We start from the raw sequence: 115,343 nt of genomic DNA, 5'->3' as shown, positions 1-115,343 counted from the left end.
TAAAGGCTAAACTCAATACTTTTAAAATGGCTTATGATGAGTTAGGAACTAAGCAAGCAATTAATGAGGCGATTGAGAAGGCAACTAAGAGCACAGAACAATTTGGACAAGCTCGAGCTGAGTTGAAAACAAGATACTTTGGGGAAGAATCTATTTTTGACAATTATCTAAAAGAACGAAAGAGCACCTTCGCCTTCAGAGATTTTTTCAGCTCTGCTGCAGCTTTAGTATTAGGGTGCTTTGGTTATAAAACAGAGTCACAAAAAAGAGAAGAATACCTCGAGGAGCTGCAAGCAGCATTGCAAGCCTATCAAAAGGCGCCAATTAATGACGTCGAGGAAGTGAATAGCACACATTCGCAATTGCGTGAGAAGATCGACATAGGCCTTAAAAATTTCTCGCCAAGAAGCAAAGAAGGCGAAGATCATGGGAAATCACTAAATGCAAAACTGACTGCATTTAGAACTGATGTTGAGAATGTCCACAGCCAAATCCCGAAAAAACAAGAAGAGCTGGATTATTCTGTGAGCTATGCTTAAAATACGCCAAATATCATTAATAATGAAATGAAGTCAACCTGGAGATTAGCTTAGCTAAACAACTCTCAAGGCTTACCGCAGCTACCCTTAAATTAAAAACCTTTGTCATTCCCGCGAAGGCGGTAATCTATTTCTAGAAATAGCACTGCGCCTCTTTTAAGCATGGATCCCCGCCTTCGCGGGGATGACAACTTTTCGCACATATGGACCTAGCTTAATGGTAGTAAAGTATATGGCACATTCAAGTTACTAGCCTTCCTCCGCCCCTTCATTTCCAGAGTTTTCCTCATCAGCTGGCATTTTTATTGCGCGTGAAGGAACGACTGTAGAAATTGCATGCTTGTAAACCATTTGGGTGATCGAGTTTTTCAGCATGACCACATATTGATCAAAAGAATCCACGATACCGTGTAATTTGATTCCGTTTACCAAAAAGATAGATACAGGCACCTTTTCTTTACGTAATTCATTTAAAAAGGGGTCTTGTAGTAAATGAGTTTTAGACATTGCCCACTCCTTGTTGTTATTGTATTTATTAAAGGCAAAACATGCATCTGATCACTTATTCGACATTTTTTGATAAAACTTTAGATTAATTTCATGACAGTTCGATTTTAATCCGTTACTATAGTTTGCAAATTTAACTCTGAATTCTAGTCAAAAAGGAATTTCGGTTACTTATGCCGGAAGAGAACAAAGGAGATAACATTTATCATTTTTGCTGGAGAAACTCCTTTGTATAATTGTTCATTACACTTTCTCATCTTCATTAAGGAGGATTAAATGGCATTTACTCGTATCGAATTAACTACGCTAAAAAATCCCTACGAGCATCTGAGCGATGGTGACGCATTGGCAAAGAATGCTAAGGAGCTCAACGCATTAAGCGCCAAAGAACAAGTCTCTCTTGCTACCAAGATCATTGCTGCCTGCCCTGACTCAATGTTCAAACAATATGGCCATCATATTAAGTCATTGGGTAATTTGGCTACCAGCGAAGAAACATTTCATTCGGTAATTACGGAAGCCTATCAAGTCAGACAGCGTATTACATCATTGCTTGATCCTCGAAATAAAGAGCCACACGCGTTATTTTCAGGCAAAGAATTTAATCCTGCTCCTTTTCATCGTTTTAGCGCGCTCGCTGAGCAAGTATTGGAAAGTAATGAATCAGCCATTGCCGAACGATTCGCCTTATGTACACCGGAACACGAGCGAAGTCATATCGCTCATAACATAAGTACCGCCTTCCCCAAGCATATTCTTGCAGAAAAAACTCAGATTGCATTCATGCTGCGTCGAAATATTGAACGCTTGTTATTAGGAGATGCTCCAGAGAAATTTTTTACAAGTCGCGATTTCAATAAAGAGACTTGCAAGATGTTCGTTAATCTGTTTCGCACTTTATTGAAAGGTCATGAAGTAAAAATCGGAGAAAAATTAGGTGCTCTTGAATCTCAGACTCAAGCCTCAATCAAACGTAACTTGGAATTGTTACACACTGAAGCATTTGATGAAACCAATCCGTTCAAGCTCATAGCTGATTCCATGAGTGCAAAAGAAAGCATTGAGCAAAAGAAAAATGAATCTCAAGCTACCAATCCCAATAGCTTGTTTAAGAGCTCGTTCAACATGTCGAGCAGAACAATACAAACCAAGGAAGAACTTGAATCAAGTAGTGATGCTGACGAAGAAGAACTCTCTGACTTTAGCGAAGAGGAAGAATATGAAGGCGCACACGATGGTTCACCCACTAACACTTGGTTTTAAATACACCTGCCCTTACAAAGTAAGGGCGCTTTTTTTTGATCCTTAATTTCAAGAGAGGTAAGTTAATGACACAAGAAAAACTGACTGTCGCATTAGTTCAAGAAAAATGGCACGAAAACCCTAAAGAACATCAAGACAAACTGACTTCCGGAATCGATGCTGCAGCACAACAAGGAGCAGCTGTCGTTTGTTTGCAAGAACTCACCCTAAGCCCTTATTTCTGCACGCGTTCAGATGTTGATCCTACTCCTTTTATGGAGGATATTCATACCGGCCCTACCGCCCAATTCGTCAGTAAAATGGCAAAAGCATATAATCTATGCATTACCGCCTCCCTATTTGAAAAAGCAGGTTATAACACTGCGGTGGCCTACAATAATAAGGGAGAGCTTATTGCAATAACTCGAAAGCAACATATCCCCAGTGGGGAAAAATACCATGAAAATTTTTACTTTAAACCAGGGGACTCTAATTACCCAGTTCATCAAATCGCCGGACATCAATGGGGATTACCAACCTGTTATGATCAATGGTTTCCAGAGTTGTCACGAATTTATGGTCTAAAAGGTGCAGAAATTTTGGTATATCCTACCGCAATAGGTGGAGAGCCCACTGCTCCGGAAATAGATACGCAACCCATGTGGCAAAAGGTTATGGTTGCCCAGGGAATTATGAGCAATACTTTTATCATTGCCGCCAATAGAATTGGTTGTGAAGATGGATTAGAATTTTATGGTAGCAGCTTCATTAGCACGCCCATGGGAGAAATTTTGGCGCAAGCATCTCGCGACAAACCGGCCGTTCTCGTTGCAGAATTAGACTTTAGTCAACGTGCATTGTGGGGAAGACTGTTTCCTTTTGCACAACAGCGAGAGCCTTCAACCTACCATGAACTTGTAACCTCACGTTAATCCCTTTGGAATATCGACATTATGAACATCAGTGCACCATCTGAAGAAAATTTATATAACATCAACAACTGGGGTGAGGGATACTTCAGTATTAATGCCGAAGGGAATATTGAAATGAGTAAGGCACCAGGAAAACCTGGTGTCGAGTTGCAGGCTATTGTTAATGCTGCAAGTAGAGCAGGATTGCATTTACCGCTTCTAATTCGCTGCTCTGATATCTTGCATGACCGCGTGCATCGCATTTATGAAGCATTTTCTCAGGCCATAGAAGAGAATGAATATACCGGGCACTACAAACTGGTTTATCCCATTAAAGTAAACCAGGAGCAAAGTGTTGTTCGCGAATTATTGAAGTCACCCAATCACTCTATAGGACTGGAAGCAGGCTCAAAACCCGAACTCATGGCAGTCATTGGCATGCTGGGCAATCAACAAAATAGCACCATAGTATGTAATGGTTATAAGGACAGCTATTATATTCGTACCGCGTTAATCGCCCAACAAATGGGGCATAAGGTCTTTATTGTTATTGAAAAAATTTCCGAGCTGGATATTATTTTAAAAGAATCAGCTCGCTTGAAAGTAAAGCCCTCTCTTGGCGTTCGCATCCGTTTAATTACTAAAAGCGCTGGAAAATGGGAGCATACCGGCGGTGTGAAATCCAAATTTGGCCTTACCGCAAAGCAAGTACTCGAGTTAGTGAATAAACTGAAGGCCCATGACATGCTCGACTGCCTGCAGCTGATGCATTGTCATTTGGGGTCACAAATAGCCAATATTCATGACATTCGTCACTGCATGCAGGAAGTATCGCGTTACTATGTCGAGCTACGCCAACTGAATGCACCAATAGATACGATTGATGTGGGCGGAGGACTCAGCGTGGATTATGAAGGAACCCATTCAAATCAGGGTTGTTCCATGAACTACAGCTTGCGCGAATATGCCACCCATATTCTCCTCGCCATTCAATATTTGTGTCAGGAAGCAAATGTTCCAGAACCCAATATTATTTCAGAATCAGGTAGAGCATTAACCGCCCATCACGCCGTTTTAATTTCTGATATTAGTGACATAGAAATAGTTAGTAAGTCTCCCTCTCTTCCGGAAATTACTAATGAAGATTCGCATGTGATTCGCGATATTTATGACACCTATCATTCAATTACCGCAAGCTCACCCATTGAAATCTATAACTATGCAGAACATTCATTAAATGAGGCCCATTCCTTGTTTAAGCATGGGGTTATTAGCTTACAGGAAAAGGCTAAAGTAGAGGCGTTTTATACCAATATATGCCTGGAACTTAAAACACGGCTCAATTTAGAGAATCCTACAGAAGAAGCGTTATTGGCAAAAATCAATGAAGACATGGCGGTTAAAGTTTTTTGCAATATCTCGTTTTTCCAATCGATTCCGGATGCTTGGGCTATAGGACAAATATTTCCAATTGCTCCTATTTCACAACTTACAGAAACACCCGTCATGCACAGTGTGTTACAAGATTTAACCTGTGATTCGGATGGCACCATCAAAGAATATCTTGGCAGTTCTTGTGTCAACTCAACATTAATGTTGCCTCCCTACGATACTAACAATCCTTACTCTCTCGGCTTTTTTCTGGTTGGTGCATACCAGGAAATATTAGGAAATTTGCATAATTTATTCGGAGATACTAACTCACTGGATGTCAAACTCTTTGATGATGGACAGTTTGAGCTCAATGATTTGGTTTATGGCGATACGGTAACCAATGTTTTGAATCTTGCTCATTTTGATACCAAGAAACTCGTTCAATCTTATGAAAAGCAATTAATTCAAGCCGAACTACCTAAAGAAACAACGCTTTTATATTTAAATGAATTAAGAAGCATTTTTTCTCAATTAACCTATTTAGACGAAAACATTCGGAGAAGATAAGATGACACCAAAACAAAGTGGATTTTTCATGCCCGCTGAGTGGCATCCACATGAACGCTGCTGGATGGCATGGCCTTGTCATGTTGAAACCTGGTCTAAAATAGGTCTGCAAAAGGCACGGGCAGCTTATGCTCGCGTTGCTCAAGCCATCGCTCAGTATGAACCCGTGACTATGATAGTCAATCCAGGTGACGAAGAATCGGCGCAACGCTTATGTGGCGATGGAATTACCTTATTCACCCTTCCCATCAATGACTCATGGACAAGGGATACCGGACCAACCTTTTTGCTAAACCAAAATCATCAATTAGCCGGTGTCGATTGGATTCATAATGCTTGGGGTGGTAACTATCAAGATTGTGCGCTGGATAACCAAATTGCAGCGGCAATCATGGCACGAACCCATGCTTTATCCTTTTCAGCCCCCCTGGTTATGGAGGGCGGTTCATTCCATGTAGATGGCGAAGGAACAGTGTTAACGACTCGTGAATGCCTGCTCAATGAGAATCGCAATCCCCAACTCAGCCAACAAGAGATTGAAAACTACCTGAATGATTTTCTTGGTACTCAAAAAATTATCTGGTTAAACAAAGGATTGTTAGGTGATGAGACCGATGGTCATGTCGATGAAATTGCCTGCTTTATTGCTCCGGGAAAAGTTTTATGCCTTATAACCCAGGACAAAGAAGATCCCAACTACGCTGCGTTACACGAAAATCTGGAAATCCTTAAATCGACAACTGATGCAAAGGGTCGAAAGCTAGAGGTTTATACTGTACAACAACCACCAGCGACTTACCTTGATGGCGAACGATTAACCTTATCCTATATCAATTTTTATTTAGCGAATAAAGGGATTGTCATGCCTGCCTTTGGTTATGAACAACAGGATAAGGCTGCTTACCAGTTATTTACCCAATTATATCCGGGTTATCATATTACCCAAATCGATGCACTGGATGTATTTGCCGGGGGAGGTGGAATTCATTGCATTACCCAGCAGGAACCCAAGACAACACGTGTTCCTCTTTGAGACATTTCTTACGTTTTGTTGCTCTATCCACGCAATGACAACGGCAACCAAAAGACTATACTCTAACTATAAAGGACGACACGGAATTGTCTGACAGGAAGTCAAACTACAGGGACCAGTACATAGGATGTACTCCGCTGCAAGGATGCAGCACACTAACCGTTTAATATATCTTATTTCTCCGTAAGAAAATTTCTCTCTTCAATCCATTACTGATAAGAAGAGAGATTATTTTTATCCAGAACATTACAGCTTACTGATCTTAAGACAGGATCTTCAAACTTGGGTCGCCGTAAACGGTTCACATACCCTAGATCTTCATGGCTTATACTGAGCCATGATTTCCTCTTCCTCTTTTTCGGTAAATTCCTTAGCGAATGTTCCTTTAAAATCACCGAAAACGCCGCTAAAATGCCCTTCAAATTTTCGGGTTTGAAATAAAGTTCCCGCCAGTAAATGACTTTTAGCTACCAGTTCTTGCACGCTTGGTGAGCTATTTTTAGATTCGTTATCATCGCCAGTCTCCTGCTTTCCCTCCAGCTTTTGCTCTTCCAGTTTTTTATTTACTGTAGCAATAATCTCATCCGCTGCAGCATCTAAAATTACATTTTGACCTTCCAACCCATCACGATGTTCATTGGTAACATAAGTATCTGCACCCATAGAACTGCTTGCTGTGTATTTTAGGAAACCAGGACCAACATATTTTCTTTCCTGCTTCAGACAGTCTTTACGAATTCGTCCGCGATGCTCAATATCACGACTGATCCGACGCTCAATAATGTCTAAATAACTGTCGGTTGCAACATTCGCGGTAACAACTGTCACATTAGGTAACCAATATTTTTTATAAAAATACTGCGCAAATATGCCTTCAATAATAATTACCTCGGATGGATGCACCTGTTCTTTGTCTATACGTCGATTCGTTTTAAAATCAAAAACTGGTTTGGTCACTGACGTACCATTATGAAGTAAAGCAATATGTTCGTTTAATAAATCTAAATGAAGCATCTCCGGTGTATCAAAATTTGTATCTCTGCGATATGCTTCAACATTAACTTCTTCAGGACACTCACGATAATAATCATCCATATTAAGTATTTGTGCACTTACTCCATTGATCTTTAACTTGTTCAGTAGATGCAAGGATAATCCTGTCTTCCCGGAGCCAGAAGCTCCTCCAATAATTATAAAAATCATGTGCGCCTCAAAGTATGTAAAATTTGGATTCATAAAGCGTGAGGATTATACATATATGCTTATGATTACTCAAACAAAACAATTATGTATTTTCTTGATTTTTATCTATTTTTTGGATAACAATACGGTTAAACAGGTATTAATTCTTTTATCTATCAGTTCTTGGGTCAAGATTAAAATCAAAGATGATACTATTAATTTTTTTAAATTAGACTGACTCTTAATCAGAAGACAGGATCAAGAGTCAGCATGTGCTTGGCAAATGCGACCTAATCTTTATTTATAATTTACTAAGTCATGAATTAAACTGCCAAGTTCTGGAGTTCCTAATCCCGTTACATAATCATATCCATTATGTGCAGTACAGTAGTAACCACATGTTCCATTAGTTCCAGTGGTAATATCATTAAAATTATAATGGTATTTTCCAGTACTGGGATTTGCAGCCGCATAGATCGCGCTGATGAAATGAGTACCATATACTTTGGAATAGAGTGAATTTGTAATTGCCACGATTCCTGCCCACTGAGGTGCGCCAGCACTTGTACCACCCACTACGGCCCAACCTACACCATCGCTACTTGGAACAGAGTTATAAACTGAAAATCCTGTTTCTGGATCTGCATTATAGGCTACATCTGGAACTCCCCGCTTATTATTTGATTTTGGAATAGGCAATTTTTTTTGATTCTCAGGCCATGGTTCTACACTGCTCACTCCGCCACCACTTCCTGACCATGCCTCTTCTCCTTGATAATTTCCATAGTTATCAATAAGTAGTGTCGTTCCGCCAACCGCCATAACAAAAGGGGATGATGCTGGATAGAGGGTACCCTGACCGCTATCACCTGATGAGGCTACAAAAGTAACCTTTGGATTATTAAAAAGTGCATCATAGGAGGTTTCTTCAGGAAACTCATCACCACCCCAACTCATGGAAACAACGGTAGCTCCATTTTTCACTGCAACTTGCACGGCTTTAAATAAATTATCTATGCTATCATCTGCAGCTTCTACTAAAATTATTTTTGCTGCAGGTGCCACAGCATGTACCCATTCTACATCCAGAGCAATTTCTCCAGCCCATCCAGCATCTGTTTTTGGCTTTTTACCACTTGCATAGATCTTCTTGAAACAGCCATTTGCTGTTGTACACGCAGGTAAACCGAAATGTTTTGAAAACACGCCTAAATCTGCTTCAATTTTTGGATCGTCAAAAGCATCGACTATCGCAATAACTTGTCCTTTTCCTTGTGAGTTCACTGAATTAAATCCATAAGCAACTCGTACCTGACTTGGTGTTAAACCTGTGGGCATAAAATGTGGCGTATTTGGTTTATAATGGATTGGATGATGCGCTATGCCAGGAGCTTTTGGTAATGCATAAGCCTGGGCACTCAATAAGCCGAGGACAACGGGTGTCACAAGTTTAAGCGGGAAACCATTTAGTTTCAATTTCATTGTATCTCCTTATATCGATGTAATTAAATCCTTTATCACCATCATACGTAGCAATGTTAGTACTTTAAGTTAAGAACAACAGAAATAATTGGCTTATTTGCAAAGAGTCCCAGGGTTCTGGCTTGCGCCTTCACCCAGGGCTGCGATGACTAATTTTCCTATTAAGAGTTCACACGAAACCCTTTATACGTCTATGTTTTCAGCTTCTAATGCATTACTTTCGATAAACTCACGTCTAGGCTCAACATTGTCCCCCATTAATGTCGTGAAAATCGCATCTGCAGCAACTGCATCTTCAATGCTGACTTGCAGCATACGACGTACGGCGGGATCCATAGTTGTCTCCCAGAGCTGATCGGGATTCATTTCTCCCAGACCTTTATAGCGCTGAATAGCCTGACCTCTTTTGGCTTCTTCCATAAGCCAGTTTAAGGCTTGTTCAAAATTTTCTACCGTCAACTCCTTCTCGCCTCGTTTAACATAGGCTCCTTCCTCTACTAAACTAGCTAATTTGGAACCTAGATTAACTAATTCTTTATAATCTTTAGAGTAGAAAAACTCGGCATTCATAGGGATGTAATTATCCATTCCATGCTGGGTAACAATGATTCTTGGTATAAATTGGTTTGTATCCGTTAGTGCATGCGTCTCGACCTGGTATTGCTCAGTCTTGCTACCAAGCTGTTGCAAACTTAAATGTAGCTGTTTGCACCAATTTGCTATTTTTTCTTCCTGATTAAAATCTTCAGTGTGCAATATAGGCAAATACGCTACTCGTTTTAGGACATCTGTCGGATATCTTCTTTTATAACGTCTGATAATTTTTTCAGCGCGTCGATATTGTTGCACCAAATCTTCTAATGCCATAGCAGCAATAGGAGGAGCGTCTTTTCCTGGATAGAATGCTGCTCCATCTAAAGCGCTTTGTGTTAAATACTCAAACAATGCTTCATCATCTTTTACATATTGCTCTTGTTTTCCACGCTTAACTTTATAGAGCGGGGGCTGAGCAATGTAGATGTAGCCACGCTCGAGCAATTCAGGGGTCTGTCTATAGAAAAAGGTCAGCAATAAGGTTCTGATGTGTGAGCCGTCGACGTCGGCATCGGTCATAATAATAATACGATGATAACGTACTTTATCGGGATCATATTCATCGGGACCTATACCACAACCCAAGGCGGTGATCAGTGTAGCCACCTCTTGCGATGAAAGCATTTTATCAAAACGTGCTTTTTCGACATTCAATATCTTTCCTTTGAGCGGTAAAATTGCTTGGAATTTTCTATCCCGTCCCTGTTTTGCCGAACCACCTGCAGAGTCCCCCTCTACTAGATATAGTTCTGATAAGGCTGGGTCTTTTTCTTGGCAATCAGCCAGTTTTCCGGGCAATCCAGCGATATCCAATGCGCCTTTACGACGAGTCATTTCGCGAGCGCGTCGCGCTGCTTCTCTTGCTCGTGCAGCATCTATTATTTTGGCAACAATTGCTTTTGCACAGGCTGGATTTTCTAAAAGGAAATCATTGAATTTCTCGGCAACACTCGATTCAACTACTGATTTTACTTCTGAAGATACTAACTTATCCTTTGTTTGAGATGAAAATTTCGGATCGGGTACTTTAACGGAAAGAACTGCTGTTAATCCCTCACGAGCATCATCTCCAGTTGGAGATACTTTGGCTTTTTTAGCATAACCTTCACTTTCAATATAATTATTTAAAGTTCTAGTTAATGCAGCTCTGAATCCAGCCATATGAGTTCCACCGTCACGCTGTGGAATATTGTTTGTAAAACAATAAAGAGTCTCTTGATAAGAATCATTCCACTGCATAGAAAGTTCAACAACAATATTATCTTTTTCAGCACTCATAGAAAACACTGTTGGTATAATGACGGTTTTATTTTTATTAAGATGTTCAACAAACGCCTTTATCCCACCTTCATAATGAAACGTATCTTGTCTTTGACTTCGCTCATCAAACAAATGAATGCACACACCAGAATTTAAATAGGATAATTCTCTGAGTCGTTTTGCTAAAATATCGTAGTGAAATTCAATATTAGAGAATGTTTCAGCACTCGGTTTAAACCAAATTTGAGTTCCAGTCGTTGTTGCATCGCCTGTTTCTGCCATGGGTGCCTCTGGAACACCATTGCGATAATGTTGTTCATGAATTTTACCATGCCGACGCACTGTCAAATGCAATTCTTCTGATAAGGCATTAACTACTGAAACACCTACGCCATGCAATCCACCTGATACTTTGTAGGAGTTATCATCAAACTTACCTCCTGCGTGAAGTACTGTCATGATTACTTCTGCAGCAGAGCGGCCTTCTTCTTTATGAATATCTACTGGGATTCCTCGTCCATCATCTTTAACACTAATTGACTCATCGGAATGAATAGTAACAAAAATCTCTTTGCAGTATCCTGCCAGTGCTTCATCTATAGAGTTATCAACAACTTCAAAAACCATGTGGTGCAGACCTGTACCATCATCCGTATCACCGATATACATCCCGGGTCTTTTTCTTACTGCATCTAAACCCTTTAGGACTTTAATATTATTTGAATCGTAACTGGCATCAACGCTCATTAGGTGGTCCTCTTACCCTATTGGTGGTGTTCTAAATACGATATAATAGCATATTTTACGCTGCGTTTATATGTCATCCAGGAACTTTACATACAATCGATAACGACTATCTTTATAGCCACGAAACATTGAAATAGAGACGCTCCTTTCGATGATTTTCTTCCTTCTCATTTGCATTTACAGGCTGCGATCTGTTTCACGTGAAACATTATTTCTGCTGTAATACGCCTTCATTGATTTGATAAACTAAATGTTCTTGAGTTGAAATTACTGAAATGAGTTCTGAAGGATGAGTTGTAGAAGTTATTACGTATTGACCCGATCGTTTAGCAAGATACTCAACGAGGTTCCTTTGGTGTCGTTCATCGAGCTCAGCAGGTAAATCATCAATTAGATACAAACACTCCTGCGGTAAAAGATTTGCTTGCGCTAATCGCAATGCAATCAAGATAATTTTTTGCTGGCCTCGCGATAAAACTTGTTTCGCTTTATTTTGATTAACTTCAATTAGAATATCAGCTTGATGTGCACCAAATTGCGTATAAGTCTTTTGATTATCCGAAGCAAAATTCTCTGCTAATATTTGCTCCAGTTCTTTACCAGAGCTTTTTTTGTCCCACCCTTTATAATAGCTTATCATACAATCAAGATGACACAATTCCTTTAACACCGTGATAAATGCATGTTCCCATTGCACAAAATAAGCTTCTCGGAGTGCATGAAGTTGATTGGCTAATTCACTTAGCTGTTTATCCCATGGAACAAAATGTGATAAAGGTGCATGTTGTTTCAAAAGCGCGTTACGCTGTTTTAAAACTCTTCTATATTCCTTCCATAGCGGAAGATATTCATGTTTCACGTGAAACAATCCCCAATCCAACAAACTACGACGTACAGAAGGACCAGCGTCAATAATTTGGAAAATATCAGAATAAAAAATCTGACAAGGTAACGCGTAAGCCAATTGGCTCGTTGTAGAACAAAATTGATTATTCAATTTGATTTGAGTTGGTTCAGAATAAGATTTTTGAATACTGATTGTTTCTTGTTGCTGTGCTCGCGCAAATACGGTTAAAGATCGGTGATCATAAGAGATAATTGACGATATTTCACGAGAACGAAATGAATGACCACAGCTTAATAAATAAAGTCCTTCAAGGATAGACGTTTTGCCACTTCCATTTGGCCCGTATATAAAATTAAATCGGGGACTTAAGCCAAGATGTACCGATGAAATATTTCGTAAGTTATGAACTTTTAATTCAGAAAGGATCATATTTTCATAGGCATAATAATATATTGGTAATTATCATCATCTAATGACTCAATTAAAATACTACTATCCGTATTCGATAAAGAAAGACGAATTTGCCCTTCACCAAAATGAGAAAGCACATCGAGTAAATAAGTAGCATTCAACCCAATCTTTAACTCATCACCCTGTGTTTCAGCAATTAATGATTCAACGGCTTCTTCTTGTTCATTATTATTGGCAATTAAAGTGAGCATACCGGGTTGTAAATGAAGCATAACCGCCCTTGACTTTTCGTGAGCCAAAATAACAATACGTGATAATGAGCGCTTAAAAACAGAGCAATCAATAATTATCTGTTTGTCCTGATTTTTAGGAATAGCTTTAGTATAAGGAGGAAATCGCGCTTCGATCAGTTTTGACAAAAACATAAATTGGCGTGTCACTAATTTAAAATGTGATTTGCCAGCAGCCAATAACACCTCTTCATCTTCGATACTGTTAAGAAGACGTAACAATTCCTGAATTCCCTTTTTAGGAATCAAGAGTTTTTTCTCATTGGTATTTGAACATTGATGACGACAAATCGCCATCCTATGTCCATCTGTTGCAACGGCAGAAATGAGATTCGGTTCAAAATCGAGAAATAATCCATTTAGAAAAACACGCACATCTTGTTGTGCCATTGCAAAATGAGTGGACTGCAACAACTTTAATAAAACCAACCGAGGAATAGTTAATTCAACCTCGTTGCATTCATCTTCGCTCAAGGGATAGCCGTCAGCAGGTAAGGTTGTCAATTTGAATGAGCTACGTCCCTGTTTAATAGTTAAAAGAGAATTATCAACAATCACTTTGGGACTGGGTTCGTCATCTAAAGACCGAATAATATCAATAAATTTTTTTGCGGGAACAGTAATACTTCCAGCCTGTTGGCCAGAATCACAGGGTACTTGAGCGGCAATCTCAATTTCCAAATCAGTAGCAGTAATATTCAACGAAGCATCTGATAGTTTAAGATAAAAGTTAGACAAAATAGCTAAAGTTTGCTTTTTATCAACAGCGCCTGCGACTGTAAGTAGTGGAGAAAGTAAATCCTCTTTTTTAATAGCGAATTCAAACAAGATAGAACTCCATATTAACCTAAGAATAACAATAAAAAAATCGCTTCATACCCCCACTTCACTAACCGGAGATAGATAGTCAGCATCATAACATGGGTAAAGCGAAACGGAACCCGGTATTTTCAGCCCCGGATCAATTTCTTAATCCTGAGTTCCTCTACAATTCTCCCAGAAGCACAAAATAGGTCTGTTAAAATCTGTCGATTGAATTAAGAAGACAAAATACGCATTAAGTTTTTATAATCTTCAGCAAAATCGCTGTCATCCTGAACCAATTCCTTAACTTTTCTGCAGGCATGAATGACCGTTGTATGATCACGACCTCCAAAATGATCCCCAATTTCAGGCAAGCTGTGATTGGTTAACTCTTTGCTTAAAGCCATTGCCATTTGTCTAGGTCGGGCAATAGAACGACTGCGGCGCTTTGACAATATATCAGCCACTTTGACCTTATAATACTCAGCCACCGTCTTTTGGATATTTTCAATGGTAACTAATTTATCTTGCAAAGCCAAAAGATCACGCAAAGCTTCGTGAACAAACTCAATGGTAATTGGCTTACCAGTAAAATGGGCGTTGGCAATAACTCGACGCAATGCACCCTCAAGTTCCCTGACATTGGAGCGAATACGTTTTGCAATAAAAAAAGCAACTTCATAAGGCAATTCGATATTCGATTGCTCCGCCTTACTAATTAAAATAGCAACACGTGTTTCAAGCTCGGGAGGTTCTACAGCAACGGTTAATCCCCAACCAAATCGAGATTTCAAACGTTCTTCCATACCTTCAATTTCTTTGGGATAACGATCACTCGTAAGAATGATTTGTTGCTGACCTTCCAATAAAGCATTAAAGGTATGAAAAAACTCCTCTTGCGACCGGTCTTTACCCGCAAAAAACTGGATATCATCGATAAGTAAAGCATTTAGAGAACGATAAAAACGTTTAAATTCATTAATTGAGTTCGTCTGGATGGCCTTTACCATATCCGCAACAAAACGCTCAGAATGTAAATAAAGTATCTTGGCATCAGGATTATTTTTCAATATAGCATTACCAATGGCATGCATCAGATGCGTTTTTCCTAAACCCACACCACCATAAATAAACAGTGGATTATAGGCATCACCAGGTCGTTCAGCCACCTGCATTGAGGCCGCTCGAGCAAGCTGGTTGGAATTACCTTCGACAAAGCTTTCAAAAACAAATTTTTTATTTAAGTGACTGCTTTTATAATCAACAGCTTTCTTAGAAGCGGTCTTGATTGCAACGGAACTGGCCGGAGCAGATGCATTTACTTCGGATGAAAAAGAACTTGCAGAACCAGCAGAGCTCGAATCAGATTCGGTATTAGAAATTTTGCTGCCAATTTCAATGGAAATTGATTTAATCTCGTCACCACAAAACTGTTTAATCAACTCTTCAATTCGTGCAAAAAAATGCTTCTTTACCCAATCAACAACAAATCGATTGGGTGCAAATAAAATGAAACGTTGTTCTTCTGTATGAGCCTGTAAAGGACGCAACCAGGTATTAAATTGTTGAGCAGAATATTCATCTTGCAATAGACCTAAACATTTTTGCCAAACAGATGCTGACACAACATAACTCCTCATTAAAGAAGGGTGGTAAAAAGAATATAAAACTAATTATCCACAGCATTTAAATATGCCACTGAAAGCACCCGGACAGCAAGATAATTAAGCATGAAATTACTACGCATGAAATTGAGAAATAGAATTTCTTCGGTACACTAAGGTGCTGCTGCCAGCAAATTATACTCAGCCTTGGGTATAAAGAAAAGTTATCCACAAAAAAAGTGTGGATATTTTCCGAAGCAAACGATAAAAATATTGCGAACCATTTAACGCATCTATTAAACAGCGCTATGACAAGTAGACGCTTTATCTTGAATTTGAATAACATTTTCATGAGTTCTAGTGAGAAAAGGTAAAAAAGACAATTTGGGCTGCCCTTTGTATAATTGTCGCAAATAAAGATCCATAAAGGGTTGTTGTTCGGGAAGAGCGGCTCCATTTTTTTGCTCGTTTTGGATACCAAGTCTTCTGAAAACATAAAATAATGAAGCATTTAGATTACGCACCATAGTTGCCTTACTCAACTGTTGATGCATACATTTCAATTTTTGATTTAACAGTTTAATATTATAGTCTTCTCCCGCCTTAATAAAAGCTTGGTGAGCAAAAGTAAGCCCACTGCATAAGGCAAATGTTAAAACACCCCAACCCAATAGAGGAAATGCAGCAAAACTTGAAAAAATGCCCATGCCTGTTAACACTCCCGAAAGTCCAGCGCTACATCCTGCTATAGAACCAAAAGTGCCAACAAAAGTGAAAAATGCAGAAATAAACTTCTCAGATAATGGAACAGGTTGCTGAGAAGCTGTGTGGACAATGCGCTTTAATATAATAGTAGTATTGGGGATAGTTTGTTTTGCTTCGAATTCATCTTTAAGAAGCAACAGAATTTGAGATAAAGGTGAATGAACATCCTTGCTCCTTATTTTATCAAGATCTGTATCAAGAATCCGCTTAAAAACATCATTAAAGCATTCGCCATTTTGTTCATAGGAAAAATAACGACGAACACTCTCAATATATTCATTAATGTCGGTCAATAACTTTTGTTGATTTGTTTGTAATTGCTCTTGAATGATTTGCTCATTATCTTGAGTTTGCTTAAGTGAATAATAAAAAATGGTGGTACCAATAGCCAAAAATAAAAAAAGAGAAAAAATACCCAGAGTTAAAGAAAAAAAACCACCGATCGAGCCACCAATGATGGCAAAACCGATACCAAATAATGACCATGCGACTCCAGCACCCGATCCAACACCATTCAAAACAGATTTTAAAAATAACATGTTTCTTCCTAAATAGCTGAAATCATTACAGGAGGTCATTGATTTTCAGTGAGTGTGTAAAAGAAATATTATTAACCAAAAAATCAATAAGTTAACTATTAAAAATGAATTAAACGAAGAACGACTAGAAAATAGTTAAAAGGAATAGAAAAAGATAAAAAATAAATCAGATTGGATCAAGTTAACTATGAATAAATACGATCGAATACCGGGTATAAGGTGATAATAAAGCATTGAATAAATCAAAACATAAAAATACATACAAATAGATCACAGGCTTAAAAAGAGCTTACCAACAAAGTTATTTTTTAGTTAACCTATTGATTTTTAGCAGTTTTAAAAGGTTATCAACAACAGATAAAAACCTAATAACAATAAAAAATTTAAAAAAAATAAAATAATGTAGTTATTAACAAGAAAAAAAATCGAACAAAAATGAGACGATACAAAAAATAATCAATTATCAAAATTGACAGTAGAAAAAAAGTTCTCTATTATTGCCAGCCTCATAATTTTATTAACAGGTTCATCATGAAACGTACCTTTCAACCTAGTAATTTAAAACGTAAACGTGACCACGGTTTCCGTGAGCGTATGGCAACTCGTGCAGGTAGATTAGTAATCAAGCGTCGTCGTGCTAAAGGCCGTAAGCGTTTGACTGCCTAAGTGTTTGCTTTTAAAAAAACACAGCGATTATTAACAAAATATGATTATAATCATGTGTTTGAACAAGCAAAAAAAATAGTAACATCCGAGTTTATCGTTCTCTTTAGAGAAAATAATTTAGGTTATGCTCGACTTGGGCTGGCGTTATCGAAGAAAGTGATAGCAAAAGCTCATGAGCGAAATCGTATTAAACGGCTGTTAAGAGAAAGCTTTCGACAAGAAGAATTACCTGCAGTCGATGTGGTTTTTTTAGCTAGACAAGGCGTAGCAAAACAAACAAATGCAATTATAAATGCTAGAATGAGCAAAACATGGAAAAAATTAATCTCATGTTACGAAAAATAGTTTGTTTCCCTATCAAATTGTATAAATATTTGATTAGCCCCTTGCTGAAGCCAAGTTGCCGATACTACCCAAGTTGTTCACAATATGCTGAAAGCGCTATCCTACAATGCGGCATAACCAAAGGTTTATGGATGGCTTTAAAAAGAGTATTGCGTTGCCACCCTTGGTCACGTGGCGGCTATGATCCTGTACTCCCCAACAACGAGAATCATTGATGGATATACGACGTATTGTTTTATATATGGCGCTTGCGCTAGTTAGTTTATCACTTTGGAATGCCTGGCAAATAGACTATCCTCCTCAGTCTCTACCAACAGAAAATGTGATAAGTCATGAGCAGAATGGACAACCTTTGCTACCGCAAGTAACACCATCCAATACATCCGCATCTACGCCCATCAATCCTGTTGAGGGACAAACTAAAAGCAGTAATGCACCGCTAATACAGGTTAAAACTGATGTTTTGGATGTGGCTATTGATCCGCAACAAGGTGATGTTGTTTCAGGGCAGCTCCTTGATTATCCGCAAAGTGTTGACGAAAAGAATAAACCTTTTCTTCTTTTACAAAATCAGGCGAATGAGCGTTATGTAGCAAACAGTAGCCTTTTTGTTGCTTCAGGACAGAACGTCCAAGCTCTGGATTTAAATTTTACGACACCACAACAGCATTACGAAATGGCGCCTGACCAGCAGCAATTAACCGTAACGCTTAGTGGAACAAATAGCGAAGGACTTGATGTAAAAAAAGAGTTTATTTTTACTAAAGGCAGCTATCTTATTGATGTAAATTATAAAATTGTTAACAAAGGCAGCAATGAATGGACTGGATATTTGAATACCCAGTTGTTACGCAGCTCTCCCAAGGAAGATAAGTCAAGTGTATTTCATGTTGGCTCATATACCGGTGCTTCTTATTCAGAACCAGGAAAACACCGCTATCAAAAAGTAAGCTTTAGCGACATGAATAAAACAAATCTTGATGTGGATAGTAAAGGTGGCTGGATTGCTATGCAGCAACATTATTTTTTAAGCGCCTGGGTTCCCGAAGCTAATGCGAACAACAAGTTTTATACACGCGCTGTGAATAATGATTACACTATTGGTGCGGTGAGCAAGCCAATTACCTTGAAACCCGAAGAGCAAACCACTGTTGGCTCCAGATTGTATATAGGCCCAGAAATTACGAGTGTGTTAAAAGAGATTGCTCCATCACTGGATCTCACCGTTGATTACGGGATGTTATGGTTTTTATCGTCGCTATTATTCTCGCTGATGAAAACAATTTATAATTTCATTGGTAACTGGGGTTGGTCTATCGTTTTAGTGACTGTATTGATTAAATTGGCATTTTATCGTTTATCTGCTGCCAGCTATAAATCAATGGCAGGTATGCGTAAATTACAACCTAAATTACAAGCGTTACGTGAACGTTATGGCGATGATAAAGCTAAAATCAGTCAAGCGACCATGGAACTGTACAAGCAGGAAAAGGTAAATCCACTAGGTGGTTGTTTGCCTATATTAATCCAAATTCCAGTATTTATTGCCCTGTATTGGGTCCTATTGGAAAGTGTTGAGCTAAGACAAGCTCCATTTATCTTGTGGATTAAAGATTTGGCCTCACCTGATCCTTATCACGTATTGCCAATAATCATGGGGGCTACCATGCTGATTCAACAAAAATTGAATCCGGCACCACCAGATCCAATGCAAGCAAAAGTGATGATGTTTTTACCCGTGTTATTTACCGCATTATTTTGGAATTTTCCAGCTGGTTTGGTACTGTATTGGATTGTGAATAATGCCTTGTCCATATTGCAGCAATGGTACATTACACGTAAATATTCCGATGAAAAAACAGCAAAAAAACTTGTTTCAGCTAAATAAATGTCTACAGAAACTATAGTAGCTATAGCTACCCCACCTGGCAGAGGTGGGGTAGGAATAATCCGATTATCCGGTCCAAAAGCATACGCTATTGCCTTTACTATGAATGGCAACAAGTCACTACCACCACGCATGGCTACTTTTTGCTCCTTTTATTCATTTTCCAATAATAAGCACGCACAACAACTTGATTCTCTAATTGATCAAGGGATAATGATTTATTTTAAAGCGCCTCACTCGTTTACTGGGGAAGATGTTGTTGAGATTCAAGCGCACGGCTCCCCTGTTGTGCTTGATATGCTGACTAAAGCATGTATTCATTTAGGGGCTCGCTTGGCACGGCCAGGGGAGTTTTCCGAGCGTGCCTTTTTAAATGATAAAATTGATTTAACTCAAGCGGAAGCAATTGCTGATTTAATTCAAGCCAGTTCGCAAACAGCAGCACGAATGGCATTAAAGTCATTACAGGGAGAATTCTCAAATAAAATCAATAAACTCAATGAAAAGATTATTTACTTGCGTTTATATGTTGAGGCCGCAATAGATTTTCCAGAAGAAGAAATTGATTTTCTTAATGACGGTAAAGTCGCGTATTTGGTGCATGATATTTTAACTGAATTGGATGATATCCGCGCCCAGGCTAATCAAGGAGTTATTTTACGTGAGGGATTGTCTGTAGTGATTGCCGGAAGACCTAATGCAGGCAAATCAACCTTGATTAATTGTTTGGCGGGACGCGATGTGGCTATAGTTACCGAGATTGCTGGCACTACTCGTGATATTATGCGTGAACATATTTTATTGGATGACATTCCCCTCCACATCATTGATACCGCCGGTCTACGTGAGTCTGATGATATTGTCGAAAAAGAAGGAATTAAAAGAGCATGGCAAGAATTAAAAAAAGCAGATTGTGTTTTGCTTGTTGTTGATGTGAATGATCTGGAACACCATGATCATTTGACTCAACAAATCAAGGCAGCCTTGCCAGAGGAAGTTCCGATTATTACTGTCTTTAATAAAATTGACACCTTAGGTCACAGTGCCCAAATAAGCAATCAAGATATCTATCTTTCTGCAAAATCAGGTGAGGGAATTGATGGCTTAAAGCAAGTAATAAAACACGTTGTAGGCTATCAACCGAATGAAGGGCATTTTCTTGCCAGAAGACGGCATTTGCAGGCATTAGATGAAGCAAAAAATTTAATTACTACAGGCCAGCAACAATTGGCAGAGCATCGCGCTGGAGAGTTATTGGCAGAAGACTTGCGTCTGGCGCATCAAAGTTTATGCGAAATAACAGGAGAGTTCAGTTCTGATGACTTATTAGGACGTATCTTTTCCAGTTTTTGTATTGGTAAATAAGTTGATTAATATGCTGTTGCACTTTCTAGAACTCAAACCTCATTATTCTTAATTTTTTAACTTTTCTTTATTATTCAAAAGAGTACTTTACAGCTCTAAATACTTTCTTTACTGTTTTGAAACATTGTGTCAAAAAAACATACAGAAGTATCTTGTCAAAACCATTATCAAATGATAACGTAGCAAACTTACTGTCTAATTTTTGTGAGGTTTTTTATGGCTCATTCAAAACATAATGCGGATCTTAGTAACGATAAGAACTCGTTTTTTATGCAACTTAATCAGAATGAGCTTCGGACTTTAGGGGATATTAAACGTCGTGCTGATAACATCGGCTATCCTTTTATTTTAGAAAATCAAAAAGCGCTTGAAGCTGAATTCACCCAAATGTTTGCAGTGCTGCAAAAGCGAAAAAATGAAGATGATAAAGCTTTTTGGATGTACTGTTACTATTGCGCTACCCTGTTAGAAACCTTCCATAAAGCATATTCTCAGTACAGTAAAGAAGAGGATTATAAAAAAATAAAGCAACAAATTAAGAACCGATTATTAAATAAACAGCAAGAGGATGCTAAAGCAGAGGAAGAGTTTATCGAATCACTGAAAAACAGTTTTATTAACAGTTTTCGTAATTTGATGAATGCACCATTACATCTATCCCAGATTCGTGATTATGTGGCTTATGCCAACTTATGTCGTGTATATTGGGTATTTTGCCGTTTAACTCTAGTATCGGGTTTTGCTTTTGCAAAAGACACGCATCTTATTGATCATCTGGATTCGATTTTAGGTACGCACACCGATGTCGATCAAATAATTGATTTTCTTAATGCACCCAATGGAGTGCTTAAATATTTTAGTGTGGGTTTATTTTTAATGCGTTTTGCAATTGATGCGGGCTACTTGATTGAACATACTTGTTTTCCCACCGCTGAGGAAGAAAAGAATGGAACTACGGCCTATGATCGATTTAAATTTGAACTTTATAAACGTCACTGTAATTTTGCCAATGACCTAGTGTGGGCTACAATAAATTTCCTAACCAATTTTAATCATATTACCCATATACCCGATCCAACAGCGGGGGTAATAACCTTCGTCTTTTTGGGTTTTGACGTGTGTATGACACTGTATAAATGTCATCTGGCCAAGCAGGAATATCTAGCTAAAAAGGCGCAATATGAGCAAGAAATGGAAGATTACCTAAATCATCCAGAAAAATTTCCTGGTATGACTGATAAGCAAAGAATTGCTCATGCAGCAATGCTCCAAAAACAACTTAAAGAGTTAGAAATTAACTGGCGCACAAAAGAAAGTACTTTTTATTTTGTTGCAGCCGCAGCTGCCTTGCTGATGATGGGATTCGGTGCTTCATTATTATTTACGGGCCCAGGAATAGCTGTTGCATGTTTCTTTGTTTGTACTGTTGCGGTAGCGATGTATCTTTCTTCTGATGCGTATTCGAAATACCAAGAGAAAAGCATTCGCTTAGAGGAAGCTACTGAAAAAGAATATGCTGCAGCACTCGTAGAATACGAAGCGGCACGTAATGATTTTATCTTCACGTTAATAAAAAATACGGTAATGCCTACACTTTTAATTGCTGCCTATGCAACATGTTGGCCTGCAGCAATCGCATTAACTGTATTGTATGTGGGGTATGAAATTTACCATGCCTATGATCAGCATAACAGTAAAAAAGAGGCCGCACAGTTGGCTTTGGAAGGACCTAATAAAGAAGATAAAGAAGATAAAGACGATAGCCTGCTTCTAGATGAAGGTAGGATGAACGATTTAGACGAAACTTCGTGCTTTAGCTGTTAATCGGTCTAAAAAGAAAATAATCATGTAGCGTGGGTTCCGCTGCATGTATAGACCGGAGAGTTAGGTAACCGGTACTCTTTTTGCCGTCATCTCGGGTACAACGAGGGATGACGGCACTTTGTTTCTGAACCAGCTTACATTGATTTATTTTTTATTGCTAAGGCTTTTTCGTACAATTCATTTTTACTCCCATTGCTCAATTTGCAAGCAATTGCTACTGCCTGCTTGAGTGGAAGCTCATCCAATAATACGTTAAGAAGTTTTTCATAGGTTTCTGGTTCATTAGAAACGGGTCGTGGAGGGATTAACAGTACAAACTCGCCTTTTATATGCCCCGGATCGGCCAAAAGCCAATTTTTGACTTCAAGTACAGTGCCAGTAATAAAGCGCTCAAAAGTTTTGGTTAATTCCTTGGCCAAGACAATATCACACGTTTGTCCATAGAGTTCACTAATGTCATCAAGACATTCCAGAATACGATGTGTTGATTCATAAAAAATCAAAGTATGTGGTTCTGTACGCAAGGAATCGAGTTTAATTTTTCTCGCATGCTGTTTTGCTGGGAGGAATCCTAAAAATAAAAAGGAGTCGCAAGGAATTCCTGCAGCACAAAGAGCGGTAATTAACGCGCAAGCACCAGGAACAGGAATAACCGGAATTTGATTTTGACGGGCCAATTTTACTAATAAAAAGCCAGGATCGCTAATTAATGGAGTACCGGCATCACTGATTAAGGCTATGGATTTTCCTGCTAACAGCTGTTCAATAAAATGTTTGCTTTTATCATTTTCATTATGCGCGTGGAGGGATTCAAGATTATTTTTTATTCCTAAAGAGCTCAGTAACTGTACCGAATGACGTGTATCTTCAGCTAAAATGGAATCAACAGACTTGAGCACCTCTAATGCTCTAAACGTAATGTCCTCACGGTTTCCTATTGGAGTTGCAACAATATAAAGCGTTCCTATTCCTGTTGCTAGTGAGTTTGTCATAGTTTATCCTCTTGCGTTATTGCTTATTCAATTCTTGAAAAACATGTTAATAAAAATACGCGTATTTTTTTTACTGACATCTACTTTTTTTCTTTGCCAGTGTACTACCGCCGTGAATCCTCCGGAAATGACAGCACCAGTGCCGGCACCTAAGATAGAGAAGAAAAAAATAGCGAGTCCTTATTCCAAGCCTACTGCAAATTACCTTATGCAGGCTAAAAACCAACAAGGCATTGAAAAGCAACACTCGTTACTCTTGGCCGCAGGACGTTTGATTTCAGATGGCCAATGGCGACAAGGCACTGCTATTTTAGCACAGACTTCTGACTTGACACCGATACTTAAGGATGAAAAAAATCTTTTGCTAGCCCAAATTGATCTCATCCGTGACCGTCCCAGTATGGCGCGGAACAAATTGACCAGTATAAGGGACAGTGACGCATTTTCTGCATACCAAAAGATCCAGTTTCATGAACTTTTGGCACAAGCCTATCGCGGCGAAGGAAAGCCATTGGAATCGATTAATGAGCGAATAAAACTTGAGACTTTGCTAGCCGATGAAGGGAGTCAAGACAATAATCGTCGCGCCCTGTGGTTAACTCTAACGCGGATGTCGCAAACAGAATTAAATTCATTGACTGCTAAAACATCAAGCCAATCTGATTTACAAGGTTGGATTCAGCTTGCATTGATTTCTCGCACGTATCGCGATAATCCTAAATCCTTGCTCGCTGCTTTAAATCAGTGGCAATCTCAGTACAGTAACCACCCAGCAGGTCATATTTTGCCTAATCCACTGGAGTCGATTGCCAATAAAATCCGTGCTCAACCGAAACAAGTCGCTCTTTTGCTTCCTGTAAGTGGCGCTTTGCAAGGACCTGGATCCGCTATACGTGATGGATTTATGGCGGCTTATAACAAAAACAGTGAACAATCAATGCAGGTGAAAACCTATGATACCAATAAAGGCGATGTTGCTTCTTTGTATCAAAAAGCAATTGATGATGGTGCTGATTATATTGTAGGACCTTTAACCAAATCACAAGTAGCTACAGTTGCAGCCTTACCACATCCTGTCCCCACTCTGCTATTAAATGACGCTGATAACAAAATTCAGGAAAATTCCTTTCTATTTGGGCTTTCTCCCGTTAATGAAGCAACCCAGGTAGCAATCAGAGCAAAAAATAAGGGATATAGTCGATCATTAATTATTGCACCTGGAAATGATTGGGGAAAAGAGATAACCAAGGCGTTTACGCAACAATGGCAAAAAGATGGTGGACGAGTTGTTGATACTTTTTTATATAGCTCTAATGATGATTTGAATAAAAAAATGAAGGATTTTCTGCAAATCAGCAACAGCCAGCAACGCGAAAAAAAATTAAGGCAGTTATTAGGGCAAAAAATTCAGCCAGTTATTAGTCGCAGACAAGATTTTGATATGATATTTTTGTTGGCCTATCCGTCAAAGGCCCGGCAAATTATGCCGTTACTAAATTATTATTATGCAGGAGACGTCCCCGTATATGCCACAGCCAGTGTCTATGGAGGAAGTGCTAACCCACTGAAAGATAAAGATCTTGATGGCGTTATATTCTGTGATATCCCTTGGGTTTTCTCGCATCAGGCAGGAACACGCAATTGGCCTGAACAATTTAACAGTTACAACCGATTGTATGCTTTAGGAATAGACAGTTATACTTTGGCCACACAATTGAATCAATTGATGCTATTTCCTGCGGATAAATCGCATAATGGAGATGGTATTTTATACCTTGAGCCATCTCAACACGTTGCACGTGTTTTAGAGTGGGGGCAGTTCAAACAAGGCCTTGTGCATTCCCTAGGTGAGACAGTTTAATTGATGACTTATGAGAAAGGCCGTATTGCTGAACAAAAAGCTTTAACCTATTTAAAAAAACAAGGTCTTGAGTTCATTACGCAAAATTATAATTGCCGCTTGGGTGAAATTGATTTAATTATGCGTGACAAGGAACAGTTGGTTTTTATAGAAGTACGTTCTCGGGTTTCTACCCAGTTTGGTGGTGGTATCGCAAGTATTACTTATACAAAGAAACAAAAAATACTCAAAGCAGCGACATATTATCTGCTGGAACATCAACAGTATGACCAATTAGCTCTTCGTTTTGATGTGGTAAGTATTGATGGAACATCAGCATCCATTAACTGGATAAAAGATGCATTTGGAGCGGATTATTAATTAAATGTAGCCTGGGTAGCGAAGTGGAGCCCGGGAATTTTATGAACAATAACCGGGGTTCCGCTTCGAATCACCCAGGCTACAAAGAAAGTAAAAGATAGAGGTTTTATATGATGGGACAAATGGAAGAACGAGTAAGGCATCTGTTTGGGGTGAATATAGAAACCAAAATAGCACTTGCTGATTCTTTATCTGATTCAATCGCCAAAGCGGGGCAACGTTTAGTGAATTGTTTGCTTGCCGATGGAAAAATATTATTGTGTGGTAATGGGGGGTCAAGTGCGAATTGTATGCATTTTGCCAGCGCCATGTTGAATCAATTTGAAGTTGAACGACCCGCCCTTCCGGTAATTAATTTAAGTACCGATGCGAGCAGTTTAAGTTATTCCGCAAATGATAATCATTATAATCAGGTTTTTGCACGACAAATTCAGGCTTTAGGACAAGAAAACGATGTGCTGCTTTTATTAACTACCTCGGGTAACTCTGACAGTATGTTGCATGCACTCCATGCTGCTAATGAACGGGGCATGGATACCGTAGCGTTAAGTGGGCGTGATGGTGGTGTGCTTGCAAATCATTTGGGTCCCGAAGATATTGAGCTTCGTGTGGCCTCAGATAATTCAGCACGAATTAGAGAAATGCACTTGTTCATCTTACACTGCTTTTGTGATTTAATTGACCAGTCATTATTTGGTCAGGTGTTGGGGTAAAAAAATGAGTTTCAAATTAAAATCAATCGCTTTTCTTTTAGTAACCACCTTGCTGACAGGATGTGTTGCTGCTGTAGTAACTGGAGCCGTTGCCGGAATGGTTTATGATCGACGCGGTGTCATAACTATGGAGGCAGATGCGCGATTATTTCATGTGATTCATAAGGCAATAGTAACAAATCGGAAGTTTAGTGATTCGCGAGTTATTGTGACTAGCTTTAATCGAGCGGTTCTACTTGTTGGTCAAACACCAACCGCTTCCTTACGTAATTTAGCTGAAAAAATAGCCCGAAGTGCTCCAGGCGCACATCGAGTTTATAATGAAATATCAATTGGTTATCCTATTCCGCTTACAGAGCGATCCAAAGACAGTTTGATCACCAGTCAAGTTCGGAGCAGAATGTTGGCTAAAAAGGGACTTGAGTCCGGATCAATTCGTATTGTGACAGAAAATAAAGTAGTTTATCTCATGGGTATCGTTAACGCACAGCAAGCAGCTCTTGCAGTCGATGCGGCGCGTCGAGTTAATGGTGTGAATAAAGTAGTTAAAATTTTTCAGTATATTCACTAAATAAAATGTTAAAACAAGGATGTTTTGCGGTATTACTTGCTAGTGTTCTATTTTGTTTGTATGGCTGCGCAGGCGGTATATGGACTGGCGCCACTATGGTTTACGACAGACATAATGTGTATAAAAAACTGGATGATTACAGTTTAAATATTAAAGTGAATAATGCGATAACTGTCGATAACAAATTCAAAAATAATGGATGCGTTATTGATATCGCCGTATTCAATGGGGATATTTTAGTATCGGGACATGTTCCTACAACTGAAATGAAAGAAAAATTGAATCGACGATTAGCTAAGGTAAACGGTTACAGACGTTTATTTAATCAAGTACAGGTGCGCACCGAAGAGTCCAATTTGATGCTGGATAGCTGGATAACGGCGAAAATTCGCGGGCAAATGTTTGCTGATGATTCGATTGATCCTAAGGCTTTCAAAATTGTTACTTCAGATCAAGTGGTCTATTTGATGGGAGATGTTCATAAAGAGCAAGCTGAAAAAGTGATTAATATGGCAAGAGAAACGAGCGATGTCGTACGTGTGGTAAAAATGCTAAAATATTTTACCTATCAGGATAATTCTGTAGGGTAATCCTAAAGAAAAGCGCTTGATTAAAGGATCTCATACAACCAAGCGCTTGTTTTACGATGGATGTATATTAATGGAAACTTCCCTTATCAGGTCGCTTACGCATTTTCCTTAATTTAAGTTGACGTAATAATCCCGTAGAGCCGGTTAGCTCTTCTTCATTAAAGTCATTACCTTGATTACAAGGGTGGGATCTACAATGTTGTCGATATTCTAGATGATGTTTGTTATGTTTATGATGTAACCCATCGCTATAACGAGCGAGCATTTTTTGCTGCAGGCTGGCTGCAGTACGTTGGATCTTATCAGGCATGTTCTTTCCTTTTGCGAGGTTAATAAACACTACTTATTACCCGAGTTGCGATAATAAGCTCCACACTTAAATTATAGACGGTAAAATCTATTGTAATCGGCTTCCTCAGGAAAGCTATAAAGGAGAAAATGGATGAATTATTTACATACGATGGTACGAATTTCTAATTTAGATGAGTCGCTCGATTTTTATTGTAATAAACTGGGCTTGGTAGAAGTCAAACGCACGGAGCATGAAAAAGGCCGATATACTTTGATATTTCTGGCATCACCAGATGATTTAGAGCATACAAACCATGCAAATATACCCATGCTTGAGCTTACTTACAATTGGGATCCCGAAGACTATCTAGAAGGACGCAATTTTGGTCATTTAGCGTACCGGGTGGGCGATATCTACGCGACATGCCAACGATTAAAAAATGCCGGGGTAATAATTAACCGGCCACCTCGAGATGGGCATATGGCGTTTATTCGTTCGCCAGATAATATTTCTATCGAATTGCTGCAAAAAGGTGAACCACTGCCGATACAAGAACCCTGGGCATCAGAGCCGAATGTAGGTCATTGGTAATTAAAAAATTTGTTTTTTAAAGGACACAAGCACCCGTGAGGAAACTCTGGTATGTGGGCATTTCATCATAGGCTCCATTACCGGGTAAAATAGTCTCTGGGCTTATCAATCGGAGCCAGAAAGGCTCAACTTACCGTCAGACTCAGTGAGATTTGCTGGAGGTATTAAATCGCAAGACTATAATCGTCTATAATTTGAACATATAGGTTGACTGGTGATCAATTATGGCGTTAACGATTTATACTTGGAACAATAGCACGAAGGAGTACTCCAAAGGATTGAAAAGAGTAATTGGGCCGAAATTTTTCGGAGGAAATATGGGACATACTTCGCTAGAGTTAACTTGGCCTGCGGATGAAAAAGGCGATAGTCTTGCTACGAAATATGGTAGCATTGAAGGAGTTACCATTAGTAAACGAACAGAATTCATTCCTGAAAAACAGGGTGACAGCTATCAACCTAAGGTACAAGTGGTTTATTTTGCCTACTTTAGTTGGTGGCCAGGATATACGAATGGACATCATATCAATGGGTTCCTTGATGATCGAAAATCAGAATGGGAGAATGATCCTGAAGGAACATTAGAAGCGCAACAAATAATAAATTTATATGGTTCGGCAGAACAACCCATAACTACAAAAACGACAGTAAAAGGATATCTCACAACAAGAAAAGAAGTGACCAAGATAAAAGAACTCGAGCACCCCTCTCTGCAACAGGGTAGACTACTTGAAGATGATCCTGCCTATCAACAATTGAATAGTATAAAAGTAAATTTGGAAGATGAGCAAAAAATGCTTATGGAGAAACGGGATGCATTTATGAATGAGCTCGAGTTAGCAAAAAAAGAAGGAAGGGCGCCTGATTTAAGTCTTGATTTTACAAAAGAAGATGGGGATCGAGTTGATGGTCTCATGATAGAGTTAAAGCTAGCAACGAAACAACTCGAGGTATGTAAAGAAGATTTTGCCGAGCGGCATAGATCTGTGGGAAAAGAGCCTGATGGTGTGATAGAACTTCCAACGGATTATGATAGTCAGCAACCGACATGTAGTTTAGAAACAGAGCGTGTTCTCGCGCAAATGGTTGCATTATCTAGGAGTAAAAAAAGTTACAATATTCGAAGTTTCAATTGCTCAACAGCAGTACATCAAGTTATTGAGTCAGGGTTAAGTGATGAGTTAAAAGAAAAAATAAAGAATGATGGATTTGATGTCAGTATAATATCCAAACCATCCATCGCAAGTCCCACAAGTGTATATAAAGCGGGTATGAAACTGAAAGAGGAATTGTTTCGCTTAAATTTACAATCAGAGGAAACCGAGCAAAAGGACGCAGAGAGTCAAGTACTTAAATTGAATTGACATTAGTAATCGTGAAGTGCGCGATTCACATAACGGCAGTATATCGCGCGAAAACAATACTTCGAATGCCCACACTCTGAGATATCCTATGTTTCAAAAGCATATTTTTATGCGCAGACCGCCCTAAAATCATACCCCTGCCCAAGGTTCAAGTATATCTTCTGAACAGTTACTAACTTTATTGCATAGATCAGGCATTGCTTATTCATACGGGTTGCTTTATAATTCGCGCGGTGAAACTTAGGTGAATATGTGAACAAACAACTAAGTAATCGTGGAATTGTACGATTATGGCTTGTACAGTTAAGCGCTACATTGATCATTGCAGCTTTGTGTGCACTAGTATATGGTACTAATGCAGCAAGTTCGGCATTGCTAGGTGGTCTGGTTTGTATTGTTCCTAATGCGTATTTTGCAAGCAAACTATTTAAGTATCAAGGTGCTCGATCAGCCAAGCAGATAGTAAATAGTTTCTATAAAGGCGAAGCATTAAAGATAGTTATATCCATATTCCTGTTCACCGCGGTGTTTTTGCTATTTAAAATCACACCGCTAGCGTTTTTTGCGTCATATATTATGATACTGATGACGCATTGGTTTGCCCCGTTGATTATTGAAAATAAACAGAATAGGCCTGAAAGTGACTGAAATGGTATCTAGCACAAACTACATTAAGCATCATTTAACGTATCTTACTTATAACGTTAGTGATATGAAATTGGGTTCGGGTGGTTTCTGGACATTGAATCTTGACACTTTATTTTTCTCAATTGTTTTGGGAATAGTTGTTTGTGGACTGATGTATTTTGGTGCACGCAAAGTGACTACGGGCATACCCGGTAAATTACAGAACTTTGCGGAAATCATGCTGCAATTTGCAGATAATCAGGTCAAAGATTGCTTCCATGGTAAGAATAACTTAATTGGACCATTGGCATTAACCATATTTCTCTGGGTTTTTCTAATGAATTTCATGGATATTTTGCCTGTAGACATATTGCCCGCACTGGCGCAAACTGGAGGCATCCACTACCTTAAGGTTGTGCCAACTAACGATTTGAACTTAACCTTTGGTTTATCGCTATCGGTATTTATTCTGATTATTTTTTACAGCATTAAGATAAAAGGTGTGAAAAAGTTTATCAAAGAGTTGACTTTACAGCCTTTTAATCATCCTGGATTTATACCTTTTAACTTGTTGCTCGAAGTGGTTGGCCTGGTTGCTAAACCAATTTCACTGGCACTACGTTTATTTGGTAACTTATACGCAGGCGAGTTGATATTTATATTGATCGCGCTGTTAACCTTAAATGCTGCAACTTCATCAACACTGGCTACTGCGACCTTAGGATCAGCACAATTTATTTTGGCGCTGGCGTGGTCAATATTCCATATATTGGTGATAACATTGCAAGCATTTATTTTCATGGTGCTAACGATTGTTTACCTTAGTTTGGCACACGAAGATCATTAACCGATTTAATTTTCATCCATTGTAAAGGGGATAAATATGCAAGCCGCTAGTTTAATAGCACAAATTCAGAGTATGACCGTTGTTGCGGTTGCCTTGTTAATTGGTTTGGGTGCATTGGGCACAGCGATAGGATTTGGTTTGCTTGGTGGCAAATTCCTTGAAGGCTCAGCTCGCCAACCAGAAATGGTTCCAATGTTACAAGTAAAAATGTTCATCGTTGCTGGTCTGTTAGATGCCGTAACCATGATTGGAGTGGGTATCGCATTGTTCTTTACTTTCGCAAACCCTTTCCTTAGCAACCTGGGTTCTTGATAACACATAATCAGGGCGCCAGGCGCCCTAATTGTTACAGGAGATAAACGGTGGAAATTAATTTAACATTAATTGTACAAATGCTCGTTTTTGCAGCGTTTGTTTTGTTTACCATGAAGTTAGTATGGCCTCCATTGGCAAAAGCAATGGAAGAGCGACAAGACAAAATAGCTGATGGTCTAGCTGCTGCTGAACGTGGTCGAAAAGAATTAGAACTGGCACAGCATCGCGTTAAAGATGAATTAAAACAAGCTAAGGTCCAGTCAGCAGATATCATTGAGAAGGCAAATAAACGTGCTGCGCAAATCATCGAAGAAGCAAAAGAAGCTGCGAAGCATGAAGCGCAAATGCAAGTGAAGTTGGCACAAGAGCAACTACTGCAACAAATCAATCATGCAAAAGATGAGTTGCGTAAACAGGTTGCTAACTTGGCAATAACTGGTGCTGAGAAAATTTTGAAGCGCGAAATTGATGCCAAGGCAAATACTGCCTTATTAGATAACTTGATAGAAGAGATTTAAAAATGTCTGATAGTACCACCATAGCCAGACCCTATGCTAAAGCGATATTTGAATATGCTTTGGGGGAAAGAAAATTAGCTGAGTGGTCAGCACATTTGAAAAATCTTGCACAAGCTGTGCTGATGCCTGAGGCTGAAAAGTTTATTGCAAATCCAGCAACTACTGTAGCGCAGCATATCGAGTTGTTGCATGCAGCAACCGATGCAAAATCAAATGAGAATAAGGCATTAAGCAACTTAATTACCTTGTTGGCTACAAATAAAAGATTGATATTGCTACCAGAAATTTGTGCACTCTATGAGGCACATCGTGCAGAGCAAGAGAAAACTCTGTGTGTTGATGTAAGCAGTTTTTCTGATTTATCAAATGCGCAACAACAGCGATTAATCGAATCATTAAGTCAGCGCCTACAGCGCGAGGTCTCGTTAAAAATCAGTATTGATCCTTCCTTGCTTGGTGGAGCAATAATTCGAGCGGGCGATTTAGTTATAGATGGTTCAGTTCGTGGCAAGCTTAACAAGCTCAGTACAGAATTGGCCGCATAATTTAGAGGATAGTTTCCATGTCAGAACAAGTAGCGTTAAATCCTTCTGAAATCAGTGAATTAATCAGAAAGAAAATAGAACACTTTAGTGTAGTATCTGAATCACGCAATGAAGGTACTATTGTTAGTTTAAAAGACGGTGTTGTGAGCTTGCATGGCCTTGAAGATGCAATGGCTGGTGAAATGATTGAATTTCCAGGCGGAATTTATGGTCTGGCTCTTAACCTTGAAAGAGACTCGGTAGGCGCGGTTGTTCTTGGTGATTATTCTTCTCTAGCTGAAGGCCAAAAAGGTAAATGTACTGGCCGTATTCTTGAAGTTCCAGTGGGTAAAGGACTTTTAGGTCGTGTTGTTGATGCATTAGGAAATCCAATTGATGGTAAAGGCCCTATTGATGCAGCAGGAATGGCTCCAATTGAAAAAGTTGCTCCAGGGGTTATTGCACGTAAATCAGTAGACCAGCCAGTGCAAACAGGATTAAAAGCAATCGACGCAATGATTCCAGTTGGACGTGGACAGCGTGAGCTCATCATTGGTGACCGTCAAACAGGAAAAACAGCAATCGCAATTGATGCGATTATTAACCAGAAAGGCACAGGCGTTAAGTGCGTCTATGTAGCAGTTGGACAAAAAGCTTCATCTGTGGCAGCAATAGTACGTAAGCTTGAAGAGCATGGTGCTTTAGAACACACCATCGTCGTAGTTGCTGGTGCCTCTGATTCAGCTGCATTACAATTTATCGCACCATATGCTGGATGTACCATGGGTGAATACTTCATGGAACGCGGTGAAGACGCATTAATTGTATATGATGACTTAACCAAACAGGCTTGGGCTTATCGACAAATTTCATTATTGTTAAGAAGACCACCTGGCCGTGAAGCATATCCTGGTGACATTTTCTATTTGCATTCACGCTTGCTGGAAAGAGCGGCCCGAATCAATGCTGATGAAGTAGAAAAATTGACAAATGGTGAAGTTAAAGGAAAAACAGGCTCATTGACTGCATTGCCGATTATTGAAACACAAGCAGGTGACGTATCAGCATTCGTTCCAACTAACGTAATTTCGATTACAGACGGGCAGATTTTCCTTGATGTTGATTTATTTAACTCAGGTGTAAGACCAGCAATTAACTCCGGTCTCTCTGTATCACGGGTTGGTGGTGCCGCACAAACAAAAATCATGAAAAAACTGGGTGGTGGTACTCGTTTGGCACTTGCTCAATTCCGCGAATTGGAAGCGTTCTCTCAATTTGCTTCAGACCTTGATGATGCAACTCGTAAACAGTTAGAGCGCGGTCAGCGAATTACTGAGTTAATGAAACAAAAACAATATTCTCCATTATCTGTTGCAGAAATGGGTACAGCATTGTTTGTTGTTGAAAAAGGTTATTTGGATGATGTACCTGTAAGTGAAGTTGCTGCGTTTGAAGCGTCATTGCATGACTATATGCGTACCTCACATCCTGATTTGCTACAACTGATCAATGAAGCGGGTGCTTACGATAATGACATTGAAGCAAAATTGAAAAAAGCTGTAGAGGACTTTAAACGTACAGCAAGTTGGTAAGTCAATTTAAGGCGAAGTGATATTATGGCTGGAGCAAAAGAAATCCGTTCGAAAATTTCGAGTATCAACAAGACTCGAAAGATTACTCGTGCGATGGAAATGGTGGCAGCAAGCAAAATGCGTAAAACTCAGGAACGAATGCGCGCATCTAAACCTTATGCCAGTAAAATCTACGGTGTAGTAAAGCATATTGCCCGTGCTCATTCAGAGTACAGACATCCTTTTATGACGCATCGCGAGATTAATCGTGTTGGTCTAATCGTTGTTACTACAGATCGTGGCCTGTGCGGTGGTTTAAACGTAAACTTGCTGCGAGAGACAGTTCGCACGATTCGTAACTGGAAAGAGCAAGGCAAAGAAGTTGATATTGCTGTTATTGGCCGTAAAGGACAAGCATTTTTTAAACGCGTTGGCAGTAATGTTCTTGGCTCAAAAGATCATCTAGGTGATACGCCAAGCATTAAAGATCTTATCGGTATCGTTAAAGTGATGCTTGATGCGTTTAATAATGGCACCATCGATGCATTGCACGTGGTATATAACGAGTTTGTTAACACCATGACTCAGAAGCCCATGGTGAAACAATTACTACCATTGCCAAAATCAGAAGAAGACAGCACAACAATGGGGCATCATTGGGATTATATCTACGAACCTGATGCTAAGGAATTGCTGGATAATCTTTTGGAACGTTATATCGAATTGCAGATTTACCAGGCAGTAGTTGAAAATATTGCATGTGAACAAGCGGCGAAAATGATTGCAATGAAAAATGCAACCGATAATGCCGGTGATTTGATTAAAGAATTTCAATTGGCTTATAACAAAGCCCGACAAGCTGCAATTACTCAAGAGTTAGCAGAGATTGTCGGTGGCGCAGCCGCTTTATAAGAGGGTATAAAATGAGCTTAGGAACTGTAGTAGAAATTATTGGCGCGGTTGTGGATGTGGAATTCCCCCGTGATAATGTCCCTAAAATCAATGATGCATTGAAACTTGTTGATGGTGATTTGGTTTTCGAAGTACAACAACAGCTGGGTGATGGTGTCGTACGTACTATTGCGATGGGAACAACCGAAGGACTTAAGCGTGGTTTAAAAGCTGAAAATACAGCTAATCCTATTCAAGTACCTGTTGGTAAGAAAACCCTGGGTCGAATTATGGATGTTTTGGGTCGTCCAGTAGATGACGCTGGTCCAATCGGTGCAGAAGAGCATTGGTCGATTCATCGCAAGCCACCTAGTTACGAAGAACAGGCCGGAAGTCAAGAATTGCTTGAGACCGGTATTAAAGTTATTGACCTGCTTTGTCCTTTTGCTAAAGGGGGTAAAGTCGGTCTGTTCGGTGGTGCCGGTGTGGGTAAAACCGTTAACATGATGGAGTTAATTCGAAACATCGCGATCGAGCATAGCGGATACTCAGTATTTGCGGGTGTGGGCGAACGTACTCGTGAAGGAAATGACTTCTATCATGAAATGAAAGACTCCAACGTGTTGGATAAAGTATCCTTGGTTTATGGTCAAATGAATGAGCCACCAGGTAACCGTTTACGTGTTGCATTAACTGGCTTGACTATGGCTGAAAAATTCCGTGATGAAGGCCGTGATGTATTGTTATTTATTGACAACATTTATCGTTATACCCTGGCAGGGGTTGAAGTATCAGCACTTTTAGGTCGTATGCCTTCCGCTGTAGGTTACCAACCAACACTTGCTGAAGAAATGGGTATGTTGCAAGAGCGTATTACTTCTACTAAGACTGGCTCTATTACCTCTATCCAAGCCGTATACGTACCTGCTGACGATTTAACTGACCCATCCCCAGCAACTACGTTTGCTCACTTGGATGCTACAGTTGTATTGTCACGTCAAATTGCTGAATTAGGTATCTATCCCGCGGTAGATCCTCTGGATTCTACGTCTCGACAATTAGATCCACTAATTGTAGGTCAAGAGCACTACGATACAGCGCGTCGTGTACAACAAACATTACAACGCTATAAAGAATTAAAAGATATTATCGCGATTCTTGGTATGGACGAATTATCTGAAGAAGATAAGCGTGTTGTTACCCGTGCGCGTAAAATCCAAAGATTCTTGTCACAACCATTCTTCGTTGCTGAAGTATTCACTGGTTCTCCAGGAAAGTACGTTTCGTTGAAAGATACGATCAAAGGCTTCCAAGGTATTCTTGCTGGTGAGTACGATGATTTACCTGAGCAAGCATTTTATATGGTTGGTAGCATTGAGGAAGCGGTTGCTAAAGCTAAGACCTTGTGAGGTAGGCAAATATGACTAGAACAACGCACTTAGATATCGTCAGTGCTGAACATGAAATATTCTCTGGTGTAGTAGAAATGGTAGTTGCTACAGGAGAATTAGGCGAAATAGGTATTACAGCCGGTCATGCCCCTTTGCTTACAATTCTAAAGCCCGGCGAAGTGAGAATTACTTTGCCTGGTGGACAGCAAGAAATTTACTATGTTCAAGGTGGAATGCTGGAAATACAACCTAACTGTGTGACTATTCTTGCAGATGTGGCTGAGCGAGCTGAGCATCTTGATGAAGCCGCTGTTCTGGCCGCAAAAGCTCAAGCTGAAGCGGCAATGGCAAGTAAAGGCGGAGAAATGGATTATTCTGTTGCTGCTGCTGAACTCGCTCGAGCTGTAGCACAAATTCGGGCTATTCAAAAAGTTAGAAAGTCAATTAAATAGTAACAACACCCACCTTTTAATCTTCCCCTCCCTTCTTTAATAAAAGAGGGAGGCGATTTTATTAAATCACTGAAAATAGTACCGTCTGAATAAAATAAAATGTTGACGAACGGTTTATTCGGCGTTGTCATCTTTAATGCTGGAACTTTCTGTATTATTTTGGATATCAGAATATAAAACAACCTGATTTCGACCATTATTTTTGGCGAAGTATAATGCTTTATCGGCGGCTTCAATAAGCTCAACCAGTGTGCGACCATGTTCTGGATAGGATGAGATTCCAATCGAAATAGTTATGGGGCCAACATGTTGGACGCCGTACTTAATTTTTAACATGGATATTGCATGCCTGATGTTATCTGCACGTGGCTTAATAGATTTTGGATCTGCATTAAAAAATACGATGACAAATTCCTCGCCACCATATCTCGATGCCATATCTTCAACACGGATGTCTTCCTGCAATACTTTTCCTACTTCTATCAAAACAACGTCACCTGCATCATGCCCATAAGTATCATTAATCCGTTTAAAATGGTCCAAATCCAACATCAAAATTGAAAGAGGCAGTTTTGCACGTTCCGCTTGATGAATTTGTTTAAACAGAAAGTCTTCTAAGTATCGGCGATTATACAAACCGGTTAATGGATCACGGATTGATTGGTAGCGCAGATTTTCCCTTAGACGTACATTAGCATAGGCCAAAGCGATTAATTCCGAGAATGCTTTGATTAAAAGTAGATGATCATCAGAATACAGAGTAGTGTCTTCTTCTTTCATTTCGAGAAATAACAAGCCGTAAATATCATTTTGTGCCATTAATGGTACGCAATGAGACAATAACTTTTGATCATCATCAATTTTGATATGATTGCAAATCAAATCATGGTGTGAGGGACTTACCGTATGAATATGACCCAAGCGAATTGCCCAACAATGTTCAGGGGTGAAGCTGGCTTCCTGCGGGGTAGGATCGCCCCATGAGGCGACACTTTCAAAATAATTTTTTGACGGATGCAGCACATATAAATAGCCATTAGCAAAATTAAGTGCGCGTTGACAATATTTGGTAACCACATTATTTAGTTCTTCGAGGGATCCACATGCAAGTAATATGTCGCTCATTTCAACAAGAAGTGTAATTTGCCTGTTTTTATCTTTTAATGCTTGCAGGCCTGAATTAAGATTTGAATTTAAATCCTTAAGTTTGTTCTGCTCCTCAATCCACTTAGTAATATTGCGAACAATATGTACAGCACCTTTTACTTCATTATTTTGATTGATAATGAGACTGGAGGTTATTTCATAGATATTTCGTTCCTTATTGATCTCCAATTCAATGTTTTTTACAAATTCCTCTCCTTTTAAAGACTCTTCCCATAATGTTATTAAGGCTCTATTTGAATCGGTTACATCAGCGAACGCTTCCTCAAGAGTTATTCCTATAGTAATTGATTTAGAGAATATACGTCTAATCTCACGATGGTAGGATTCATTAAAGATAATAAATCGACGCTCGCTATTTACAGCAGCAATCATATCACTCGCACTTTCCAGAATACTTTTTAATTGTATTTCGGTACTTATTCTTCGCCGCTCGGCCTTTAGACTGCTTGCCAACTCATAGTTTCCTAGCAGAAATGCCGCAATTAAGCCTGAAAGACTCACAATGCTGCCGATGATAATTATCAAATTGGTTTTATGGGCGCTGTTTATTACAACGAGATTTCGTTCATTCAATAATACCATTTCAACTGCATTGATTTCGTTGCCAAGGCTCCTTACTACGTCTGATATTTCTTGTCCTTTATGAACTAAAGCCTGGGTGTCCTGGGAATTTATGTTATTATCCTTTTTGAATTGAATAACTTGATGTATTATTTTCAGCCTCTGATTCACTAAATCAATAAAGTGTATAACACGTTCATGCTGCGGAGGATTATCTTTGGTTAATTGCAAAAGATTGTCGAATCGTTCAGTTAAGCCCTTTGTCGCAGTTTTGATATATTCAAGGAACAGATTATCGTTGGTAACTAGATATCCCCGTTGATGCGATTCAATATCAACTACAGTATATAGTATTTTGTCTGTAGCTTGAGTTACTTGATAACTATGGGCTACCCAATTGTTAACCTCTACAAGATCGCGAACCTGTTTGTATGAATAAATGCTGATAATGAGTACGATAACAAATGCCGGTACGGAAATTACATACAGAACGTACTTACTTAGGCGTGAATCGCTGTAAGTATCAAAGGAAGGACTTAAATTCGTCTTTTCATCCATTACTTAATCTCCGGCTTCCTTTATAGGATGCTTATTAATACAATTATATATTATTTATTTTGTTTGCCGGGAAACGGAACGAAAAAGAGGCATACAGTTACTGCGTTAAAATGATTTTTTAATTTATTTACAAATAACTTATCCGAAATATGTTATGATAATACACAAGGTTATCCACAGGTAATAAGATTTTTTAAAAAACCACAATTTTTAAAAAGCATTAATAATTAATAGGTTATTTTTAATAAATCAAGTTAATTAGAAAAACACACAAAGTTATTCACAATTTACAGGCAGTTTATCTATCGGCCAGAGCGCCCATTTTGTTGAAAATACTTTGCAACAAAGCATCCTAGTGGTTAAATAACGATATCAAACTCATGAATAAAATATCAATGAATCAAGTAACAGAACGAAAACCATTAACTGAATTTACCGAAAAGGCTTATCTTGATTATTCAATGTATGTCATATTGGATAGAGCCTTACCTCATATTGCAGATGGATTAAAACCTGTTCAGCGACGCATTATTTATGCGATGTCTGAACTGGGTTTGAAAGCAACGGCCAAATATAAAAAATCAGCGCGTACCGTCGGGGATGTATTAGGTAAATTCCATCCACATGGTGACAGTGCCTGTTATGAAGCTATGGTATTAATGGCGCAGCCATTTTCCTACCGTTATCCCTTTGTCGATGGCCAAGGAAACTGGGGTTCTCCTGATGATCCGAAATCTTTTGCAGCAATGCGTTATACGGAGGCTCGGTTATCGCCTTATGCAGAAGTTCTACTTTCAGAGTTATTACAAGGTACGGTAGATTGGGTTGACAACTTTGATGGAACGTTACAAGAACCTGCATTATTACCGGCACGCTTACCTAATATACTATTAAACGGTGCAACAGGTATTGCGGTGGGTATGGCTTCAGATATTTTGCCCCATAACTTGACCGAGGTGGCAAATGCTTGTGTGCATTTATTGGATAACCCACACGCAGATTTAAACGCAATGACCCAATTTATCAAGGGACCTGATTTTCCGACTGAAGCGGAAATAATTACTCCGCCAGAAGCCATAGCGAGCATGTATGCGACAGGTAATGGTTCAATTAAAATGCGAGCTGTCTATAGTCAGGAAAAACAGAATATAGTCATCACGGCTTTGCCCTATCAGGTGTCTGGTGCCAAGGTAATAGAGCAAATCGCGTTACAGATGCAACAGAAAAAACTTCCCATGGTGGAGGATTTACGTGATGAATCCGACCATGAACATCCTACGCGGCTGGTTATTATTCCGCGTTCAAACCGAGTCGATGCCGAAGGGTTGATGTCACATTTATTTGCAACCACAGATTTGGAACGTAGTTATCGAGTTAATTTTAATATGATAGGACTCGATGGCAGACCAAGGGTAAAAAATTTGCTGGATATTCTGACCGAATGGTTGTCTTATCGATTAACTGTAGTCAGACGACGATTGGAGTATCGCTTGGCAAAAGTGCTTGATCGTATTCATGTTCTGGAGGGCTTACTGATTGCTTATCTGAACATCGATGAAGTGATTGCCATCATTCGTGAACATGAGCAGCCCAAGCAAGGACTAATGGCTCGTTTTAATCTCAGTGATCGTCAGGCAGAAGCAATTTTAGAAATGAAATTGCGTCATTTAGCGAAACTGGAAGAGATAAAGATACGTGGCGAACAGGATGAGCTTTGTGCTGAGCGAGATAATCTGCAAAACATCTTAGCCTCAGAGCAACGATTAAAAACTTTGATTAAAGAGGAAATTATTAGAGACAGGGACGAGTTTGGTGATGCGCGTCGTTCACCAATTATTGTGCGACAAGAATCACAAGCATTAAAAGAAGAGGATATTTTGCCTAATGAGCCGATTACGGTAGTGCTCTCCAAAAAAGGCTGGGTAAGAGCTGCTAAAGGTTATGATGTAATCGGAAGCGAGTTGAGCTATAAAGCTGGCGATGAGTTTAAGGCCCAAGCCATGGCACGTTCAAATCAGCAAGTCCTCTTTTTCGATAGCGAGGGTAAAGTATATTCTTTGCCGGGACATGTTTTGCCATCTGCTCGAGGACAGGGTGAACCTTTGACAGGTAAGCTTAATCCTGCAGAAGGAGCACTGTTTGAAGCGGTAGTTGGCGGCGAAGCGGAACAGTTGGTGTTGTTGGCGTGTGATGCGGGATATGGATTTATAGCTAAGATAGGTGATCTTTACGTAAAAAATCGCAATGGTAAGGCCTGTATCAAGTTACCTGAATCCAGCCAAATTTTATCACCGCGTGTTCTACCTAAACATGAGGAGTTGTATGTTGCTTGTGCTACCAGTGCTGGCCGATTACTTATATTTTCTGCGAAAGAAGTACCTGAGTTATCTCGTGGAAAGGGAAATAAATTGATCAGTATTCCTGCAGCTAAAGCCGCATCTCGTGAGGAGTATGTAATTGATTTGCAAGTGCTCTCCGCTGATGACTCGCTTACAGTGCATGCGGGTAAACGTCATTTTACCTTGAAAGGCGCGGATCTGGAGCATTATAAAGGAGAGCGTGGACGACGAGGTAATCGATTGCCACGTGGCTTGCAAAATGTGACCCAACTGCAAGTCATTAGCCCAGAATAATTTTTAAAATTGGAAAGTTGCCTGGGGTGAAGGCATAGTTGAAACCCGGATTTATGTGGGTAATAAATTCCCGGGTTCCACTGGATTGTATCCTGACCATGCGTTTTTTAATGATAGTGGAACCATCGCCTAATCTATGGGATTTACTCCAATGATCTGTTAAATAATTCATAGTAATGATAAAGTGCTTGAAGCAATAAGCTAATGTCATTTCCAATAATGGAAAATAGTTTAGATAGGGAAGTCTTGGCACCCATGTTAAAAATTTTTACCTTTGTTGCCTGCCTGTTACTGAGCTCCTGTTTTATGGTTGGCCCTAATTATAAAGAGCCGATAAAGCCCATCGCGGCCCATTGGCCGAAAAAGGATGCAACGGTAAGAGAAGCGCCATTTAAAACGACAAAATGGTGGCAAGTTTTTCATGACCCTGTACTGACCTCATTAATTTATCAAGGGTATCATAACAATTTGACGCTCCAGAGTGCTGGGGTAAGGGTTTTACAAACCCGAGCGCTATTGGCCCAATCGGTAGGCCAGCTGTATCCACAACAACAAGCGGCCATTGGTAATTTCACCTATTATGAAATTGGTGGTGGCGAGCTGCAAACGCTGTTGCCTTCAACCTTTGAAACGTTATCATTGGGTTTTTCTGCGAATTGGGAAATTGATTTTTGGGGTAAATATCGAAGAGCAATTCAGGCCAATGATGCTACGTTTTTATCTTCACTTGCTGCATATGATAATGCTTTGGTCACTCTTACCGCAGATATTGCCAGTACCTACATCCAAATTCGTACTTATGAGAGACAAATCAAGGTAACGCAAGCGAATATCGTCGTGCAAAGAAAAGGATTAAAAATCGCACGCGCTCGATATAATGCCGGTCAAACGAATCTGATTGATGTGGAACAAGCTCAGACAGAGCTTTCACAAACAGAAGCCTCCTTGCCTCCTCTGGTAAGTAATTTAGAGCAGCAGAAAAATGCAATGGCTCTTTTATTAGGTACGGTACCTAATGGTGTTGATGGAGAATTGAGGAAAAGCAAAGGGATTCCCAGTGCACCTTCAACTGTAGCTGTTGGCATTCCTAAAGAAGCCTTGGCTCGGCGTCCGGATATTCATCAAGCGCGTTTGGATGCGATGGCACAATCGGCTAAAATAGGCGCAACAAAAGCCAATCTTTTCCCCTCTTTAGCATTAAATGGAACGTTTGTTTTTTCTTCAAATAATATTGGTCAAAATTCGCTTTCGGATATATTCCAATGGTCAAACCGCTCCATAACAGCTGGTCCGGCACTGACTTGGCCAATACTTAACTACGGACAAATTACCAACGCTGTGCGCGCGCAAGATGCAGCATTCCAACAGTCTTTATTAAGTTATGTCAATTTAGTCCTCAAAGCACAGCAAGAAGTTCAAAATAGTATTACCGCTTATATCGAGGCCAAAAAAGCGGAACGTGCTTTAACCAAGGCCAATAACGCTGCAATTAAAACATTGAAACTAGCAATAATACGTTATGTCGATGGTGAAGTTGATTTCACGCCGGTATTGAATGCTGAGCAACAACAATTGAGCGTACAAACGTCTCTTGTTAATGCACAAGCGAATATTCCACTGGCATTAGTCTCTCTTTATCGTGCGCTTGGTGGTGGTTGGGAACTTCGTGGTACGAATGATGTGGTGCCACAACAAATAAAAGCAGAAATGGCCGCACGAACGAACTGGGGTACTTTACTTAAACAGCCAAATCATGAGGTACCGCGAACGAAGAAAGAAGAAATAAAAGAACTTTATTTGCCTAAGTGGTAGAGGAACTCTAAATGGAAGCGATTGGTCACATTGTGTCACCTTCACCCTTAGAGAGAAGGAAATTTTGGAAAAATTAAATAAAATGGTATTGGGTATGAACTTTAATAGAGATTCAAAGTCAGTCAAAATTGCCGGGATAGCTGTTGCTATTTTATTTCTCATCTATTTGATTTCGCATTTTTTTGGCAAAAGTAATGCTCCAACCATTCCTGCACCGGCGGTTGTTGTGCAAAAACCAATAACTGCGGAAATGGCTGAATATGTGACACAAACAGGGAATACAGTAGCGTATAACTCAGTCAACCTGGTTGCCCGTGTTGAGGGTTATCTTGATTCAATTGAATTTGTTGACGGCACTTTTATTAAAAAAGGAAAAGAGCTCTTTGTAATTCAGCCCGAGCCCTATTTTGAAAAACTTAGGGCGGCCAAGGCGACTGTTGCTGCAGCAAAAGCCTCACTAATTTATAACAAATCAGAATATGCACGGCAACAGCGGATGTATAAGGAGCATGCTACCTCCCTCAATGAAGTCGAAAAATGGTATGCCAAAACCCTAGAGATTGCTGCACAACTGGATAAATCAGAAGCTGAAGAAGTAAATGCGGCAATTAATTACAGTTATACCCATATCTCCGCTCCATTTGATGGTCGCATCGGTCGGCATTTGGTAGATGTAGGAAATCTTGTGGGGCATGGGGAGGCGACTAATTTAGCCACCATCGAGCAGATAGACCCAATCTATGTTTATTTTAATCTGAATGAGATTGATTTAATTAAATTACGCGCGGCAGCTCGTGCACGTGGGTTTAAGCCTGAAGATATTAATAAAATTCCTGTTGAAGTAAGCTTACAAAATGATCCTGAGACCAAGTATAAAGCAACGCTGGATTTTGTTAATACGGGTCTTAATGCTTCCACCGGTACTATGGAGCTTCGCGCTATTTTACAAAATAAAGAGTACATTTTTGTTCCTGGTCTTTTTGTGCAAGTGCGAGTTGCAATCTCCAGACCTAAAAATCAATTAACTGTGCCTGATACCGCAATCCTTTATGACCAAATCGGTTCTTATGTATTGACTGTGGATAACAACAATGTTGTGGTTACGAAAAGGGTAACCTTAGGCAGTATAGAGAACGGAATGCGTGCGGTGACCAAGGGACTAGCTGCTCAAGACAAAGTAATTATCGATGGCTTGCAGAATGCGACTCCTGGCAATAAGGTTGAGCCGCGTGAGAAGGCGACACAAACAAAGAGTAATGCGCAAGCCAAGCATTAATTTAGATCAGGACTTATGAACATTCCAATCTCTTCATTAAAAAATGTTTTTAATTCGGTCATTTAGTTTATCTAAACTCCCTCGTTAAAGACATTTTTGCCTTGAAGTGGGGGTCGTAAGTCCTGTAGATATGTCAGGCGTGCGTTGTTCGGGTAATTGTTACAACATGTGAGAAAACGGCAGAATGATTTCTAAATTTTTTATTGAGCGGCCTATTTTGGCAAACGTTATTGCGCTTCTCATTGTGCTATTGGGAGCGGTAGCTGTATTTGTTCTACCTGTATCTCAATATCCTGCTATTGTCCCCCCGACCATTCAAGTGACCACGACATATCCAGGTGCGGATGCCAAAACACTCATTAAAACCGTGGCCTTGCCTATTGAGCAGCAAGTGAATGGGGTGGAAAACATGTTGTATATGCAATCCACCAGCACGAATAATGGTACTTATACGCTGATTGTTACTTTTGCAATTGGGACGGATCTTAATTTTGCACAAGTATTGGTACAAAACCGCGTGCAATCAGCAATGGCACAACTACCCGATTCAGTACAAAAGCAAGGTGTTATGGTCCAGCAGAAATCAACGGCGATTCTGCAATTTATTACCCTAACATCCAAAAATAATGAATACGATGGACTGTTTCTTGATAATTATGCTGCAATTAACATGCAAGATGAGTTGTCACGCTTACCTGGTGTCGGAAACGTGCTTATTTTTGGAACCGGGACTTATGCGATGCGTGTTTGGCTGGATCCTAAAAAAATGTTGGCTTATTCGCTTAATCCAAGCGATGTGCTACAAGCTATTAGCCGTCAAAACCAGGAAGTTTCTTCCGGGCAAATTGGTGCACCGCCAACTGATGGCAAAGCAGCGTACCAATTTACGGTCAACGTTCCAGGACAACTGGCTGATGTCGATCAATTTGCCAACATCATTGTGAAAACAGTAGCTCAACAGCCCAATCAAACGGCCAATCAAAGTAGCAGTGCACAAATTGTACGTATCCGCGATGTAGGTCGTGTGGAACTGGGCTCCAACAGCTACAACCAGGTTGCGAAACTGAATAATAAACCGGCGGCTGCTATTGGTATTTATCAGCTCCCCGGAGCCAATGCGCTGCAAGTTGCAACCGAAGTACGTAAAGCAGTTGAGAAGATGGCAAAGAAATTTCCGCCTGGAATGGAGTATTCAATTCCTTTCGATACAACCGTTTTCGTGAAAGCATCCGTAGACGAAGTATATAAAACGTTATTTGAAGCGGGTATTTTAGTTCTGATTGTTATTCTGCTCTTTTTACAAAACGCTCGCGCCACTTTGGTCCCTACCACTACGGTACCTGTAACCATCATCGGCGCGTTCTTTGCCATGCTCGCATTAGGCTATTCGGTTAACTTACTGACACTATTTGCCCTTGTCTTAGCAATCGGGATCGTGGTGGATGACGCAATTGTAATTGTTGAGGGGGTAACTCAACATATTGAAAAAGGCACACCTCCCAAACAATCGGCAATTAATGCCATGACGGAGTTAATGGGGCCCATTATTGGTATTACGCTTGTATTAATGGCGGTGTTTGTTCCTGCAGGTTTTATGCCTGGCTTAACCGGCGCGATGTATGCCCAGTTTGCCTTGGTTATTGCCGCAACTGCATTTATCAGTGCGATTAATGCCATGACCTTAAAGCCCACTCAATGTGCCTTGTGGCTCAAGCCAATTGACCCTCAGAAAAAGAAAAACGTTGTTTTTCGTTTATTTGATAAGTATTACTATCCAATAGAAGATACCTATCTCAGATTCATCGACAGACTGGTTCATAATAATAAATCGGTTTGTCTTATTGGCTTTACACTGGTGATTTTGGCGATTATAGGCCTCAGTCGTATCCCCACCGGATTTATTCCAATTGAAGACCAGGGCTATGCGATGATGAACGTGCAACTGCCCGATGGTTCCAGTTTGGGGCGTACAGAAGCTTTGTTACGTGATTTAAGCGAGCAGGTATCTAAACTCGATGGAGTAGCCAATGTGATCACCATTGACGGCATCTCGCTTTTAGATAATAGCGCAAGCCTTGCCAACGGCGGGGTTCTTTATATTATGTTTAAAGATTGGAGTGAGCGCGGTAAAAAAGAGGATTTGCTGGCGATGTACAAAGCGCTGAATGCAATTGCGCAAAAAACCTTGGGTGCTAAAATATTGGTTATGATTCCCCCACCAATTCAAGGTTTGGGTACAGCGGGCGGCTTTCAAATGCAAGTTGAATTGCAAGACGGCTCCTTTGATTACCAAAAATTACAAACGGCTACAGATCAGTTGATTCGTTATGCCAGCCAGCAACCTGAATTACAACGACTAATGACTTCCTTTCGTGCTTCAGTGCCTCAGCTTGCTGCCCCAATCAACCGAGTGAAAGCCGAAGCTTTGGGCGTTTCGGTGGGCGATGCATCCGATACATTACAGACTTATCTTGGTTCATCTTATGTGAATTTATTTTCAAAATTCGGGCAGGTTTTCCAGGTTTATGTGCAGGCGGATGCAGATTCACGCATGACGATTGGTGATGTGCGTAATTATTATGTGCGAAATAAGACCGGTGAAATGGTGCCCTTGGGAACGCTGACTGATATGTCACCTACGGTTGGGCCGTCTATTATTTCTCTTTATAATTTATACCCTTCCAGTAATATTTATGGTGCCGCAGCACCAGGTTACAGCTCCGGTCAAGCCATGCAAGTTATGGAGCGATTAGCCAAGCAAGTTTTACCTGCGGGTGTCTCTTATGAATGGACGAGTACCGCTTATCAGGAAAAAATAGCCGGCAATATGAGCTATTATATTTTTATTTTGTCACTGGTTTTGGTGTATCTGATTTTGGCGGGTCAATATGAAGACTGGATTGCCCCGGCAGCGATTTTATTAAGCGTGCCATTAGCCTTGATTGGAACGGTACTCGCTTTATCTGCTTTAGGTCTTGCCAATAATATGTACACCCAAATTGGAATCTTGCTGCTCATTGCCTTGGCCGCCAAGAACGCTATTTTAATCGTTGAAGTGGCACGAGAACAGCATGAGCTTCATAATAAATCGATTATGGAAGCTGCCGTAATTGGTGCCAAAACGCGTTTTCGCCCTATTTTAATGACCTCTTTTGCATTTATTCTTGGGGTAATGCCCTTAGTCTTTGCAACGGGTGCGGGGGCTAATGCGCGGCGCTCTATAGGTATTGCCGTATGCAGCGGGATGCTGGCATCGACTTGCCTTGCTGTCGTTTTTGTTCCTGCATTTTTTGTGATGTTGCAAACCTGGCATGAGAAAAGAAAAGCAAAGAAAAAATCCAATAATTTTGAACCAATTAATACAGAGAATTAAGAAATTGTTAAGCTAAAGGGGCTATACTTCAATAAAGAGTAAAATCTGAGAGGTTTTTGCCTATGCCTTCCCCTGAAATACGCGCTAAAGCACAAGCTATATATTTAAAAGAGCTGCATAGTGTCGCACAAAAAATATATAATCAGAATCCTGAATATTTTCCAATGGATCCACAAGGTCGGGTTATTATTGATGTTCAACTTGACGAGGGTAATTGGAAACATATTTATCGTACTGATAAAGATCTTGATAGCGAGGAAGAGATTGATGCAGAAGACTTGCAGCTATTTAAAGAAGAGTTCAAGAAAAAATTAGGGCATCCTATTCAGAGCATCACTTCTGTTAGCTTCGATTTACAAACCCGATGCAATCAAAAATCACCTTTAGATTCTGCACTAGCAGAACATTTACCTGCGGGAAGCGAAAAAATCTTAGCGGCATATCAAGGCTTAGCCAAGGGCCGCATCATTAGTTTGCAGCAAGAAACCCACTTTCATGCCCATTTAATTGGGCGGATGCTTAAAACTGCGGTTCACGCTGAAGGCATTAACGATAAGGATGCTCAATTTCAAGAAGGTATAGAGGCCGCACTTTTAAAGCTTAATAAACGCATCATGGAGTTGCAAGCGAATGCATTGAAAAAAGCCTATGCCAAGGCTAATAAAAAAGACCCATTTGATCAGGAACAATTTGCAATCACTTTAAATGCCGAGCTTGATAAGGCCAGAAAGGAGCTATTGCCGGATATTGCTAAAACAATACGAGTAGAAGTCATTAAGGCGACTGGAATTCAATTTGATGCAAATATTACAAGGCATTTATCAAAACATCTAGCAGAAGCAACCACTGCCAGCACTAATGATTTCGTCCATATCGATAAAGGAACAGGGTTCATTAGCTTTATCGGCGCCAGTGAGCATACCTCGCATCATCAGGAGTTGGGTGGAAGTCATTTAGCAGATCGCATGATGTATTCTCACCATCTGCAAGGAGATGATGTATTCCCTTTATCTCAGCGTCAGCAAGTCCGCGTTCCTTCACTTGCGGTAAAACAACTGCATCCTATCACACAAAAGCTTTTGCAACAGGAAGTAAAGCAAGCTAAAAACATCGAAAGCAAAGATGATTCCCTAGTAGATGAGGAAATAAAGAAACTTGACCCCAAAAATAAGCTCTCTCAAAAAGAACGAGAGCAGATTCGTAATGAATATCAAAAAGTAAATGAGCTCCTTGTCAAAAAATATGACAACGCACTCTATTCGGATGAAAAAATAAAATGGGCTTTTAACGAGCTGATTGTGAATGATACGGTTGAAAAACTCCGTTATTTACAAGATAAATATCAACTAGGTGGAGATGTTCGCAGGTCAGCGGGCCCTCAGTTTCCGCAAGCCTTTATTTACAATCTATATACCACTTTAAATAAGGGCAATCCTGCTGGAATTTATGATGAGAGCAAAAATAAGCAAAGTCAAAGTGCGGAACACATTTTGGCAGCGGCGCATGCGTTCAATCGAGATAACCCTGATAAACCCTTATGTTTAGTCCAAAATATCGCCGTTAATGGTTGGGGCCATCAGCTGTCGATTGATGATAAAAATTCTGAGCTGGTCAATGAAGCCGCCTTGATGACGCAAATGGCTTCATTGCATACTATTTATGACGTCCTGAAGGACCCTGATAGAACGTCCGTTGAATCATTGTTTGCTGAATACAATGACTTTCTTACCCTTGATGATGGGCCTTCTTTTTATAGTTATCTCAAATCAGAAAAGCCTGAGGTTTTGATAACTCTTAATAACCTACAAAGCAGTATGACAGTTCCTAACGTGCTAGTAAGTACTAACTTGCAATCGGAGCCACATCGTGCGGCGATTGTACATAATGTAAAGGTTGCTTTAGTTTCCCTATTCAAAGAGGGTGCATTTGGTCATCATGAGAATGGGTTCACCTACCAAGCTTTATCTGTATTTGCGGAAAAAGCATCTATTGGTGGCTGTAAGAGCGCAAACGAAAGGGCGCAAGCCGTCAATGGTCGTGTCTCTATTCTTGATTTTGTAAGTTTGGATAATCCAGCGCGCGAGAGTCTTTTAAAGAGGTATCTTTCTGACCCGGAAGCAGAGAGGCTTATTAATTTAGCAAATGAGTTGGAAACGAGTATTTATTGTAAGAATACAGCAGATATAACCAAGAATTTGGATGCGCTCTATGAGGCTTTAAACCTTGAAGGGTTCCAAGCCGTAATTAGTTTGATCGATCAGGGCGGCCATGCAAAATTAGGCACGAGAACTAGTATTTTCTCTGATACCAATAATGCAGAAACAGTTACTACCCATGTTAAAAATGCGTCGAAATGGCAATGCCATAAAGGGTTGACCGATAATGTATTAAGAGAATTTTGTGGGGTAGAAAAGATAAGTTATTGGAATGAGCTTAAGACTGCAGGTAAGGCCATTCTTGCGATAGCAGTAGGTGGTGCATTAATTGAAGCTGGAGCTTTGGGTATTGCAGTTGTTGGCCTTGGTCTAGCTGTTTCAGCATTTCCTCCAGTTGCTATTGCGATTGGTGTAGGAGCAGGAGTTGCAGCTGGAGTAATAGCGCTGGTTTTGCTGGGTGATTTTCTGTATAGACTTGCTACGAAAAATTCCGCTCAAAAAGCTCGATTTGAAGAGTTGCAAACAAATAATGAAGAGCTAATTGAACAGGGTGCAAAGGAAAGACAACCATCTGTGTCTGACATGAGCCAATTATATAAGGAGAAAGGTGCGGAACAGAAGCAAGTAAGTGAACCGAAATTGAATAGGTCTCAGTCTTCACCTGATCTGGGAAACTTGGATCAGTCCGAATCTTTAACAAGATCTACTTCTGTGGCAGATATGAAGAGTTTTTTAAATCAAGAAAGAAAAAAACAAGGTGCTCCACAAAAGGATGTTACCGCTAGGCCTCCAGGCTTTGGCATGAGTAATTCAGATTAATGTAGCGATCTGATATAAACAACTTATGTAGCCTGGGTTTGGCAAAGTGAAACCCAGGGTTTCCTGCCAATAATTCTCCAGGTTACGGCTACAAGGTTTGATATCCTAACTACAAAGATCTCTAATCTTCTGCTTTAGTTCTACAGATAATTGGGTCATCGGCAATGTAGCCAAGGCTGCAGTTTGGTATAAATCCTTTATTTGAGGATTATCTATGGAGTCCAAATGCAAGGCGATGGTTTGGATATCGCCTCTTGCCAATGGTCCGGTGAGAGACTCGGCGATATGTTCGGTTTGCAATAAATTATTGAGATTTCCTTGCATTAAATTGACCATCATCTGTCGGCTTTGCTGGCGATTTATGCCGGCGTTCATCAATAATTCTTCACTGCAGGCTGCCAAGGTAATTAAATAGTTCGAAGCCATGCAGGCTGCAGCATGATAGGCTGCTTTTGCCTCGGGGTTAATGCTAATTGTTTGCGCGCCTAACTGCTCAAAAGAGCGCTTCAACCATGCACATACTTCCTGATCTCCCTCTAAGACACAGTCGACTTGCTTAAATGCGGTGTGCTCAAGATAATTTGTCTTAAACGCTTTTAAAGGATGAAAACTTGCCACGAAACAGCCTTGTTTTCTTAATGGGGCAAGTAATGCCGAGCTGAGTACGCCGCTGCTATGGATGACAAAACTGCCTGGTTTTATAGTGGTACGGTAAGCTAAGGTTTCAACAACCTGCTCAATGGCATCATCATTACAACATATCCAGGTTATTTCTGCTGCAGGTAAGTCCGCTAAGTTGTCAATTGTCTGGCCAAAACCCAGCTCAAGATGTGCTTTTTGCGCACTTTCCAAGCTGCGATTGCAAATCGTTATTGATGAGATAAAGTGTGCTTTAAATAGGGCTAAAGCAATATTTTTCCCTAACCGGCCAGCTCCTATGAGATTGCATTTCATATTTTTTCTTGCCTGTAAATTTATCATGTGTACATTACCCACTAAAAACGCAATTTTGGCAAAAAATCATCACCATTCGGGCAATTATTGGTTATAATACTCTCAATTTGTCATACTGAGAAATGAAATTATGCCTTATATCGTACAGGGAAACGCACAACAAATATTTCATGCATTTGGACAGGACTGGGCTATTGCAGAACAAAAAGATGACACAAAAGTGATTCATAGGGAGGTGATTAACTTCCTGGGTTCTATACCGCACGCAATAAGACATTTAAATATTTGGCAAAAACAAGTCTCAGGAACGCATTTTCTGCAGGGTAATATGACTGCGGGTAATTTGGCATATTTATTTGGCCCCGATCCTCTAAAGAAGAAAGATGAACGCTCGGAAAATTGTCATGCACATTTGATTCGGCAGGATTTTGCCTATATTGATGATGCAGGGGAAGACTGTGGCCTTATCGTGATGTATCGACAAGATGACCCTAAACAATGGGTAATCGGCTTAATGAAAAAAGGCCATGCAGTACCACAGGATAGAGAGATTATCTGTGCAGCGAGTTTTGATTTACAGCCGTTTATTAAAGCGCCTGATTCCGGGGTGACCGTTTCTTCTGCGCCCTCTCTTGACCTGTTATTAAATCAGCTTGGTTCTGCCCTGCCGTATTTTTTATTACAAAACGCAGTCAAAAAAGATAATGGAATTAATTTACGCTTTCAACGTGTTGCGCTGTTGATGCGACGGTTGCAAGGAGGGCAGGACCCTGAAACAGTTCGTACTGCCATTCCTTTTAGTGAACTTAATTTGTCCGCCTTATTTGCAGAGAATCCTGCTCTGGATTTGATTTTGCACTCCAAAATACTTGATAAATTTTCTTTGCCTGTTCGCATAATCAAGGATCTTTTGTCGCCATCCAGCCAATTGTGTAAGGAAATTCTGGGAATTCAATTCACCGATGATGAACGGATTAATAAGAGTCTATTGAAAATCACCATCATATTTTATGAGCAAGGAATTCTCGAACAAAACCGCAATCTACTGAAGAATTTAGAGTTTATTAAAAAATTCAGTGGTTTTATGTGGAATGAAACGCAAATCAAGTTGCTCCCATTTTTAATTCAGCAAAACTATCCTGAAGATTTAATCCGTCTTATTTTATCTAATGAAGCTTATTACCAGGCGCTAGACAGCTTGGTAACATTAGAGCCGGCTCTTACGGAAGATGTCCCGGAATTCTTTAAAGATCCTAAAAAACTCGAAGAATTAAATTTTATTCATTCGCAGCATGATGACGACTGTAAGAGAATTTGTTTGATTTTTTGGGTAAAAGGATTTTTATCTGCGGATGGTTATCAACAAATAATTGATGCCACAAACGATTATCCATTATTGGCTTCGACCCTGGTTGCTTTGGATCAAACAAAAACCTACAGTATTCAAGAGCTGGAGCGACTTGCATTAGCTCCCCGCAGCCATTTGAATGAATCAATTCGCCATCATTTTGAGAAAGAGCTCAAAGACCTGCAAGATGTCCCCGCGCGTTTACGGAAGTTAAAGTCTCTAGAGCTGGAAGCTGCAAGTAAAGCGCTGCTTCTATTAAGGAAATCAGGAGTAATAATGCCTGAAGCGTATCATTGGGTTTTAAATGAAGCTCATAAAGGGCAAGCCTTACGTTTGTTTTTACCGCAGTTGGAACATATTGAGGAGAGTACTCGAAAGGTATTAATAGAGGTTCTTTATGCTGGAGTAATAAATGGAATACCGACTCAAGGCAAGAGGGTTCTTGCAATAAAAGATTCTCGGCAATTGGCTTTAGCCAAAAGTTTAGGGGAGCGATTTATATGTGTCAGACAAATGCAAGATTTAAAGCTCAAAAATGAAATGGTTGAATTGGCAGCAATAGAAGAGAGTGAAGAAGCCCAACGTTTTCGACACGTTATTATGCGTGTTGAAGCGCAATGTAAAATAATTCATGAACGTTTGTCCGGGGCTGTCTCAGATAGGGAAATGCTTGAAAAATGGAAGCAAGCAGAAGAAAGCTACAGGAAAACATTATATTCTATTACTTATAAGGCGATTATGAATCCTGAGGTCAAACTAGACGTGTGTGCCAAATTAAAGATAGCTGAAAATAAAATTCTTGATATTGTTGATCCCAAAATCGACTCGGATATCTACAAAGCCATAATTGTCCTTGCTAATATAGTGATTAGTGTCTGTTCCCTTTTGGGGGCTAATGGATATAAATACCACAAGACTGGAAATTTTTGGTTTTTTAATCAAACCCGCTCAGGGGAAGAGATACGAGCTCTTGATAAAGAGATTCTGCAGCTTATAGAACCAGAAAAAACGGATGAAAATGGAATTTGGTCCTTCATTCCATGTTTGCAACTGAGTTAAACAAGTGTAGCGGGTAACTGCTACAGCCTTAGCCCGAGAACTTATCTCCCTCCGGGCTAGGGCATTCTTTAGCAAAAGACCACGACTAACTTGATCCGTTATAGTAAAAAAAACAAAGAACTTCATCGAAAGACTATTTTTTAGTGATGTGGTTAGCGCTTGAATCTTACTGTTTAGTTTCCTTGTTATCTGTTTGAAAATTATTCTTGAACTTATTGAATATTTCTGCTTAATATGAACTATTCTAAAGGACGACTGTGATTTAATGGATTAAACATATGGGAATTCCAAAAAAGGCGCTGAGACATCGCCAACTCACTTATTCTACAAAAACGGCTATTTCGGATAGCTCTCATCAAACATTTCATGTTAGTTTTGAAGAAGATGGTGTTACCAAGAAGGCTTTTTTTAAAAAATTAGAACCTAAAAATCACTACCCTGAATTATTAGCCAAAATAAGTGTAGCAACTTCATCATTTAAAAGGTTATTCCAAGGAAAAAGATCTGCTGAAGAGCGTTTGGTATTTGAAGAGTATGATATTGAATTAATGTCAGACAGTGTTGATTTGAGCAATACACTAAAAGACAACACACTTTATATTAAATTAGATCAACAAGATTCGCTTAAATACATTGTTACGGCCCCTGATGGATCGATAAAAAAAGACACGATTTCAATCAAGGAAATAAAAGACTTTAATCTTGAATTGCCTTTAACAGTAGAGCAGCTTCAATCGGTAAAGAGCCATATCCTGGAAATCACATCGAAAAGAGGCCACACCGAAGATATATTAATCGGTACACTATCTATTGGAGTGGAAGATTTTAAGCCATTTCATTTTGCTAAAGAAGGCATTCCTATAAATAGTTCCTTAAAGGAACAAGTTGCGCCCAGTGTGAAAACACTTATTGAAAAAAACATCATGGAACTTCTACTCGGCAGATGGTTTCTTGATGATGATGATGCGCATCCGCATAACCTGAGTCTAGCTGGCGATATCGATTTTGATATGTTTTTCTATTGGTTCACTATTTATATGAAAGAGCCAAGGTCGGTAATCGGCGTCCCCAAAAAACACGTTACTCTAACTGTCCATGATTATGAGGCTTTTCCCAATGTTCAGGAGTCGATGCCTTATCACTGGCCACCTTATCAACATCCAGGGCAAGTAACCATTCCGGTAATCGTACCCGGAGTACAAGAGCAGGCTCTTAAACTATTACCGAAAGCTTATGCAGACCCAGTTGAATTTGCACGTTTAGCGCAGAATTCTGTCGCGCAAGAACAAAAGCTTGCTGCGGCTTTAAAAGCTTTATTAACGTTTCAGCCGGAGATACAACGCAAACGTTTAACAGAGCTGTTTGGGGATCTGCCCTTAAATTACGCTTCCTTAGATGAGACCGATCCTAGCTTAAGGGCAAAATATGAAGAGCTGTTTCCCCGCTTTTGTAATGAAGAGACAAACAAAAAGTCATTTGTCGATTTTATGATGGACTTGTATCAGGAACATTATGATAATTTATATCGAGTTGTAGCTTTTTATATGGGATGTTCTGACAATCGCTATGGAATACCATTATCACCTACCTATTTGGCTCTTTACCAAAAGCCTTCTTTTTATCGTAACATTGAGGAATGGGTCAAAAAGGAAAATGAAACAACCTATGCCAAAGAAGAGACACTTAAATATGATCTTGGCGAATTGCAAAAACGTTACCACCAAGTTTGGCGTGATGCATTTACTCCAATAATAAAAGAATTGATTTACAGTTCATACAGACTAACGAATGCATTACTTAAAGAGGCTACCAGTCCACCTTATGTACAAATCTCTGAGCTGGTTAGCAAAACAGCCACCGATGAAACGTTAACCAGTGCATGGGAGTTATTTGGAAATCTTCCTTTACTCTCTGCTGACACAATTGAAACGAAAATTAGTGTCGATAAGGACAGTAAATTGCGTGATGCAGTGTTATCAATGGTCGCATTTGTTAATGAGTTTCGTGATATTACAAAAGCTTATTATGAAAAGGAACGTAAGGATCTTTCAGAAGAGGACAATCTTGAATTTGCAAATAAACTAAGCTTGCTCCATCAAACCTATAACTTAAAAATTCGCCAGGCTTTAGCAAATACGACAACTCATGCAGCTGAATTTAACAGTATTGCCTCAAGCCTTAAGTTGATGGCAGAGCAGGTGAATTTCCAATTGCATTTGACCACTACTGACGAGCTTATGGAGAAAGCATTACTTGCAGTTAAAAAAGATGTATTACCTTTTACGCATGAAGATGTGAAAAAACAATATTGTGATTCATTATTTGTTTGGGCAAAAACCATTAAGCCTGAGGAGTTAGAGCGTTATATCATCGAAATCATTGATAAAAAATATGCTCCCTTGGTGCCTGCAATATCATTCCGTCAAAGATCGGAGCCAGTGAGGCAGTATTTAAAAACAAGTGGAAGTGAAAGTGGTGATAATCGCTTGGCTTATATTTTAAGCTCAGGGACCCAAGATAAAGGGGCGTTGAATACTTTGCTTATACAAGGGCTTACCCCTCTTATGTTACAAAAACATCCTATACCCAGTATTGATCTGGCAATCAGGGAGAAGAGTTTTGAAAAGGGTATCGCTGATTTTACCAGCGATGTAGTATCTTTTGCGAAGGAAAACAAGCGCTTTACGCACCCTTATAGTGATGGAGGCATCAACATGGTGTATAAGGCGCTTTATGATTGGGTAGATACACTCACCCCTAAATCATTTAGGAGCTTAATCAATTCTACATTAACAAAATATGAGTCGAAAACATGGGGAAATCTTATAGGTGTTTCCAGAAGATCGGAAGTAGAAGGTTATTTAGAAGGAAATTGTAACTCGAAAGCACTTGCCATGATCTTTATGAATGGAGGTGAGGCGTCAACATTAAATGAGTGTTTGTTTGTCAAAATAATAGAAACAATTAAAAAAGAAGTCTCTAAATACCCGGTGATGCTGCAAGAGCCAAAATATCAAGTCGTCGCTCAATTTAATTTAAATGAGCCGCATAAAGCATTTTATCTTGCGAATCTGAAATATCATCATGAAACGATTTCTGCTTCGCATCGTCAGTTACAACTTACCTTCGGAGAAGCTAGTAATAACAAGGAACCTACACCACAATATTTGTGACCATTGGAAGTATAGGTTATGATTCCTTTTTTTAAAACGCGGTGAGAGTTGCGCATGTCTTTTGATTTAATAAAAACATTACCTCAATACCTGATTCCTCAGCATGGTCTTACAACCCTTGCGGGTTGTTTGGCTGAAGTAAAAAATGCCACAGTAAAAAATTATATTATTCAGCGATTTATAAGAAAATATCAGGTCAATATGAATGAGGCTCTTATCGAAGATCCTACCGCATACCCTTGTTTTAATGATTTTTTTATCCGCCATTTGAAACCGGAATGTAGGCCGCTGGCCCATGCAGACATTATCTCTCCAGTAGATGGTTGTGTTAGCGAGCTAGGATCTATAGAACAAGGCCAATTAATTCAGGCAAAAGGCCATTATTATTCTGTCGCAGATCTTTTGGCATGCAATAAAGATGTGGCATCTCAATTTATCAATGGCTGTTTTGCTACGTTGTATTTATCACCCAAAGATTATCATCGGGTGCATATGCCTATGGATGCTCAAATCATATCGATGACCTATATTCCGGGGGCTTTATTTTCAGTTCAGCCTTCAACTGTTCGAGTTGTGCCGAAATTATTTGCGCGTAATGCTCGACTGGCAATCTTTTTTTCTACCAAAGTAGGTCCTATGGTGATGGTGATGGTTGGCGCAACTATAGTTGGCGCGATAGGGACCAGTTGGCATGGGGACATCAAACGGAGTAAGACCCGTATTGATTTTGAATACAATCAGGATAAAGAACAAATGATGATCGCCCAAGGCGATGAAATGGGCTACTTTAAATTAGGTTCAACCGTTGTCTTGTTGTTTGCAAATGGCGCGCAAGTGAATTGGCATGATGCTTTAAAAGCAGGAAGTACAATACGTTTGGGCGAGGCATTGGGCGAAATTAAATAGCTGCGAAAATCAGGAGATTCTTTATCGTCAACTCCTCAGAATGACGTGGTACAAAATGCAGTCCGGGTGTTGCGTACCGAACACCCGGGTTACAGTCTTACTAACGCTCATTACGTTAATGCAAATAACGTTCCCAAGTTCTTGTTTATAGCATTCTGATAAACAACAGAGGCAACACTTAAATCCTGTATTGAGAGCCCTACTGATTTGAATACGGTGAGTTGGTCTTTATATTCGGTGTTTTTGTCTATTAACCAGTTACCAAGCTCAACAATTTCCTCTTGTTTTAACTGATTTTGTTGTACTGCACTAATGATTTCACCTGCTTCGGCCATAACCGCACTTAGTTGATCAACAATTACGACAGCCTGTTTGAGTACTTCGGTACTGATTTCTTTCATCATCGCAGTATGTGAGCCTATGGCATTAATATGGACATGAGGCTGCACGTCGCGCAAGTGAATCAATGGCTCGGTACTGGCAGTCGCTGTACAGATAATATCCGCATCTTTAACCGCTAAAGAAATATGGTCATATACATTGATGGTGTATTGGTTGGCGAATTGAGCTGCAAATTGTTCTGCATTCTTAATATTCCTTGACCATATGGATACTCTCTTTATATCACGTACAGTTGCAACAGCTTGAAGTTGAGTTTCTGCTTGAACTCCTGAGCCGATGATTGCAACATGGGTTGCATCATCTGTTGCAAAATATTGAGTTGCTAATCCAGAAACAGCCCCGGTTCTTAATGCAGTGAGATAACTCGCATCCATGAGTGCCTGAGGTTCGCCAGTGGTGGCATCAAGTAGCATGATAAAACCAGTAATAGAGGGTTTATTGCGGGTACTATTTTTTGGAAAAATGGAAGCCACTTTCAATCCCAATGCCTTATCTTGAGCTAGATAGGCAGGCATGGTTAAAGTGAGCGCATCTTCTTCATCGATAGTGATCCCCGTTCTTAAAGGTAATTTAGCGTGTTGCTTTGCTAATTGAATAAATGCATTTTCCATTGCCTTAATTGCTTGGCTCATGGTGATGCTTTGCTGGACTTCATCTAAGGATAATAATCGAAGACTCATAATAATTCCTAACCTCTTAATTCTTTAGTTAAAGCGGACAATAAAGTCGGGTATTTGAAATTAAATTGATACTCTGACAATCGTTGTGGCGCAACAGTTTGTCCTGACAATAATAGCTCCTCACCCATTTGACCAAACAAAAGTTGAACAGCCCATGCAGGCATCCACATTAACGCCGGCTTTTTGAGTACCTGAGCTAACGTTTTGGTAAATGTTTTTTGTGACACCTGCTCTGGTGCAACCAGGTTTACTGGCCCTGTAATTTCGGGATGTGATATCAAAAACAGGATCCCCTCAACCAGATCGGTGCTATCAATCCATGCAAGGGGTTGCTCTCCAGAACCAATCACCGCGCCCATCCCATATTGGGCGGGTAATTCCAATTTTTTTAACATGCCTTCACCGCGTTTTAAAATCACGCCAAAACGCATTAACGTAACAGGCATACCCGCTTCAAAGCCTCTTTTTGCTGCTTCTTCCCACTGAGTAACCAGTTGATTTGCAAAATTGGTTTTAGGGGAGCTGATAGGGGGAGTCGTTTCAGTAAATATAGTATTGTCTTGCGCAAGTTTCCTCTGTAAACCATAAATGCCAATTGCGCTGGCATTATACAAGTGAGGTTTTTTAGTGGTCGCCTTGATACCCCAAAGTACCAATTGGTTGGTGGTTTCAATGCGACTGGAAAGCAGCTTTTCTTTTGTTCTGGCAGTCCAGCGATGATCGGCAATGTTTTCACCAGTCAAATTAATAATTACATCAAACTCATTTGGATTTAATGTATTAAGCGTATCCCAAGTGACCGCATGAACTGTATTTGCGAAGACACGTTTAATTTTCTCTTCCTCTCGTCCAATTACATAAATATTATGTGCGGACTTAAGTAATTCGGGCACCAATATTTGACCAACTAATCCTGTTCCGCCGCCAATAATGATGTTCATAGACTCCTCCTTTTGAATTGTTCTAATGATACCTTAAGCAAATTAACTTTTCTTGCACACGATTTAGTTATTCGCATGGAAAAATAGGTTCAATTGAAGCGTTTCATTTTTCAGAGCCTACTTCAAAAAGGGGTTGCTTTTTGATGCGTATTATACTCAATTTAATAATAATGATTATATTTATTGAAATTCACTATCGCTTTTTATTTACTATAATTGACATACACTTAAAATTCATGAGTTATAATTATCTTTATTTTTAAGGCCGAATTTATATTTGATATGCACTAATTTTAGATGAATTGTGATTAGGCCAAAGGATGGCTATAAGGCAGGTTGACAATGAAGTCGATGGATGATGAGTTAAAAAATAAAATTGTGAGAACAATCAAATTCTACGAAGAAAACTGCGACACTATGCAAAATGAGATTAAGCATCTTCGCAAAGGCATATCTGAATTGGCTCGATTGCAAATGGGATTTAGTAGTGATTGGGATGATAAGGTATGTTTTTTTAACGAAGTAATCAATGATGATGTTGATGCAATAATAATAAAGCAAAAATTAAGTTCCGTTGTTTCTGCGCTAAATACTTTATTAGAAAAGAACTCCGAAAAAATAGTTGATGACTCTGATTTGACGATTTTGTCTAAAAAGATTAATGAGCATTTACGGGAGCTTCTCCACTGCCTTAAAACTCCTCCCGAGTTTGCTAATCAACTAGTAGCTATAGAAAAAACCTTAGAGCATAATTTGAATGCTAGCCTGTTAATTCAGGTAATCGATGAAATAAAAATTCTAGCTATAGAATTATTTGGCAAAGAGCAAGGTCAGCTTAAATTTCTTCTTGAAAAGATTACCACTCAACTTTTTCAGGTAAACAATTATTTAAAAACAACATTTGAACATAATAAAAATTCAAAAGAGGAACGAAATAAACTGGAATTAGGTATTCAGACTACACTGGATAATATTCAATCAAACATGTCGAGTGCAACATCAATTGATCAATTAATTGATTACTTAAATAAAAGTTTGAATTGCATCAGCAGTCAAATTCAATCTTATAAAGAGGCAGAAGATTTACGTTTGCAATCCTATGAAAGTCAAATTAATGAGTTACAAAAAAAGATGATGAGTTTCGAAGAAGAAAATGCCCAAATGAAAAAAACTATTTTAGACCAAAGCATACAAATCAATTTAGATACACTTACTAAAATTGCAAATCGAAATTTTTATAATATTTCTATCAAAAAAGCATATTCTCGTTGGCAAACCACTGGAGTAAATATTGTTTTGGCACTAGCGGATATTGATCACTTTAAAAATATTAATGATAAATATGGCCATCTTACAGGAGATAAAGTTTTGATGAAAATCGCGTCTATATTTCAGGACTCAATGCGTTCTATCGATTTTCTTGCACGTTATGGTGGTGAGGAATTTGTTATTATTTTTGAAGGGTTATCTTTAGAGCAAACTAAAGCAAAACTTGAAAGTCTGCGCTGCGAAATTGAAAATTTCCATTTTCTTTTTCGAGGCAATAGAGTTCCTGTTACGGTTTCATTTGGTTTAACCAATATTATTCAGGGTGACGATACAGATTCTTTATTTATGCGTGCTGATGAAGCCTTATATACGGCTAAAAATAATGGACGAAATCAAATAGTTACTTGGGAAGGTTTTGTAGCTTAATCTCTTGTGTCCCTGGGTTGGTCGCTTCTATCAGACCACGTCAGTAAAAAATGGTACCGAGAAGAGGACTCGAACCTCCACGGAGTTGCCCCCACTAGCACCTGAAGCTAGCGTGTCTACCAATTCCACCACCTCGGCATTGTGGCGCTAAGGTACTCATATTTTGCTGCTCTGTCAATGGATTTTTCAGATTAAATGAGGTAATCATTCCCAGATTAACTGCAATAAGGAGTCCCGGCTTTTAAAATACGCTCTCTTACTCCTTGCCATTCACCTGTAGTTGGAGGAAGTTCGATTGCAATAATCTGGGCATCGGATGCATCCGCTTTTCTTAATTGATAATACAAGTCAAAGGCCACTTTTTCAGGATGATCTTCTAACAAATGAAAATGATCTTCGCGGGTTCCTGCTGGTCGATCGCTTGCAATAACGTAGATTTTATCTGGATTTTTTTGGCAAAAATCTGCAAGTATTTCGTAGGAGGTAAAATAGTACAGGATCTTTTGGGGCTGGTAATGACTTTCCAGTTTTCCTGGGACTCGAAGGGTGTTTTCGTGGTTAAATGATGGTGTCGCAATTACTTTTGCCAAGGTTTTTTCATCGATAAGTCCATGACGTAAAATCTGATAGTTTTCTGCATGAGTCGCATCAATGATGGTGGACTCAATCCCTACTGTGCAGCGGCCTCCATCTAATATGGTTAACTCCTGGTTAGGGAATGATTCACTAACATGCTGTGCGGTGGTGGGGCTTACCTTCCCAAAAGGGTTGGCTGATGGGGCGACTAAGGGGATGTCTAATTTGGTTAATAATTCCTGGGCTATGGGGTGGGCTGGGCATCTAATCGCTACTGTAGTTTGGCCACCGGTAATTAATGGATTAATTTGCTCGCGTTTGCAATGCAACACCAGAGTTAAAGGGCCTGGCCAAAATTTTTTAATGAGCTGTTGGGCATAGGCAGGAATATCTTCGACTAGTGTGTTGAGATCCCAGTTGGAGGCAACATGAACAATCAAAGGATGATTCAATGGCCTATCTTTCATTGCAAAAACTGCTCTAATTGCCTTTTCATTATTAATAGGTGCGGCTAATCCATAGACAGTTTCTGTAGGAATGGCTACAGGTTTCCCTGCTCTTAAATCGCGAATAGCCCGATCAATTTCGGTAGTAATTAAAGGCATATACAGTTCATCAATTAAAAAGGCTATTATTTTTACACAAGTTGCAAGAGAAATCAGCTCCTTTTGCGTTTTCCATGTTCCGTGCTTAGAATAAAAGTAAACAAATATAAGGATATCAGTGTGTCACTTAACTTATTGCAAAAAATAGTGGATCGCTATTTTGCTATTGTCCCTCGAGATAAACCCTCTTTAGAGATGGTCAAGACCGCGCGTTTGATTGCACACCGGGGTGCGCACAACAATGCTCAGGGGATTATTGAAAATACGCGTGCCGCATTTGATCTGGCAAAAGAATTGGGTTGTTGGGGAATTGAGTTTGATGTACATGCAACCGCAGATAAAGTGCTTGTGGTAAACCATGATCCAACGCTAAAACGTCTGTGGGGACATGATCGGGCAATTGCCAATTTGAACTTTAGTGAATTACGTGACCTCGCTCCTGACGTGCCTACCCTTGATGAGGTTATTGCAGCTTATGGGGGGCGCATGCATTTACTTATCGAATTAAAAGAACCCTTTTATGACGAGGACGCTTTAGTCAAATCCTTGCAAGGATTATCTCCTGGTGAGCATTATCATTTGCTTACTTTAAATTCGACCATTTTTTCTTCTTTGTCAAAATTTCCCAAAAATGCACTGCTGCTGGTAGCAGTTCATAATAACGTGGATCAATTTTGTGATGCTAGTTTAAATGAGAATTATGGGGGCGTATTGGGTCATTATCTTATGATCGGTAACAAAGCCCTTAACCGGCTAAACTCGGCCGGAAAAATTATCGGGGTGGGTATGGTCGATTCCAAATACAGTTTATACAGGGAACTCAATCGTGGGATAAATTGGCTGTTTACTAACCGTGCCAGTGAAATAAATTCTTATTTGCATCAATTTTAGGATGTGATAGCGAGTGCAATCTTTTTATTTCTTTCAAGCAATATCCAAACCCTGCTGGTAAATAATATTGACCCGTTGAAATAGATATGTTCTGATAATTCGGACAGATATTTGTCAATCTTTTGACTTGCAATGATTCAAAATAGAGTGAGTCTTTTTTATAGTTAAAGAAAGGTAGATTTATGCGGTGGATGGATAAATTTTGGACGGCAACTCATTGGGTATTTGATACAACAGTTCATACAGTAGCAGATACCATGAACGTCTGTGCTACATTGGCATGCTCTCTAGGCGGCGCCGCATTTGCTGTTTCTAATGCGCTTTCTTTGCATGATGTGACTGCATCATATTATGGCTCGGTTCATGCAGAGGGGAACTTTACCCTGGGTGTTGACTTGGCAAGTTTGGAAAACTATCGCTTTAACGAATCGTACCCTTTGTCTTACAATAATCATGTAAATAATGGCACCACGTACAACCTCACTGATTATGTTAATGCAGGAACGCTGCAAACTGCCAGCGCGATTTGTGTCGCGTCAGGTGTCGCTTTAAAAACTTTAGGGGCCAGTATTAACCATTGGCAACAAAACAGAGAAGAGCGGCGTTATTATGCCCGCACGAAAGAGATGCAAATTGCTAAGCCTAGTTACAAAGAGTATGCATATGTAGGCGCGGAAGCGTTTACTGGAGCAGTTTCTAATGCCATGCTAAGTAATGCAGTTACAGCCGCAGTACTCCATATTTCGGAAAAGAGCTTTCCCAGTATTACTTATCCCCCTCATAGCAAACAACTTGTGAGCGGTGCACATTACAATGGCCCGGTTATATCCGAGCCTTTTAAAATAGGAATTGATCTGGGTGATAGTAATTTCACCATTCCATTGTATTTTGATAATTTGAATGTGTTGCTCAAAAAAACAATTGATGTGGCGGCAAATGCGACTTATGGCGGCGGCTTTTTCTTTAAGCGGAATGACGTAGAACAAGAACCACCTTTGGCTGCTACTGAGGCAGTGTCTTCAACGGTTGCTGTTAGCGCCTATCTAGCAAGTAATTTTTTTGCCCGTAAAGCCAAAGAGCTTCATAGTGAACGAGTTCAGGGAGAAGCAAGGCCTTATACACTTATTTAAATCATCAACTCGTCTGAGTGTTGTAAAGCGCAAACCCCGGCTTTGTGGTGTTTTTATTTGTAATGACTCGCTTCTAGGCTGGGTACGCCAGGCTAGCGTTCAATAATTGCAGCAACGCCCATCCCCCCGGCAGTACAAACGCTCAAAAGAATACGTCCTTGACCTTTATTGGCGAGTATTTTGGCAGCAGCGCCGACTAATCGTCCACCTGTAGCAGCGAATGGATGGCCAAGGGCAAGGCTTCCACCTTTAATATTCATTCTTTGTGTATCAATACTTCCTAAAGGTTTTTTGAGGTTCAAAACTTTTTGACAATATTCAGTGGATTCCCAGGCTTTTAAAGTACAGAGTACTTGACCCGCAAAGGCTTCATGAATTTCATAATAATCAAAATCGTGCAAGGTGAGGCGATTTCTGGCCAATAAACGAGAGACTGCAATCGTGGGTGCCATTAATAGGCCTGCACCATGCACAAAATCTACCGCAGCCAACTCACAATCAACAAAATAAGCGAGTGGCTCCAGCTCATGGCTATTAGCCCATTGAGGAGAGCCTAATAGCACCACAGATGCTCCATCGGTTAACGGGGTTGAGTTTCCTGCTGTTAAACTGCCTTTATCTGATTTATCAAAAGCAGGTTTTAATGCCGCTAATCTCTCCAAAGACGTATCTTTGCGAGTAATCGTATCACGTTTTAAGGAATCGAGAGGTGCAATCAAATCTTCATAAAATCCTTCATCATAGGCCTGCGCCGCATGCTGATGTGAGCGAAATGCCAACTCATCCTGAGCCTTACGGGTAATTTGCCATTCTTTAACCATCAGTTCACAATGATCCCCCATGGAGAGGCCTGTTCGCGGTTCGCGAACTTCCGGTAATTGAGGTTTTAACATGCCCAAGCGGAATTCTTTGAGAATTCCCAGCTTTTCCTTAAGGCCTTTTGCATGTTGAAGTTTAATTAAGAAATGGGTTAGCTTTCTTTGACCGATTAATGGGGTATCTGAGTTCGTATCTGTCCCTCCCCCTATTCCCGCGGTAATTTGCCCACTGGCAATTTTAAGTGCAATCAAGTTGATTGCCTCTAAACCCGTACCACAGGCACGTTGTATGGTTAATCCCGGGGTTTCAGGTGATAGGGTGCTGCCCAAGACAGTTTCACGCGCTAGATTCCAGTCAAAAGGATGATTCATAATGGCCCCTGCAATAAAATCACCCAATAGTTCACCTTGAATTTTGGTTTTATTGATCAGATCAGCTAGGGCGGCTCCTAACAAATCCTGATTGGATTTGCCTAAATAGTGGGTTTGCGATTTGACAAATGGAGTGCGGGAACTGCCAAGAATGGCCACTTTTTCTTTGAAGCTCATATTAAATCCTTTTCGCTCTCTATGATTTCTAAGAATAGCCTAAAATAATTAACTAAGCAGCTTGCATCAAGTAGTCACCGGATTAGGAAAACCTGGGTCCATTTCATAGGTTCAGACTACAAAGCCTGTCCTACCCCCTCTCCAGTTAGAAAAAATATGTGGAGAGGGAATATGAATCAAGTTACTTCTAGTTAAATTCAGGCGATAGAGTTTCGGTTGCTTGACTGACGGGTGCTCCTTGTCTCGTTGCATAAATCCCCACATTGCTCAGTATCTCGCCAACCGGTGTTGTTTTCGGAGTTTGCTCTGAGGGAGATTGGGTACTAAGTATTTTAAGCGTATCTATGTGCTTTTCCTGTATCTGAAGGAGCTCATGATAACGTCTGTTTGTGTTCTCTAATTCTAGTTGCACGAGCTTAAGTTTTTCTTCCGATGCACAAATGCGATCCGCTATTTGCAGAAAACTTGCTTCTTTATTTTCTATGAATTCATCTAATTTTTTTTGAAAAGCGAGGCGTTTTTCCTCATCGCCAATCGCGACGAGTGACAATTGACTTACGGAGCTATGAAGTGCTTCTATCAGTGATCTCGCTTTAGTCAGTTCTTCTCCAAGCTCGAATCTTACTTTTTGTACTTCTAGAACTTTTAGTGCTAATTCCTTTTGATTGGCACTGTATGCTTCCGTAATACGATCCAATTTCTCCTGGTTTTGTTTCATCAAATCAGCCTGTTGGGTCACTCCTTCTTTGAGGGACTCAGAAACTGCCACTAATCCATCTTTGGTTTCGCCTAATATTGTATTTACTTTCGAAGTAGCGATGACTTGCTTGTCAATTGCATCAATTTGATTGCTTAATGCCTCAATATTTTCTGCAAGCTTTTCATTTTCTTTGACGAATTTTTGAATTTCTGTTGCTAGCTGTTTACGGATAATATCCAGCGCATTAATAGTTAATTCAAGAAGATCAGCCAGTCCCAAAATTCCTTTTTGTAAGCTTTCTACAGCACTGGTACTGCATTTGTGATGATCATCAAGAATGACTCCTCCTGCTGCATAAGTAACGGCAGTAACACCACAAAGTGCTAAGAGAAAACCAATATGTGCCGCGATGCCAATGATTAATGTGGGAACAGTTAATGCGACACCACCAATAATTTTTTGCCAAAGTGGCAGCTCTCCCCAGTATTCTGCGGCGCGCGAAAAAATACTTGGGTTTTTTTCCATGCTTTTGACAGTATCTTGTAGACTTTTTCTAATTTCCTCAAATATTTCTTTAGTAATGGTAATTTTTTCGAGCTTATCTTGTTCTGTATCTTCATTGAGAATTTTTAATTGAGAGTGTATTTCTTCTTCTCTGATTTTTTTGGAGGATTCTGTTGGTTTTTGTTCGGCAATATCAATTTCGATAAGATGTTGAAGCTCTTCTGCGTTGGTAGCCATACGATTTCCTTTCTGTTGAATATTCTTCCTGTGCCTACTATTTTTAACCAAGATAACCTAAAAAAACAAGGAAAATTTGTTTTTAGAACGACTAGGGATTTGACTCAGCAAACAGGTATTATTGAGCGAGTTAAAAAAATTTTTTTACAAATGATAGGTTGGGCTTTATAGCCCAACTTTAAATCAGTAAACTTATTGCACCCTTACATAGCCATGATTGCTACTTTCTTCGTTTTCTTCTTTTTCTGCATTTTCTTTAGAGGAACAAGTAGAAATGCACTTAGAAGTTGCATTAACAACGGTTGCACCAGAGCGAGTAACAAAATATGTCAAAGCTACTGGAGTCAAAACAACGGCTAATAAAGCAGCAGCAATTGTAATCGCAGCACAAGCAGCAGCAACAATACCGGCTTTCGCAGCAACCATAAGCGCTTCTTGAGTCGTTTCTTTTGCTTCGGGTTTGCGTAAACTATGTAACCCTGCTCCTGCAGCAAAAACTAAACTTCCCAAAGCAGTTAATGCGGCTCCGGCAGCTGCGATTGCTGATGCGGCACTAGCAATAACTAGAATAACAGGAGAAACAATCGGAGCAGCTGCGAGAGTAGCGAATTCCTTTTTATTTCTCAAGGGGGCGAAGAAACCAGGGAGAACTCTTTGAGCCTCTGAATAAAATCCCATAGCGTTGCCTTTAAATGCAGCTCGGGCTCCCTCCTTTTCTCTTGGTGTGCCTAAGCATGCATCAAAGATTGAAGGTTCTTTTCCAAGAAAGACTTTTTTTGGTTGTGAATGTGAAAATTTTGTTCTTGGATAGTAATATTGATCTTGGGTGCGTGAGTATTCTGAGTCTTGCTCAATGTTTCTATCGCGTTTATATTCCATGGTGTGCCCCTCAGTTTGTTTAAAACCGAGCCATGCTATTCAAAAAAAGAATACAAGTCAAGTTGAGTTTATTTAAATTTTTGATTATTTTATCCACACTTAACAATTAAAGATGATTTTTTTATGACTTTTAATATTGGCCAACGCTGGATAAGTAACACTGAAACACAACTGGGTTTAGGTATCATTATTGATCTGAATGGCAGACAAGTGAGTTTAAGTTTTCCAGCGGCTGGCGAGGAACGAATTTATTCTACAGATAGTGCTCCACTGAGTCGTATTATTTATAAAGTAGGTGAAGAAGTAATTACGTCTAACCAACAAAAAATGCATATTACGCAAGTTGAAGAGCGACAAGGATTGCTTTTTTATACAGGAGTTGATGAGGAGGGTAATGAGCAGCGCATCAGTGAGCTTTCCCTCGATTGTTTTATCAAACTCAATACTCCAGAGCAAAGACTTTTTAGTGGATTGCTTGATAAGTTAAATACATTTAAGTTGAGAATCGATACCCTGAATCATGTAAGTAGACTTCAGCAATCTATGGTTAGGGGATTATTGGGTTCACGAACCAGCCATCTCAAACATCAGGTTTATATAGCCCGGGAAGTAGCACAGCGCTATGCCCCGAGGGTTCTGCTTGCCGATGAAGTAGGGCTTGGTAAGACCATAGAAGCAGGCATGGTTCTCCATTATCAATTATGTACTGGCCGGGCTAATCGAGTATTGATCGTGGTACCACAAACTTTGATTCATCAATGGCTTGTCGAGATGATTCGCCGTTTTAATTTGTATTTCTCGATCATTGATGCCGAACGCTATGAACTGGTTTATGAGTTAGATGAAGAAGAAGGGATGCAGATCGGTACAACACAAGAGAATCTTTTTGAACATCAGCAATTGGTGTTATGCAGTCTGGATTTCCTCATGGAAAATGAAAAAGCACGCCAACATGCGCTTAGTAGCCAGTGGGATTTGTTGATTGTCGATGAAGCGCATCATTTGCATTGGTCCGAGGAAGAACAGAGTCCTGAATATGAATGTATTGAAGAATTAGCCAACCAAAGCAAAGGCTTGTTGCTTCTCACTGCAACACCGGAACAAGCGGGAATTGCGAGTCATTTTGCTCGATTAAGGCTGCTTGATCCTTCTCGATTTTATGATTTTTCTGCGTTTAAAAAAGAAGAAGAAGGGTACCAGAAAATCAATAAACTGGTACAAGAGTTGATGACATATGAGGAGCAAACATCAACGGAAGCCTTGAATGCAGAGCACAAGTCTCAATTAGAAACCTATTTGGGAGAAATAGCCGGTTTGAGTGTGAATCAGATCATTAAAGATCTGCTTGACCGACATGGAACAGGTCGTGTTCTATTTCGTAATACGCGTGCTGCGATTCAGGGTTTTCCTGAGCGGCGAGTACATGCCAATCCGTTGGAGTGTCCGGCGATTTATTCTGCTCTTGATGAACAAAAAGGCCAAAGAAAACTTTATCCCGAACAACTGGTGGCGAAAGAGTTGTGGCTTGAACAGGATCCGCGAGTAAGGTGGCTAGCAAACAAAATCAATGAAGTGTATCCCGAAAAGGTGCTGGTTATTTGCGCCAAGGCAAACACCGCAACTGCATTGGATCAGTATTTAAAAGTAAAAATAGGGATTCGCAGTTCTTCTTTTCATGAAGGACTATCGATTATTGAACGAGATCGGGCCGCCGCTTATTTTGCTGAACAAGAAAATGGTGCTCAGGCGCTTATTTGTTCTGAAATAGGAAGTGAAGGTCGAAACTTTCAATTTGCTCATCATCTAGTCTTGTTTGATCTGCCATTAAACCCCGATTTACTGGAACAACGCATTGGTCGACTTGATCGCATAGGTCAGCGGCATGCTATTGAAATTTATGTTCCTTATCTGATGAATACCGTACAAGAGAAATTGTTTCGCTGGTATCACGAAGGGATTAACCTATTTACCAAGAGTTGCTCTGTTGGTTTTACCCTCTATGAAGAATTTGAAGAGCAGTTACTTCCAATTCTTGATACGGTAGATACAAATAAGGAAAAACTAGAACAGCTGATTGCCCAAACAAAAACACGTGCGGAACAAATTAATCAGGCACTGCATGAAGGACGAGATCGGTTGTTGGAGTTAAATTCCTGCAATACATCGGAAGCAGAGGCATTGATTGCGGCTATTGAAGCAGAGGAAAATTGTTTGGGCTTGGAAAATTATATGGCACAAGTGTTTCAGGAATATGGCATCGATCATGAATACCATTCTGAATTTTCGGAAATATTGCGGCCTACGGATCATATGAAAACAAGCCATTTTCCTGGGCTAAAAGAAGATGGGGTTACGGTAACTTATTCGCGCGCCAAAGCACTGGTGCGTGAGGATGTTGAATTCTTAAGCTGGGAACATCCTATGGTCAGTGAGTCGATGGAAATGATCCTGGATTCTGAGCTGGGTAATGCAACTTTAGCGACTATTTCTATTAAAAGTATTAAACCAGGAACATTGTTTTTGGAATCCTTTTTCACAGCCAATTGTGTTGCGCCAAAATATTTGCAATTGGACCGTTTTTTACCGCTTACACCAATTCGTGTGCTCATGGATGTATCAGGGAAAAACCTTTCCAAAATCTTGGATTACACGCAATTGAATCAAATGTGCCAGCCTGTGAAACGTCATTTAGGATACCCAATCATTCAGCAGATTCATGTGGAGCTCGAGAATATATTGGCGCAAAGTAAAAAAGTAGCTGAATCACAACTACAAGAGATATTGGGAGAGGCTACTGGACAGATGAAACAAACTATCTCTCAAGAAGTAAATCGACTTGAGGCGTTAAAAAGCGTTAATCCCTCGATACGTGAGGATGAAATTGCTTTTTACAAAAAGCAGCTTGTTGATAGTGAGGAATTTATTCACAGTACCACTTTAAAATTGCAAGCGCTACGGGTGGTTATTAATAAAATCTGATGATGTTTTTTAATGGGTCCGGGTTATCGCTTTGTCTCTACCCGGATGCCATTGCTCGTTTAGCAATCGTAAGTTCTGTGAATTACTCCCTTGATGATAAGGTAATTCATAATGCCTTGATTTTTATAATTCGTTTATTATTTCTAATTGAGGAGCATGAGTTTAATCAAAATGTATCATCGAATAAATTATAGGTTTATCCTGGATATTTTTGATTATAATTGTTTGCAATAGATGCATTGTGAATGCATAGTGTATGAGTACTTTTGCTATTTGGGGTTATAGGATAAGTAGGGTAATATCGTTTGCTAATCATTACTCACTAAATATTTTCTTGACGCGTGTAGTACAAAGGGATGAGTCTACCAATGAATCAACAGATTAAAGAAATTGTAACGGACCTTTTGCATTCAGCCGGAATTACGCCTAATGGGGGCGAAGCCTGGGATATTCAAATCAAAAATGAAGCATTTTACCCACGTATTTTTAACGGTGGCTCATTGGCACTTGGTGAGTCCTATATGGATGGATGGTGGGATTGTCAACGTCTCGATCAATTTTTTACCCGTGTTCTTCAGGCGCAACTCGATCAAAAAATTAAATCCGACAAATGGCTATGGCCAAAATTAATTTGGCTTAAGCTGATTAACCATCAATCTAAAACACGTGCCCTGGAAGTGGGTAGAAGACATTATGATTTGGGAAATGATTTATTTAAGTCCATGTTGGATAGTCGCATGAATTATACGTGCGGTTATTGGAAGAACGCGAATGATCTGGAAACCGCACAATTAAATAAATTGGAATTGAGCTGCCAGAAATTAAAACTTGAACCCGGGATGCGAGTATTAGATATAGGTTGTGGCTTTGGTGCGCTTGCAAAATATGCTGCGGAACACTATGGAGTTAACGTTGTCGGCATCACCATATCCAAAGAACAATTTGAGTATGCAAAACAGAATTGTTCCGGCCTACCCGTTGAAATTCGCTTTCAGGATTATCGTGATGTTAATGAACAATTTGATCGCGTGGTTTCTTTAGGGATGTTTGAACATGTCGGTTATCGAAATTACCGCACCTATATGAAAAAGGCTCGCGATTGTCTCAAAGACAATGGTTTGTTTTTGTTACATACTATTGGCGGTGATTTGACTCAAACAACATCGGACCCCTGGATTAACAAATATATTTTCCCTAACGGCATGATTCCCTCCATGGCGCAAATCAGCCATGCTTCGGAAGGAGTATTTATCATGGAAAACTGGGTCAACTTTGGTGCTTATTATGATCATACCTTAATGGCTTGGCATGAACATTTTGAACAAAATTGGGACCGATTAAAAGAACAATATGACGAGCGTTTTTATCGGATGTGGCGTTATTATTTATTGGCATGCGCCGGTAGTTTTCGTGCACGCACCAACCAGTTATGGCAAATTGTTTTTTCCAAAAATGGGGTTCCAGGAGGATATCAGGAGCCTTTATTTACAGGAATTAAAAAAAGCGGTTCTGAAAATAAAAAAGCACTATCCGATCTTGAACTGTCTTAATCAAAAATAAAAGGGATACTATTCTAGTGCAGTATCCCTCACGCGGTATGGGTTAGTGCTTGTGGGCAAAAAGCATACGTAAATGACTATTAATTGTTTCAATGGCATTGCGGCAGGCTGGAGTATCGGCTAGCTCATTTAACATCAAAAAATCATGAATTGTGCCATGATGACGAATCCCAGTTACAGGCACACCCGCGGCATTAAGCTTGTGCTCATAAGCTTCACCCTCATCTCGCAATACATCACATTCACCGTTGATGACGAGCGCAGGGGGTAATCCTTTCAGTTGCTCAGTAGTTGCTCGCAAGGGGCAGGCTGTTATTTCATTTCTTTTTGATTTATCAGGTAAATAATTATCCCAAAACCATTCCATTGCTTTTTTGGTAAGCCATGGTCCATCGGCAAATTCTTTGTAGGAATCATTTTCAAAATTTGCATCGGTCACAGGATAAATAAGTACTTGGTAATCAATTTTTGGACCACCGCGTTGTTTTGCAAGAAGCGTCATTACTGCGGCCATATTGCCACCTACACTATCACCTGCAACAGCTAAACGAGAAGTATCCAGATTTAATTCTTTACCATGCTCCGCAACATATTTCAATGCGGTATAATCTTCTTCAATTTGCGTTGGATATTGTGCTTCAGGTGCTAAAGAATAATTGACAAATACAATTGCAGCCTGTGCGCCAACCGCTAGTTCACGGACAAGACGACCATGAGTTTGCCAATCACCAAAAACCCAACCTGCTCCATGGTAGAACATAACTACTGGAAGTTTTTCCTTTGAGCCTTTAGGACGAACAATCCGAATGTTTAATTTGCCATTCGCATGCTGAATAAAACGATCTTCAATATCCACTTCGGGTTTTTCTTTCTCTAAAGGCAATTCTTGTAATTTGTCAAAGATTGCCCTTCCTTCTTGTACCGGAAGATCATAAAGCGGTTTACCCCCAGCTTTCTGGATTTTTTCTATGAAAGCCCAGGTTTTAGGTTCGATACGTTTACTTAGATCCATTTTGCTTGTCCTCATGGTTGAAGTTCAAAATACAATTTCATTCTTTCTTTAAATAAGATGAAGCCAAAACTGTCACTTTTATTATCGGGACAGAATAATTATAGACAATTTGCAAGGTTTTTGTTTTGCAGTGAAAAAAAAATGAAAAAAATGAATTAATTAATATAAGGCCATTGAAGCAAACAGGTTAAATTATAAAAAATCTTCATGTCGCACAAAAAATGGCTTTGTGATCATTAAAACAGGAAAAGAACAATGCATGTGGGTTATTTTTCAGACCCTTAAATAGTTAGGGTACTGCTTAAATGTTGAAGAACTGAAAACTGGAACACTTGAAGGTCATTCGAGTGGATTCCGATTGCATTTGCCAATCAATCTAGTTAGGCTCTTTCATTTCGTGATTATTTCGTAAAGAGGAGAAGCATGGGATGCATGAGGAGGGAGAAAATGACATACAAGAACCAGTCAAAAAATTCTTTCGAACGAGTGAAAAATTGCTTGCCAAACTCTCAAAATACTTCGACGATCTGGATTCTGATTCTGAAGAGGGGCATGAACTACAAAAAGAATATGAAATAGCGGCCGAAACTATACTGGCAATTCATTGTGAGCAAATAGTAACAGACGCAAGTCAAGTCCTAATTAGATTATTAGAGGACTATATAAATAAAATAAATACCCATCTTCTCTCTTCCTCTTTTTTTGATCTACCCGGCCGTAAAACAGATCTCATTCTCGCCAAACATTGCTTGAAGTTATTAAATCCTGAACTTGCATCAGATCGTACGGGTGATACTGCCATTTATTATTTACTGAAATATCTGAATTTACATCCTGAGAAGTTGGATATAAAACAAGGCGCTACACAAATACTATGCGCTTTTTTTTCTTTGTACAGGCACTATACTGATGGTCTCTCTGAAGAGCTAGCCAAGCAGTTACAGGTTCACAATCTCTGGGATGTTATTACTTATGGGGATTGGGTGGCCCCTTTACTGGTTGAAATGAGTTATAGCACTGGTGATGCCAGAAAAAGAAGTTTTGAAAAATTATCCGCCGTTCAAAGCTGGATGCCTGAGAATACGTCCTCATTTCAGCAATTATTTACCCTAAACGCCCTGGCCGGACTAAAAAGAAAATGGATGAATAGTGAAGACAGAAGGAGCTTGATATCTGGACTGGAGCAATTGACAGCCTGGATTTCTCCCGCATCGAAAGAAGAAATTGTGGAGAACCTGGCTTTTCTTTTGGCACATGATAATTATGAACTGGCATACCCAATCTCACAAACCATAAATAAATTAATGGAGGGTAGGATTTTCTATAAACCCATTGATTTTTGTATTAGTGCCTTACTCAATCACAGAGACTTCCTGCAAAAGCTCGGATCAAGAACAGGTACATTTAATATGCTTAATGATATTAATAAGTATAGTGAGCTCGCTTCCCCCGATTGCCAATCGATGTTGATGGCATCTCTTAGCCAAGAATTTTTACAGGTATCTGATGTTGCACTAAGTGGCCTTCTTTGCAAGTCGTTCAACCAATTACACGTACCCCTACCCCCAGACATACAAGACGATGTGCTTGCAAAAATAGTCCGCTTGTTACGTTATAATAAAGACAGCTCGCCTCCGCGTAGTCATTTTAATGATTTTTGCGATACGTTCATAAAATTCGGCGACAATATGACTCGCACCTCACGGGAAAACCTATGCTATGACTTATTTAAGAGTTTTATCCGTTATCATGGTTGGGAAACTATTTCAAAACCGATTAACGAACATTTTTCTAAACTCATTGAAATGATGTCTCCAGAGAAACAAAAACAACTTATTGAACATGCACGTTCTCAAATGATTATGGAATTCATGCCCGAGCTATTTGATACACGGAAGACTTTTTTACAGTGGAAGAGTCAGGCAATAATTAATTCGATTACCATTATCGCTGCCTTAATGGGTACTGTTACTGAGAAAATGGAAATGCAGACCCGATTTTTTGATGATCTCATGGTTCTTGTGATGGATAAGGAGCAATATTATGAGACTATCTCAACAGCAACAAAAACACTGAATCACTTGCATTGGCATTTATCTGATGAATACAAAATCAAAGCAATTCAAGATTTGTTTGATTTAATTAATCAAAAGGCAAAATATTATCACCGAAGCAAGAAGCCTTTTGCTTTAAAACTGATAGCGCATCTCTCCGCGGGCTTAGACGAGGCCACCTGTGAGGCTGTAAATGATGGATTGCTTGCTCTTATTCATAAAAAAGGAGCTCCCGGCCTGAAATGCGATGCTATTGCAGCACTTATAAAACTACAAGCGATGCTCAACCCCCAAAAACGTACCGCTGTTGCTGAATCCCTAATTACTTATTTAAAAAATCCCCAAAAAAAGAAAATAGTCAAAGTAAGCATTATCAACTTCATTAAGGAAGAGCAAAAAAGAAATCCGCTGCCTGTCTATGAAACGGTGGTTCCCATTCTTATTGACGTTATTAAATTAAAAACCAAACATCGTAATTTTCAAATTGCTGCCTGTGGGGCCTTGTGTCAATTTAGCACGACACAAAAATCCGAATTAAAGCGAAGTATTAGCTCTGCTTTAATTGATACAATAAAGAACACTACCGATACGGATCTTTGGCAAGCGCTCTACCAATCCATCGCGGCACTACAGCATTGGTTAACGCCCGAACAAAAAACCAAATTTATGCTTGATTTAATTGGAACCATACCAAACACTAAAAAAAATGAACAGGCTCAGCGTTTAAAAGCACTTTTTACTTTAAGAGACTGGTTGTCTGCTGAACAGCATTTTCCTGCTCTCGAAGAGACATTAAATAATCTTCTAATTCATCTCGACTGTGTTAAAAACTATCGATTATTAGAAGAGTTAATGCCTATTCTCAATGAGTCTGAACGTATCAATGTTATCCATCATTTGATAGCACATTTGGATCATGACAGTCCCTATATGGCTCGTTACCTGATTATGAAGTATGCTGCCAACATCAATGATAATGATAAAATATCCCTATTAGCACGATTGCGGAAACTTGGGTTACAGGGGGAAAATTGGGAGACAAATAGAGCCAAGTCACTTTTCGTAATGATTTATAATATTTACCATCAAAGCATAAAAGAAAAACTCCTGGAAAACGTTGCTCAACAGCACAATTTGCCGGTGGAAATTACACAGCATATTTTGGGCTATGCTCGAGCATAACCTTAGACACTCTCGAAAGCCTGCGGTTTGGCGCAGGCTGCTCATCCACATCCTCAGGCATTTGCAAAAATAAAGAAAACGTCCTTGAGGAACAATAGAGGTGCAGTTTTCTTTTGATGTTTCTATGCGTCCCAAATCAGAGGTCTTTGCAGGGCTCTTTTTTATATGTCGCCTAATGATAGATTGATCTTCAAAATTATTAAAATGATTCAATCCAAATGCATCTATAAATTTTTACAATTTTTAATGATATCTAAATAAAATAATCTGGATTAGAGCAACAAAATGAATTTTATTTTGCCAGTAATTTTATTATTGATCAAATTGAATCGTATTGTTTCATCGCTCTGGATTTGTTATAACGTTTGAGGGAAACTATGGACTTCTATTTCAGGAAATAGAATAAAGGAGGCATCAATGCTACGAAATAATATAGGAAGACCGCACAAGGAACTGACATTACCACGCTTAAAGCGCCAGTTATCAATATTTTATACAGGCCCAGACGGCCGACTTACTTCGGATGATCCCGACGCCTACAAGGGAGAAGAGCGTGTTGCTTATCAAGATGCGCTAATTAGCCAATGCCCATGGACCGGTTATGCTGATCGAATTTTAAAAGAAAGAAACAAACAAAAAAAGCCTAACTTTTTTTCTGTTACAGAGAAAGAAGAAGCTGAGAATGAAGCTCCAGCCCTTACTCCGCAGTAATTTAATAAAATCTAAAAAGAGATACCTCTCATTCTTAGGGGTATCTCATCGATTCGAATTTCATAGAAAATGAGTAATCTTAATCGTAACTTTGATAGAGTAATTGATGGTATTTACTAACCTAAGTCAGTCAAAAAAGATTTCATTTCCTAGGCTTCCAATATCCAGAAACGCGAACCCTGGATAACACCAAGGACACAGGGATTGCTTTGGTTGCTCTTAATCAATCAAATTTGCGCGGCTTGGGCCTGATTCTCCACCAATAGTTGCTCTTCAAGCTGCTGGTTAAGATTGATAAAATCATTTGTTCTTACTTCACATAAGGCCTTCATGGCGGTTAAATCGCTCCATCCGCCCGCCCGGCGGGGCGCGCTGTGTCCGCTCGCATGAGCCCCGCGACGCGAGCCTTTATATATCGCAAAATCTTGGCCTAACTTAGAATCTTTATGAAACCAAGCTTCGCATTTTTCGGTGATCCAGGTATAAAATTTTTTTGTAGGCGAGGGGTGCTGCTCACCAAATTTTGGAGTAGGACTAAAAGGTATTTCACAGCAATACCAATGAACAACATGAACAGGTAACAACCTTTGTGCATAGCCTACCCCTTTTCTCCATTGCTCATTAATGGCATTCCAATCCTTTGGCTCTGGTGCATTGATAGAATCAATTTGGATATTCCACTCCTTGATGATCGTCTCCTCAAAATCAAAATGCTTTTCCCCCGTGATGGTTTTGCCATTTAGGCTGTAGGAAACGCCCTGTGTTTCTAGCTTCTTATATTGAGTCAATAATCTTGCAATTATCTCTTTACCCTCTTCATTTTTGGGTATGCACTCAAGCATCAGTGCCCACATGTCTTTATCCAAGGCCCAGAGTGCATATTCAAAGCCACTGATAGACTCGAAGCTCCGGCCTGAGCAATCCGTTACCTCTCCTTTTTTATAAAGTAAATGGATGTCCTTCTCAAGCATGGATTTAACCTTCTCATGCTCCCCACAAACAACATGATGTAAAAAACGGCGCACTTCGAGCGACGGTTGAAAAAAAGGGGCACTGCCAGTCTTTGAGACTAAAACCTGATTAAGCAAATCTTTTGTTGGTAAAAACCGAGCTATAGCATCATTTATTTCCTGGGGTAATTTCTTAAACTCAAGTTTGTCTTGCATGGGATTCCTGGGGTGAACGATTAATCAATAAACAAATGGATTCTACTTATCAATATGGTGATGTAAAGAGCAGCGACGGACTGGAATCGTTGACTTAGACAAGACACTAATTCGAGATCACGCCCGTTTGTACTGATATTGTTAGAGGTTTATCTTTACCCTTTATCGCGCTGATTTGCTGATTACCAGGACTGATAGACTCGAAAAATGGCGGAAAAAGCTGTGCTATAAGTGATAAAAAATCTTCAGGTTAAGAAACCAGATTGTAGCCCGCACATGATGGCAGCAAGCCCGGGGGAGACACGCTTTGCTTCAACCAGGCATACGTTATGTTTTATTATGGGAATGAGCGTATTGTTTTGTCTCAGACTGGATGAATGTACGTAACCCATGTGCTATCCGCCCTTGATGACGTTTGCCAGCCTCCCATCCTGGACATTGAGTCAACCGATAAAAACTTAAGCAGTATTTGATTGGGCTTAAACGTTTTGCCAAAGCAAATGCATTCAACAAGCGTTCCTGAGATTCAAAAGCATGCCAATGACCCAAATAGCTATCACGTAATTGACTATAGATTTTATTTTGCTCGTTCATTTGATGAGTGTGCATCATGTTCATCAAAAAAGAAATTAAAGAAAAAAAAGGATGAGAAAGAACACTTTCACCCCAATCAATAATTGTAAGATGTTGTGCTTGATAGAGGATATTATTTTCGTGAAAATCACTATGTTCTATTGTTTCTGGAATAGAATACTGGGCAAGCTGCTGACAAAGCGCTGCAAACCTGGAGTGATGCGAGATGAGATGTTGCTGCTCATTTGAGGTGAAACCATCTTGGATCAAAAACTCGGCGTCATCCAATAATTTTAAATATAAATCAGGGAGCTTCGCCAAACGCCAATCAGGTACTCCAAGTGCCAGTAGCGAATCAATTTGGCTTATAAGTCCCGTTTGGATTACCACATAGGATTTAAGAGCTTCTCTGGCTAAATCAAGCTGAACGTTGATGGCCAATTGTTTTTTAAGTGGTGTTCCTCGGTCACTCATCAAAAAACAGCGCAAATCTGGATTGTGGGCAAGTACTTCCGGCACCAGGGCAGGGAAAAAACTCCGCAGGTATAATAATAAATCAGGCTCAATAGCAAATGCTTCTGGGATTTGTTTTAAATACAAATAGCCTCTTGTTGTGGCCAATTGATATACCTTGGCCCAGGAGGTGTTTTGTATTAATTTAGACGCTCCTTGTATGGAATAACCCTGTTGATTCAGGTAGTTTTGCGCCCAACGAAGCGCTGAATCATTTTCTGCATTCATAGAGAATTGTCTCATCCTGTCTGTCAGGCGATGCGGTCCTATCAAATGCTTTGAGCAAACGAATTTCTCTAAAACCCGTATCCTGAAGTAAGTCGAGTAAAAGAGATGGGTCATCATAAAGACGAATCTTATATTCCTCGATTTCCGTTTTAATGAGTTGATTTGCCTCAATTAACTCATATTTGCCAATCGAATAACAAAGGGATTCTTCAAGCAGGGCCAGCTGACTGAGCAAAATAGTTTGTCCATCGGCATGATGCCAACGCGAACCACGCCAAATACCCAATTCTTTAGGCACAGCATTTGAGGTTTCCGTTTCAAACACGAAAACACCCCCTTCTTTTAAATGATGATAAATAACCTTTAGCGATTGTTTAATCACCTCTATATCAATGATTAAGCCAAATGAACCGCTCGGAATAAAGATGAGTCCATATTGCTTTGCCTGGCTGAGCTCTTCAAGATACCCATGCCAGACCTTGGGGTCTAACTGTTGTGCTTTTGCTTTGGCGTGTAGCGCATCCAGCATCGATTGGCTGGCATCAAATCCTTCAATCGCAAACCCTTCCGTCAACAGAGGAAGCAGAAAACGTCCCGTACCGCACATGGGCTCTAATATAGGCCCTTCGGTCTCATTTGCATAACTCAAATAAAAATTCCAGGCATCCTGTGGCGGATGCGGCTTACTCAGATCATAGACCTGGGTGCATAAGCTTAAATAAGTATCCAGAGATTTATTGGCCATAAACACAACCTTCATTAGGATTAAAAAGGGATAATTTTATCCACTGTTTTTCTCTTTTTTTATTGATATTATCTGTAATGAATGATCAATGCCAACATGTTTGGTGTTCCGATTTACAAAAACTTTTTTCTTAATGAGGGATTATGGTGTCAAAAAAAACATTGGTTTTTTTACCAGGTGTTTTGTCGGATCATCGCGTATGGGCTTATCAAACACATCATTTGCAAGATCTGGTGAGTTGTCAAACCATTCCCTTGGTACATGGCAACACTACTGAGGATTTGCTCCAAAGGGTGTTAAACCATGTTGAAGGGAGGTTTTTTCTGGCAGGACATTCGATGGGTGGATGGTTGGCGTTGGAACTTGCCAGGAGGGCTCCGGAGCGCATTTTAAAATTATGCTTATTGAATACTTCTGCGCAACAAGACTCCGAAGAAAAACATCAAAACAGAATAGAAATGATACAAAAAGTTGAGCAGGGCAATTTTCAGACAGTTGCTGCGGCACTTGCAGATCATTATGTGTACGATGACCGCGTTAAGGTGGAAGTGCGTTCCATGTTTCTAAGTGTTGGCCAACAGGCCTTTCTTTCTCAGCAAAAAATCCTGTTAGCTCGCGAAGAATGTAGCTCGTTCCTTGCATCACTTGCGATGCCTACTTTAGTCATTCATGCACGCCAGGATAAAAATTTTTCTCTGGCCGTTCATACCGAGTTGGCAGACAAAATTCCCAATGCAAAATTGGCGATTATTGAGGATTCTGGCCATATGGCACCTATGGAATCACCCCAAGCGGTCACTGCATTATTACGATTGTGGCTGGATTATTTTTGAGGTAGTCACTCTTCATAATCACTCAGATCAAATGCTTCTTGCAAATTACCCAGCTGCTCTTCAACAACCGTTAATTTTTCAAAGCTGGCGATATGAAACAAGGCCTGTCCTGAATGCACAAGCGGCAGCATATTTTCACCAATAATAATGCCAGAAAGAGGTGATTTTAATTTGTATTCTTCCGTACTGGTTGGATTGGCGATAATCGCAATTACTTGTCCTTTGGTGACCCGATCTCCTGATTTTTTAATGTGTCTTAAAATGCCGCTTATAGGAGCTCTTATCCAATAACTGTTCCTGGATACAGTAGGGGTACATTTTTTTACTCTGTATCGTCCCGGTTGCACCATTCCTAAGGCTCCCATAACACTCAAAATACCATTAATACCCGTTCTGATGGATAACTCATCAAAACGCAAAGACTCTCCTGCTTCATATACCAAAATAGGAATACCTTGCTCATTCGCATATTCTCGCATGGAACCATCTCTGAATGTTGAATGCAGAATGACTGGAACATTAAAAGCAAGAGCCAGATCTTCAACACCTGGCATATCAAGATTTGCTCTAATTTGAGGTAAATTAAAGCGATGATTGGAGCCGGTGTGTAAATCAATCGCGTGAGTTGATTGAGATAAAATTTGCTTGCTGATAATTTCAGCCAGAATGGAGGCAAGTGAACCATTTGAACTGCCTGGAAACGATCGATTTAAGTCTCTTCGATCCATTAAGTATCGTTCCTGGTATAGAAAACCGTATACATTGACAATAGGAATCGCAATGACATTTCCTTTGATATTTTTTAATCCCTTTTTTTTCAAGAAGCGTCTGATGATCTCAACTCCATTGATTTCATCCCCATGAATGGCTGCAGTAATGCATAACGAGGGGCCTTCTTCCACGCCGTTAATGACATGTATTGGCAAACTGATTGGCGTCCAGTCATATAATTTGGGCATGGGTAATAAAACAGTTTTGCGGTAACCCGGCTTAATTTTCACGTCACCAATTACAACGGGTGCTTTGCTACTCATTCTTACTATTTCCTTAAATAAGGTTATATAACAAGTGTAGCTTGAATTAAGGCAGATATAAGGAAAACACCGCTAAAGTTTCAGTCCTTGAACATTTAGCGGTTTGGATGGGACAAGCCTTTAAAACGGTTTTTGATATGTCATACAATCATTTAATCAAGGCTTAAATCTGAACCAACAGAACGTGGATTTCCAAGTTTTATGCCCGTGAGTTGCTGATTAAATATGGCATAGTTATTGTGTGATCCTGTATTAATTATTGGGAACACAAGATGGTCGAAGAAATGGGCTCGTTTCTCAATTTCTTCACTATATACCTTGGCAACTATTTCAGGATCATTTTTAAATTCCCCACAACCCCAGGCGCCTAAAATTGCATTGGGCTGTTTTGCAAGAATTAATGTATCGAGTTGGGCGGCGATGCGTCTTCTTAGATCCGCTATATATTGTTCCTTGGTTTCAAGATCCAAGGCGTGGGGTGTGGAAGAAAGTTGCGGCGCTGCTGATCTTAATTCATAAAATGGGAAAATATCTGACTCAGGAAGAAAGGCGTAACTCAAGTCACTATCTGCAATATAGTGTGCTGGTGTAAAGTCTTCAGGATCAGTAGGAAACGCTATTTCAGGCCCTCTGAAACAGACCCTGGATTCTGGGCTAAAAAATACTTTATATCCTTGGGAGTCTGTTTCGCCACTGTGATTTTTTAATGCCTCAAGTTCTTCCGCAGTCATTTTTATCTTGGCTTCTAAAAGCATTCTTGCTGGGTCACGGTAGCAAAATGCCTTGGCTTTCTCATCTAGATAAATCATATTGTCTAATAAAGATTGAGCACAGGTACTTCGATGCCAAATATTTTCCTCTTGGGCACTTCCGCCCTCCAGGGCAGCGCCTCCAGGAAACTGCGGATTTGCCATATTGAGTACCGAATAAGGTACGCCATATTTTTTGGTTGCTTCAAGCGCTGCAAGCCCCCAATCCTTATGAACTACTTCAACTAACTTTGGAGAAGCTGATTTCTTTTTGGCCCATAGGTTTAAATTAGATTGTGCTTGCTTGTGTAATTCCTCTGATCTTTTTAAATCAGTGATCCAATCCAAGGTTTTTTCCATGCTTTTGTGTCGCCATCGCTGACCAGTATAAGAGCCTTTGAGAAGGCTTGGTTTATTTTCAGCATGCACTTCTTTAATCACAGATGTGGTATTTCTCTGAGGTAATGGTTTAAATAGTCTAATTTTCGACATCATTTTGTCTATCCTTAATCTCTTGCTTCCATCTTCTATCCACAGCGACTTGCTTCCAAAATCAATTGATTGGTTTTTATTAAGATTCCGCTTTTTAATGGAAGACGGTACTCTTCAAATTTCCATAGGTACAACAGCTTTGAGTGTCATTAGTTTAAATTTCCATAAACAGACAGGGCTCTTGATTTTTATTTTTTTTGATAGGGAGAACATGCAACAGTTAGGGGTATCTCTACTAACAGCAATATTCTAAGCAATTGTATCCTTCCTTATGTACTTCTTTGACGCAACGATGAAGTCGTTGAATCAAAGTCAGTAGACCAAAATGCTCAAAAAAAGTCAACTGTGTTTTTTGTTGTGAGACGAAGTTCATTTATTGTCATCTGCATGGGGCATGCAGGAGCGCAGAAAAGATCGATTCCAACACTGAATGTGGCGGTATAAAAAGCCTGAAGAAGAAAAATAATTACTAAGAATAGCGAGGTGTTAGAAAGGCCTTTCAACAAAAATAGATTAATAATTAGTCTATAATTATATTAATCTAACTTTTTGTTTGATAAATATGAAAGTTGATCGACAATCAATAAGAGAACTATGTGGTGAGAGTTCCGAAGTTGTTGTATTTGGTTTTGGCAAATATGACTATAAAAAGCTCTGTGAAGCCATCAATCAAAATGATGAGATGAAAGCGGTTCATTCTGATAATTACGATACCAAAAATGCAGACCTAAGCAAAAATAATCCCTATTCTATGTATAATTATTTTAAGTTTATTCTTAACGACTTAATTGTTGAAAATTATAAGAAGCAAAAAGAAGGCAAACCGATAGTTCCTTTAATTTTTGTAGTGGGGAAAAGTGATGCGAGTTATGACCCAAAACAAATTGCTGAAAGAGAGTACGATCCTACCGATAAATGGGTCACGCTTACAGAACTACGAAGAGTCTATAAATTAGCAACAGAATTTGGCCCTGAATTTTCTAAAGTTGCTTTAAATACAGTTAAGTTTGTAAGTCTTGAAACAAATTCTGATGTAACTACATTAAAGCCTGTTACTCCTTTTTGGGAAGACAAAAACTGGCAGAAAGAGTGGCAAACACGAAAGGAAGAGACCAAGCAAACACATGGTCGACTGATTAAAAACAGTATTTGGCGCTCCAATTTACAAGAGAAAATTCAAGAAATCGATAGTCAATGTTCTGATGAGAAAAGTAAAGAAGAAAAAAATACTCTTAAGAGTTAGCCAAAATCGGCTCTTCGGACGAGACTCGAATGGGTGACCCCAGAATTAATCTATACCGCTATTCCCAACAGTGAACCAATACCTGCACTCACAACCATCGCCAGTGTCCCCCAAACCACAACCCGCACTGATCCTAATATGATTCGAGCGCCCCCAACCTGTGCCGCAACCCCTCCGAGTAATGCCAAAAATAGAACCGTCATCACGGATATGGTTAGAATAAGATAGGTGCTGGGAACAATAAATATGATTAATAGAGGTAATAATGAACCAAAAGTAAAGCTGCAGGCCGAAAACATTGCTGCCTGCAGCGGACGTGCACTCGATATTTCTGTAATACCAAGCTCGTCTCGAGCATGTGTACCTAAAGCATCCTTAGCCATCAATTGCTTTACAACTTCTTTGGCAAGGCCGGGTTCTAATCCCCGATTGATGTATATGGTGGTTAGCTCTTCTATTTCATTCGGTAAACTTGCCTCAAGTTCTCTCTTTTCACGTTGTAGCGCAGATTTTTCTGTATCTGCTTGAGAGCTTACGGATATATACTCACCCGCAGCCATTGACATGGCACCAGCAATTAATCCGGCAATCCCGGCTATAAGTATACCATTATATGGCGTGTGAGCCGCAGCAACACCAATCAACAAGCTCGCTGTAGATATAATACCATCGTTTGCGCCCAATACGGCCGCACGCAACCAGCCAATTCGTTCGATTCGATGATGTTCTTTATGTTGCATAAACGGCAAACCTCCTATGAAAAACAGGTCTGGGGCGAAATGCCACCAGGTCAATCTCGTGGCATATCCGATTTGTGTTTATATACCGCTTTTTCAGGAATATCAGTAGCTGAATAGATGCTAATTATTTTAAATGGTTTTTTTGCATTAAGATTAATAAAATTATGAGGAATCCCTTGAGGGACAAAGATCATATCACCTGCTGTAACGGTTGAATTTTTTCCATTGAGAACCGATTTAGCCTGCCCCTCAACAACAAATATGACCTGATCAAATTTATGAGTTTCCATCCCAATCTCATTGTTGGGGTTCGTTTTGGGGGTGATATTCATGAAAACAACCTGAGCATCTTTACCGGTCATGAATGCGAACTTCCAGTTTTCATTATGTTTTGCCTTTTCAAAGATTTTGGGAGAAATAACCGCATTTATTTTATTAACGGCGCTTTCTTCAGAACTGGCAAATGAAGATGCTGCGATTAAAGTTGACATCAAGAACGTAGATATAAAAGCTCTTCTAATTCCTTTTATTTTCATACTATTCTCCGTAATTTAAAATTTGCTGTTCACCTATGTAATAATTGATCTTCTTTATATTAATTTTTCAGTATATTTTAAAAACTGCAACTGATTACCCACCGAACTACGCAATAAACTCAAAACTATATTTAGTGTAGCATATGGATTAAATATTGTATTAAACGTGATGAAGTTAGAACAAGATAGAATTTGACTTAAAAGCCTTAACTACAAGCATTTCTTCAGATGTATTGTGATCGCTTGGCTTGGCATTAAAAGAACTGTGCTTATCAATATGGGTAAATAATTGCTAAATAAATTCAATTGCCTCCAATTTTACATCTAATTTAATTTTTTTCATTCATTAGCAAGCAGTAATTGAGATATAGTATCTATTAGAAATGATTGCTATAATTTTCTCATTTTATCAATAAATTAAACAATAAAGCGTTATGCCTCATTTTTTTAAAGCGCTAAATCCTTTGTCCAAGTCATCAGGTATTAACTATCGAAACAAGCCTTTGCTGCATGTATTAATGTCTGAGGAAATACCAGATCTGTTAACTCAGGAATTTATCCAATTACAGTGGAATAGAGATTTATGCTGGTATGAAACTATCGATGCAACATATGCATGTTTGGTCGGAGATCATTATGATCATCCACCTCCCGCTTCTCAAAAAAATTTGTTTGAGCAAATAATGACAGTTTTTTTTCGTCCCTATCTGATCCCTGTAATCGTAGGTTCCGAAATCCATGCTGTTTATACTCGTAAAACAGGGGTCAAAGGCGCATTGGATTTTTTAATTTTTCCATTGGTAGCACGTAAGTTAATTGCTGATACCTGGTTAGAAGAAAGAAAAAATACACCCATTATTAATGGAATCGCTTGGGCAATTGCAATTCCTCTCGAAGTGTTAAGACATTCGCTGGCTATAGCATTAACTATTGCCATGATTCCTATTGTCTCTTTAATACATATATTCAGAAGCTTAATTAATACTTTCTCAAATGTACCTTTACAGGAAAATGAAGAAGATACTATAGATTTGATGCTATTCTAAATTAGAACAATCCTAGTAATTGTTATTGAAAATAACAGTTATAGAAGGGGGTGATCGCAAGATGAAGATCACGAAACCAGTCGTCGATAAATTACCAATACCCGTTTCAATGACTCCTGGTAAGTCAGCACAAAAACATTATTACGATGATGCTATGAAGGGATTTGGTGTCAGAGTTACTTCCAGTGGTACAAAAGCCTTCTTTGTTGAAAAACTGATAAAAAATAAACTGTCTCGCATTACCTTAGGTCGTTATCCTAAACTCACAGTTGAAATGGCAAGAAAGGAAGCTCAAAAATTGCTTGGGCAAATTGCGACAGGAATTGATCCGGTTGCCGAAAAGTGTGCTGAAAAAAACGTCAAATCACACTAATGAACTGAGTCCAATATGTCCCAAATTCATGACCCAGGGTGGGGACGGCTAAAACCTGGTAATGACGCGCTAGTCCCAAAATATCCGCTTTGTCTCTGAGATATCGGATAACATGTTTATGTGAATTTACTTGCATGATGATAAAATATTAATCAATGGTGTCTGCCACATTGATTTTATAAAAAGTGCAAAACATATGGGTTAAATTATCTATTCCCTCAGTTGTTCTTAATGACTTTATTCCTTTCTAATAATTCGTCTATTTCTTTTTGTATGTCGTAATTGAATTGGTTCGCCGAAAGGCCAATTGATGTCAGAGTGGTATTGTATTTTAAAGTGGCATGCTATGAGAAAGAAATCCGTTACACCTGTTTATCAAAGATGGCTTTTGTTTTATTAAGCACTTCTGATAAAATATCGCGCATTTTAATCTGATCCAAATCTTTAGAAGGGATAATAGTGTTTCAATACAATCGTTTTTGGCATTTCTGTTTTCAGTTAAATAATCGACATTACTTTAGAGCTTCCTTAGTATCCTTAGTAATTTCCCTGCTCCTTATTCCAGCAGCTGTATTTTTTCCACCATTATGGGGGCTGGTTGTCGCACTTCCTCTAATTGTAGGTGGGACAATTGCTTTGTTTACTCAACTCTCTAATTTTTTCTATAACAGACAAAATCAGCGATTAACACAGCTTAAGGCAGAAACTACTGATGAAGCTTTAAAAGAAGAAATTGATTTATATCTAAACCGCCGTGTAGTTTGCCCTGAAGAATTGCTTGCAGGAGCTCATTTAAATCTCCCTCATGATACGCCAAAAATGAAAAAAGCCGCAGCAGATACACCGCTTCTTTTCGAGACTGAAGATACATTAAATATCACCAAAGCTTCAAATGACATCTATCGCCGTAATTCTGCAGTTAAAGCAACAAGCGAATCCAATCAATTATATGTAAAAACTGTTGCAGCTAAAGATGGTCTTTCGGAAGTGGCAGCTCGTGAAATGGCTGAGATTCTCGGATTTGGAGGCTTGATTCCATCGAATACGATTACTGGAACAGATGTATTACACGACTATGAGAATGAGCCTTCTATACCTAACACAGGTTTAGTTCTTTCACGACAAAAAATAAGAGAATTAATAGATGAGAGAAGAGAGGAGTCGCCTGAAAGAAATATAACAAATAGTCCTGGAGTACAAAACGCAGTTGCAAAATTCGTATTTAATTTAAAAACTGCAGCTTATCGAACTAAAGCGCAAAAAGAAGAACAATTTAAGTTATTACATGTCCAAAAACTTATACCTAATGCCTTAGATGGACTACAAGTTTATACACAATTATTTAATGAGCCTGTAGTTCTGCCGGGGCAACTTGTTCTTGGTGGCCTAACAGAATCACAGAAAAGACAACAGCGTGTCCAAGCTAAAAATATAGTACAAAAAATTAGCCTTCCTTCATTTCAAGAAAATTTCTTATTACATCTTATCTTAGGCTCTCAAGACGCCAATCCTGGAAATACCCTATTTACCGATGGTTCAAATGATTCAGTAATACTTCATAGCATCGATCACGAAAGGATTATGCCGGAAGACAATTACAATATTACAAAAAAAATTCCTCTTGCAAATGGAACGAATCTCGCAAGCATAACTGAAAAAGATGTTGAAAATGTATTTCCTATCCGTTTATGGTTAGCTGGTTTACCACAAGCAAATGTTCCATTCACCAAGGAAGTTATAGAAAAAACCATCGATTCCCTAAATCCTGAACGTTTACTTGCTTATCACCACCAGAAAAAACTTTTTTCATCTGCAGCGGTAGGAGCGCAGTTAGAAAGAATACTCTTAATTAAAAATACATTTGAAGAGGAAATTAAAAAATCTCAAATTACTTTAACCCCTAAGCAGTTATTTTTAAAACTTATCAACAATCATCCTTCTTATATTTTCTTAAAAAATGAGCTTCAATTAAGTGAATTATCTACATTTATGCTATTAGGTCAAATCCCAGAGGGAGCGGATATGAGCTTATTACGACACCCATTGCAATGGTTCTCAATGATAGGAATGATAGTAGAGGCACAACTAAATGAACTGCAAGGTCGCCCTTCTTTTTCCGAAGAAAGCTTTAAAAGCTCTCATGCGCATCATGTATTATTTTTTAGCCTTGCTAACCAACAAAAAATGGCAGAAGGAGCAAATAAAGCAGGCTTAGATATTTTGAGTGAAGCCTCTGCACATTTGGGATTGCACTAATTTCACAATTTCTTTTATTTGGCCTGAATGCGAAGCTCAGGTCAGATAAAAGCTCATTTTTAAACTAACGCCTAGACGCCTGTATTTAACTAGCTAAATTCGTTAATAGGCTTCTTTCTATGCTGAACAATACCTCTAATTTCAATCCGAAATGCTTTAACCTTAGCAGTTGTTCCGCCATGTTTTAAAGCATTGGCATTACAACGCGGTGCTCCTGAGCCCTTAGCAACTCCATGAATATGGGAACGAGTTTTACCTCTGATTTTTTGACCCCCAACCCCCTGTAGCTTTGCAAGGATATTTGCTTGCTGAACAAAGCAATTAGCCAATTTTACTGTTGTACTAGTGCAATACTTCTTTAGCTCCAAGTCATCACATGCATTAGCATATGCCATTGTTCGTTGTTGTAATTCATGAATAGACAGCATTTGTGCTACAAGCATTGCTTGTAAGCCATCATCAAAACTCATTGCTGACATGGCATTGCGACTTTTTTGTTTTGCCTGCTCCAGGTCAAATTTATTAGACCTAATGTCGTGAGTAGCAGTAGCATTGTTGTGGATGATACGCTGAATAAACTGTTCTTTTGCTTCTGCTTCAAAAGTACAGGTAGTCTGTATTGACTTAAGCTCCAGTTACCGCAAGCTAATCAGGCGTTACTTTCCCAATGCCATGATTGTTGCCGCTCGCTTTTATGTAATTCGTTTATTGAATCAATTCTGTTTGCAGACTTATCAGCAGATTGACCCTGAAATGAAATATCAACGAGGTCTGTTGGCCGCATTGAGAACCAATCCCAATAATCTGACGGTAAAACGATTAAATAAACGAGAACGTTATTTGCAAAAGCAGCCTGTCATTGCCGCACTTTATTACTTTAAACAGCGATTACATCGCCTACTCATGCGAAAATATCGCACCGCAAAGCAGTGTACGCGTTTGAATAAGAGGGAAAATGAAAATAACAAAATCAGCCGTTGATAAACTACCTTTGCCTGTTTCAACGACTCAGGGAAGAACGGCACAAAAGCGATATTACGATGACGCAATGAAGGGATTTGGTATCCGAGTTACCTCCGGTGGAACTAAGGCTTTTTTTGTTGAAAAACTGATAAAAAATAAACTGTCTCGAATTTAGGCCGTTATCCTGAACTGACAGTTGAGATGGCAAGAAAGGAAGCCCAAAAACTACTTGGGCAAATTGCGACAGGAATGGATCCAGTTGCCGAAAAGCGTGCTGAAAAAATGCGTCAAATCACCTTAAACGATGTATTCAATGATTACATCCATGTCCGTAAATCGTTAAAGCACAATACTCTTTATAATTACAAAAAGGTATTAGCCACAGGATTTGCAGGCTGGGTTAATAAACCCCTTCTTGGCATCACCAAAGATAGTGTTGCAAAACATCATAAAAAATTAGGGCAAGAACATGGAGAGGCTTACGCCAATTTAGCCATGCGTCTACTGCGCGCCCTTTTCAATTTTGCGGCTGGTCAATATGAAGATTCACAAGGTAAATCATTTTACAGTTCATGATTTAAGACGAACGTTTATTACCATTGCTGAGGGATTGGATATCTCAGCTTATGCTTTAAAGCGTTTGATGAACCATAAAATGAACGGCGATATTACTGCTGGATATATCGTGACCGACGTTGAACGGTTGAGAAAACCAATGCAACAAATTACCGATTATTTTTTAAAGTGCATGGGTGTCCAACCATCCGCAACACTAATAACAATCCAACCACAAGGAGCAGTTCATGAGTAAAGAAATTAAGGTTCAAGATGACGTATTACGTTTAAACCAAGATTACAAACATTTTTTAACCGATATCAAAACAAGGTTACAGACGGCTCAGATCCGCGCAGCACTGGCTGCGAATAGTGAGTTGATTAAGTTTTATTGGGAGCTTGGCCTGATTTGATCGAGAAACAAAAAAACCATCAATGGGGTTCGCATTTTCTTGAGCAATTCTCACATGATATGAGACAAGCATTCGCTGAAATGCAGGGGTTTTCTAAAAGAAATCTTGAATACATGCGACGGTTTGCCCAGCTGTATCCTCAAATTGAATTTGCGAAACAGCCCGTTTCGCAATTGCCTTGGGGGCACATTGTGCGCTTGATGCAGATGGTTAAAGAAGAGTCTAAGCGAGAATGGTATGCTGAACAAACTATAAAAAATAGTTGGTCACGAACCATTCTTGAAATGCAAATCGAGAGCGGTTTATATGAGCGCCAAGCGATTGCCAACAATAAAACCTCCAATTACCACAAGCACTTACTCGAATTACAATCCGATTTAGCCAATGAAATATTAAAAGATCCCTATAACTTTGACTTTCTGACCATTCAAGGCAATGCTCATGAACGCTCTATTGAAAATGCATTAATTACGCATATACGCGACTTTCTTATTGAGCTCGGTCAAGGTTTTGCCTTTGTTGGTTCTCAAGTGCCCTTGACGTTTGATGATCAGGAATTTTTTGTTGATCTACTATTTTACCATCTCGAGTTACGAGCCTTTGTGGTTATCGAATTGAAAAATACAAAATTTAAACCTGAACATACAGGACAGTTGGGTTTTTACCTTGCAGCTGTTGATGATCAATTAAGAAAGCCTGGAGATAACCAAACGATTGGAATCTTGCTATGTAAATCAAAAAATAAAGTCATTGCAGAATATGCATTGCGAAACATTAGTGCACCTATAGGTGTTTCAGAATATACCTTGTCTAAATCAATTCTCACGGATTTGAAAGGCAGTTTACCGACAGTTGAAGAAATTGAAGCAGAGTTAAATGAGTCTGCAAAAGAGGATTGATTGGTTCAATCTATTGTAGACTTATAAAAAATGCTGGGACAAAAGGGACGAGGGGGCACCCATATTAATACCAGGTTAAAACAGTCCCGGCATGAATTGTTCATGTTGGGACTTTGGAGACTTTTTGCTTTTTAGTTCTGTTGTTTCAATTTAAAAATAAAAAATAATATCAATTAGAGATAACAAGGCATTTAAAGTAAATTCCAATATAAATTTCATATCTAATTTCAAGGGAAATTACCATGGTAAATTATCGAAGGGATTATACCTTGGGCGCACTCTATTTTCTCACATTTAACAAAGATTAAATTTCTTTAATTGACAAATAGAATTGAAGAATATCGAAACAGTAGTTTATATTGAGCGTTTCTTGATTATACGTAAGGATATCAATCTATTGATTTTTCTGAGGGAACTATTTTATATGGTTTTTTCATTCTATATCACTTATACTCTTTTATAGAGGGCATATAAGAGTGAATATTATGAGCATCTTGATTAAATTCGAAAGCTTGGCTAAACAAGCAATCTTTTCCAGTAACAAAGATATCATTCTTCAATCGATTGGCCTGCTTGATACGATTAAGGCTAAAAATAATCAAAAAATAAGGATGACTTTATCTAATAGTTCTGAACAATTTGCTGATATGTCTAGGGTAGTTAGATAGTAAAAGGATTTATCATTAAGAAATTAGCTTTAGTTGGTTCAGGTATTAAATCTATATCTCATTTCACAGTTGAATTTAATACTTACACTACCAGTGCAGATAAGGTTTTGTATTTAGTTAACGAGCCTATTACTAAACAATGGATAGAACGTTATTCAAAATTGTCAGAATCTCTTGATCCGATATATTTTGCTGAAAATGATCGACAGATCTCTTATGATAAAATAAGGGATAAAATTCTTACTGAGCTGGAAACACATAATTTTATTACGGTGGTACTTTATGGGCACCCTGCAGTTTTCGCAGATCCAGGCTTACAGTCTATAATTATAGCTCAAAAAAAATCGATTGAAACAATCGTCTTACCTGGTATTTCTGTTGAAAATTGCCTCTATGCAGATCTTAAAATTGATCCTGGACAATTCGGATGTTTCCATGTAGAGGCAACAGAATTATTGCTGTATGATAAAATTATCGATCCTACAGTGCATCTTTGTATTTGGCAGCCAGGTATGATTGGCAATCGCTCTGTACCTAAACCAAATCAAAAAAGTAATCATTTAGAATTACTAAGAATCAAATTAAAAAAATATTACCCAGACGACCATATATCTATTCTTTATGAGGCGTCAATGTACCCAGGTGTTGAACCAATAATACATAAATTCCCATTATATGATATTGAAGATCAAAACATTGGAACACTTTCAACATTATATATCCCCCCTCTTCCTCAAAGGAAACCTAATTTAGATATTCTGAAACAAATAACTTCATAGAATAATCTACTAATTATTTAAGGAAAAATATGTTATCTGTACTGTCTTATCGATTAAGTTTACTGCCGAAATTATCAAAAACTTGCTATTTACTTCTTCTTTTTTCTTTCTTGGAATGTGTAGCAGGAGGGATTGCGTACTATCTATCATTATATTTAGGAACATCAACACCATTAACAAAATTACAAATCGGTCAGGTTGGGTCAATCGTTGGATTTGGAGCATTAGCAGGTGCGTTATGTTCTACTTACATAACAGATAAACTCAATAATAAAAATATTATAATTGGCAGTTTTCTCTTTCTAGGATTAGGCTTTTTTTGTTTACCTCAAAGCATGAGTTTCCTGCCTATATCAGGTTGTGTTTTCATAATTGGTTTTGCAACAAATATTTTTCTTGCCACGAACAATACTCTCTTATTACAAAACGCTCCTCAAGATCAAAATAGCCTTCGCTTTATACAAAGTATGAAAATAGTCAGTGAAAACCTTGGTAATAGCTGTTCTATACTATTAATTATGTTTTTTGCAGCGCAATACTACGGTCAGATTTTTGAAGTAATTGGCCTATTTTTCTTCCTTTTTGCACTGAATACCATGAAATATCTAAATGTAAAGCAAAACTCATTAGAAGACTCCTCTTATGAAGAAAAAGAAACAAATCAACAAGGGAATAATAAACGACTTTACGTCACTATCAGTGCTGTATTTATAGTTGGAATTATCTATGCCCAGCAACGAATTGCATACCCACTTTTTTTAAATGAAACTTTTTCAAGTTTTACTATCACTGCAATCCTTTTCTGGTTAGATCCTATTATTGTTTCTTTATTTCAGGTCAAAATAACAAAAATGGTATCCCCATTGAAAATACCTCATCAATTAGCAATGGGAGGATTATTATTAGGTACAGGCTTATTTGCATTATTGATAGTTAATAGTATTGGAGGTGCAATCATGGCTTGTTTGACGTTTATTTTAGGAGAAATGTTATTTATGCCTACTTCCTTTGTACGATGCTATGAGTCAGCTGGAAATAAGCGTAAAGGCATGGTTGCTGGTGCATGGAGAAGTGCTTATTCCTCTGGTCTGATTGTTGGCCCTGTTTTATCAGGTTTCCTCATGGAGTATTATAGTTATAATGCCTGTTGGATATTAGCCGGAATACTTGGTTTTTTCCTATTTATTTTATTTTTAGCGTCAAAAAATAATTAAATACTATTTGAAAAAATTGAAATGCATCCTTTAAAAAAGGATGCATTAATAGGGAACCTCTTTTCACCTCTGAAGCGCTCATCCTGATAGGGAATAATTTCCGGTGATTTGATAACGCTATTTTCTTCAGTAGTTGGATGATAAAAATTAAACCTGGTTATTTTAGAAACCTCTTCAAGGATAGTATTTTTACATTCCCGAATCGGCAAAGTGAAATCCTTTTGATATTTATGAACAACATCAATTAAAGCGATAAGATCTGAAAGGGTAGTCGATGCATTCCTTGCTTTGGGTGAATAACTACATAGAGAGGGATACTGAAGAGAATAATAAACAGGTTTAGGATCCTGGTAATTATAATATGCAGGTATTGCTATAATGGGCAAATATTCTAACTTATAACATTCTGAATAAACTTCTTGAATAATAGATAATGGGAGTAATTCATCATCCATTGCAGGCGCAAAACCAAGTTTTGCGCCTAGCAGTATCTCAAAAAGATGTCGTGCTGTTTCATAGATTAATAAATTAGATTTTAAATTATTCCTTTTATTGGTAACTCTATAAACGTGATTATAATAATCGCTATTTACTGCATATTCAGATCGATGGTTTGAAATCCTGTAAAAATAATCTCTAACTTCCTGCCATGCGGAGTCCTTACTAATTTTTTCAATCCAATTTTCAGAAAAATATAATACAGACGCTCTCCAACCGTTATTATCAGCGTTACTTTTAACTATATCTTGAAATATATCAGCATGCTCATGATAAGAGCGAGGAGCCGACTTTGTAATATTATGATTCTTTTGTATTCGCGAATGCATAACTCCACACCCAATTTTGGGAATCATAAAATTTGATTTTGAACCGGCTGTAACAAAAAGAACCCCATTTGGTAAATGGGTTGCTGTATAACCATAATTAATAATATGTCCTATACTAAAAAATGTACCTGGAGGATCAATATATATAGGAAACGTCCGGTTAATTTGCTCATCTGAGGTATTTAAAAACCATTCAAATGATTTATTAAAAAAAACTCCTAATGGACTATTAGTCAAACCATAAGCCAAATCATTTAACATCGATGGGGGAGTATATTCTGAATCAAGACGAACATATTGACCTGTTTTAGTTGGCAAAAATATCCCATCATCATCGCCAACCAAATCTCCATAACCATAATCTACGAGATACATTGCAAATTTATTATCTGGGGAAAGTTTATCAACTAGTTCAAAAAAAACCGGATTAATGGTTTTCATGATGTTTCTGATATCAGTCCAAAAAACTTTTTTTATTGCTAACATTTTGGTACAAGAAATTAATTAGTGTGCCCCAATTCTAATCAAAAAAATAACTTTACTCTACTATTAGTTCAGACAAATTGTCAGTATAAGTTCATGAAGTTAAATGATTAAATCCCATCTTCAAATTGAAGTTTTTATAACAGCATTTTGAATCAAGGTTTGTTAGTAAATCTCTAAGTTACAAGGAAATGTAAATATGCTTAAATCAGTCCAACAACGTACAATCCAGAATGGTCAAGTTATTCCATTCTATCATTCCACTAATGAACTGGCACACATCCAAAATATTCTACAGTCTCAAACCCCATTGGTATCTATCAAAGAGGTTAATAAATTCCGTCAATTGATAGCAAGAGCATCGGTAGGGGAGTATTTTTTAATACAATCGGGTGACTGTGCCGAAAGTTTTTATGAGTGTGACAAAGACACAACCCATGCGAAATTAGATTTTATTCATCAGTTAGCCACATTTTTTCATCAGAAAACTGGCTGTAGCGTTATCCAGGTTGGTCGGATTGCAGGGCAATATGCGAAGCCTAGAAGCAATCAGTATGAAATTTACCAGAATAAAAGAATCTATTCATATTTTGGTGACATGATTAATCAGTCTCAAGAAACTCAACGACGTCCCGACCCTTGGAGGATGTTGTTGAGCTATAATTGTTCAGCATCTATTTATCGTAAGATTAATCAATGGAATCGAGGAATAAACCCAGAACAAAAAATATATACAAGTCATGAAGCATTTTTACTTTATTACGAACAATCATTAACTCGGTGGGATGAACGAACAGGATTATATTACAACCTTTCAACACATTTCCCATGGCTTGGTAAATGGACAGTGAGCAGCTTACAGCACATTAACTATTTGAAAAAAATTGCAAATCCGATTGCCGTGAAAATAGGCCCGGATACCCCTATCAAGAGTATTGTAAAGATCATCAATGAATTAGATCCAAGTTATGTTCCTGGACGTATCACCCTTATTCCTAAATTAGGAGCGCAAAATGTCTATCACATTTTACCGCAGTTAATTGATGCAGTGAAAAGAACAGATCGCACTGTTTTATGGAGTTGTGATCCCATGCATGGAAATACTGAAACTCTAAGTTCGGGAATAAAGATTAGAAAACTAAGTAACATTGTTGACGAAATCAAAAATTCATTTTTTATTCATAGAAAGATGGGTAGCCAACTTAATGCCATCCATCTTGAAGCAACACATCAGAATGTCACTGAGTGCATGGATTATAAATCATCTCGTTGTGAATCAATAAGCGACCTTAAGAAAAACTACAAAAGTCTATTAGACCCTCGGTTAAATTATGCACAAACGATGCATGTCATTCAGTGTGTTGCAAAACATTACGCTAAATCTTAATAAAAGGCAGGGCATGAAGGAACTGAAAAAAACGGAGCTAATTTAGCTTTAACCAACATATCCAGAAAAATAAGTTTAAACACTGTTAATTGAATTAAGGAGTAATTATGAACAGTTTGAAAAATGAATATTATATAAGAACCCAAAAAGAAAAAGATTTCCAAAATTACAATGGAAAAGAATTAAAGAAAATACATCTGTTTATGAATGAAATTTATCATCAAATATTATTTGGTGATAAACCAGTAGATAATAAAATATTTCATGAGTTTAAAAAATATGAATCTTCATGGATGGCAAATGAAAAGAACTATTTTTTAACAAAATATGATTGCAATGTAATTGTAAAAGATGAATCTCTTGTTATAGATATGTTGCAAAAACATGAGGTATTTAATCATCCTATCTTTGATTATTTAATGCATGATGCCAGCCTTGAGGAACTCAAAAAATTCGCCTATAGCGAATCAATTATGAATTTGGAATTCTTTGACTATTTAGCATTAGCAGTGATAGGGGTTTCTGATCAAACAAAGGTAGAAATTATGGCAAACCTTTGGGATGAGGCAGGCCAAGGACGTGTTGAAAAGTTTCATACCGTATTGTTTCAAAATTTTTTAAACGATTTGGGTATAACCTATGATCGAAAACAAATTTTAGAGAGCCTGTCCTGGGAAGGAGTGGCTGGAATTAATTTATTCAATTACTTTTCTATCTATCCTTTCAATAAAACGAAGTACTTTGGCATGCTTGCAGCAACAGAGATGCTTGATCCTCCTCATTATAACAAATTAATAAAAGGTATTATGAGAATATTTGGTTCGCATAATATCGATCACTCATATTACACAGAACACGAATTAGTGGACATTGGGCACGCTAGTGGATGGCTTAACCATGTAGTCATACCAGAATTATTACTTAAACCATATAAAACGCAAGATTTTTGGTTGGGTTTTTATATGCGACTGGATTCGACCAAAAAATATTATGATCAGTTATTAAATAGCTTAATCATGAAAAAAGCTGCGTGAGGTGGATGATGAGTTACATGCTTGTTTCAAATGAAAAAGTAATTGCAGAAGAATGGAAAAAATATGCGGGATACACCGTGCGACCTTTACCCAGTACTTGTGCTTATTATAAGGAGTTAATTCAATCTAATTCTAATAAGGATTCATTTTTAATTTATGGTGGAACACCAGAAATCAGATCACTTTTTCAGGAATCAAATTTAAAGGTCACCTTAACGGATCAATCTGAGTTAATCGTTCATGCCATGGGCTATTTAACAAAGGCTGCGGCTCCCATTGCTGCAAATGAGAAACTCATTGTAACCAATTGGCTTAATTTAGAGGGTGTTGCTGATGTTTCATGTGATCTCCTCATTGGTGATGATGCGATTAATATGGTGGAGTGGACTCAATTTGACTTGTTCTTATCTAATGCCCATCGTGTTCTTAAACGGGATGGTTTATTCATTTGCCATTTGTTAGTGAAACCAGAGGAATGCTTCATAACGAATAAAATAAATGATGTGAGACGTGAGTATGAAGATGGAAGAATTAGGACTCAATATGACTTGGCTAGTAGATTAAATTTTATCTGCTATGACACTAATTCTTATGCTATGGGGTGGCAAAATACTATTGAACAGCTCGGAATCGATCAACTAGACCAGTTTAAACCAAGTTTTGACTTTGTGGATACATTTGGGCGATGTAATAGCAAGTTTTATTGCCCTCCCCAAGATGCATTTGAGCGTTTACTCAATCACTATTTCCACATTGAGGAGGTATTTTATCCGCATGAGCATGCGTATTGTCAGTTTGAGCCAGTTTATGTATTGCGTAAAAAATAATATAGGGAAATTTTAAATGAGTACTAATTTAATTAACTACACGGCACAACCAGAATGCATTGAATTAATAGTGCAAGGATATAAAAATTTTGATTCGACAAAAAAAACAATTCTTTTTATAGAGCCTTATGGTGCTGTTCTTTCATTGTTAAAGAGAGGGCTTGAAAAAAAGTACAATATTATTGTTTTAACAGCCAACTGTGATTTTAGAGTGGTGCCTGATGAGCTTTTAAATCATGCTGCACTGAGTATCAATATAGATACTGCAAATAATAATAGTGTATTGGAGCTTGCAGGCACATTACAGCAGCATATGTCACTAGATGCGGTCATTCCAGGTTTTGAATATTTTGTTCCTATTGCTTCAAAGGTCAGTACCTTATTGAAAGTACCTGGGATTGATTGCAAGCACGTATTGAATCTTAGAAGAAAAGACCTCATGCGAACTGTTTTAAATAAAGCGGGTTTGAATAGTCCACGGTATTACTTAGTAACCTCTCTGGATGATATTAATGAAGCCATAGATTATATTGGGTTTCCGGCCATCTGTAAGCCGATTGATGCCGCAGGAAGCGTTCACGTTAAGCAGGTTAAAAATAAAAAGGAATTGCTCGAAGCTGCTCGCCGGATATTAAATGGCAATGATGTTCTGTGGGGGCATAAGTTATCTAATTCTTTACTATTAGAAGAGTATATTGATGGCAAAGAATACAGCTTGGAAGGAATAGTGCAGAATGGTGTTGCTACCCATTTTAGTACTACAGAAAAATTTGTTTCAGATCAATCTGAGTTCATCGAAATAGGGCATATTGTTAATGCTCCCATTGAACGGCAGTTGCATACAAAAATTCAATACTATATTGAGCAGGTTATAAAAGTCCTGGGGGCTAATCATTGTCCATTTCATGCTGAAGTGCGATTGCGACGTGATGGGGAACCAGTACTTATGGAAATTGCAGCCCGATTAGCAGGTGATAAGATTGGCGATTTGCTTTGTTTATCTCGGGATATTAATTATTTTGACTATGTTTATGCGGCTTATCTTGGTATCAAACTACCCTTAGCAGAAATGAAAAATAATTATGCGGGTATTCGTTTTTTTTATCGTCCCCACGTTGATATGTTTACAACAGTAACAGGTATGGATACAGCGAAGTTGCAGCCTGTTGAAGATATTGCAATTTACTATAAAGCTCATGTGGCAATTCCAGAGTTTCCTAAACCCTTACGTCGCTTGGGGCATGTCATTGCTAAAAGTGATGATTATAATAAGCTATCTAAAATGCTTCATGATATTGATTCAGACATCCATTTTAACTGATAAAAATGAGGGAGAATCGAATGTCTCAATCTAATGTTATTATTGTTCATGGTGCCTATGGTCATCCATTTGAAAATTGGTTCAATTGGATGACGACTGAATTAGAGAGTCTAGGTATTGAATGTTTCGTTCCACAACTGCCTACGCCAAATGCTCAGGAATTAAAGAACTGGCTTCGGTTATTTAATTCTACAGTATCACCAATGATTACTCATGATACGATTTTAATCGGACATAGCTTGGGGGCGGCATTCTTATTGCGGTGGCTTGAGCAGGCCAATCAGCCTGTATCTAACACTATTTTAGCAGGTTCGTTTATAGGAACTGTCGGAATACCGAAATTCGATAAAATTAATGAGAGTTTTTTTGAAAATCCGTTTGATTGGCATTCGATAATCAATAAATCCAAACAATTTTTTTGCTACCACGGAAGTAACGATCCTTACGTATCAAGAAGTAACTTTAATTTTATTGCAAACAATCTACAGGCTAGAAAAATTATCATCTCTCAAGGTGGGCATCTAAACGAAGCGGCAGGTTTTTTGTCGTTCCCGCAGTTACTTATTCAATTAAAATCATTATTAGGTATAGATCATGGCAAATTTATTTAGTTTTTTGTTTCTTGGAACGTTAGGATGGGGTATTTCACTCTATTTAATGAAAATATTACTGGTGTCTTTAACGCCAACTGAAATTGTTTTGTATCGAATGGCGGTTGGCGCAGCTTCTCTCTTTATCTTGGCTAAACTACTTAAACTAAAAACTGATAACATTCGTGGATTAATTCTGGATGGAATAATAGTCGGAACATTTAACATGACGCTGCCATTTTATCTGACAACATTTGCAGTAAACACTGTATCCAGTTCATTAGCATCTGTTATTAATGGGTTTTCACCGTTGTGCACCTTAATATTGGGTATGGTGTTTTTTTCTTCGAAACAAAAATTAGGTGTATTGAATCTATTGAGTATCGTGCTTGGATTTATTGGAATAATTATTATTAATTCAGATGTTAGTATTTATGAAGGTTCAGTTGTTGAACTTATTGCTCTTTTAGCAACAGCCCTTTCATACGGCATTACTGCTAATTATTTCAAATATTATGCTCGTACTAAAGATCCAATACTTGTATCAGCAATATCGGCGTTCATTTCTGCAATGACAATGCTCATTTTCAAATGTGCAACGGAAGCCTCAATTAACTACTGGGGAATGCCACAAGATATACCTCAAATAATCGCTTTGTTATGGTTAGGAGTTATTGGATCAGGATTTTGTTTGTATCTCTACTGTTCGTTGATCCAAAATGCAGGTGCAGTTTTTGCCTCAATGATTACCTATCTTATGACCATAACAGGGGTTATTATGGGGGTGGTCTTTTTACACGAAACAATTTCTCCTCAGACTATGATTGGTTGTATATTCATTTTTTTCTCCTTGATTTTAGTTAATCACGCGTCTCTTTTTGAAAAGATATTTGTTTCTATATCAAGACAAATTAAGATATAAAGATATGTGGAATAAAGAGATTTAAATAGCACGGTTACAATCTTAAAATTGAAGCTAATGATTAACAACCTCGGATTGACCTTATTCAAGTATTCATCGATATATTAAACAAGGAATAATTGATGAGGAATGGGAATGTGGAGAAAGTCCCGTATTACACTTTCGCTAATAGGGGGTATGCCTTCTGGTCAAATAATTCTTGTTAAAACGTAGAACTTGAGAAACCTTGATTTAAATTCAGTAGGAAGTAAATAATGCCGCAATTAACCCTTACTATTTCACATAATATAAACACTTCTATAATCAACTTCAAAAACCTGTTCAAGAAGATTCATGAGACTCTTCAAGGCGTACCCAATATGGATGTCAATACAGCCCATAGTGGGGTAATTCAGGAGTTATTTTCTTACATTGGTTTTGACAACCCTAAAGCAACTAAAGTTTATCTTCAGCTTTACTGGATGGAAAATGAAAAGCGAGCTGCGATGAAATCAGCGTTAGGACGTGCATTACTTGATATTCTTGAAAAGAGTATTGTTCCAGAGGTAGAAGCTCAAGGGTTAATATGTATACCCAGAGTTAGAATTGCCAATCTTGGAAATCTAAATCAATGCTATTTTATTAGTGGGATTTAACATTAGTGGCAAGATGAGGATGGGGTAACCCATCAATAGGCGATGCTTTGGATACGTTAAGAAGAGTAATCTTCCGATATATAAAATTAAGAATAAATCATAATGGGATAGGAATGTCATATATTGAATTATCTAATTATGGTACATCACCTTTTGAACAACTAATGGGACATGCACCGGAAATTTTGGATCAGTGGGTAAAGCTAGAAGAAATTTTTTTTAAAAGCACTATTTTTTCATCAGCATTTCTTGAATAAATTAGAAGAGCTTTAGCTTTCAAGAATCTTTGCCAATATTGTATGTTAAAGGCGGGACCACCTGATAAAAATCCAGAATCTATTCCTTTAAGCATGGCTTTAAGATTTGCAAATAAATTTGCAATAGATCATACCTCTATTCCAAAGGAAGAGATTCAAGAAATGAGAGAATATTTTTCAAATAATGAACTTATTGAGTTAATTGCATTTTGTAGCTTTATAACAGCCTCGCAGAAATTTGGATCTTGCCTAGGACTTCAATCATCCAATCATTATAACAATCTAGAGTGAAGGTGTAAGTATCAAAAAATCTCTTACAGTAAGAGTTTGGCTTGTTACTTTTTCCTAGAATTGCATGGATTATTCAGTGAATAACCTCAAACGCATGTGAATATTTGCGCAAATCCATCCTGATTTTAAAATTGGTGCACAAGCTGTGCACCAATTACCTTAGTATGCGCATTAATCAGGTGGTGAAAAATTAGCACCCATTAGGAGAGTATTTTGGATCAAGAACTGCCGTTGTGATTAAAAAATGTCAAACTGGTTGTGATGATGCCTGGTGGTTTGGTGTCGGATATGTTTGCGCAGCAATATTAACAGATAGTTGTGAAGCGAATACTTATTGGCAGAGTCAAAGCACCCCGTGACTTTTTGTCACCGGTTGAAACTCCCTGCGCAAGATGGAAAATTACGAGTAACAGATTGTGCAAATACAGAGGGTATTTTCTGCTAATAATTATTACTCAACCAACTCATAATCACGGAGCTTTCGAATAAAAGATGATAAACGTCGATGTTCTTGTTTGAATCGAATCACTGGCTTCATAAAAGTCTAAAAGAGCGGCATTTTGTCAATTTTTTATTGGATTATCAATATTATTAGAACAATGATGTTAGCTTATTGCTATTGGAGATAGGAAGAAAGATCCTGATTTACTAATTAGGGCACAGGTTGTGCCCCATTCCACAAGAACAATGGAGTTTTGTATGAACGCCAAGCGATTGCCAACAATAAAATCGCCAGTTACCTCAAGCATGAAAAAAATCAATTAATAACAACTAACAAAGTTTTTTACATGAAATTTTAATAAAATTATTAGCAATGACGGTTTTTCCTGTATATAATATAACCATGAATACATTAAAGCGTGACAACCTATATTCCCATATGAAAGCCGGCCACGTTTACCGGAGAGAGGATTTGTTGCCCTTTTCAAGCAATCTGGATAGAGATCTCAATACCTTAGTGGAAGCAAACAAACTCAAAAAGCCAGCAACAGGTTTATATTACAAACCAAAGCATTCTCGTTTTGGATTACTACCACCGACTGATGAGGCGCTTGTTAAAGGGTTTCTCAATAAGCCCTTTCTCATGTATTCATGGAATGATTACAATAAATTGGGTTTAGGCCTGACACAACTTTATAACCAAGTAGTTGTTTATAACAGTGAACGCCATGAGGATAAAAGGCTTGGAAATCGAGTTTTCTCTTTTAAACGCCCAAATAATGGTTTCCCAACTAAACTAACTAAAGAATTTTTATTGGTGGACTTATTGAACAATGCGAAATATTTAACGGAAGATGTAAGCCAATTGCATTCAAAAATTGCTAAAAACCTCGATCAGTTTGATAAAGTCCTGCTGATGAAACTATCTGCCAAGTATGGCAAAGTTGCCACCCGAAAATATTTACATACCCTCCTTGGAAACTAATATGTTGTAAAGCGTCATCAAACTGGAAAAAAAGATAACATTGGGTTATCATATAAGATAACATTGGGATTAAATTAAGTGCATTGGACTGTTGATTTTTATAATGAGTCTGTAGAGGAAGCTATCTTGGCAATGCCTCCAAAAATTCAGGCTCGAATGCTTAAGCTTCTGGAGTTAATTGAAACGCATGGCGCCAATCTTGGGCCACCCCATACAGAGGCGATGGGTAATGGCTTGTTTGAAGTTCGTGCAAAAGCTCAGGAAGGCATTGGCCGATCGCTTTATTGTTATATGAAGGGTAAGCATATTATGGTTTTACATGCTTTTGTAAAGAAAAGTGCAAAAACACCAAAGCAGGAGTTGAATTTGGCTTTGCAGAGAAAACGCGAGGTGGAAAAATTATGAGCCTTAAAACATTAAAAGAGAAAGCACTTAAAAATGAGGACGTAAAGCAAGCCTATGACGCATTAGAGTCAGAATTTGCATTGATTGACTCATTACTTTCGATGCGTCAAAAAGCGGGATTAACTCAAGAGCAGCTTGCGGATCGCATGGGAACACAAAAAGGAAACATTTCTCGACTGGAGAAAGGGAGCAGCAATCCAAGCTGGAAAACATTGGAAAAATACGCGCATGCTTGTGGTTTTGATATCTCCATGGCATTTAAGCGAATTGCACCATAACGATTTTAAAAACTATTTTCAGCATCAATCAATATCATCCGATAACACTTTTTTGAATACGATCTTTTCTCCTTGACAATCTTTGAGGGAATACGAGATACTTTTTCCGAGCTTGAAGTAGAAGCTTTTATAGCCAAAAGGCTAGTGAATATCAATTATTTGTCCAAGTCTAATCGGATAGGCATTTGAATTCATCTCCAAGGATGGTACAGGTCGGCATTATGCTGAATGAATAACCAATTGCGGAGATCCCTATGTCTGCTCAAAAACCATCCCGTTTACATTTATTAAACGAATTTGAATCTGCGCCACATTCTGCGCTTTTTAATCAACAAACAATCGCTGCGGTATTAAGCTGCTCCACCCAGTTACTTGAACGTAACCGCTGGGCGGGTGGTGGTGTTCCTTATTTAAAAATTGGACGCAAGGTGTTGTATCGAAAAAGCGATGTATTGAATTTTCTCCAACAACAAAAAATTTATTACTCAACCAGTGATGAAGGTCAGTTACAGCTCGTTGAGAACGCATAAATTTAAAATTCGTCAGAATGAATTTGCTTCATTTCGATGGTATGTATGTTGTTTGGAGAATAATGTATGTCACAAAATCATGTTATAGAATTACCTAATACAAAGCAGCGCCCAATTTTTTGTGATTATGCTGGTGGTCGCTTTCGATTAACTGCTGAAGGGTTAACCTTTATCGGTATTGATAAGGATGGCAATCCATTACCACCTCGGTGGATATGTGCGCCATTGTACGTTGTTGCCAAAACCCGAGATGCTCAGAGCCGTGAATGGGGTCGTTTGCTGGAATGGCAGGATGATGATGGCATCACTCATCAGTGGGCGATGCCATTGGCTTTGTTGCAGGGTGATGCCTCCGATGTGAGGCGAGAACTAGCACGATTGGGATTGAGTATCTCTCCCAATAGAACTGCTCGCGATTTGTTAGCCTCCTATTTACAAGTCTTTCCTGTAGATGCACGTGCCAGATGTGTTGATAAACTAGGTTGGCATGGCGATGTCTTTGTAACTGCTTCTCAATGTATCGGGCAATCATCAGAGAAGATTGTATTTCAGAATACCAATGCCATTGAACCGGCAGTGTCCATTAAGGGCAGCGTTGAGGAATGGCGAGATTCAATAGGCCGGCTGGCATCCGGCAACTCAAGACTGGTGTTTGCCATCTCTGTAGCCCTTGCTCCGGTTCTGGCAAAGATTGTTGGTGAAGACTCAGGTGGTTTTCATTTCAGAGGTGCATCTTCATCAGGGAAAAGCACAGCCTTAAGTCTAGCTGCCTCTGTTTGGGGAAACCCACAATCTTATTGCCGTTTATGGCGCAGCACCACCAATGGGCTTGAAGGTTTGGCATCATTACACAATGATGGATTGCTGATCCTTGATGAACTCAGTCAAATCGATCCCAGAGAGGCAGGGGAAGCGGCTTATTTGCTGGCTAATGGTCAGGGAAAAACACGTGCCTCTCGTACAGGTACAGTCAGGCAATCTTCTCGATGGTCTTTATTTTTCTTGTCTGCTGGTGAAGAGTCTTTGACAGCACTCATGGCAAAATCGGGACAGCGCACTAATGCAGGCCAGGAAATCAGACTTGCTGATATCGAGGCGGATGCAGGTTGCGGGATGGGGATCTTTGAAACAATTCATGATCAACTAAGCCCAGCCAGTATGGCTTTATCGATTAAGAAATACAGCAGCCGATATCATGGTGCAATCGGTATGGCGTGGTTGAATCAAGTAGTTGCCAACCGACAAACAATCAGTCGATATATTACCGACACCATTCAAACCTTTGTTGATGCAGTCATTCAACCCGATGCAACAGGTCAGATAATCCGTGTTGCCAGACGTTTTGCATTGGTTGCTGCTGCCGGAGAATTAGTTAGTCAATTTGGTCTGACAGGGTGGCAAAAAGGTGAATCTTTCCATGCTGCGAAGACTTGTTTCATTGCATGGCAGGATACTTTTGGAGTTGATGGCCACCGCGAAGATCGCGCCATTATGGCACAAGTGCGGGCTTTTTTTGAATCTCATGGTGCCAGTCGTTTTGATAATGCCAACTCACCCAACAATGACAAAATTCTCAACCGAGCAGGATTTTATCAAACAGATGACGAAGGGTTTCGAATTTACATGGTGTTAACAGAAGCGTACAAAAATGAACTGTGCAAAGGCTTTGATCAACGCACAGTGACAAGGGTTTTATTACAAGCTGGCTGGCTCAAACCCACCTCTGACGGTAAGGCCTCGCATAAACCAAGAATCAAAGGGGTTGGTACCCCAAGATTGTATATTTTTACCGGTAAAATTTGGGGAGGTGAATAAAAATTGCCTATACAAGTGGTTTTTTCGTTGAGCGCCGAAGGTGCGAATAAGGCAAGTGAAGTTTGGTAGGCAGCTTGCTGGTTAGCTAACTTCACCTATCTTGCCCTGCATTTTGAAAATTATTTTGGAACCGTAGTTTGGTAATTATTCGTAATTGTTCGTTATGTAACGATTAGTAACGAAAATAATCATGAATAAACAAAAATAAATAATAAATTACCGAAAATTACCAAAAGGGCTTTACCAGTTACCGAAAAAGTCAAAAATAAATAGAAATAAACTATAAAACGCAAAGGATTGAATAACCAATAATATGGAGAGTAGATACCATGAAAAAATCCTTAACAGAAAACATAATGACTTCTAAACAGAGCCAACAAAGAATGAACGCCAGAAAAAATAAAGTGGAATTCCTCTCTATGTGCGCAGACATTTCCGAAGCTTTGGAAAAAGGGTGGTCGATTACCATCATATGGGAAACGCTCAGGGATGAGGGAAGCTTCACCGCAACTTATAATACGTTTCGGTTATACGTATTGAAATACCTTAATAGTCAAAAGCCCGGGTTTTTTCGAAAAGATTTAGTTGAGCATCGAGCTAAGCAGTTGGTTGAAAAGCCCCCAATGAAGAAAGAGTCAACCCCAATACCTAGTTTTACTTTTAGTCCTGAGCGCAATCCAGAGGCTCTATTCTGATGACTTTGCTCTTTATTAGATGGTCAAAGTATTTTTAGTACATGGAAAAAATACTTGTTCTCGTAATTAACCTCAATTGTCCCTTATGTCCCACGCCGTTACTTTAAGGTGGGGTTAGCTATAGCCCAATGCTGGAAAGAGATTCCCATAAGTCCCTTTTGTCCCTTGTATTTCTTGTTAGTCTACAATAAATTAGTTTTCAATAAGGGCTCCTGCTTCTTAGCAGCTGGGCTACGATCGAGTCAGACCCTTTTGATTTTTGAAGCACGCGCCCTCTGTGTCGATAAATTGGGCTGGTATGGTGATGTCCCGGTTCAGCACAAGCTTTAACACAGACAATAAAAAGCCAGATATTGGAATAAGCTTAAAGAACGACTAAAAAATGAAGGAATTGAAGTGGTGACAAATTGTCACCACTTCAAATCAGAATATAGTTGCTATGGTTGAATTGCAGAGCCTTTAAGACCAACTCATGCTGGCTATGTCCAAAATATATTTGAAGAATATATGAAATTTGAACGTGTTGAGCTAAAAATAACTATACTCCTTGAAAATTTGCTATGATACCGTATAATTTTGCTTTAAAATCAACCATTGTTTATTTGTACATCCTTCAAGAAATAATTTTTCTCGCCATAAAAATAATTCCAAAAACTATAGAGATTGATTGTTATTTAAGTTTATGAGGAATTATGAGAAAAATTATTGCATATATTACAAGTTCAACGCGCTGATCCTGTTGTTAAAACCATTATGTATACAAATTTATAAACAAAAGAAATGGTATTTTTATGAGGATTTTATGAAGGGGCATGACAAGGAATTTGAGGAGAATTGCTTGCTAATATTGTTACTATCCTTTTTTAAAAATATAAAATAAATGAGGAGCTCTTGTGTTAGTCATTAGTCTAGGTATTCTAGGATTTTGTGTTGGTATGTATTTTTCTCTTTTGTCATACAAGAGAGTGGTATCTACAATGGCTAATACGATCCAAATAATCCAAAAAGATCTAAACAATGTGATGCCTGATATCCGTTCATTAATTAAAGGTGAGAATGAATATTTAATCACAATGATTGAAAAAATAAATTCAATTGAGCATGAAATTGAAAACCTGAAGTTAGTTTTTGAAGAGAATAATCATGATTTATTATCTGATCGAACAACCGATGCTGATATTGACGAACAAATAGAAGATATTAAAAATGGAATTTTAAGAATTGAGAAATACTTTATAAATCAATTTAAATTTAACGATGTTTTGGCTAAAGAAATTTCTGATAATAAGTATAATGTGGCTTATATAAAGGCTAAATTAATCCATGATTTGCCAACAACAAGCAAAGGTTCTGAAATACATGATTCGGCATTGCAATCTATTTTTAGATCCTATAGTAAATCCATTAAGGTTGCATATTTTCCAGGAGATGATGAGGATGAATATTGTTTTATATACCTAGATTTTGCTTGTATTACCCCAAACTTTGATTCGTCCGACTTTGAAACTGATGCAAGGACATTAATTCGAGCTTGTATGGGTTATGAAAATGCCTATTATATTGATAGCAGGGAGTTGGTTTATGACGATTTAAAGAGTAAGAGTATTTTATCCAGCAGCGAGCTAAAAGATAATAGACTTTGGTTCGATGAATACTCTCATATAGATCCTGAGTCTACATATGTACTTAAAAAAGGGATATCCGTCTGTGCGTATGTGTCTGAGAAAAAAATTGGTCGCCCAGCTACTTTCACTTCTGCCCATGCCGAAGTTATTAGTGTTAAAAAAAGTATGAATACTGATTATGGGTATGACGTAATTTTAAAATTGTGTTTGGATGACTGGAGTATAAAAGACATCATCAAAAAATTTAAGATAGGGGATTTTCCTTGTGTTATTGATGAGCAGTATGTTATTGCATTAATGACAATTGATCCAACAAAATCACCAGCCCCAACAGAATCTTTTGGAGTTAAGGATCAATTGCCATCAGGATTTGATCCAAAAACGCCAATTTTAATACAATATGGGGATGACTATTGGTTTTATGGAAATACAGATGGTAATAACTGGAAAACTCAGAAACTTGAACCAAAACCTGACTCGATTTCACAATGGTTCGATATTAATTTTTCGAGTAGGCAAGAAATTCCTCTGTATCATCATGAATCTGTTAATATTTGTAATTATTTTACTTCAATAAAGGCCCATACTATTGTTGACGAACCCCTTGATTATGAGTCTTAATAGAATTAAAACTTAAAAAAAGGGGGCTGGTCAGGTAATTGACCGCTCTACCAGATAATTAGCATAGTGTTTTCAAATTAATATGTTGGCCAATAACTTCAAAGAGTGATGAATCTATAAATCTATTTTTTATTTTTAGATTTTTCTTGCAGTTATCAATATAAGTAAGGATTGTATTGTAAATAGCCACATTATCCTCTAATAAAGGCAATTCCAATTCTGGTTCGATTTTATCAGATACCAATTCGAATTGCTTTTTTCTTGTTTTAACAATCTTTTTTGCATTTACACTATAATATTCTCCACGTATCTGTGACCCTAAAATATATAATTTAATGTAACCAATAATTTCGTTGTATTCCCACATCCCACCAAACTGCCGGGTATAAAACTCCTGATGTTGGATAAGTCTTGTGGGATTTTTCTTGAAAAATTCTGACATTTCAGGGGTATTTATTTTTTTTGTTAAATATTCATTTAGTTTAACGGAATATTTTTCTTGACTAAGCCTGTAGACGGGGATGTCAAAAAAATAAATTGGTCGCACTATTTAACCTCAAAAATTATTTGCAGATCCTTTACTTTATTGGATCTCCTGAGTCTAAGGAGCTTTATATTTTGAAAAGTTAATACTGCTCATAAGATATGGGAATCTTCATTATCCACCCCAAACTTCGACACATATTCGACACGTAAAATTTAAGGTTTGATTGAATTTCGCTACGACCCATACTGGAATTGGCTCCCCGGACAAGACTCGAACTTGTGACCTAATGATTAACAGTCATCCGCTCTACCGACTGAGCTACCGGGGAATAGGGTCGGAATCTTAAAACGATTCTGATTGGTGGTCAAGTAGATTTAGTAATAATTTTTAAAAATTTGATATTTTGGGGGAGCTTTTTATTTTTTATCCTATTTTAGGACACCCTTATCCGCCCTTCTGTGCAACCGGTTTGATAGGTAACATTTCAAACCGGGCTGATAGGTAACAGATTTAAGATGCTAGGGTCTAAAAATTTTATCTACTCTAGCATCAATAAGACCTAATTTTAATTTTGAAAAATAAAGTGTAGCTCGTTCATTATCTATCCAATTCAAGCCCACAGGTTCCCCATGTAACAACTCCGAAACATAATATTTTTTACCAAAACATTTAATCTCACCATTAGTTCTAACTTTTCGAATTTCAAAATGCGAAGGATAAGAAACCTCGGGCATGCTATCAAAATAGGTTCTTTGAGAAACATGATAAACATCTGCAGGTCTTTTACCTTTTAGCGCTTGATGAGGACGTTCATAATTATATTCATTTCTAAACGCATCAAAACTTTTTTGTTGTTCTTTAAAATCTGCTCGAGATGGAGAGGCCACTGCTTCTTTTAAAGTACGATGCATTCGTTCATGTCTCCCATTTTGTTCTGGATGGCCCAGCTCAATACGCTCAGGCATAATCCCTAGTTTCAACCACCAAATGGATAAAGAGGTTAAAGCGCCAATACCCAGGCCTGCAAAAGGTTGGCCATTATCCGTTCTAATTGCGTCAGGCAAACCATATTCAATAAATGCTTTTTTAAAGCCCTCCATTGTTTCTTTTAGTCGCGGACCAAGCAAACCATCACATACTAATAAAAATCGACTGTAATTGTCTGTTATTGTTAGTGGATAACAATACGGTTTGCCTACTCTAAATTGCCCTTTAAAATCAGCACTCCAAATATGATTCGGTGCTTCGCATGCAGAAAAAGGTTCTGTATGAGCGGCTACTTTTTTTCTATATTTTCGCGGTTTAACCAATCCGTTATTTTTTAAAATATCACCTATTGTACTTGCTGCAGGCCACTTTTCATGGGGCTCATTGAGTAATAACCAATCTCGTAACTTTACAGGCCCCCATTTAGGGTATCGATGCTTTAGTGCAAGTAAGCGGCTCTGCTTGTCATAAGCGGTGACATTCGGATGGTGATGACGGGCATGAGATCGAGGTTTTAATGCCTGCTCTCCCTCTTCTTGATAACGATTTATCAGTTTATAGCCAGTTTTTCGACTTATACCATATCGTTTGCACAAATCTGTGAAGTCAAATTCTTTTTTTAGCCAATCACCAATAAATTTTAATTTCTCAGTTTCAGCTTGTGTATTCTGCCAAATCATCGGTAACACCTTTTTCTCCTAAGAAAGTGTTACCTATCATCCCGGTT

Annotated in this window: 97 protein-coding genes, 2 tRNA genes and 3 pseudogenes (1 of these 102 running past the window's edge); 70 read left to right on the top strand and 32 right to left on the bottom strand. The window is 38.8% G+C overall.

Annotated elements, in window-relative coordinates; genetic code table 11:
- Nucleotides 1–539: the 3' portion of a coiled-coil domain-containing protein gene (locus BW930_RS05680; RefSeq protein WP_058469277.1), read on the top strand. Its footprint begins 3,865 nt before the window's first position; 539 of the gene's 4,404 nt are visible here — the last part of the coding sequence; the start codon falls outside the window, past its left edge; its stop codon occupies nucleotides 537–539.
- Between the two features lie 249 nt (nucleotides 540–788).
- Here the strand turns inward: BW930_RS05680 and hfq are convergent, their stop codons facing one another.
- Nucleotides 789–1,046, bottom strand: coding sequence for an RNA chaperone Hfq (gene hfq, locus BW930_RS05675; RefSeq protein WP_058469278.1), 258 nt, complete (start codon nucleotides 1,044–1,046; stop codon nucleotides 789–791).
- A 276-nt stretch (nucleotides 1,047–1,322) separates the two neighbouring features.
- Here hfq and BW930_RS05670 point away from each other — a divergent pair, with 276 nt between their 5' ends.
- The 4 genes from BW930_RS05670 (at nucleotide 1,323) to BW930_RS05655 (ending at nucleotide 6,173) form a co-directional block, all read left to right on the top strand.
- On the top strand, nucleotides 1,323–2,309 hold the full coding sequence (locus BW930_RS05670; RefSeq protein WP_058469279.1) for a lpg0008 family Dot/Icm T4SS effector: 987 nt from the start codon (nucleotides 1,323–1,325) through the stop codon (nucleotides 2,307–2,309).
- 65 nt (nucleotides 2,310–2,374) lie between these two features.
- A complete protein-coding gene (locus BW930_RS05665) occupies nucleotides 2,375–3,220 on the top strand; it encodes a nitrilase-related carbon-nitrogen hydrolase (protein WP_058469280.1) in 846 nt (281 codons plus the stop codon).
- Nucleotides 3,221–3,241: 21 nt separating this feature from the next.
- On the top strand, nucleotides 3,242–5,140 hold the full coding sequence (speA, locus tag BW930_RS05660; RefSeq protein WP_058469281.1) for a biosynthetic arginine decarboxylase: 1,899 nt from the start codon (nucleotides 3,242–3,244) through the stop codon (nucleotides 5,138–5,140).
- A gap of 1 nt (nucleotide 5,141) precedes the next feature.
- Nucleotides 5,142–6,173, top strand: coding sequence for an agmatine deiminase family protein (locus BW930_RS05655; protein WP_058469282.1), 1,032 nt, complete (start codon nucleotides 5,142–5,144; stop codon nucleotides 6,171–6,173).
- A gap of 318 nt (nucleotides 6,174–6,491) precedes the next feature.
- Here the strand turns inward: BW930_RS05655 and BW930_RS05650 are convergent, their stop codons facing one another.
- The 7 genes from BW930_RS05650 to BW930_RS05615 form a co-directional block, all read right to left on the bottom strand.
- Nucleotides 6,492–7,376, bottom strand: a complete 885-nt coding sequence (locus BW930_RS05650; protein WP_058469283.1) for a uridine kinase family protein — start codon at nucleotides 7,374–7,376, stop codon at nucleotides 6,492–6,494.
- A 276-nt stretch (nucleotides 7,377–7,652) separates the two neighbouring features.
- Nucleotides 7,653–8,837 (bottom strand): S53 family peptidase, encoded by a 1,185-nt coding sequence (locus tag BW930_RS05640; protein ID WP_058469285.1) that lies wholly within the window; start codon nucleotides 8,835–8,837, stop codon nucleotides 7,653–7,655.
- Nucleotides 8,838–9,020: 183 nt separating this feature from the next.
- Complete coding sequence (gene gyrB / locus BW930_RS05635; RefSeq protein WP_058469286.1) at nucleotides 9,021–11,438, bottom strand: DNA topoisomerase (ATP-hydrolyzing) subunit B; 2,418 nt, start codon at nucleotides 11,436–11,438, stop codon at nucleotides 9,021–9,023.
- 208 nt (nucleotides 11,439–11,646) lie between these two features.
- Complete coding sequence (recF, locus tag BW930_RS05630; protein WP_058469287.1) at nucleotides 11,647–12,714, bottom strand: DNA replication/repair protein RecF; 1,068 nt, start codon at nucleotides 12,712–12,714, stop codon at nucleotides 11,647–11,649.
- The gene (gene dnaN / locus BW930_RS05625) at nucleotides 12,711–13,814 is read right to left on the bottom strand and encodes a DNA polymerase III subunit beta (protein WP_058469288.1); all 1,104 of its coding nucleotides are present in this window, start codon (nucleotides 13,812–13,814) and stop codon (nucleotides 12,711–12,713) included. Before dnaN ends, recF begins: the two co-directional genes overlap by 4 nt.
- A gap of 209 nt (nucleotides 13,815–14,023) precedes the next feature.
- A complete protein-coding gene (dnaA, locus tag BW930_RS05620) occupies nucleotides 14,024–15,415 on the bottom strand; it encodes a chromosomal replication initiator protein DnaA (protein WP_058469289.1) in 1,392 nt (463 codons plus the stop codon).
- A gap of 275 nt (nucleotides 15,416–15,690) precedes the next feature.
- Entirely contained in the window at nucleotides 15,691–16,698 is a 1,008-nt protein-coding gene (locus tag BW930_RS05615; RefSeq protein WP_058469290.1) for a hypothetical protein, read from the bottom strand.
- A gap of 531 nt (nucleotides 16,699–17,229) precedes the next feature.
- Between BW930_RS05615 and rpmH the strand changes: the two genes are divergently transcribed.
- From rpmH to BW930_RS05585, 6 genes are all read left to right on the top strand, one after another.
- Complete coding sequence (gene rpmH, locus BW930_RS05610; protein WP_019232681.1) at nucleotides 17,230–17,364, top strand: 50S ribosomal protein L34; 135 nt, start codon at nucleotides 17,230–17,232, stop codon at nucleotides 17,362–17,364.
- Nucleotides 17,365–17,709: a ribonuclease P protein component gene (rnpA, locus tag BW930_RS05605; protein WP_058469291.1), complete on the top strand. Its 345-nt coding sequence runs from the start codon at nucleotides 17,365–17,367 to the stop codon at nucleotides 17,707–17,709. It abuts the gene before it with no gap.
- Nucleotides 17,676–17,924, top strand: coding sequence for a membrane protein insertion efficiency factor YidD (yidD, locus tag BW930_RS05600; RefSeq protein WP_058469292.1), 249 nt, complete (start codon nucleotides 17,676–17,678; stop codon nucleotides 17,922–17,924). The genes rnpA and yidD overlap by 34 nt, the downstream gene beginning before the upstream one ends.
- Nucleotides 17,924–19,597: a membrane protein insertase YidC gene (gene yidC / locus BW930_RS05595; protein ID WP_058469293.1), complete on the top strand. Its 1,674-nt coding sequence runs from the start codon at nucleotides 17,924–17,926 to the stop codon at nucleotides 19,595–19,597. The genes yidD and yidC overlap by 1 nt, the downstream gene beginning before the upstream one ends.
- Nucleotides 19,598–20,962, top strand: a complete 1,365-nt coding sequence (mnmE, locus tag BW930_RS05590) for a tRNA uridine-5-carboxymethylaminomethyl(34) synthesis GTPase MnmE (RefSeq protein WP_058469294.1) — start codon at nucleotides 19,598–19,600, stop codon at nucleotides 20,960–20,962.
- A 216-nt stretch (nucleotides 20,963–21,178) separates the two neighbouring features.
- Nucleotides 21,179–22,786, top strand: a complete 1,608-nt coding sequence (locus BW930_RS05585; protein ID WP_058469295.1) for a hypothetical protein — start codon at nucleotides 21,179–21,181, stop codon at nucleotides 22,784–22,786.
- Between the two features lie 134 nt (nucleotides 22,787–22,920).
- Here BW930_RS05585 and rsmI read toward each other — a convergent pair whose 3' ends face one another.
- Nucleotides 22,921–23,778, bottom strand: coding sequence for a 16S rRNA (cytidine(1402)-2'-O)-methyltransferase (gene rsmI, locus BW930_RS05580; RefSeq protein WP_058469296.1), 858 nt, complete (start codon nucleotides 23,776–23,778; stop codon nucleotides 22,921–22,923).
- A 43-nt stretch (nucleotides 23,779–23,821) separates the two neighbouring features.
- On the opposite strand from rsmI, the gene BW930_RS05575 reads away from it, so the two are divergent.
- The 5 genes from BW930_RS05575 to BW930_RS05555 all read left to right on the top strand — a co-directional run bounded on the left by BW930_RS05575 (nucleotide 23,822) and on the right by BW930_RS05555 (nucleotide 27,873).
- On the top strand, nucleotides 23,822–25,639 hold the full coding sequence (locus BW930_RS05575) for a penicillin-binding protein activator (protein ID WP_058469297.1): 1,818 nt from the start codon (nucleotides 23,822–23,824) through the stop codon (nucleotides 25,637–25,639).
- 3 nt (nucleotides 25,640–25,642) lie between these two features.
- Nucleotides 25,643–25,999: a YraN family protein gene (locus tag BW930_RS05570; protein ID WP_058469298.1), complete on the top strand. Its 357-nt coding sequence runs from the start codon at nucleotides 25,643–25,645 to the stop codon at nucleotides 25,997–25,999.
- A gap of 113 nt (nucleotides 26,000–26,112) precedes the next feature.
- Nucleotides 26,113–26,712, top strand: coding sequence for a D-sedoheptulose-7-phosphate isomerase (locus tag BW930_RS05565; RefSeq protein WP_058469401.1), 600 nt, complete (start codon nucleotides 26,113–26,115; stop codon nucleotides 26,710–26,712).
- A gap of 4 nt (nucleotides 26,713–26,716) precedes the next feature.
- Nucleotides 26,717–27,283, top strand: coding sequence for a BON domain-containing protein (locus tag BW930_RS05560; RefSeq protein ID WP_058469299.1), 567 nt, complete (start codon nucleotides 26,717–26,719; stop codon nucleotides 27,281–27,283).
- 5 nt (nucleotides 27,284–27,288) lie between these two features.
- A complete protein-coding gene (locus BW930_RS05555) occupies nucleotides 27,289–27,873 on the top strand; it encodes a BON domain-containing protein (RefSeq protein ID WP_058469300.1) in 585 nt (194 codons plus the stop codon).
- A gap of 67 nt (nucleotides 27,874–27,940) precedes the next feature.
- On the opposite strand, the gene BW930_RS05550 is transcribed toward BW930_RS05555, so the two are convergent.
- Nucleotides 27,941–28,183 carry a hypothetical protein gene (locus BW930_RS05550; protein WP_058469301.1) on the bottom strand — a complete coding sequence of 81 codons (243 nt, stop codon included), beginning with the start codon at nucleotides 28,181–28,183 and terminating at the stop codon, nucleotides 27,941–27,943.
- A gap of 132 nt (nucleotides 28,184–28,315) precedes the next feature.
- On the opposite strand from BW930_RS05550, the gene BW930_RS05545 reads away from it, so the two are divergent.
- The 11 genes from BW930_RS05545 (at nucleotide 28,316) to BW930_RS05495 (ending at nucleotide 37,256) form a co-directional block, all read left to right on the top strand.
- Nucleotides 28,316–28,756, top strand: coding sequence for a VOC family protein (locus BW930_RS05545; RefSeq protein WP_058469302.1), 441 nt, complete (start codon nucleotides 28,316–28,318; stop codon nucleotides 28,754–28,756).
- Nucleotides 28,757–28,980: 224 nt separating this feature from the next.
- Nucleotides 28,981–30,120: a hypothetical protein gene (locus BW930_RS05540; RefSeq protein ID WP_058469303.1), complete on the top strand. Its 1,140-nt coding sequence runs from the start codon at nucleotides 28,981–28,983 to the stop codon at nucleotides 30,118–30,120.
- Nucleotides 30,121–30,372: 252 nt separating this feature from the next.
- Entirely contained in the window at nucleotides 30,373–30,768 is a 396-nt protein-coding gene (locus BW930_RS05535) for a F0F1 ATP synthase subunit I (RefSeq protein ID WP_058469304.1), read from the top strand.
- A 1-nt stretch (nucleotide 30,769) separates the two neighbouring features.
- Complete coding sequence (gene atpB / locus BW930_RS05530) at nucleotides 30,770–31,594, top strand: F0F1 ATP synthase subunit A (protein WP_076547500.1); 825 nt, start codon at nucleotides 30,770–30,772, stop codon at nucleotides 31,592–31,594.
- Between the two features lie 36 nt (nucleotides 31,595–31,630).
- Nucleotides 31,631–31,906 carry a F0F1 ATP synthase subunit C gene (gene atpE / locus BW930_RS05525; RefSeq protein ID WP_010655291.1) on the top strand — a complete coding sequence of 92 codons (276 nt, stop codon included), beginning with the start codon at nucleotides 31,631–31,633 and terminating at the stop codon, nucleotides 31,904–31,906.
- A gap of 50 nt (nucleotides 31,907–31,956) precedes the next feature.
- Nucleotides 31,957–32,427: a F0F1 ATP synthase subunit B gene (locus BW930_RS05520; RefSeq protein WP_058469305.1), complete on the top strand. Its 471-nt coding sequence runs from the start codon at nucleotides 31,957–31,959 to the stop codon at nucleotides 32,425–32,427.
- Between the two features lie 2 nt (nucleotides 32,428–32,429).
- Complete coding sequence (locus BW930_RS05515) at nucleotides 32,430–32,972, top strand: F0F1 ATP synthase subunit delta (protein ID WP_058469306.1); 543 nt, start codon at nucleotides 32,430–32,432, stop codon at nucleotides 32,970–32,972.
- 17 nt (nucleotides 32,973–32,989) lie between these two features.
- Nucleotides 32,990–34,543, top strand: coding sequence for a F0F1 ATP synthase subunit alpha (gene atpA, locus BW930_RS05510; RefSeq protein WP_058469307.1), 1,554 nt, complete (start codon nucleotides 32,990–32,992; stop codon nucleotides 34,541–34,543).
- Nucleotides 34,544–34,567: 24 nt separating this feature from the next.
- Nucleotides 34,568–35,434 (top strand): F0F1 ATP synthase subunit gamma, encoded by an 867-nt coding sequence (atpG, locus tag BW930_RS05505; RefSeq protein ID WP_058469308.1) that lies wholly within the window; start codon nucleotides 34,568–34,570, stop codon nucleotides 35,432–35,434.
- Between the two features lie 11 nt (nucleotides 35,435–35,445).
- A complete protein-coding gene (gene atpD, locus BW930_RS05500) occupies nucleotides 35,446–36,822 on the top strand; it encodes a F0F1 ATP synthase subunit beta (protein ID WP_058469309.1) in 1,377 nt (458 codons plus the stop codon).
- A gap of 11 nt (nucleotides 36,823–36,833) precedes the next feature.
- Nucleotides 36,834–37,256, top strand: a complete 423-nt coding sequence (locus tag BW930_RS05495; protein ID WP_058469310.1) for a F0F1 ATP synthase subunit epsilon — start codon at nucleotides 36,834–36,836, stop codon at nucleotides 37,254–37,256.
- A 114-nt stretch (nucleotides 37,257–37,370) separates the two neighbouring features.
- On the opposite strand, the gene BW930_RS05490 is transcribed toward BW930_RS05495, so the two are convergent.
- On the bottom strand, nucleotides 37,371–39,542 hold the full coding sequence (locus tag BW930_RS05490; RefSeq protein WP_058469311.1) for a sensor domain-containing diguanylate cyclase: 2,172 nt from the start codon (nucleotides 39,540–39,542) through the stop codon (nucleotides 37,371–37,373).
- Between the two features lie 380 nt (nucleotides 39,543–39,922).
- Here BW930_RS05490 and parC point away from each other — a divergent pair, with 380 nt between their 5' ends.
- The 5 genes from parC (at nucleotide 39,923) to BW930_RS05465 (ending at nucleotide 51,611) form a co-directional block, all read left to right on the top strand.
- Complete coding sequence (parC, locus tag BW930_RS05485) at nucleotides 39,923–42,175, top strand: DNA topoisomerase IV subunit A (protein ID WP_058469312.1); 2,253 nt, start codon at nucleotides 39,923–39,925, stop codon at nucleotides 42,173–42,175.
- A 255-nt stretch (nucleotides 42,176–42,430) separates the two neighbouring features.
- Nucleotides 42,431–43,987, top strand: coding sequence for an efflux transporter outer membrane subunit (locus BW930_RS05480; protein WP_058469403.1), 1,557 nt, complete (start codon nucleotides 42,431–42,433; stop codon nucleotides 43,985–43,987).
- Between the two features lie 82 nt (nucleotides 43,988–44,069).
- Nucleotides 44,070–45,263 carry an efflux RND transporter periplasmic adaptor subunit gene (locus BW930_RS05475; protein WP_058469404.1) on the top strand — a complete coding sequence of 398 codons (1,194 nt, stop codon included), beginning with the start codon at nucleotides 44,070–44,072 and terminating at the stop codon, nucleotides 45,261–45,263.
- Between the two features lie 184 nt (nucleotides 45,264–45,447).
- Nucleotides 45,448–48,636 (top strand): efflux RND transporter permease subunit, encoded by a 3,189-nt coding sequence (locus BW930_RS05470; protein WP_058469314.1) that lies wholly within the window; start codon nucleotides 45,448–45,450, stop codon nucleotides 48,634–48,636.
- A 62-nt stretch (nucleotides 48,637–48,698) separates the two neighbouring features.
- A complete protein-coding gene (locus BW930_RS05465) occupies nucleotides 48,699–51,611 on the top strand; it encodes a hypothetical protein (protein ID WP_058469315.1) in 2,913 nt (970 codons plus the stop codon).
- Nucleotides 51,612–51,716: 105 nt separating this feature from the next.
- Here BW930_RS05465 and BW930_RS05460 read toward each other — a convergent pair whose 3' ends face one another.
- Entirely contained in the window at nucleotides 51,717–52,565 is an 849-nt protein-coding gene (locus tag BW930_RS05460; protein ID WP_058469405.1) for a Rossmann-like and DUF2520 domain-containing protein, read from the bottom strand.
- A gap of 130 nt (nucleotides 52,566–52,695) precedes the next feature.
- On the opposite strand from BW930_RS05460, the gene BW930_RS05455 reads away from it, so the two are divergent.
- The 3 genes from BW930_RS05455 to asd all read left to right on the top strand — a co-directional run bounded on the left by BW930_RS05455 (nucleotide 52,696) and on the right by asd (nucleotide 59,051).
- A complete protein-coding gene (locus BW930_RS05455; protein ID WP_058469316.1) occupies nucleotides 52,696–54,972 on the top strand; it encodes a hypothetical protein in 2,277 nt (758 codons plus the stop codon).
- Nucleotides 54,973–55,250: 278 nt separating this feature from the next.
- Entirely contained in the window at nucleotides 55,251–58,145 is a 2,895-nt protein-coding gene (locus BW930_RS05450) for a hypothetical protein (RefSeq protein WP_058469317.1), read from the top strand.
- A gap of 54 nt (nucleotides 58,146–58,199) precedes the next feature.
- Complete coding sequence (gene asd / locus BW930_RS05445) at nucleotides 58,200–59,051, top strand: archaetidylserine decarboxylase (protein ID WP_058469318.1); 852 nt, start codon at nucleotides 58,200–58,202, stop codon at nucleotides 59,049–59,051.
- Between the two features lie 110 nt (nucleotides 59,052–59,161).
- Here asd and BW930_RS05440 read toward each other — a convergent pair whose 3' ends face one another.
- Both BW930_RS05440 and BW930_RS05435 read right to left on the bottom strand, forming a co-directional pair.
- Nucleotides 59,162–60,133, bottom strand: a complete 972-nt coding sequence (locus tag BW930_RS05440) for an ornithine cyclodeaminase family protein (protein WP_058469319.1) — start codon at nucleotides 60,131–60,133, stop codon at nucleotides 59,162–59,164.
- An 8-nt stretch (nucleotides 60,134–60,141) separates the two neighbouring features.
- Entirely contained in the window at nucleotides 60,142–61,074 is a 933-nt protein-coding gene (locus BW930_RS05435) for a TIGR01777 family oxidoreductase (RefSeq protein ID WP_058469320.1), read from the bottom strand.
- A gap of 351 nt (nucleotides 61,075–61,425) precedes the next feature.
- Here BW930_RS05435 and BW930_RS05430 point away from each other — a divergent pair, with 351 nt between their 5' ends.
- Nucleotides 61,426–62,769, top strand: a complete 1,344-nt coding sequence (locus tag BW930_RS05430; protein ID WP_058469321.1) for a GGDEF domain-containing protein — start codon at nucleotides 61,426–61,428, stop codon at nucleotides 62,767–62,769.
- Between the two features lie 51 nt (nucleotides 62,770–62,820).
- On the opposite strand, the gene BW930_RS05425 is transcribed toward BW930_RS05430, so the two are convergent.
- Nucleotides 62,821–62,907, bottom strand: a tRNA-Leu gene (locus BW930_RS05425).
- 77 nt (nucleotides 62,908–62,984) lie between these two features.
- The gene (locus BW930_RS05420; protein ID WP_058469322.1) at nucleotides 62,985–63,950 is read right to left on the bottom strand and encodes an L-threonylcarbamoyladenylate synthase; all 966 of its coding nucleotides are present in this window, start codon (nucleotides 63,948–63,950) and stop codon (nucleotides 62,985–62,987) included.
- A gap of 120 nt (nucleotides 63,951–64,070) precedes the next feature.
- Here BW930_RS05420 and BW930_RS05415 point away from each other — a divergent pair, with 120 nt between their 5' ends.
- The gene (locus tag BW930_RS05415) at nucleotides 64,071–64,841 is read left to right on the top strand and encodes a glycerophosphodiester phosphodiesterase (protein WP_058469323.1); all 771 of its coding nucleotides are present in this window, start codon (nucleotides 64,071–64,073) and stop codon (nucleotides 64,839–64,841) included.
- 182 nt (nucleotides 64,842–65,023) lie between these two features.
- Nucleotides 65,024–65,971, top strand: a complete 948-nt coding sequence (locus tag BW930_RS05410) for a hypothetical protein (protein WP_058469324.1) — start codon at nucleotides 65,024–65,026, stop codon at nucleotides 65,969–65,971.
- A 92-nt stretch (nucleotides 65,972–66,063) separates the two neighbouring features.
- Here the strand turns inward: BW930_RS05410 and BW930_RS05405 are convergent, their stop codons facing one another.
- The 3 genes from BW930_RS05405 to BW930_RS05395 form a co-directional block, all read right to left on the bottom strand.
- A complete protein-coding gene (locus tag BW930_RS05405; protein WP_058469325.1) occupies nucleotides 66,064–67,338 on the bottom strand; it encodes an acetyl-CoA C-acetyltransferase in 1,275 nt (424 codons plus the stop codon).
- Nucleotides 67,339–67,525: 187 nt separating this feature from the next.
- The gene (locus tag BW930_RS05400) at nucleotides 67,526–68,779 is read right to left on the bottom strand and encodes a LegC2/C7 family Dot/Icm T4SS effector (RefSeq protein WP_058469326.1); all 1,254 of its coding nucleotides are present in this window, start codon (nucleotides 68,777–68,779) and stop codon (nucleotides 67,526–67,528) included.
- A 192-nt stretch (nucleotides 68,780–68,971) separates the two neighbouring features.
- A complete protein-coding gene (locus tag BW930_RS05395; RefSeq protein WP_058469327.1) occupies nucleotides 68,972–69,658 on the bottom strand; it encodes a hypothetical protein in 687 nt (228 codons plus the stop codon).
- A 123-nt stretch (nucleotides 69,659–69,781) separates the two neighbouring features.
- On the opposite strand from BW930_RS05395, the gene rapA reads away from it, so the two are divergent.
- Together rapA and cfa are read left to right on the top strand one after the other, a co-directional pair.
- Nucleotides 69,782–72,637, top strand: coding sequence for an RNA polymerase-associated protein RapA (gene rapA / locus BW930_RS05390; protein WP_058469328.1), 2,856 nt, complete (start codon nucleotides 69,782–69,784; stop codon nucleotides 72,635–72,637).
- A 368-nt stretch (nucleotides 72,638–73,005) separates the two neighbouring features.
- Nucleotides 73,006–74,187 (top strand): cyclopropane fatty acyl phospholipid synthase, encoded by a 1,182-nt coding sequence (gene cfa, locus BW930_RS05380; protein ID WP_058469330.1) that lies wholly within the window; start codon nucleotides 73,006–73,008, stop codon nucleotides 74,185–74,187.
- A gap of 52 nt (nucleotides 74,188–74,239) precedes the next feature.
- Here cfa and BW930_RS05375 read toward each other — a convergent pair whose 3' ends face one another.
- On the bottom strand, nucleotides 74,240–75,208 hold the full coding sequence (locus tag BW930_RS05375) for an alpha/beta hydrolase (protein WP_058469331.1): 969 nt from the start codon (nucleotides 75,206–75,208) through the stop codon (nucleotides 74,240–74,242).
- A 428-nt stretch (nucleotides 75,209–75,636) separates the two neighbouring features.
- Between BW930_RS05375 and BW930_RS05370 the strand changes: the two genes are divergently transcribed.
- A complete protein-coding gene (locus BW930_RS05370; RefSeq protein WP_058469332.1) occupies nucleotides 75,637–78,444 on the top strand; it encodes a hypothetical protein in 2,808 nt (935 codons plus the stop codon).
- A 417-nt stretch (nucleotides 78,445–78,861) separates the two neighbouring features.
- The gene (locus BW930_RS05365) at nucleotides 78,862–79,155 is read left to right on the top strand and encodes a hypothetical protein (protein ID WP_058469333.1); all 294 of its coding nucleotides are present in this window, start codon (nucleotides 78,862–78,864) and stop codon (nucleotides 79,153–79,155) included.
- A gap of 227 nt (nucleotides 79,156–79,382) precedes the next feature.
- Here BW930_RS05365 and BW930_RS05360 read toward each other — a convergent pair whose 3' ends face one another.
- From BW930_RS05360 to BW930_RS05350, 3 genes are all read right to left on the bottom strand, one after another.
- A complete protein-coding gene (locus tag BW930_RS05360; RefSeq protein ID WP_058469334.1) occupies nucleotides 79,383–80,321 on the bottom strand; it encodes a hypothetical protein in 939 nt (312 codons plus the stop codon).
- A gap of 327 nt (nucleotides 80,322–80,648) precedes the next feature.
- Nucleotides 80,649–81,635 (bottom strand): aminoglycoside phosphotransferase family protein, encoded by a 987-nt coding sequence (locus BW930_RS05355; protein ID WP_058469335.1) that lies wholly within the window; start codon nucleotides 81,633–81,635, stop codon nucleotides 80,649–80,651.
- The gene (locus BW930_RS05350; protein ID WP_058469336.1) at nucleotides 81,619–82,380 is read right to left on the bottom strand and encodes a class I SAM-dependent methyltransferase; all 762 of its coding nucleotides are present in this window, start codon (nucleotides 82,378–82,380) and stop codon (nucleotides 81,619–81,621) included. Before BW930_RS05350 ends, BW930_RS05355 begins: the two co-directional genes overlap by 17 nt.
- Before the next feature lie 143 nt (nucleotides 82,381–82,523).
- Here BW930_RS05350 and BW930_RS05345 point away from each other — a divergent pair, with 143 nt between their 5' ends.
- Nucleotides 82,524–83,213, top strand: coding sequence for an alpha/beta fold hydrolase (locus tag BW930_RS05345; RefSeq protein ID WP_238587910.1), 690 nt, complete (start codon nucleotides 82,524–82,526; stop codon nucleotides 83,211–83,213).
- A 5-nt stretch (nucleotides 83,214–83,218) separates the two neighbouring features.
- Here BW930_RS05345 and BW930_RS05340 read toward each other — a convergent pair whose 3' ends face one another.
- Both BW930_RS05340 and BW930_RS05335 read right to left on the bottom strand, forming a co-directional pair.
- Nucleotides 83,219–84,247: a succinylglutamate desuccinylase/aspartoacylase family protein gene (locus BW930_RS05340; protein ID WP_058469337.1), complete on the bottom strand. Its 1,029-nt coding sequence runs from the start codon at nucleotides 84,245–84,247 to the stop codon at nucleotides 83,219–83,221.
- Between the two features lie 152 nt (nucleotides 84,248–84,399).
- Nucleotides 84,400–85,491 (bottom strand): poly(ADP-ribose) glycohydrolase domain-containing protein, encoded by a 1,092-nt coding sequence (locus BW930_RS05335; RefSeq protein ID WP_058469338.1) that lies wholly within the window; start codon nucleotides 85,489–85,491, stop codon nucleotides 84,400–84,402.
- A 559-nt stretch (nucleotides 85,492–86,050) separates the two neighbouring features.
- On the opposite strand from BW930_RS05335, the gene BW930_RS05330 reads away from it, so the two are divergent.
- Nucleotides 86,051–86,731 (top strand): hypothetical protein, encoded by a 681-nt coding sequence (locus tag BW930_RS05330; protein WP_058469339.1) that lies wholly within the window; start codon nucleotides 86,051–86,053, stop codon nucleotides 86,729–86,731.
- Nucleotides 86,732–86,781: 50 nt separating this feature from the next.
- On the opposite strand, the gene BW930_RS05325 is transcribed toward BW930_RS05330, so the two are convergent.
- Both BW930_RS05325 and BW930_RS05320 read right to left on the bottom strand, forming a co-directional pair.
- Complete coding sequence (locus BW930_RS05325; protein WP_058469340.1) at nucleotides 86,782–87,471, bottom strand: VIT1/CCC1 transporter family protein; 690 nt, start codon at nucleotides 87,469–87,471, stop codon at nucleotides 86,782–86,784.
- Between the two features lie 50 nt (nucleotides 87,472–87,521).
- A complete protein-coding gene (locus BW930_RS05320; RefSeq protein WP_058469341.1) occupies nucleotides 87,522–88,007 on the bottom strand; it encodes a cupin domain-containing protein in 486 nt (161 codons plus the stop codon).
- A 434-nt stretch (nucleotides 88,008–88,441) separates the two neighbouring features.
- Between BW930_RS05320 and BW930_RS05315 the strand changes: the two genes are divergently transcribed.
- The 3 genes and pseudogenes from BW930_RS05315 (at nucleotide 88,442) to BW930_RS05305 (ending at nucleotide 91,682) form a co-directional block, all read left to right on the top strand.
- Nucleotides 88,442–89,053 (top strand): hypothetical protein, encoded by a 612-nt coding sequence (locus tag BW930_RS05315; protein WP_058469342.1) that lies wholly within the window; start codon nucleotides 88,442–88,444, stop codon nucleotides 89,051–89,053.
- A gap of 61 nt (nucleotides 89,054–89,114) precedes the next feature.
- Nucleotides 89,115–89,402: pseudogene (locus BW930_RS05310) on the top strand (Arm DNA-binding domain-containing protein); the annotation flags it as partial.
- A gap of 483 nt (nucleotides 89,403–89,885) precedes the next feature.
- Nucleotides 89,886–91,682 (top strand): hypothetical protein, encoded by a 1,797-nt coding sequence (locus BW930_RS05305; protein ID WP_058469344.1) that lies wholly within the window; start codon nucleotides 89,886–89,888, stop codon nucleotides 91,680–91,682.
- Between the two features lie 89 nt (nucleotides 91,683–91,771).
- Here the strand turns inward: BW930_RS05305 and BW930_RS05300 are convergent, their stop codons facing one another.
- The gene (locus tag BW930_RS05300; protein ID WP_058469345.1) at nucleotides 91,772–92,161 is read right to left on the bottom strand and encodes a hypothetical protein; all 390 of its coding nucleotides are present in this window, start codon (nucleotides 92,159–92,161) and stop codon (nucleotides 91,772–91,774) included.
- A gap of 121 nt (nucleotides 92,162–92,282) precedes the next feature.
- Between BW930_RS05300 and BW930_RS05295 the strand changes: the two are divergent.
- The 7 genes and pseudogenes from BW930_RS05295 to BW930_RS05270 all read left to right on the top strand — a co-directional run.
- Nucleotides 92,283–92,624, top strand: a pseudogene (locus BW930_RS05295) (transposase); the annotation flags it as partial.
- Between the two features lie 13 nt (nucleotides 92,625–92,637).
- A pseudogene (locus tag BW930_RS05290) lies at nucleotides 92,638–93,456 on the top strand (Arm DNA-binding domain-containing protein).
- The gene (locus BW930_RS17265; RefSeq protein WP_139325578.1) at nucleotides 93,449–93,613 is read left to right on the top strand and encodes a DUF1016 N-terminal domain-containing protein; all 165 of its coding nucleotides are present in this window, start codon (nucleotides 93,449–93,451) and stop codon (nucleotides 93,611–93,613) included. The pseudogene BW930_RS05290 and the gene BW930_RS17265 overlap by 8 nt, the downstream one beginning before the upstream one ends.
- Complete coding sequence (locus BW930_RS05285; RefSeq protein ID WP_238587911.1) at nucleotides 93,610–94,512, top strand: PDDEXK nuclease domain-containing protein; 903 nt, start codon at nucleotides 93,610–93,612, stop codon at nucleotides 94,510–94,512. The genes BW930_RS17265 and BW930_RS05285 overlap by 4 nt, the downstream gene beginning before the upstream one ends.
- Nucleotides 94,513–94,997: 485 nt before the next feature.
- Nucleotides 94,998–95,180, top strand: coding sequence for a hypothetical protein (locus tag BW930_RS05280; protein WP_011945261.1), 183 nt, complete (start codon nucleotides 94,998–95,000; stop codon nucleotides 95,178–95,180).
- On the top strand, nucleotides 95,177–95,959 hold the full coding sequence (locus BW930_RS05275) for an SAM-dependent methyltransferase (RefSeq protein WP_349284407.1): 783 nt from the start codon (nucleotides 95,177–95,179) through the stop codon (nucleotides 95,957–95,959). The genes BW930_RS05280 and BW930_RS05275 overlap by 4 nt, the downstream gene beginning before the upstream one ends.
- Before the next feature lie 29 nt (nucleotides 95,960–95,988).
- Nucleotides 95,989–97,173, top strand: coding sequence for an MFS transporter (locus BW930_RS05270; RefSeq protein ID WP_058469351.1), 1,185 nt, complete (start codon nucleotides 95,989–95,991; stop codon nucleotides 97,171–97,173).
- Here the strand turns inward: BW930_RS05270 and BW930_RS05265 are convergent.
- A complete protein-coding gene (locus BW930_RS05265) occupies nucleotides 97,170–98,441 on the bottom strand; it encodes a hypothetical protein (RefSeq protein WP_058469407.1) in 1,272 nt (423 codons plus the stop codon). The genes BW930_RS05270 and BW930_RS05265 overlap by 4 nt on opposite strands.
- 241 nt (nucleotides 98,442–98,682) lie before the next feature.
- Here BW930_RS05265 and BW930_RS05260 point away from each other — a divergent pair, with 241 nt between their 5' ends.
- From BW930_RS05260 to BW930_RS05190, 16 genes are all read left to right on the top strand, one after another.
- Nucleotides 98,683–99,870: a 3-deoxy-7-phosphoheptulonate synthase gene (locus BW930_RS05260; protein WP_058469352.1), complete on the top strand. Its 1,188-nt coding sequence runs from the start codon at nucleotides 98,683–98,685 to the stop codon at nucleotides 99,868–99,870.
- A 107-nt stretch (nucleotides 99,871–99,977) separates the two neighbouring features.
- On the top strand, nucleotides 99,978–100,904 hold the full coding sequence (locus BW930_RS05255; RefSeq protein ID WP_058469353.1) for an iron-containing redox enzyme family protein: 927 nt from the start codon (nucleotides 99,978–99,980) through the stop codon (nucleotides 100,902–100,904).
- 8 nt (nucleotides 100,905–100,912) lie between these two features.
- Entirely contained in the window at nucleotides 100,913–101,731 is an 819-nt protein-coding gene (locus BW930_RS05250) for a class I SAM-dependent methyltransferase (RefSeq protein WP_349267177.1), read from the top strand.
- 16 nt (nucleotides 101,732–101,747) lie between these two features.
- On the top strand, nucleotides 101,748–103,052 hold the full coding sequence (locus BW930_RS05245) for an ATP-grasp domain-containing protein (RefSeq protein ID WP_058469355.1): 1,305 nt from the start codon (nucleotides 101,748–101,750) through the stop codon (nucleotides 103,050–103,052).
- 20 nt (nucleotides 103,053–103,072) lie between these two features.
- Nucleotides 103,073–103,663: an RBBP9/YdeN family alpha/beta hydrolase gene (locus tag BW930_RS05240; RefSeq protein WP_058469356.1), complete on the top strand. Its 591-nt coding sequence runs from the start codon at nucleotides 103,073–103,075 to the stop codon at nucleotides 103,661–103,663.
- The gene (locus BW930_RS05235) at nucleotides 103,647–104,564 is read left to right on the top strand and encodes a DMT family transporter (protein ID WP_058469357.1); all 918 of its coding nucleotides are present in this window, start codon (nucleotides 103,647–103,649) and stop codon (nucleotides 104,562–104,564) included. Before BW930_RS05240 ends, BW930_RS05235 begins: the two co-directional genes overlap by 17 nt.
- A gap of 254 nt (nucleotides 104,565–104,818) precedes the next feature.
- Nucleotides 104,819–105,199, top strand: coding sequence for a hypothetical protein (locus tag BW930_RS05230; RefSeq protein ID WP_058469358.1), 381 nt, complete (start codon nucleotides 104,819–104,821; stop codon nucleotides 105,197–105,199).
- Nucleotides 105,200–105,312: 113 nt separating this feature from the next.
- Nucleotides 105,313–105,456 carry a hypothetical protein gene (locus tag BW930_RS17315; protein WP_238587913.1) on the top strand — a complete coding sequence of 48 codons (144 nt, stop codon included), beginning with the start codon at nucleotides 105,313–105,315 and terminating at the stop codon, nucleotides 105,454–105,456.
- Between the two features lie 524 nt (nucleotides 105,457–105,980).
- A complete protein-coding gene (locus tag BW930_RS17430; RefSeq protein WP_274519393.1) occupies nucleotides 105,981–106,106 on the top strand; it encodes a hypothetical protein in 126 nt (41 codons plus the stop codon).
- 485 nt (nucleotides 106,107–106,591) lie between these two features.
- Nucleotides 106,592–107,173 (top strand): hypothetical protein, encoded by a 582-nt coding sequence (locus tag BW930_RS05220; RefSeq protein ID WP_058469408.1) that lies wholly within the window; start codon nucleotides 106,592–106,594, stop codon nucleotides 107,171–107,173.
- A gap of 78 nt (nucleotides 107,174–107,251) precedes the next feature.
- A complete protein-coding gene (locus tag BW930_RS05215; RefSeq protein ID WP_058469359.1) occupies nucleotides 107,252–107,578 on the top strand; it encodes a type II toxin-antitoxin system RelE/ParE family toxin in 327 nt (108 codons plus the stop codon).
- Complete coding sequence (locus BW930_RS05210) at nucleotides 107,575–107,856, top strand: helix-turn-helix domain-containing protein (RefSeq protein WP_058465845.1); 282 nt, start codon at nucleotides 107,575–107,577, stop codon at nucleotides 107,854–107,856. Before BW930_RS05215 ends, BW930_RS05210 begins: the two co-directional genes overlap by 4 nt.
- 254 nt (nucleotides 107,857–108,110) lie before the next feature.
- On the top strand, nucleotides 108,111–108,386 hold the full coding sequence (locus BW930_RS05205) for a MerR family transcriptional regulator (protein WP_027220331.1): 276 nt from the start codon (nucleotides 108,111–108,113) through the stop codon (nucleotides 108,384–108,386).
- Nucleotides 108,387–108,452: 66 nt separating this feature from the next.
- Nucleotides 108,453–110,201: a DUF927 domain-containing protein gene (locus tag BW930_RS05200; protein ID WP_058469360.1), complete on the top strand. Its 1,749-nt coding sequence runs from the start codon at nucleotides 108,453–108,455 to the stop codon at nucleotides 110,199–110,201.
- A 329-nt stretch (nucleotides 110,202–110,530) separates the two neighbouring features.
- Nucleotides 110,531–110,896, top strand: coding sequence for a TraK family protein (locus BW930_RS05195; protein ID WP_058469361.1), 366 nt, complete (start codon nucleotides 110,531–110,533; stop codon nucleotides 110,894–110,896).
- Between the two features lie 893 nt (nucleotides 110,897–111,789).
- Nucleotides 111,790–113,142, top strand: coding sequence for a hypothetical protein (locus BW930_RS05190; protein ID WP_131756812.1), 1,353 nt, complete (start codon nucleotides 111,790–111,792; stop codon nucleotides 113,140–113,142).
- A 58-nt stretch (nucleotides 113,143–113,200) separates the two neighbouring features.
- On the opposite strand, the gene BW930_RS05185 is transcribed toward BW930_RS05190, so the two are convergent.
- The 3 genes from BW930_RS05185 to BW930_RS05175 form a co-directional block, all read right to left on the bottom strand.
- Complete coding sequence (locus BW930_RS05185; protein ID WP_058469363.1) at nucleotides 113,201–113,689, bottom strand: hypothetical protein; 489 nt, start codon at nucleotides 113,687–113,689, stop codon at nucleotides 113,201–113,203.
- Between the two features lie 192 nt (nucleotides 113,690–113,881).
- A tRNA-Asn gene (locus tag BW930_RS05180) sits at nucleotides 113,882–113,957 on the bottom strand.
- Nucleotides 113,958–114,147: 190 nt separating this feature from the next.
- Nucleotides 114,148–115,296, bottom strand: coding sequence for an integrase core domain-containing protein (locus BW930_RS05175; RefSeq protein WP_064276706.1), 1,149 nt, complete (start codon nucleotides 115,294–115,296; stop codon nucleotides 114,148–114,150).
- Between the last annotated feature and the right edge of the window lie 47 nt (nucleotides 115,297–115,343).

The sequence above is a fragment of the Fluoribacter gormanii genome (assembly GCF_900156395.1).
Lineage (GTDB): Bacteria > Pseudomonadota > Gammaproteobacteria > Legionellales > Legionellaceae > Legionella > Legionella gormanii.
The sequence above is the reverse complement of the archived record's forward strand: the minus strand, read 5'-3'. Positions and strand labels throughout refer to the sequence as shown.

Bases quoted from the DNA above. Each gene is read 5' to 3' on its own strand.
- BW930_RS05475 (WP_058469404.1), top strand. From the start codon at position 44,070: ATGGTATTGGGTATGAACTTTAATAGAGATTCAAAGTCAGTCAAAATT.
- BW930_RS05375 (WP_058469331.1), bottom strand. From the start codon at position 75,208: ATGGATCTAAGTAAACGTATCGAACCTAAAACCTGGGCTTTCATAGAA.
- BW930_RS05615 (WP_058469290.1), bottom strand. From the start codon at position 16,698: ATGTTATTTTTAAAATCTGTTTTGAATGGTGTTGGATCGGGTGCTGGA.
- BW930_RS05280 (WP_011945261.1), top strand. From the start codon at position 94,998: ATGAGCATCTTGATTAAATTCGAAAGCTTGGCTAAACAAGCAATCTTT.
- BW930_RS05370 (WP_058469332.1), top strand. From the start codon at position 75,637: ATGCATGAGGAGGGAGAAAATGACATACAAGAACCAGTCAAAAAATTC.
- BW930_RS05200 (WP_058469360.1), top strand. From the start codon at position 108,453: ATGTCACAAAATCATGTTATAGAATTACCTAATACAAAGCAGCGCCCA.
- BW930_RS05490 (WP_058469311.1), bottom strand. From the start codon at position 39,542: ATGGATGAAAAGACGAATTTAAGTCCTTCCTTTGATACTTACAGCGAT.
- recF (WP_058469287.1), bottom strand. From the start codon at position 12,714: ATGATCCTTTCTGAATTAAAAGTTCATAACTTACGAAATATTTCATCG.
- BW930_RS05465 (WP_058469315.1), top strand. From the start codon at position 48,699: ATGCCTTCCCCTGAAATACGCGCTAAAGCACAAGCTATATATTTAAAA.
- BW930_RS05315 (WP_058469342.1), top strand. From the start codon at position 88,442: ATGCCTCATTTTTTTAAAGCGCTAAATCCTTTGTCCAAGTCATCAGGT.
- BW930_RS05665 (WP_058469280.1), top strand. From the start codon at position 2,375: ATGACACAAGAAAAACTGACTGTCGCATTAGTTCAAGAAAAATGGCAC.
- BW930_RS05195 (WP_058469361.1), top strand. From the start codon at position 110,531: ATGAAAAAATCCTTAACAGAAAACATAATGACTTCTAAACAGAGCCAA.
- BW930_RS05205 (WP_027220331.1), top strand. From the start codon at position 108,111: ATGTCTGCTCAAAAACCATCCCGTTTACATTTATTAAACGAATTTGAA.
- BW930_RS05550 (WP_058469301.1), bottom strand. From the start codon at position 28,183: ATGCCTGATAAGATCCAACGTACTGCAGCCAGCCTGCAGCAAAAAATG.
- BW930_RS05335 (WP_058469338.1), bottom strand. From the start codon at position 85,491: ATGATGTCGAAAATTAGACTATTTAAACCATTACCTCAGAGAAATACC.
- BW930_RS05400 (WP_058469326.1), bottom strand. From the start codon at position 68,779: ATGGCTACCAACGCAGAAGAGCTTCAACATCTTATCGAAATTGATATT.
- rapA (WP_058469328.1), top strand. From the start codon at position 69,782: ATGACTTTTAATATTGGCCAACGCTGGATAAGTAACACTGAAACACAA.
- BW930_RS17315 (WP_238587913.1), top strand. From the start codon at position 105,313: ATGTCATATATTGAATTATCTAATTATGGTACATCACCTTTTGAACAA.
- BW930_RS05585 (WP_058469295.1), top strand. From the start codon at position 21,179: ATGGCTCATTCAAAACATAATGCGGATCTTAGTAACGATAAGAACTCG.
- BW930_RS05410 (WP_058469324.1), top strand. From the start codon at position 65,024: ATGCGGTGGATGGATAAATTTTGGACGGCAACTCATTGGGTATTTGAT.
- BW930_RS05260 (WP_058469352.1), top strand. From the start codon at position 98,683: ATGCTTAAATCAGTCCAACAACGTACAATCCAGAATGGTCAAGTTATT.
- BW930_RS05495 (WP_058469310.1), top strand. From the start codon at position 36,834: ATGACTAGAACAACGCACTTAGATATCGTCAGTGCTGAACATGAAATA.
- BW930_RS05430 (WP_058469321.1), top strand. From the start codon at position 61,426: ATGGATGATGAGTTAAAAAATAAAATTGTGAGAACAATCAAATTCTAC.
- BW930_RS05330 (WP_058469339.1), top strand. From the start codon at position 86,051: ATGAAAGTTGATCGACAATCAATAAGAGAACTATGTGGTGAGAGTTCC.
- BW930_RS05350 (WP_058469336.1), bottom strand. From the start codon at position 82,380: ATGGCCAATAAATCTCTGGATACTTATTTAAGCTTATGCACCCAGGTC.
- BW930_RS05300 (WP_058469345.1), bottom strand. From the start codon at position 92,161: ATGTCAGCAATGAGTTTTGATGATGGCTTACAAGCAATGCTTGTAGCA.
- yidD (WP_058469292.1), top strand. From the start codon at position 17,676: ATGGAAAAAATTAATCTCATGTTACGAAAAATAGTTTGTTTCCCTATC.
- BW930_RS05470 (WP_058469314.1), top strand. From the start codon at position 45,448: ATGATTTCTAAATTTTTTATTGAGCGGCCTATTTTGGCAAACGTTATT.
- BW930_RS05250 (WP_349267177.1), top strand. From the start codon at position 100,913: ATGAGTTACATGCTTGTTTCAAATGAAAAAGTAATTGCAGAAGAATGG.
- BW930_RS05670 (WP_058469279.1), top strand. From the start codon at position 1,323: ATGGCATTTACTCGTATCGAATTAACTACGCTAAAAAATCCCTACGAG.
- BW930_RS05560 (WP_058469299.1), top strand. From the start codon at position 26,717: ATGAGTTTCAAATTAAAATCAATCGCTTTTCTTTTAGTAACCACCTTG.
- BW930_RS05235 (WP_058469357.1), top strand. From the start codon at position 103,647: ATGGCAAATTTATTTAGTTTTTTGTTTCTTGGAACGTTAGGATGGGGT.
- BW930_RS05405 (WP_058469325.1), bottom strand. From the start codon at position 67,338: ATGAGCTTCAAAGAAAAAGTGGCCATTCTTGGCAGTTCCCGCACTCCA.
- BW930_RS05360 (WP_058469334.1), bottom strand. From the start codon at position 80,321: ATGCAAGACAAACTTGAGTTTAAGAAATTACCCCAGGAAATAAATGAT.
- BW930_RS05555 (WP_058469300.1), top strand. From the start codon at position 27,289: ATGTTAAAACAAGGATGTTTTGCGGTATTACTTGCTAGTGTTCTATTT.
- atpA (WP_058469307.1), top strand. From the start codon at position 32,990: ATGTCAGAACAAGTAGCGTTAAATCCTTCTGAAATCAGTGAATTAATC.
- asd (WP_058469318.1), top strand. From the start codon at position 58,200: ATGTCTTTTGATTTAATAAAAACATTACCTCAATACCTGATTCCTCAG.
- BW930_RS05230 (WP_058469358.1), top strand. From the start codon at position 104,819: ATGCCGCAATTAACCCTTACTATTTCACATAATATAAACACTTCTATA.
- BW930_RS05435 (WP_058469320.1), bottom strand. From the start codon at position 61,074: ATGAACATCATTATTGGCGGCGGAACAGGATTAGTTGGTCAAATATTG.
- BW930_RS05450 (WP_058469317.1), top strand. From the start codon at position 55,251: ATGGGAATTCCAAAAAAGGCGCTGAGACATCGCCAACTCACTTATTCT.
- BW930_RS05575 (WP_058469297.1), top strand. From the start codon at position 23,822: ATGTTAATAAAAATACGCGTATTTTTTTTACTGACATCTACTTTTTTT.
- atpD (WP_058469309.1), top strand. From the start codon at position 35,446: ATGAGCTTAGGAACTGTAGTAGAAATTATTGGCGCGGTTGTGGATGTG.
- BW930_RS05395 (WP_058469327.1), bottom strand. From the start codon at position 69,658: ATGGAATATAAACGCGATAGAAACATTGAGCAAGACTCAGAATACTCA.
- BW930_RS05245 (WP_058469355.1), top strand. From the start codon at position 101,748: ATGAGTACTAATTTAATTAACTACACGGCACAACCAGAATGCATTGAA.
- speA (WP_058469281.1), top strand. From the start codon at position 3,242: ATGAACATCAGTGCACCATCTGAAGAAAATTTATATAACATCAACAAC.
- cfa (WP_058469330.1), top strand. From the start codon at position 73,006: ATGAATCAACAGATTAAAGAAATTGTAACGGACCTTTTGCATTCAGCC.
- BW930_RS05480 (WP_058469403.1), top strand. From the start codon at position 42,431: ATGTTAAAAATTTTTACCTTTGTTGCCTGCCTGTTACTGAGCTCCTGT.
- mnmE (WP_058469294.1), top strand. From the start codon at position 19,598: ATGTCTACAGAAACTATAGTAGCTATAGCTACCCCACCTGGCAGAGGT.
- BW930_RS05655 (WP_058469282.1), top strand. From the start codon at position 5,142: ATGACACCAAAACAAAGTGGATTTTTCATGCCCGCTGAGTGGCATCCA.
- BW930_RS05420 (WP_058469322.1), bottom strand. From the start codon at position 63,950: ATGCCTTTAATTACTACCGAAATTGATCGGGCTATTCGCGATTTAAGA.
- BW930_RS05540 (WP_058469303.1), top strand. From the start codon at position 28,981: ATGGCGTTAACGATTTATACTTGGAACAATAGCACGAAGGAGTACTCC.
- atpG (WP_058469308.1), top strand. From the start codon at position 34,568: ATGGCTGGAGCAAAAGAAATCCGTTCGAAAATTTCGAGTATCAACAAG.
- BW930_RS05320 (WP_058469341.1), bottom strand. From the start codon at position 88,007: ATGAAAATAAAAGGAATTAGAAGAGCTTTTATATCTACGTTCTTGATG.
- BW930_RS17265 (WP_139325578.1), top strand. From the start codon at position 93,449: ATGAGTAAAGAAATTAAGGTTCAAGATGACGTATTACGTTTAAACCAA.
- BW930_RS05270 (WP_058469351.1), top strand. From the start codon at position 95,989: ATGTTATCTGTACTGTCTTATCGATTAAGTTTACTGCCGAAATTATCA.
- rpmH (WP_019232681.1), top strand. From the start codon at position 17,230: ATGAAACGTACCTTTCAACCTAGTAATTTAAAACGTAAACGTGACCAC.
- BW930_RS05340 (WP_058469337.1), bottom strand. From the start codon at position 84,247: ATGAGTAGCAAAGCACCCGTTGTAATTGGTGACGTGAAAATTAAGCCG.
- BW930_RS05255 (WP_058469353.1), top strand. From the start codon at position 99,978: ATGAACAGTTTGAAAAATGAATATTATATAAGAACCCAAAAAGAAAAA.
- BW930_RS05210 (WP_058465845.1), top strand. From the start codon at position 107,575: ATGAGCCTTAAAACATTAAAAGAGAAAGCACTTAAAAATGAGGACGTA.
- BW930_RS05355 (WP_058469335.1), bottom strand. From the start codon at position 81,635: ATGAATGCAGAAAATGATTCAGCGCTTCGTTGGGCGCAAAACTACCTG.
- atpB (WP_076547500.1), top strand. From the start codon at position 30,770: ATGGTATCTAGCACAAACTACATTAAGCATCATTTAACGTATCTTACT.
- BW930_RS05515 (WP_058469306.1), top strand. From the start codon at position 32,430: ATGTCTGATAGTACCACCATAGCCAGACCCTATGCTAAAGCGATATTT.
- yidC (WP_058469293.1), top strand. From the start codon at position 17,924: ATGGATATACGACGTATTGTTTTATATATGGCGCTTGCGCTAGTTAGT.
- hfq (WP_058469278.1), bottom strand. From the start codon at position 1,046: ATGTCTAAAACTCATTTACTACAAGACCCCTTTTTAAATGAATTACGT.
- BW930_RS05240 (WP_058469356.1), top strand. From the start codon at position 103,073: ATGTCTCAATCTAATGTTATTATTGTTCATGGTGCCTATGGTCATCCA.
- BW930_RS05220 (WP_058469408.1), top strand. From the start codon at position 106,592: ATGAATACATTAAAGCGTGACAACCTATATTCCCATATGAAAGCCGGC.
- BW930_RS05640 (WP_058469285.1), bottom strand. From the start codon at position 8,837: ATGAAATTGAAACTAAATGGTTTCCCGCTTAAACTTGTGACACCCGTT.
- BW930_RS05565 (WP_058469401.1), top strand. From the start codon at position 26,113: ATGGGACAAATGGAAGAACGAGTAAGGCATCTGTTTGGGGTGAATATA.
- BW930_RS05460 (WP_058469405.1), bottom strand. From the start codon at position 52,565: ATGAAATGCAATCTCATAGGAGCTGGCCGGTTAGGGAAAAATATTGCT.
- BW930_RS05570 (WP_058469298.1), top strand. From the start codon at position 25,643: ATGACTTATGAGAAAGGCCGTATTGCTGAACAAAAAGCTTTAACCTAT.
- BW930_RS05345 (WP_238587910.1), top strand. From the start codon at position 82,524: ATGGTGTCAAAAAAAACATTGGTTTTTTTACCAGGTGTTTTGTCGGAT.
- BW930_RS05545 (WP_058469302.1), top strand. From the start codon at position 28,316: ATGAATTATTTACATACGATGGTACGAATTTCTAATTTAGATGAGTCG.
- gyrB (WP_058469286.1), bottom strand. From the start codon at position 11,438: ATGAGCGTTGATGCCAGTTACGATTCAAATAATATTAAAGTCCTAAAG.
- parC (WP_058469312.1), top strand. From the start codon at position 39,923: ATGAATAAAATATCAATGAATCAAGTAACAGAACGAAAACCATTAACT.
- BW930_RS05325 (WP_058469340.1), bottom strand. From the start codon at position 87,471: ATGCAACATAAAGAACATCATCGAATCGAACGAATTGGCTGGTTGCGT.
- atpE (WP_010655291.1), top strand. From the start codon at position 31,631: ATGCAAGCCGCTAGTTTAATAGCACAAATTCAGAGTATGACCGTTGTT.
- rsmI (WP_058469296.1), bottom strand. From the start codon at position 23,778: ATGACAAACTCACTAGCAACAGGAATAGGAACGCTTTATATTGTTGCA.
- BW930_RS05365 (WP_058469333.1), top strand. From the start codon at position 78,862: ATGCTACGAAATAATATAGGAAGACCGCACAAGGAACTGACATTACCA.
- BW930_RS05455 (WP_058469316.1), top strand. From the start codon at position 52,696: ATGCCTTATATCGTACAGGGAAACGCACAACAAATATTTCATGCATTT.
- BW930_RS05650 (WP_058469283.1), bottom strand. From the start codon at position 7,376: ATGATTTTTATAATTATTGGAGGAGCTTCTGGCTCCGGGAAGACAGGA.
- BW930_RS05175 (WP_064276706.1), bottom strand. From the start codon at position 115,296: ATGATTTGGCAGAATACACAAGCTGAAACTGAGAAATTAAAATTTATT.
- BW930_RS05440 (WP_058469319.1), bottom strand. From the start codon at position 60,133: ATGAGTCTTCGATTATTATCCTTAGATGAAGTCCAGCAAAGCATCACC.
- BW930_RS05265 (WP_058469407.1), bottom strand. From the start codon at position 98,441: ATGAAAACCATTAATCCGGTTTTTTTTGAACTAGTTGATAAACTTTCC.